Source organism: Tropicimonas sp. IMCC34011, from assembly GCF_003390865.1.
Classification (GTDB): Bacteria; Pseudomonadota; Alphaproteobacteria; order Rhodobacterales; family Rhodobacteraceae; genus Tropicimonas_B.
Genome location: NZ_QMEJ01000003.1, coordinates 55,548 through 168,167 on the forward strand (window position 1 = coordinate 55,548; position 112,620 = coordinate 168,167).

Sequence of the window (112,620 nt, forward strand, 5' to 3'; positions counted from 1 at the left end):
GGCCGAGCCCGCCGAGCAGGTTCGTCAGGCGGTTGAGCCAGCGGGAAGGGACCGTCTCTGCCTCCGCATCCCGGAGCGGCCGGCTGAGCACGACCTCCGCGCCGCAGACCGCCATCTGGTAGTCATGCGCGGCAAGGCCGATCCGGCGTTCCGGCAGCAGGAGGCCGACCTGGTCCCGCATCACCCGGTTGAGCCAAGGATCGGGGGCAGGGGAGGCGGGCCAGACGCCTTCAGCCAGACCGCCGAGGATGGTGACGTCGGCACCGCCGACCCGTGCCTCGAGCGTGCCCCAGATCGCGACGCGGGGATCGGCGAGGCGCGGGTCCCGGACGGGAAGGGCCGCGAGCTCGCCAGCGAGGAGATCCGAGAAGTCCCGCGCGGGCATGGCGCCGCCGGTCTCTCCCGCGTCCAGCAGCATCTCGGCGACCGACCTTGCGGAATATCCGGCGGCCTGCTCCCAGAGGCCCCCCGATCCCGTCTCTCCGGGGCCGGCCGCCAGCGCCTCGGCGACGGCGAGCTGCGCGGCCATGTGCGTCCCGATGGTTGCTTCGGATGGCAGCGCGGACAGATCGGCGAGGCGCTCCGAGACCCACGCCGCCCACGCCGACTGTTCCTCGTCCCGGGCCCATTCGAAGAGGGCGTCCTTACCGGGATAGGGCAGGCCCTTCCGTCGCAGCCACGGCTCCAGCCGGCGGACGAGAAGGGTGTGCCTGCGCCGGTTCTCGCCGCCCGTCGCGACGAGCGGATGCTTCAGAAGCATCAGCAGACCCGCGAGCGGCAGACGCCCCTCGCCCGCGGCCTCGGCGATCTGCCGCAGGAGGCGACCGGGGGCGGACTGGTTCAGCGGGATGCCGGCGCTGTCATCGGGGCGGATGCCCCAGCGATCGAGCGCAGCGGTGACGCGCCGGCCCAGTAGCCGATCGGGCGTTACCAGTGCCGCGCTCTTGCCCTCGTCGATGGCGCGGCGGAGGCAGAGCGCGATGGCGGCCGCCTCCGATGCCGGATCCGGCGCCTCGATCAGGGTCAGGCCGGCGGCGGCGCGGTCCAGACCCTCCAGCTTCGGCCCTTCCTCCATCCAGCGGTCCGAGACGGGAGCCGGACGCAGCGAGAGCGATACGAGCCGCGCCCGCTCCGGCGAGGGGGACTGGATCGCTGTCCACGGCGAGATCTCTTCCGGCGCGAGGCCGAGCGCGCCGAGGAACGCCGCAAAGCGGTACTGCGGATGATCCTCCGCTTCGGCGGAGGAGGAGAGGGAAGACCAGACGTCGCGCGGCATGTCGAAGTCGAACCCGGGCAGGATGACGGCGCCGCGGGGCAGGGCGGCGACCGCTTCCATCAGCGCCCGCGTGGTCCCGCGCGAGCCGGTGGAGCCGGCGACGATGACGGGGTCTTCGGGCGGCCGCTCCGCCCAGCGTCGCTGCAGGGCCTCAACCACCAGACGCCGCCGCGCCTCGGCGGAGGGCACACGCTCCGCGCCGGTCCCGAAATGATCGAACGCGGCGGAGAGAATGACGAGGCTGCGCTGCCAGTGCGCGGCATGCGCGCCGACATCGAGGCCTTCGAGCGCTTCACGTGGAACACCTTCACCCGCCATCTCGTCGATCAGCGCGGCGAGACTTTCCGCAAGTCCGTTGGCGGCGGAGGCCGGGGCGAGGCCGGGATTTGCGTCGATCAGCCGCCGCATGAGTTCGGCAAGTTCGAGCCGAAGGTGCAGCGGGCGCTCGGCGTCCGGCAGATCGGGGAAGCCCGCGTCGGCCGCGAGATCGGTGATGAGCCGGATGCGCGGGAGCAGCCGCGGCGGCCCCTCCTCGAAGAGAGCCTTCAGCCGGCGCTGCATCCGGCCGGTATTGACGAAGATCGTGACGCGCGCCCAGTCCTCAGGCGGTGCGCCTGCGAGGCGATCCTCCAGCCCGGCAACCAACGCCGCCGGAAAGTCCACGCCGGGGGGCAGACCGAAGACACCGCGCTCAGGCATCTGTGCGCTCAAGCATTGCCTCGGCGAGTGCGATCCCTTCGGGCCGGCCCACATCGCACCAGCCTCCGGGGAAGACGATGCCGTGAAGCCGTCCCTCTGCCGCGATCTTGTCCCAGAGCACGTTGAGGGAGAACACGTCCTCCCCGATCGCGGACAGCCCGTCCGGCCGGAGGATCTGCGCGCCCGTGTAGATGTATCCCGGCCCGCGGGAGAGGCGGCCGTCCGGCGCCAGGGCGAAGTCTCCGGCGCTCGACGTGCCTTCCGCTTGGGCGGGCGGCACGAGGAGGAGGAGCGCGTCCATCCGGTCCGGGTCCCACGCGGCCGCGAGGGCCTGAAGGGGGTTCGGTCCGGTCCATATCGCGTCCGAGTTTAGCGTCCAGACCGGCCCCTCCCCGAGGAGCGGGCGCGCCGCGCGCAGGCCGCCGCCGGTGTCCAGCAGGACCTCCTCGCGGGAGATGGCGACGTCCTCGCCGGCCAGCGCGTCCTCGATCTGCTGGCCGAGATAGTGCGCGTTCGCAACGATGGGCGCAGCGCCGGCCGCCTGTCCGAGCCCGAGCGCATGGGACAGAAGGGAGCGCCCGGCGACCTCGACCAGCGGCTTTGGCCGGCTTTTCGTCAGGGCCTTCATCCGCGTGCCGCGCCCGGCGGCGAACAACATCAGAGGGAAGGTATCGTGCCGCATTGTGCCTCCATGCGGGACAGGCGCTCGGCCGTCGGCTCCGGCAGATCCCGCAAGACCAGCTCGCGGATGCGGGCGAGGGCCGGGTGGCCGAGGTCACGTTGCAGGTGATCCCAGACGCGGGGAATGAGCGGGATGTACTGCGTCTTGCCGTAATGCAGCGAGAGGCGGGCGAAGACGCCGAGGATCCTCAGGGCGCGCTGGGCGCCGAGGATGGCGGCGGCGGCCTCGAATTCGTCGGGCTCGAGACCTGTCTTCTCCATGTACCGCTCAGCCATCGCGGTCCTGATCCTCTCCGGCACATCGCGTCGAGCGTCCTCGAGGAGGGAGACGAGATCATAGACCGGATGAGCGGACATCGCGTCCTGGAAGTCGAGAAGGCCGACCCGCGCCGGCCCCTCCCGATCCGGAAGCCAGATCAGGTTCGCGGCATGGAAATCCCGCAGGGCGAGGGCCGACGTGTCGTCGGCAAGCGTCCGGACGATCTCTTCCAGCTCCTGCCGGAGTTCCGAGGCATCGGCCTCTTCCTCTCCGCAGCCGATGCGGTACCAGCGCCAGGGCAGGGCGGCGAGTTCGGCAAGACGGGGGGCATCGTAGGCCGGCAGACTGTCCGGCGCGGGGTGGCGATGAAGCCCGGCGAGGAGATCGACAGCGGCGGCGTAGAGCTCCTCCTCCTTGTCCGGGTGCGCCTCGACGACGTGGGTATAGAGTTCGTCCCCGAGGTCTTCGAGAAGAAGGAAGCCGGCGTCCTGGTCCGCCTTCAGGATCGCGGGGGCGGAGAGGCCGAGCGCGGTCAGGTGACGTGCGATGGCGAGGAAGGGACGGACATCCTCCCCCTTTTCCGGAGGCGCATCCATCAGGACGGCGGTGGAGCCATCCGCTGCCGTCAGCCGGCGGTAGGAGCGGTTGGAGGCGTCCCCGGCGAGGGGAGCGTTCTCGGCCGCGCCCCATCCTGCGGCGGCGATGAAGTCTCGTGCGGCGTCGCGTCGGCTCATTGGGCGCTCTCCGGAGCAAGGGTATCTGCGATGCGCTGGGCGCGCGGGCCGTGGGGGGTCAGCCGGACCATCCGCCCCTCACCGTCATGGGACAGCGAGACGCCGAGCGTGCCGCCGTCGAAGGGACCGCCGCCCAGCCTGTCCGGCCATTCGATCAGGCAGATGTCCCGCCCCATTGCGGCTTCGAGGCCCAGCTCCTCCACCTCGGACGGATCGCCAAGGCGGTAGAGATCGGCGTGCCAGACCTCTCCGCGCGGAACGGCATAGGTCTGGACGAGAGTGTAGGTCGGGGAGGGGACGTCCTCGATCGCGCCGCCTTCCACCGCCATCATCGCGTGAAGGATCGCACGGGCGAGGTGGGACTTGCCCGCCCCGATGGGACCCTCGAGCAGCAGCGTGTCCCCCAGCTGGAGCAGGGCGGCCAGATGCCGGCCCAGGGCCTCCGTCGCATCTGCGTCCGGAAGGGCGATCTGGGGAGAGCGGGAGGGGGCGTGCGCGATCATCCGGCGCATGATGACGATGGCGGAGTCCGGCTGCAAGCGGCCGAGGCCCGCCCTTGCCTCACTCGGCCGCTTCGGCTTCCGACTGAACGGCGTTCGCACTCGCGAGCTGGCGCATCCCTCGCGGCTGCGACTTCTCTGCAAAGCCCACGAGGAGTGTCCCGCCGGGAAGCGGCGTGAACCGGCATGACAGGCGCCGGCCGTCCGTATGAAGCGCAAGCGCGTGACGGGACTGGCGCTCCTTTCCCTCCTCCGCCCCGGCAAATGCCTCCCAATCGGGAGCCTCGGCGCAGAGGCTCTGCCAATGGCGCGCGGCGTCCTCCAGCCGGATCTCGCCGAGGTTGTGCTGCGTATCGCACTGCCAGAGCCTGTCATAGGCGACGTTCGACATCAGCAGGCTCCCGGTCGAGGAGAAGACCGCGATCGCTTCGGACAGCGAATCCACGATGGACTGCCCGAGCTCCAGTTCGGAGCGGAAGCGTCGGGTGATCGCCATTTCGGAGGTCACGTCGTCGAAGACGAACGCGATGCAGTCACCGGCATGGGGGCGGATGGTGACGCGCAGGGTCCGTCCGTCCGGCAGCGTCCATGTTTCGCTGTGCGACCCTGACCGCGCGGCCTCGAGCAGACTGGCGCGCCAGCTTCGGTAATCCTTCTGTTCAGGGATGCGGCGCCGGTCCCGCAGAGCATCGAGGAAGAGCCCGAGGGAGGGCTTGCCGTCCAGGATGCTCTCGTCCAGCCCGGTGATGAGGGAGAGCGCGGGATTGACCAGGGCGAGGCGCCATTCCCCGTCGAAGATCGCGAGGCCGGAGGGGATATGCGCGAAGATGGATGCGAGGGTCCGCACGATCCCGTCCCGTCCCCTCTCGGCCGCCACGTGATCGTCCGCCGGCGTGGCGAAGCATGTCAGGGTGCCGCCCCATCCGGGAACGGGCGAGGCGCCTTTCGCCTTCGGGGCCCGCCGCACGGTGAGGTCGAAGGCCTGCGCGAGGCCGTCGGGGCCGGGCAGGCAGACGCGGTGGGGCTGCGAGCCTGAAACCTCGGCGACGCGCTCGAAAAGGCGGGGCAATGGCCATCCGAGCTCCTCGTCCGGGCCGAGCCGGGTGCGCGCGAGATCGAGATAGGCCGTGTTCGCCCAGCGCACCGCTCCGTCGGGGTCCTCAGTCCAGATCGCCACATGGGAGGTGTTGACGACGGCGCGCAGGGTCGCGAGTTCAGCCGTCTGCGCGAGGTTCCCGGCCTCTGCCTCGGCGCCGGTGAACGCGTCGAGAGTGATCCGCATCACCCCGTCGAGCCACTCTGCCTCCAGCGTCGGTCCGCCGACGGAGGGATCCGGGCGAAGGAGGAAGTGGCCGGTTCGGGGAAGTCGCTCGACCCGCTCGGCGAGGCCGGGAAACCGGGGGGCGAGGCGGGCGGCGAGGCGCGGCCACTCTCCGCCCGCCTCCCGCACGTCGCCGTCATCGATACCGTCCGCCGCCACCCCGTCCAGAAGGCGCCGCGCCGCGGGCGTCGTATCAATGAGGTCATGCCCGTCGAACAGGAAAACGGCCCGCAGATTGCCGTCCGGCAGGGGCGGCAGCGTCGACCGGCGCCGGGACGGCATGAGGACCGTGATGAAGACCGCCAGCAGCGCCGAGATCAGGGACGTGCCGACCAGACCAGCCGCCATTGCGATATGCGAGGGAAACATGGTTTGCGACTCCCGGTATTCATCGGAGTCTTGTCTATAAGGCAGTTAACAAGACGTTAACTCGTCGCAAATTGCAAAAGTCAGGGCCACGCATTGGGTTCGTTCCGGCCGAGGCCACCGTCTTCCCGGCGCGGGGCGGCGATGGCCGAAACGGGCCAGGTCACCTGCACGCTCGCGCCGTGACGCACCGGCTCGTCGCCCGCATCGAACGTGTCGCCCGCATTGGAGAATTCCAGCTTCGCTCCGGTTCGCTCCAGAAGCGTCTTCGCGATGAAGAGGCCGAGGCCCATTCCCTCGTATCCCGGACGCCGCGCACCGCCAGTTGTCGTGCCGTCGCGCCGCCTTGCGACGAAGGGATCGCCGATCCGCCCGATCAGGTTGGGCGGAAAGCCCGGCCCGTCATCGGTGATGCGCAGCGTCACGCGCGTCTCCGTCCAGCGCACTTCGATCCAGACGCGAGTGGCGGCGAAATCCACCGCGTTCTGGATCAGGTTGCGCAGACCGTGGATGATTTCCGGCCGTCTCAGGATCACGGGTTGCCGCGGATCGGCACCCGGCGCCGGCGCGCAGTCGATTGCGATGTCCTTGCCGCGCTTCTCGTGCGGCTCCGCGGCTTCCCGCAGCACCCCGTCGAGCGGCGCCTGCCGGACATGGAGGTCGTCCTTCCCGGCCCGGCCCATCGACCGCAGGATATCCCGGCACCGGTCGGCCTGCTCGCCGATGAGGCGCGCGTCCTCGCCGTGTGCGGTGCTCCCCAGCTCGTCCACCAGCTCGGAGCTGACGAGCTTGATGGTGGCAAGCGGCGTGCCCAGCTCGTGCGCCGCCGCCGCGACGACGCCGCCGAGATCGGTCAGCTTCTGCTCACGGGCGAGGGCCATCTGCGTGGCGAGGAGGGCATCGGACATCGACTGGATCTCCCCCGAGACCTGGCGCACGAAGCCCGCGACGAAGCCGACGCCGATGACCGTCGCCGCCCAGAACCCGAAGAGGAAGAGGATCGGCAGGTGCAGCACCTCCCCGCCCTCGCTGCGAATCGGCAGGTAGACGAAGGCCAGGACCGTCAGCAGCGCCGTCGCCGCCGCTCCGATCATCAAGGCGGAGTCGAGCCGGAGCGCCGTGGCCGCGATCGTCACGGGCGCCAGCATCAGGAGCGCGAAGGGATTGTTGAGCCCGCCCGACAGCATCAGCAGAAAGCCAAGCTGCACCACGTCGAACATCAGCGTGAGGACCGTTTCCCCCTCGGTCAGGCGCGTCGTTTCCGGGTAGAGGAAGATCGCGAGGAGATTGGCGAGGACGGCCGTGCCGATTGCGGCGTAGCAAAGGAGCACCGGAAGCTCGAGGCCGAAGGCGCGCCGGCCGACCTCGATCGCCGCGATCTGGCCGAGGATCGCGATCCAGCGCAGAACGATCAGCGTCCTGAGACGAATGCGGTTCGTCTCCTCGCCGAAGCTGTCGAAGAGATCGGCTGACGGATCTGCCATGTCGCGTCTCCGGTCGGGGTGCGGGGGCGGGGGTCCGGCAAGGGTAAGGCCGGGCGCGGGCGGCGTCCATGGCCGGGCACATCGGGCGCTCCCGCGACCGTAGGCCCGTTTGACCCCGGCCCTCGAGGTGCTAGGACATGATGCAGCACCTTAAACAAAGGACCGCGAGCCATGAGCGAGCGTGAAGTGCCGGAGATCGGGCCCGATCCTTCCCTCCTGATCGTCGATGACGACGAGGCGTTCCTCCGGCGTCTTGCGCGCGCGATGGAAAAGCGCGGCTTCCAGGTGGAGCTGGCGCTGAGCGTGGCTGAAGGCAAGGCGCAGGCGAGCGCGAAGCCCCCGGCCTATGCCGTGGTGGATCTGCGCCTCGAGGACGGCAACGGCCTCGACGTGGTGGAGGCGATCCGGGAAAAGCGCCCCGATGCAAAGGTGGTGGTCCTGACAGGCTACGGCGCCATCGCGACGGCGGTGGCTGCGGTGAAGATCGGCGCGACGGATTACCTCTCGAAGCCTGCCGACGCGAACGACGTGACGGCCGCCCTTCTTTCGGGGTCCGGCGATCTTCCGCCCCCTCCCGACAACCCTATGTCCGCGGACCGGGTGCGCTGGGAGCATATTCAGCGGGTCTATCAGCTCTGCGACCGCAACGTGAGCGAGACGGCCCGGCGGCTCAACATGCATCGCCGCACCCTTCAGCGCATCCTCGCAAAGCGCAGCCCCAAGTGAGGCGCGTAGCCTTGGTCCTCGCGCTGGGCGCGGCGCTCGGTGGCTGTACCGCCAGCGCTCCCGACACATCCGTGGCCCGTGCGCCGTCAGGGCCGCCCCTGGTGTTGGCGCCGGACGGTCTGCGCGCCGGCGCGACCGGCATGGAGATCGGCTTCGGCCGGACCGAGGCAAGCACCGTGACGGCGGCAAGCCGCCTCGTCGGTGCGCGTCCGGTCAGCGTCCGGGATGTGTCCTGCGGCGGGCCGGCGCGCGCGTACGACTGGGCCGGCGGGCTGACCGCGATCATGCGCGGCGGCGCCTTTCTCGGCTGGTCCTATGACCGATCCGGCACGCCTGTCCAAACGTCCGCCGGGGATCGCAGCGACGCTCCGGCCCTCATCGGCAGCGACGCCATCCGCGTCGCTCCGGAGCGGCTGTCCGCCGGGCTCGCCTGCGCCTGAAGCGCAACCCGTAGGCGAGGGAGTGCCGCCCGCGGCATTGACAGCCTCTGCCCCATGCCGCATCCGACCGGACGCAAGGACAGGTTGGAAGAGCGAGGACGTCTGGCATGAAAATCGCGATGATCGGCACGGGCTATGTCGGCCTCGTTTCAGGCGTCTGCTTCTCGGACTTCGGCCACGAGGTCGTCTGCGTGGACAAGAACCCCGCCAAGATCGACATGCTCGAGCGCGGCGAGGTTCCGATCTACGAGCCGGGTCTGGATGATCTGATGGCGAGAAACGTCGCCGGCGGCCGGCTTTCCTTCACCGGCGATCTCGCCGAGGCTGTGGCGGGCGCGGATGCGGTCTTCATCGCCGTCGGCACGCCGACCCGCCGGGGCGACGGCCATGCGGATCTGAGCTATGTCTATGCCGCAGCGGAAGAAATTGCGGGGGCGCTGACCGGGCCGACCGTCATTGTCACGAAATCCACCGTTCCCGTCGGCACCAACCGCAAGGTGGGCGAGATCGTCCGCGCGGCGCGCCCGGATGCCGAGTTCGACATTGCCTCCAATCCCGAATTCCTGCGTGAAGGCGCGGCCATCGACGATTTCATGCGGCCCGACCGCGTCGTCGTCGGCGTCGAGACGGAGCGGGCGAAGACGGTGATGGGGGATATCTACAAGCCCCTGTTCCTGCGGGACTTTCCCATCGTCTACACCGACCTGGAATCGGCGGAGATGATCAAGTACGCGGCGAATGCTTTCCTCGCGACGAAGATCACTTTCATCAACGAGATCGCGACGCTGTGCGAGAAGGTTGGAGCGGACATCAAGTCGGTCTCGAAGGGGATGGGCCTCGACGGGCGGATCGGGAACAAGTTCCTGCATGCGGGCCCCGGCTACGGCGGCTCCTGTTTCCCCAAGGATACCAAGGCACTTGCCCGGATGGGACAGGACCACGCTGCGCCCCTGCACATCACCGAGACCGTCATCGACGTGAACGAGCAGATGAAGCGCCGGATGGTGGACAAGCTCCAGGACCTTCTGGACGGCTCCTTCAACGGCAAGACCGTCGCGGTGCTCGGCGTCACCTTCAAGCCCAACACCGATGACATGCGCGATGCGCCGTCCCTCACTCTGGTCCCGGCCCTCATCGGCGGCGGCGCGAAGGTCCGCGTGGTCGACCCGCAGGGCCGTCGCGAGGGCGAAGGGATGCTGCCCGGTGTCGAATGGACAGAGGATCCCTATGCCGCTGCCGAGGGCGCCCATGCCATCGTGATTCTCACCGAGTGGAACGAGTTCCGCGCCCTTGATCTGGACCGCATTGCCGGCTCGATGAGCTCCCCCCGCTTCGCCGACCTGCGCAATGTCTACTCCCGCGAGGACGTCGTTGCGGCGGGTTTCGAGGCATACGTGGCGGTCGGGCGTTAAGAACGGGCATTTGCCCATTTGGTTGGCAAACCTCCGCTGCGTCGCCCTGCTGCGGGACTGGACGAGGCGAGCAGCTCCTGAGTAACCTCTGCGTCATGAACGCCGGGCGGAAACCGATCCGGCGAGCTGCCGCGCCCGCAGGGCCGGTGGCATGATCGACAGGGAGTTACGGATGAAATTCGTACACCATCTCGCGGTGAGCGGCCTTGCGCTGACCCTCGCTGCCGGCGCCGCCGGCGCACAGACGCTGGTCTACTGTTCCGAGGGTTCGCCCGAAGGCTTCGACCCCGCCCTCTACACCTCCGGCACGACCTTCGACGCGTCGTCCCACACCGTCTACAACCAGCTTGCCGAGTTCGAGACCGGCACGACCAACGTCGTCCCCGGCCTCGCCGAGAGCTGGGAGGTGTCCGAGGACGGCACGTCCTTCACCTTCACCCTGCGTCCGGACGTGCAGTTCCACTCGAACGACATGTTCACTCCCACCCGCCCGATGAACGCCGATGACGTCATCTTCAGCTTCGAGCGGCAGATGGACGAAGAGAACCCGTATTTCTCCTATGCGGGCTCCTGGGAGTACTTCAACAGCATGTCCATGCCGGACCTGATCGAGAGCATCGAGAAGGTCGACGACATGACGGTCCGGTTCAACCTGACCCGCCCTGAGGCGCCCTTCATCGCGAACCTCGCGATGGATTTCGCGTCCATCATGTCCAAGGAATACGCGGACGCGATGGAAGAAGCCGGTACGCCGGAGATGCTGAACCAGCAGCCCATCGGCACCGGCCCGTTCGCGTTCCAGGATTACCAGACGGACGCCGTGATCCGGTACACCGCGAACGAGGAGTACTGGGAAGAGGACACGCCGAAGGTCGACAACCTCGTCTTCGCGATCACGCCTGACGCCTCCGTGCGCTACCAGCGCCTGCAAGCCGGCGAATGTCACGTGATGCCCTATCCGAACCCGGCCGACATCCAGGCGATGATGGATTCCGACGATGTCGAGATGCTCCAGCAGGAGGGTCTGAACGTCGGCTACCTCGCCTACAACACCCAGATGGAACCGTTCGACAACCCGCAGGTCCGCAAGGCCCTGAACATGGCGATCGACAAGGACGCCATCATCGAGGTGATCTTCCAGGGCTACGGCGAGGCGGCGAAGAACCCGATCCCGCCGACCATGTGGTCCTATAACGACGCGGTCGAGGACGATGCGTACGATCCCGAAGCCGCGCGTCAGATGCTCGAAGAGGCCGGCGTCGAGGATCTGTCCATGAAGGTGTGGGCGATGCCGGTGCAGCGTCCCTACAACCCCAATGCACGCCGCATGGCCGAGCTGATCCAGGAGGATTTCTCCGAGATCGGCGTCGACGTGGAGATCGTGTCCTACGAGTGGGGCGAATACCTCGAGCGGTCCTCCGCGGAAGATCGTGACGGCGCCGTGCTCCTCGGCTGGACCGGTGACAACGGCGATCCGGACAACTTCCTCGCGGTCCTTCTCGGCTGTGACGGTGTCGGCGGCGCCAACCGCGCCCAGTGGTGCCACGAGCCGTTCGAGGAGATCATCCAGGAGGCCAAGACCCTGCCGACGCAGGAAGAGCGCGCCGAGCTCTACGAAGAGGCTCAGGTGATCTTCAAGGAGCAGGCGCCCTGGGCGACGATCGCTCACTCCGTCGTCTTCATGCCGGTTCGCCCGGAAGTCGAAGGCTACGTCGTGCACCCGCTCGGCGGCCACCTCTTCGACGACGTGAGCCTCGCCAGCGAGTAATCCTCGCGTCTTGACGACCGATAAGGGGGGCGGGCTTCCCGGCCCGCCCCTGTCCGCGGTTTCCCCGAGCGGGAGACAGGTCGGACGGCACGCCAGATCGCCTCAAGCGCCGACCAGCAGCCAACGGAAAGCCGGCCCATTGATCAAGTATCTCCTGTCGCGGCTCGCGACCTTCGTGCCGACGTTCCTCGGCGTCTGCATCATTTCCTTCGGCTTCATCCGCGTCCTGCCCGGCGATCCGATCATCGTCATGGCCGGCGAGAGGGGCATGACCCAGGAGCGGTACGAAACGCTGTCCCGGCAGTTCGGATTCGACCGTCCGCTTCCCGTCCAGTTCTGGGAGTATTTCACCGGCGTCCTGCAGGGTGATCTCGGCCGCTCCTTCGTGACCAATCGCCCGGTCTGGGACGAGTTCTTCTCCCTGTTCCCGGCAACGCTCGAACTGGCGCTCTGCGCGATCATCTTCGCCATCGCGCTCGGACTGCCGGCGGGGATCATCGCCGCGGTCTATCGCGGCAAGTTCTTCGACCGGGCGCTGATGTCCACCGCGCTCGTCGGCTACTCGATGCCGATCTTCTGGTGGGCCCTGCTCCTCATCATCGTCTTCTCCGGAAACCTCGGCTGGACGCCCGTTTCGGGCCGGATGGGGCTGATGTACTTCTTCGACGACGTGACGGGCTTCATGCTGATCGACTCGCTGCTGTCCGGCCAGAGCGGCGCCTTCAAGTCGGCGGTGCAGCACCTGATCCTGCCCTCCATCGTCCTGGGAACCATCCCGCTCGCCGTCATCGCGCGACAGACGCGCTCGGCGATGCTGGAGGTCCTGAGCGAGGATTACATCCGCACCGCGCGCGCCAAGGGCCTGTCCCCCGGCCGGGTGAACGGGCTCCATGCGCTGCGCAACGCCATGATCCCCGTCATCACCGTCATCGGCCTGTCTGTCGGCACGCTCCTCGCCGGGGCGATCCTGACAGAGACGATCTTCTCATGGCCCGGCATCGGCAAGTGGATGGTCGACAGCATTTTCCGCCGGGACTACCCGGTGGTTCAGGGCGGCCTTCTGATGATCGCGGTCATCGTGATGATCGTGAACCTCATCGTCGATGTGCTCTACGGCCTCATCAACCCCAAGATCCGGAAGCGCTGACATGGCCGACGCCTCGTCTCAAATCGCCAGTACTGTCCCGACGCGCCGCCCCGGCCGCCTTCGCGAGTTCTGGACGTACTTCAAGGAGAACCGCGGCGCCGTGATGGGGCTCTACGTCTTCGTCGCTTTCGTGTGCCTCGCGCTCTTCGCCGATCTCATCGCGCCTTACGATCCCTCGACGCAGTTCCGCACCGCGATCCTGCAACCGCCCGTCTGGCAGGACGGCGGGACGTGGGGCTTCCCCCTCGGTACGGACGCGCTGGGGCGGGACATGCTCTCCCGATTGATCCACGGGGCGCGGTTCTCCTTCTTCGTCGGCATCGTCGTCGTCGTCGTCGCGGCGACGGGGGGCATCTTCCTCGGCCTCGTCGCGGGCTTCGCGCCGAAATGGCTCGACACGCTGATCATGCGCCTGATGGATATCGTCCTCGCCTTTCCGTCGCTCCTCTTGGCGCTGGTGCTCGTGGCGGTTCTCGGGCCGACGCTTCTGAACGCCATGATTGCCATCGCGCTGGTCCTTCAGCCGCATTACGTCCGCCTCACCCGCGCCTCGGTGCTGAATGAGCGGACCAAGGACTACGTCATTGCCAGCCGTGTCGCCGGCGCCGGGCCGCTGCGGCAGATGTTCCTGACGGTTCTGCCCAATTGCCTCGCGCCGATCATCGTGCAGGCCGCGCTGTCCTTCTCCACCGCGATCCTCGACGCCGCCGCGCTCGGCTTCCTCGGCATGGGCGCGCAGCCGCCGACACCCGAATGGGGCACGATGCTTGCCGATGCGCGGGAATTCGTCCTCCGGGCGTGGTGGGTCGTGACCTTCCCCGGCCTTGCCATCCTCGTCACCGTGCTCGCGATCAACCTGATGGGCGATGGCCTACGCGACGCGCTCGATCCCAAGCTGAAGCGGAGCTGATTCCAGATGTCCCTTCTGACCATCCGCAATCTCTCGGTGGAGTTCACCACCGGCTCGGGCCGCTTCCGCGCGGTGGACAGCGTCGACGTGGACGTGCGCGCGGGCGAGATTCTCGCCATCGTCGGCGAGTCCGGGTCCGGCAAGTCCGTCTCCATGCTGGCGACGATGGGCCTTCTGCCCTGGACCGCGACGGTCACCGCGGACGAGATGAGTTTCGACGGGCGGGACCTCCGCGCCATGTCGGGTCCGGAGCGGCGCCGGCTCGTCGGCGCGGACCTGTCGATGATCTTCCAGGAACCGATGTCCTCGCTGAACCCGTGCTTCACCGTCGGCTTCCAGATCAAGGAGGCGCTTCGCAAGCATACCGATCTCGACCGCAAGCAGCGCCATGCCCGCTGCATCGAGCTTTTCGAGATGGTCGGAATCCCGTCGCCCGAAAAGCGCCTGTCCGCCTTCCCCCACCAGCTTTCGGGGGGCATGAACCAGCGGGTCATGATCGCCATGGCGATCTCCTGCCGCCCCCGCCTTCTGATCGCGGACGAGCCGACCACGGCGCTCGACGTGACGATCCAGGCCCAGATCCTCGATCTCCTGACGGGCCTTCAGAAGGAGACCGGGATGGGCCTCATCCTCATCACGCACGACATGGGCGTCGTAGCGGAGACGGCGGAACGGGTGGCGGTCCAGTATGCCGGGCAGAAGGTGGAGGATCAGCCGGTCGCCGATCTCTTCGCGACGCCGCATCACCCCTATACTGCCGCCCTTCTCGCCGCCCTGCCGGAGCGGGCCACGGAAAAGCGGCTGCCGACCATTCCGGGCGTCGTTCCGGGGCAGCACGACCGCCCGGAAGGCTGTCTCTTCTCGCCGCGCTGCAAGTTCGCTGACGAGACCTGCCGCATCGTGCCGCCGCCGGTGCAGCCGCGTCCGCTCGGCCTTGCGCGCTGTCACTATCCGCTGGAGGTGCCGGAGGGCGTCGTGCCGGCGAAGGTCGAAGGAGCGAGCGCATGAGCGCCACCGTCGTCACCGCGAAGGATCTGGGCCGCGACTACGAGGTCGGCGGCGGGCTGTTTTCGGAAGCCGGCATCGTTCGCGCCGTGGCCGGGACGTCCTTCGCCATCGAGGCGGGCAAGACGCTGGCCGTGGTCGGCGAGTCCGGCTGCGGCAAGTCCACCCTCGCGCGGCTCGTCACGCTCATCGAGGAGCCCACGAGCGGCACCCTGGAGATCGACGGGCGAAGCGCGACCAAGGCGGACTGGCCCTCCCTCAGGACCGACGTGCAGATCGTCTTCCAGGATCCCTACGGCTCGCTGAACCTGCGCAAGCGCGTCGGCGCGATCCTCGAGGAGCCGCTCAAGATCAACCGTCCGAAGATGAACGCCAAGGAGCGGCGCGCGGCGGCCAAGGAGATGATGCGCCTCGTCGGCCTGCGGGAGGAGCATTACGACCGCTACCCCCACATGTTCTCCGGCGGTCAGCGCCAGCGCATCGCGGTTGCCCGCGCGCTGATGCTGGAGCCGAAGCTCCTGGTGCTCGACGAGCCGGTTTCCGCGCTCGACCTGTCGATCCAGAGCCAGATCCTGAACCTGCTGAATGACCTTCAGGAGCGGCTCGACCTGGCCTACCTCTTCATCAGCCACGATTTGTCCGTCGTCCGGCACGTCGCGGACGACATCATGGTGATGTATCTCGGCCGGCCGGTGGAAGTCGGGCCGAAGGACGAGGTCTTCGCAGCGCCGCGGCATCCCTACACCAAGGCGCTCCTCTCGGCGACGCCCTCCGCTGAGCCCTCCAGCCGACGCGAGCGGATCAAGCTGGTGGGAGAGCTGCCGTCGCCGATGAACGTCCCCCCCGGCTGCCCCTTCGCGCCCCGCTGCTGGAAAGCGCAGGACAAGTGCCGCGCCGAGCGCCCGGTTCTCGAGGGCGCGCCTCACCCGGCGGCGTGCTTCTTCCCGGAAGCCTGAGCCTCAGGACAGACCGGGACGCGCCACCACCTCCTCGAAGATCTCGAGGAAGCGCGCCTGCGGGACGCTCGGAAGCCAGTCCGAGCGGTGCGCGTAGCCGATTGCGCGCGGGGTGTCCGGGATCTCGGTTTCGATGAGGGAGAGGCGCCCGGCCGCGAGGTCGTCCTCCACCTGTGTTCGCGACACGAGAGCCAGCCGATCGGACCGCGCGAGCAGCCCGGCGATCACGGCGGAAGAGCCGGTTTCGAGGGGGCGGGGGCAGCCGTCCGGCGCGAGGCGGGCCTGAAGCGCGTCGAAATGCGCGCGGGAGGGGGCGCCGCTGCGGGGTGCGATCCAGGGGAACCGGGCGAGGTGGGCGTCGGTCACAGCGCCGTAGGCGAGCGGGTGACCGGGCCGCGCGGCGATGCAGAGATTGTCCGAGAAGAGGATGCGCTCCGTTACGCCATCGGGCAGGTTCTCCTCGCGGAGCGCACCGATCAGAAGATCGATCCGGCCGTGGCGGAGATCCTGCGCGAGGGCGGGATAGAGCCCGTCCGCCACGCTGATCGCAACGGTCGGAAACTCCCCGGCAAACCGGCAGAGGGCTTCGGGGAGAAGCGCCGGTTGCGCCAGCGGCAGGCACCCCACGACGATGCGCCCGCCGAAGCTGCCCTGCCAGTCGGCCACGTCGAGGCGGGCCTGCTCCAGTTCGGCGAGGGCGAGACCCCCGAGACGGGCGAGGTCCCGCGCGGGCCGGCTCGGGGTCATCCCGTGGGAGGTTGCCTCGAAGAGCGGTAATCCGGCGAGGTCCGACAGACCGCGGCACCCGCGGCTGATGGTGGACGCCTCGCGCCCGAGCGCGGCGGCGGCGGGTCTGATCCCGCCATGCTCGACGGCCGCGATCAGCGCCGTGAGTTGACCGAGGCTCACCATCCGCCAGAGATTCGGCCGGCCTGCCGCCTGTCCCGCCCGGCGCAGGAGGGCGAGGCCCCGGTTGATGCGCCTGAGGTAGATTTCCCCGGCCTCGGTCGGCGTCATGCCCGAGCGGGCGCGCAGGAAAAGGGGCGTTCCGAGGCTTCGCTCGATGGCGGCAAGCCCTTGCGTCATGGCCGGTTGGGAGAGGGACACGGCGGCGGCGGCAGCGGAGAGGGTGCCCTCCCGCCCGATGGCCTCGATCCCCGCGACATGCCTGAGGTTCGGGATGACTTCGGATCCGTCCTGCACCACCGCGCCCTTCAGCCGAATACCGTTCCGTCCATCAGCTTCCGGGCGGTGCGCAGGATCGCCGTGCGGCTCACCTCACCGTCTTCCAGCGTCACGATGACGGTCATCTCGCCGGTCGGATGCTCGATGGAGAGGGCCTTCTCCGTCCCGTCCGGCAGCGTCGCGACGGCATGGGCAGGACTGCCCGGCAACAGCGCGGCGGTGCCGACGGTGGCCGCGCCGAGGACGCCGATCGCCTTGTGGCAGCGGTGGGGTATGAAGGTTCTGGTGGACAGGGCGCCGCCGTCTTGCGGGCGCGACACCATCGTCATCTTGGGGACGGATTTGTCAGTGACGTCGCCGAGGTTCATCATCTCCCCCGCCTTCAGCCGTATCGCCTCCAGCTGTTCCCGCAGGCCGAGATCGGCCTCCAGGTCAGCGGGGTCCTCGTTTCCCCTGATCCCCATCGCCTCGGCGCTCATCACGACGCAAGGCATGCCGTTGTCGATCAGGGTGCAGGCGATGCCGTCGATCTCGTCCACGGCGTTGCCGGTCGGCAGGAGCGCGCCACAGGTCGATCCGGCGGTGCCCTCGAACGTCAGCGGAACGGGTGCCGACGTGCCGGGCACGCCGTCGATCCGGGCGGTGCCCTCGTAGGTCAGGGCGCCGCCCGGTGTCTGCACCCGCGCCGTCGCGATCTGGCCGGTATTTTCCATGAAGATGCGAACGTCCGTTTCCTCGCCCGACGCCTGAACCAGCCCCCGCTCGATGGCGAAGGGACCGATCCCGGCAAGGATGTTGCCGCAATTCTGCGCATCCGAAACGGTGGCGCGGTCAACGAAGACCTGCAGGAAGAGATAATCCACATCCACCCCGGCCCGCTGCGATCGGCGGACCACGGCGACCTTGGAGGTCAGGGGGTCGCCCCCGCCCATCCCGTCGATCTGCCGCGGGTCGGGCGAGCCCATGGCGCGAAGGAGGAAGTCATCGCGGTCGTCCGGCAGCTCGTCCGCGAGGAAATAGCCGCCCTTCGAGGTGCCGCCCCGCATCCACATCGCACGCACTGCCCGCATCGCCGATCCTCCCTCAGATGTACTCAAGGCCCTTTTCGGCGAGCCGCGCGCGCATGTCGTAGATGTCGAGGCCGAGTTCGCCGGAGGCCAGTCGCGCGCGCTTCTCCTCTTCCCGGTCCAGACGTTCGCGCGCCTTTCGCAGAACGTCATCCGCTTCCTCGCGCGCCACGACGCAGACGCCGTCATCATCCGCGACGATGATGTCACCGGGGCGGACGAGCGCGCCGGCGCAGACCACGGGAACATTCACCGAGCCGACCGTTTCCTTCACCGTGCCCTGCGCGTGGACGCATTTCGACCAGACGGGAAAGCCCATCTCGGTCAGGTCCTTCACGTCCCGGACGCCGGCGTCGATCACGAGGCCACGGCAGCCCCGCGCCATGGCGGATGTCGCGAGAAGGTCGCCGAAATACCCGTCGTCGCATGGGGAGGTGGGGGCAAGGACGAGGATGTCGCCCTCCTGTACCTGCTCGATCGCGACGTGGAGCATCCAGTTGTCGCCCGGCGGGGCGGAGATGGTGACGGCGGACGCGCCGACCATCGCCCCCGCATAGATCGGCGACATGTAGGGGGCGAGAAGTCCCTTGCGCCCCTGCGCCTCATGCACCGTCGCGACGCCGCATGTGCCAAGCGCGCGGACGGTCTCCGGATCGGCGCGCTCGACGTTCTGAACCACGACGCCGCCCATCAGAGCTCGTCCACGGTGCGGGGGAAGACGGACTGGAAGCCCTCGGCATACCTGCAGTCACGACCGCCAGACTGGCCGCCCGAGTTGCGGCGGAAGTGGTTGCCGCGGTTCTCGCCGACGTTCTCGTAGTAATGCCAGAGATGCTCCTGCCCCTGCATGCACTGGATCGCGGCCCATTTGCGGTCCCAGACAGGGGTGATGTCGAGAAAGACGTCCGGCTTCCAGGCCATCTGCTCGGTCTGGTGCGGCTCGAAGAGGTAGACCTGCGGCGCGCCGAGGACCTTCTCTCCGGGATTGTGGCCCCATGCCTGGGCGATCATGCGCGCCTCCAGCGTAAGCTCGGACGCATACATGTGGTCGGTATTGTAGGGGTCGTACTTCGAATGCGTGAGGATGAAGCCCGGCTGCACCTTGCGGATCAGATCGACGAGCCGGAACTTCTCGTCCCGGTCCAGCTGGAGCGGGTAGTCCCCGCAATCGAGGAACTGGATGTCCGCCACGCCGAGGGCCGCAGCGGCGCTTTCGGCTTCCTTGCGGCGCTCGGTCTTCACCCGATCGAGGGTCATGCCCTCCTGCTTCCAGAGCTTGGCGCTTTCGCCGCGCTCCCCGTAGGAGAGGCAGACGACGGTCACGTCGATCCCCTTTTGCTGATGCAGCGCGATGGCGCCGCCGCAGCGCCAGACGAAATCGGCCGAATGAGCGCTGATGACGAGCGCGGTGCCGGTGTTCATGCGGTATCCCCCCGAAGGCACGCGTCCCGGAGCCGGGCGTGACCTCTCGTGTTTCAGTTCTGCCCCGAGCCTATGGCAAAGCGGGCCAAACCCACCAATCCAAAAGCACGCCCAAGTATTCAGTCCGTGCAACGGGCGCCCTGCTCACCGGCCCTGGTACAGCTCCCATGCTCCGCCGAGGACGAGGCGCACGGACAGCACGATCAGGATGAAGTCGAGAGCGAAGCGAAAGCGCTTGTCGTCGAGCCTGTTGAGCAGGAGCTTTCCCGCAAGCGTGCCAAGAAAGCCCAGCACCATCATCGCGACGATGAAGGGCAGCCATTCACCAAAGGCAAATCCCAGCAGCCCGAAGGCAATGGTCTTCACCCCGTGCTGAACCGTCATCAGGGCGGCGTGGGTGGCAACGTGGGAATGCCGCGGCAGCTCGTGGGACTTGGTGAACGTGGCGACGAAAAGGCCCGTCGCGCCGAAGAACATCGTCAGGAAACTGGAGAAGAGGCCGACGGCCAGCGGCCAGTCCCGAACACCGCGTGGCGGGCGGCCGAAGATCGACCAGATGATGAAGGAGCCGACGGCGATCTGGATCCAGGCCGGCGGAATGTTCACCACCAGAGCCCCACCCACGGCCGCGCCGATCAGGGAGCCGATGGTGAAGGCGGGCAGGGCGGGCCAGAAGATGTGCTTCAGTACGACAAGCGCGCGCCCCAGGTTGGAGCCGATCTGGATCATGCCGTGCGTCGGGATGAGGGCGGCCGGTGGCACGAGCGTCGCCATGATGGCCAGCAGCATCGCGCCGCCGCCTATTCCGAAAGCAACCGTGATGAAGGATGAAACGAAGCTTGCCGCTAGGAGAAGCAGAAGAACGAGGTGCGACATTCCGTCCGGCATGATCGCGTCATAAAAAAAATTCATTCCCGTGTTGCTCCAAGTGATTATTCGCTCGATATTAATTCGATGCGTAAGCGTTCCGAGTCCGGAAGGGGGCATGGTGAGGATTGACTACCTGGGGATCGAGGCGTTCCTCGCCATCGCGGATCACGGATCCTTCCAGCGTGCTGCGAAGTTTCTGGGGCTTTCGCAAGCCGCCCTCAGTCACCGTCTGCGAAAGATCGAGACCGATCTCGGGGTGCAGCTGCTGGTTCGAAGCAGCCACGCGATTTCCCTCACGGCCGCCGGTGAGGCGCTCCTTCCCAAGGCTGGAGCCCTTCTGAGCCAGCTTCAGGCGGTCTATGACAGTGTTCGCGTCCGTCAGGCGGAGCCGACGGGCAAGGTGGCATTCGCCTGTCTTCCGTCCATTGCGAGCGCATTGCTGCCGCAGGTTCTTTCTGAAGTCGCGGAAGAAAACCCATCTCTTGAAATTGACGTCATTGAAATTCCATTTCGCGAAATAGGAGAAAAGGTCAGGACCGGTCGTTGTGATTTCGCCATTTCCCTCGTCAGCGCGGCAAGCTCCGACCTGACTACGCGTTTCCTGCGCGAGGAGCCGTATTACGCTTTCATGCGAAACGACAATCGGCTTGCGGAGCGAAAGAGCGTTACCCTCGAGGATCTGGTGGAGTGGCCGATGGTTCGCCTCGCGCCGCACAAGCGCTCCCGTCAGATCATCGACAAGGCGCTCGAGGGAAAGTCGTCCCTGATCCATTGGCCCTATGAGGTGCAGTCCTCGGCGCTTGCGACACGCATCGTGTCGCAGAGCACGGCGATCTCGGTCCTGCCGATGTGCGCGATCGCATTGGCGCCGCGGAATGTCGTCTCGGTCCGGATCGACGACACCCGGATCGCACGGGATCTCGCCGTGATCACGCGCCGGGACAGTACGTTGTCGCCCGCCGGGGAATACGTTCTCGGCAAGGTCGAGAAGTATGTCGTCTCCATGACGACGCCCTGAGCGCGGCGACACCGCCCTCCGGTCAGGACAGGACCTCGGGGTTGATTGCGCTGTCCGGCTTTCCCGCACCATAGGCCAGCACGGTGCGGAAGATCGTGGAGAACTGGCCATCCAGCTCCTCCTCGGTGATGAAGCCGACATGCGGCGTCGGGATGACCCTGGGATGCGAAACGAGAGGATCGGCCGCATTCGTCACGGGTTCTGCATCGAACACGTCGAGCGCGGCTCGGCCCGGCCGGCCGGCGTTCAGCGCCTCCAGAAGCGCGCCCGGTTCGATCAGCGCCGCGCGGGAGGTATTCACCAGGATCGCGTCCTCGCGCATCGCCATCAGGTCGGCGCGCGTGATCGTCCCGCGGGTCTCCTTCGTCAGGCGCACGTGCAGGCTGACCACGTCGCAGCCGCCGAAGAAGGCCTCTCGGTTTTCCGCCGTCTCGATCCCGTCCGCGCGTGCGCGCTCCCGCCCCGCATCGCTGCCCCAGACGAGGACCTGCATCCCGAAGGCGCGGGCATACCCGGCGACGACCTTGGCAATCTTTCCGTAGCCGTAGAGGCCGAAGATGCGGCCGCTGGCGCGGCGCCCGAGCGGGGCGTCTCCCTGCCAGTTGCCGGCGCGGGCGGACCCTATCGCCTCGGGCAGGTAGCGCAGGGTGGAGAGGCCGAGGAGGAATGCAAGTTCCGCCGTGGAGACGTTGGCGCCGCCCGACGACATGTCCGAGCAGAAGAGGATGCCGTGCTTCGTCAGCCCCTCCACATCCACGTTCGGGTAGTTCCCGCGCATCGCGATCAGCTTCGTGTTCGGAAGTTTCGCGGCAAGGCTCTCCGTCACCTGCGTGCGGTCCCGGAAGAGCACGACCACCTCCGCGTCCCGAATCCGCTCGGCCAGGGCGTCCTCGCTCTCGGGCTTGTCGGACCAGATCGTGACGTCGTGGTCCTTCAGCATGTCCATCGCCGGGAGGCCGGCAAGGTCCCCGTACCAGTCGTCGAGGATATGGATCTTCACAGCAGTCCCTCCAGGGAGACGGGATGTTCGGTGCCGGAATGTCCCCCGGGATGCGCACGGCGCACGACGGGGGAGGCGATGCGGTCCGAGATGTGGAAGTCGAGCAGCATGGAGCCGCCTGACGCGCGGAAGGTCTCGATCAGGTCCGGCAGCTCCGACAGGTCGTCCACACGGTGCCCGCCCAGACCGAAGCCGCGGGCGATGGCCGCGAGGTCCGTCTCTCCGAAGACCGCACCGTCATCCGGCAGCCCCTCGTCCCGCAGCTTGTGGATCTCCGAGCCGTAGGCGCGATCGTTGTAGCAGCAGATGAGGATCTTGAGGCCCTCGCGCCGGATGGTCTCCAGCTCCTGCACGTTCATCATGATCGAGCCGTCGCCGTCGAAGAGGACGACGGGGTGCTCCGGATCCGACGCCGCCGCACCCATGGCATAGGGCAGGCCGTTCCCGATGGCGCCGTATTCGCGGATCGTCAGAAAGGTCTCGAACGGCCTCTGCATGTGGGCGGTATAGAAGGAGCAGTGCCCGGACGAGTTCACCATCTGCCAGTCCTGCGGCAGGGCGGCATCGAGGGCGGAGGTCACGTCCCTGGGATCGAGATACGCATCCTGCGGGAAGGTCGCGGTATCGCAAACGGCGCTATCGATCGCAGCCGCGAGGCGGTCGCTTCGCCATCCCCCGGCCTCCTCCACCGCATCCACGAGCGCTTCGGCGGTCAGCCTGGCATCCCCGCGCAGATGCGCCCCCGGCAGGACGAGACCCTGCGTGACCGATTGCGGGCGCGTGTCGACGCGCAGAAACTCGGCGTTCGGGTAAAGCTTGCCCTTGTCGAGATTGTGCGAGGTCAGCTGCGCCCCGAAGGAGATCACGAGATCCGCCTCGGCGAAGAGAGCGCGCGCAAGGGTGCTGGAGAAGCCGCCGGATATGCCGACGCAGAAGGGATCGTCGAGGAACAGACCCCGTGCCGGAAGCGTCGTCGTCAAAAGCGCGCCGAGCTTGGAGGCCAGCGCCCGGCAGGCATCGGACGCACCGGACGAGGCGGCGCCGAGACCGCCCATGACGACGATGCGTTTTGCGCTCGCGATGCGCCGCGCGGCAGCGGTGATGTCGTCCGGATTGGGCGGCATCGGGGACGGCCGGGCGATGATGTCGGCAGAGGGCGTGGGCAGATCGCCGCCGGGCCAGTCCTGCGACTGAAGGTCGAGGGGCACGCCGAGCACCACGGGCCGCCGTTCCTCGTGCGCCTGCACGAAGGCATTCCGGATCGCCTCGGGCATTCGCTTGATGCTGTGGAGCGGGACATAGGCCGCGCCGGTCGAGGTCACGACCGGGCCCTGGTCCAGCTCCTGATTGTACCATGCCGCGCCGATCGGGGATTCGCCCGCGAAGATCACCAGCGGGATGGACGCGCGGACGGCGGCGGGCAGGGCGGTCACGATCTGCGACAGGCCCGGCCCGCAGGTCACCGTGGCGACGCCGGTGCGGCCGGTCCGCCGCGCATAGGCCGTGGCGGCGGCGACGGCGGCATGTTCGTGCCGGGTATAGATCATGCGGGTCCCGCGCGCGGCGAGCGCCCCGGCCCAGTTCATGTTGGCATCGCCCAGAAGGGAGAAGCAGACCGGGGTGTCCTCTCGGCGGAAGACTTCCGCCAGGATCTCGTAGACCTTGCTCACCTGCCGGGCCAGATCGAGGCGGGGACCATGACCTCGCCCCGTGCCAGCAGCCGTGCGGTCCGGACGAGACCGGCCGATTTGAGTTCGAAGCCGTCCGCGCCGGTGTCGAAGGAGACGTTGACGTCGATCGTGCCCATCGGATGCTCGATCTTGACGAGTTCGGGGGATGTACCGCCGAGTCCCTCTCCGAGCCCGTCCGCAACGGTTCCGGGTGTCATCACGCAGGAGGCGATGCACTGCGCGCCGGTCACGGCCATCGTGGGGTGACAGGACCATGGCATGAAGTAGCGCGCGCTGACCGTTCCACCCCACCGCGGCGGCGCGAGAAGCGTGATCTTTGGCGTGACCGAGCTCGTCACGTCCCCCATGCCCATCCGCTTGCCGGCCTCGAGGCGGATCGCCTCTGCGCGTTCGTAGAAGGCCGTGTTGGCGTCGAGCTCTTCCTGCGTTTCGTGGCCGGTCAGGCCGAACGCGTCGGCACGGGCCATCATCACCGGCATGGCGACGTCCATGCAGGTCACCTCGATGCCGTCGATCTCGTCCCGGAGGTTGCCGGTCGGCAGGAGCGCACCTGTGACGGAGCCCACCGTGTCGAGGAAGTCGAGCGCGATGGGCGCGTGCGTGCCCGGAACGCCGGCGATCTCGGTATCACCCTCGTACTGGACCTGGCCGCCCGGCGTCTGGATCTTGGCCTCGATGCGTGCGCCGGTGTTGACCGCATGGATGCGGACCGTCGTCTCGCCGTCCCGCGCTTCGACCAGCCCCATCTCGATCGCGGCCGGGCCGACGCCCGAGAGGATGTTGCCGCAGGTCGGGCGGTAATCCACTTCCCGCTTCTGCACCGCGACCTGGGCGAAGAAATAGTCCACGTCGCAATCGTTCCGCTCGGAGCGGGAGAGCATCGCGACCTTGGTGGTCACGGCATTGCCGCCGCCGATGCCGTCGATGTTCAGCGGATGCCCGGCGCCGACCGCGGCCATCAGGACCTCGCTCAGCGTCTCGCGGTCCTCGGGCAGGTCCGAGCGCTTGAAGTAGGGCCCGCGCGACGAGCCGCCGCGCAGGAAGTGATAGGGAATCGCTGTCTGGGGCATGGGGATCGGGACCTCAGGTGAAGGGCCAGGGGAGATCGAAGTAGCTCTGCAGCAGTCCCGGCGGGAAGTCCCGTCCGAGGATGGCGCCGAGTCCGATGATGAAAACGAGACCGAGGGCGGTACACAGCGCGCTGCGGATCCAGCTGAACCCGCCGCGGGTCCGGAAGAAGGCCAGCAGGAATCCGGTCAGCGCGATGATCAGTCCGAAGAGGAACGTTCCGACCAGGAGGTAGCCGAACCACGCCAGCGTTCTCCACAGGCCGTGCGGCGCCTCCCCGTCCTCGCCCTGTTCGAGATCGATGAAGGCATCGTCCGTCGCGGGCTTCTGCACCATTCGCAGCAGCAGGACGGCACAGCCCGCCAGGGTGATGAGGCCGATGGTCAGCGGGAAGACCCGGTCCTGGAGGCGCGGCACGAGGGCCGCATCGATGGACGCCCAGGCGATGTAGAGCGTGACCACGCCGAGGAAGATCAGCGGCGCGCGCTTGCCGCCCGTCGGGCTGTCGATGTTCTCGCGGATGTTTTTGGACGCCTTGATGCCGACGACGATGGACACCAGCGTGATGACGATCAGACCGATGGTGATCGGGGAGAGCAGGTAGTCCCACCCGAATTCGGCGCCCCGGCGGAACCGCGCCCCGGCGATCTGGAACACCTGGTTGACGAAGATCTCCGACTGGTTCGCGAGCACGAAGCCGATGAGGAAGGCCGGGCGGGAGTAATCGAACCGGCGGAGCAGGATGCCGACGATGCCGATGCCGATCAGCGCGACGAGGTCCGCCGTGGACTGGCGGGACTGGAACGCGGCGAAGGCGATCAGCATGAAGAGGTAGGGCGCGACCACGGTGAAGCGCACCGTCGTCAGCCGGGCGATGTACTTCGACAGCAGGATGCAGAGGCCGGCGCCGAGGACGTTGGCGAGGGCCAGGGACCAGACGATGGTATAGGTCACGTCGAGGTTGGAGCGGACCATCTGGGGTCCCGGCGTCATTCCGAGGAGAGCGAGGCCGCCGAGGAAGATCGCCATGGAGCCGGAGCCCGGAATGCCGAAGATCAGGGTGGGGACGAGGCCGCCGCCCTCCTTGGCGTTGTTGGAACTCTCGGGCGCGATGACGCCGCGGATATCGCCCGATCCGAACATCGAGCGGTCCTTGGCGGTCTGCACCGCCGAGCCGTAGGCCAGCCAGTCCACGACGGAGCCGCCGAGGCCCGGAATGGTTCCGACGAGGACGCCGATCGTGGCGCAGCGGACGGAGAGCCACTTGTGCTGCCACCAGTCCTGGACGCCCTGGATCCAGCCGTCGCCGAGCTCACCGCTGTCGGAGATGGGCCGGTCCTGCCGCAGGAGCGAGACGATCTCCGGAATCGCGTAGATGCCGAGGCCGATGATGACGAGCTGGAAGCCGTCGACGAGGTAGGGGATGTCGTAGGTGGACATCCGCAGGCTGCCGCCCGCCGGGGCCGCGCCGATGGTGCCGACCATGAGTCCGAGGCCCGCGGCGACGATCCCCTTCAGCGGCACCCGGCCGGCGAGGATCGCGACCATCGACAGGCCGAGGACGGTGATCATCAGCATCTCGGGCAGGCCGAAGGCGAGGATCAGCGGTCGCGCGATGAAGATGAAGAACGTGAGGATGATGGCGCCGAAGAGCCCGCCGAACAGCGAGGAGGAGAAGGCCGCCGAAAGCGCCCTCGCCGCATGCCCTTGCTTGGAGAGCGGAAACCCGTCGAGCACCGTGGCTTGCGAGGCCGAGGAGCCGGGAATGCCCAGGAGGACCGACGAGAAGGTGTCGGAGGTCGGGATGACCGCGACGAGGCCGACCATGACCGCGAGGCCGGACACCGGATCCATCCCGTACATGAACGGAAGGACGAGGGAGAGGCCGGCGATGCCGCCAAGACCCGGAAGGACCCCGATGGACAGGCCGAGAAGAACGCCGGCCATCAACATCAGGATCTGGTTGGGTTGCAGGATAAGGCTGAACGCGTCCTGAAGGGCCGGGATCGTCGTTGTAATGAAATCCACCTGGGGGGCTCCTTGGTGAAGCAGGTGTGCAGGCGGACCTGCGTGGCAAGCGCCTGCGTAACAAGCGCCGCCCGGTCAGGAACCGGACGGCGCTGCAGTGTCAGATCGCGCGGATCATTCCACGCTGACGTTGTAGCTCTCTTGCAGCCAGTCGATGACGTACTGCTTCGCCTCGGGCGTGATCGAGGTTGCCTGCTCGGCGGCATTGCGGGCCGCATCGCCGGTCTGCTGCGGGTAGGATCCGAGGATATCCCCGGCCGCGTCGGCAAACCCGTCAGCGCTCACCACGGTGCGAAGGGATTCGGTATAGGCGTCGACAAGCTCCTGCGAGGCATCGCCGGGCAGGAAGATCATCTTCTGCGCCGCGAAGCCGGAGATGAAGAACGCTTTCCACGCGTCCCATGCGACGCCCTCGGTTTCGCAGCCCTCGGTCGCTTCGCAGACTTCCTTGAAGGTCGGCATGTCCGGGAAGGTCGGATCGCGGACGATGTTGCCGTCGTCGTCGAGCGAGCCCCAGGTGAAGATCGGGACCGCGGAGCCTTCCTCGACCAGAGGCGTCACGTTCGAGAGGTAGGCCGCCGTCGTCTGGTAGTCGATATTGGCTTCACCGCGCTCGAACATCAGACGACCGTCGCCCCGTCCTTCCACGCCGAAGACCGGATCGACCATCAGGCCGAGCATGTCGAAGGCGAGGAGCGGCACGAGATCGAGCGTGGTGGCGCCCTGCGAGCCGTAGAGGAAGAACTCGTCCTTCAGATCGTCGACGTCGCCGTCGAAGCGCTCGGCGAGTTCGGGCGGCAGGTAGACGACGCCGCCGGTGCCGGACGCGAGGACGACCTGCCAGTCGTTGTATTCATAGCGCACCCGCGGATCCCCGAGCAGGTACGGAAACTGGGTCGAGCCGGAGGTGCCGAAGATCAGCGTGCCATCGGACGTGCCCTGGTTCTGCTGGAACCAGTTCGCGCCCTCGGTGGACCCGGCGCCCGGACGATACCGCACGACGACGGTCGGCTCACCCGGCAGCGCACCCGACAGGCGCGGTGCGTAGAAGTTGGCCCAGGCAGCGGACCCGCCGGATTCGGAGAACGGAATGACGTACTCGACCGTCGCACCGCTCAGCGATACGTCCTGGGCCGAGGCCATGGAGGCGACGGAGCCGGCTCCGAGAAGGGCGGCGGTGCCGCCGGTCAGGATACTACGGAAATTCATGTCTCTCTCCCTGTGGTGACGGCGCGCGCGATCGGGCACGACGTCGTGCGAAAGTCATTCAAAAACATTCATGGTGAGATTTGCAAGCGTTAGTCGGGCCGCGGCGATCACCTTAATCCATTGCCGCGCTGCAGAAATACGGGTGTCGTTCGTGCTCATCGATCGTGCTCTGAGCCCTCCGCCGACCGCCGCTCCTTCACGCGGAGCGCCGCCGCGACGATGGGCGCTCCGGTAATGATGAGCGTGATCCGGGCCAGATGGTGGACGACGATGAATCCAAGATCCGCGCCCGCGATGATCGCAAGGACCGCCATCTCCGCCTGCCCGCCGGGCGCGAAGGACAGAAACGCGGAGAGAGGCGTGGCGAATCCGAGCCGGACGACGATCTCGGTGATGCCGAAGGTCAGTACCGCGAGGATGAGGACGAAGACGACGCCGGCCAGGACATCCTTGCGCAACTCCCGCATCGTCACCCCGACATAACCGACGCCGATGCCCGTCCCGATGAAGAACTGTGCCGCCAGGATGGCTTCGCTCGGCGGCCGGTGCTGGATCAGGCCGCCGAGGGAGAGCGCCGCCGTCAGGACCAGGGGTCCGAGGATGGGCGCGCCGAAGAGGCCGAGGCGCTGTCCGCCGAGCCAGCCGATCAGACAGGCCGCTGCCATGAGAAAGAGTTCCAGCGGCGGGATCGCCGAGGCGCTGTCCCCGAGCGAGCCTCGAAGCGACAGGTCGAACGCCTGCGTCATCACGATGGGAACGATTGTCACGACGATGAGTACGCGGGTCGCATGGATGAGCGATAGCGCCCGCACGTCCGCGCCCGCTTCCTCGCCGAAGAGCACCATGTCCTGAAGCCCGCCGGGCATTGCGGCGTAATACGATGTCGCGAGGTCGAAGCCGCACACCTTGCGGAAATAAGGCACGCCGACAGCCCCGATGATCGCGATGAAGAGGGGAACGAACATCACCGAGCCGAGCATCGAGGGGATCTGATGCATCACCGCGGGCGTGATGGAGGCGCCGACGGCCGCGCCGAGGATCGTCCGCGCCCCGCGGGACACGAGTGAGAAGTGCGAGAGCGGCACACCGAGAAGAGCGGTGACGAGACAGGCCGTCATCGGCCCGAAGAGGAACGGCAGGGGGAGGTGGAGCCACGAAAAAAGCGCCGCGCCGGCAAGGGCCATGGCGAGCGTCGCACAGCGCCGGATGAGGACGATGCGCCGGGCGGGCGGGGATTTAGCTTGGTCTTGACGCATTTGTATCCCGCTGTATACGACGGTACCCATGAAGGAAAGTAGCAACCTCGCGGGCGAACCGCGCAGCAGGGTCGGCCGGCTGCAGGGACAGGACGCCTACGAGCGGCTTCTTGAAGAGATTCGCCGGGGCGACCTCAAGCCCGGCGCCCGCCTGACCGAGACGGAGATCGCGAGTCGCCTCAACATCTCGCGCACACCCGTCCGCGAGGCGATCCGCCGGCTCGAGGCGGACGGGCTCGTCGCGCACGAGCCGCGGAGCGGGGCCACCGTCCGCACGCTCGACTATGCCGAGGTGATGGAGCTCTACGAGATGCGCACGGTGCTCGAAGGCACCGCGGCCCGTCTCGCCGCCCGCGCCGCGACCGATGTGGAGATGGCCGAGCTCGAGGCGATCAACGAGGAAATGCGCGAGGCCAACGGGGATGCCCAGAGGCTCTTCGCGCTCAATCAGGACTTTCACCGCGCCCTCATTCTCGCCGCGCGGAACCGCTTTCTCGTGCGCTCGGCCAATTCGGTCTACAGCGCGCTGATGATCCTCGGCCGCTCGACGCTCGAGGCGCCGGAGCGCGCCAGCGCCGCCGTGACCGAGCATGCCGCCGTCATCCGCGCGATCCGGGCGGGGCAGGGCGGCGAAGCGGAGCAGAGCATGCGGGCCCACATGGAGCGCGCGCAACAAGCCCGGCTTCGACTCCTGCGTACCAGCGGATCGCCGGTGCCCGCGCCGGAAGGAGACAACATATGACGACAACGACGGACCTGACGAAGACGACGTGGGACGTCGTGGTCGTCGGCGGGGGCAATGCTGCGCTCTGCGCTGCCATCGAGGCCGCCGAGACGGGCGCGCGCGTGCTGATGCTCGAGGGCGCGCCGAAGGAGTACCGGGGCGGCAATTCGCGCCATACCCGCAACTTTCGCTGCATGCATCACGGCGACCTGGGCCCCCTGATCGAGACCTACGACGAGGACGAGTTCTTCGACGATCTGCTCAAGGTGACCAAGGGCAAGACCGATGAGGGCCTGGCCCGCATGGCCATCCGCACCTCCGAGGAGTGCCTGCCGTGGATGCAGGCCCACGGCGTGCGCTTCCAGCCCTCCCTGTCCGGCACCCTGTCGCTCGGGCGGACGAACGCGTTCTTCCTCGGCGGCGGCAAGGCCCTCGTGAACGCCTATTACAACACCGCCGAGGATCTCGGCGTCACCGTCGTCTATGAGGCGCAGGTTCGCCACATCGGCATCGAGGGGACGCGCTTCACACATGTCGAGGTGGAGATCGGCGGCGAAAGGCTGCGGATCGAGGGGAAGGCCGCGGTCCTCGCCTCGGGCGGCTTTCAGTCGGATATCGACTGGCTCGCCCGGGCCTGGGGCGAGAGCGCTCGGAACTTCCTCATCCGGGGCACACCCTACAACAAGGGCGTGGTGCTGAAGGACATGGTCGATCAGGGCGCCGAGACCGTCGGCGATCCGACCCAGTGCCACGCCGTCGCCATCGACGGGCGCGCGCCGAAGTTCGACGGCGGGATCGTCACCCGCCTCGACTGCGTGCCCTTCTCCGTGGTGGTGAACCGCGACGGGGAGCGCTTCTACGACGAGGGCGAGGACGTCTGGCCCAAGCGCTACGCGATCTGGGGCCGGCTCGTCGCCGCGCAGCCCGATCAGGTCGCCTACTCGATCATCGACAGCCGGTCGATCGACCTCTTCATGCCCTCCGTCTATCCGCCCGAAACGGCGGACACGGTCGAGGGGCTGGCCCAGAAGATGGGCCTGCCCGCGCACAAGGTGAAGGAGACCATCGACCGCTTCAACGCGGGCTGCTCCGAAGGGGAGTTCAGCCCCCAGGAGCTCGACGGTCTCGCCACGGATGGCATCGAGCCGCCGAAGACGAACTGGGCGCGTCCGATTTCGGAGCCGCCGTTCTACGGCTATTCGCTCCGGCCGGGCGTCACCTTCACCTATCTGGGTCTGAAGGTGGACCACCGCGCCCGCGCCAAGGGCCCCGAGGGCTATTACCAGAACCTCTGGAGCGCCGGCGAAATGGTCGCCGGCAGCATCCTCGGGCAGGGCTATCTCGCCGGATTCGGCATGACCATCGGCACCGTCTTCGGGCGGATTGCCGGACAGGAGGCCGCAAAGCATGTCGCTTGACGTTACGCTCCAGACCGACCCCGAAGCCATCGCCGCGGACCCCATCTCCGAGGCGCGACGGCAGGTGGAGATCTGCAATGCCTGTCGCTACTGCGAGGGCTTCTGCGATGTCTTTCCCGCCATCACCCGGGACAAGGTGTTCGCCAAGGGGGACATCACGCAGCTCGCGAATCTCTGTCACAATTGCCGGGGCTGCTACTATTCGTGCCAGTACACCCCGCCCCATGCGTTCGAGCTGAACCTGCCGAAGGCGCTCGCCGCGGCGCGGACCGAAAGCTGGGAGCGCCTGGCCTGGCCGGGCGGCCTCGCGCGGACGTTCCAGAAGAGCGGCGTCGCTCTCGCGGCGGCGTTCGTCCTCGGCTTCGCGCTTCTGTTCCTCGCGATAACCGCGCTACCGGGCGAGGGTGAGGGCTTCTACGCCTATCTCGGCCACTCGGCGATGGTGGCGATCTTCGCGCCGGCCTTCCTGCTGCCGCTCTTCGCCATCGCGATCAGCCTCCGGCGCTACTGGCGCGAGGTCGGCGGGCGACGGGTCACGTGGGGCGACCTGAAGCACGCAGCGGGCCGCGCCGGGCGGATGAAGAACCTGTCCGGCGGACAGGGGCAGGGCTGCAACTTCGAGAAGGAAGACCGCTACACCGATGCGCGCCGTCATGCGCATCAGGCGGTGCTCTACGGGTTCCTCCTCTGCTTCGCCTCCACCAGCTCCGGCACGATCCTACACTACCTGTTCGACATCAAAGCGCCTTACGGGCTCGTCTCGATCCCGAAGCTCTTCGGCGTTCCCGGCGGCATCCTGCTGACCGTCGGCTGCGCCCTCCTGCTCTGGCTCAAGCACAGGTCGGACCCGGAACTCGGCACGCCCGGTCGCCGCTCGGGCGAATACGGCTTCATCTGGCTTCTGGGCTTCGTCGGCCTGTCCGGTCTCGTGCTCTACGCGGTGCGGGGGACGGGGCTGACGGGCGGGGTTCTGGCTCTGCACCTCGGCGGTGTGCTCGCGTTCTTCCTGCTGATGCCCTACTCCAAGATGGCGCACGGTTTCTACCGCTTCGCCGCGCTGGTGAAGGACGCGCAGGACCGGGCGCCGGCCCCCCTGCCGAAGGCACCGCCGCAATCACCCGAGCCGCCCGCGATGCCGGACGCGGCCAAGGGCGCCTGAGGGCAGCCTGCACGATCGAGGAGGAGACGACGTACCCATGAAAATCGCATTCATCGGCTTCGGAGAAGCCGCCCGCGCCTTTACCGACACCCTGCAGGAAACAGGCGATCACAGCTTCTCGGCCTTCGACCGGAAGACCGGTGATGACATGGAGGCCGCAATGGCCGCGCGGTCCGTACGGCTGGGCGCAAGCCCCGAGGAGGCGATGTCGGGGGCGGACTGGGTCTTCTCCGCAGTGACGGCGGACGAGAGCCTGAATGCCGCGATGTCCGCCGTGCCGCACCTGGTGCAGGGTCAGATCTTCGTCGACCTCAACTCGGTCTCCCCCGGGCGCAAGCGCGAAACGGCCGAGAAGGTCATAGAGGCCGGCGGGCGCTATCTCGACATGGCGGTGATGGCACCGGTTCATCCCCGTGGCCATGCCACGCCGGTGTTTCTTGCCGGTGCTGAAGCGGAGACGCTCTATGCCGACCTCGACGCCGCGGGCTTCGCGGCGGAGGTCGTCGGCACGGAGCCGGGCGAGGCGACGGCGATCAAGATGGTCCGGTCGCTTTTCGTGAAGGGGCTGGAGGCGATCACCGTGGAGGCGCTGCTGGCGGCCTCCGTGTCCGGCTGTTTCGATCGTGTCCTCTCCTCGCTGTCCAAGAGCTACCCTGCTCTCGGCTGGCCGGATCACGCGACCTATGCCTTCGAGCGCACCCTCCACCACGGCGCCCGCCGCGCCGCCGAAATGCGCGAAAGCGCGGCCACGCTCGACGAGCTCGGCCTGACGGGAGGCCTCGCGGCCCAGATCGCTGAGGTGCAGGACAAGCAGGGTGCGGCCCCGATGACCGATCTGCCCGACCTTCCTTTCGAGGAGGCCGTCGCCGCTCTGGCGCAGATCCGAAAGGGGGCGTGAGGCCCGCGACCGTCCTCAACACCACATGAAAGCACCGTGAGGATGCACTTGGCGGCTTGAGGCGCTGCGGCCGACGTGGCAGCGATGCGCCGACCTTTCCACAAGCGGCCCGATCGATGCTTCGTTTCCTCTTCTCCGGCCTTCTGATCCTTTTCGCGGCCCTTGCCGTGCCGCATGACGGGGTGGCTCAGCCGTTCCCGTTGCCCGGGCTTGGCCTCGGGAGCGGTGACGAGGCGGCCGCTCCCGAAGAGGAGGCGCCCGCGACCGAAGCGGAGACCGGGGAGGCCGGTGGCACCGATGCCGCTGATCCGGCCGAGGAGGCGATCGCCGCCAATCCCACGCAGGCCCTGATCGACATCCTCCGCGACGATGCCGCCCGCGATGCGCTGATCGCCGAGCTCGAGCAGGCGCAGGACGCGGCGAGCCTCGACGTCGCTCCGGCGGCGCCCGAGGGCGAAGCGCCGGGCGATACCGGCGGAACGGCGGACACCAGCGAGCCGTCCGACCTCGTCGAACCCGCCGCCGAGGGCGATGTCGCGGATAGCACGCCCAGCGTCGCCGGGCGGTTCGTCGGCTTTACCGAGGGGATCCTGGGAAGCTGGGCGGCGAGCATCTCGGATTTCGCGGACCGCGCGCAGCGCATTCCGCGTACGATCGCCCTTGCCTGGCGCGCGTTCGACCGGTCCCTGATGGAGAAGCTGGTTCTCGATCTCGGCCTCCTCTTCACCCTGACCTACGGCACGCTCCTCGTCGTGCGGCTGCTCGTGCGGCCGATCAGACGGCGCCTCGCCGCGAAGGCGCACAAGGCGAGCTGGGCCCGCACCTTCGGGATGCGTCTCATCGCCTCGCTGCTCGACATCGTCACGATCCCGGTGGCGTCGGCCATCGCCGTGACCGCGATCGTGCTGAAGCAGGGCGGACCGGAGACGATCACGACACTTCAGCAGATCTTCATCAGCGCCTTCACCGTGGTCGAGATGTCCCGCATGGTCGGGCGCTTCGCCTTCTCGCCGCGCACCCCTGACCTGCGTCTCGTCACCCTGTCCGACGCCGCGGTGGTGAGCATCTGGCGCGTGGTGCAGATGCTGATCTACCTCCTGGGCTACGGGCAATTGCTGCTCGTGCCGGTGGTGAGCGAATCCATCTCTCCCTTCGTGGGGCGGGCGCTCTCGACCGTGCTCGGCGCCATCGTCGTGATCTTCCTGATCTTCTACGTCGTGATGCGCCGCGCAAAGGTGGCGCGCTGGATCTTCAGTCCGCCCGAAGACGGCGGCTACTTCGACACGCAGCGCGAACGGCTGGCCCGCATCTGGTACTGGCCCGTCGTCATCTACCTCGTGTTCCTTCTCGCCATCGTGCTGACGCGGCCGGGCAACGTCCTCCTGCCGCTGCTGTGGTCCACGGCGCTCGTCGTCGCGGCGGTCATCATCGGGCTCATGATTTCCACTGCGCTCACGCGGACCATCGGGCGGCGGGTGACCGTGCCGACCGGCCTGACCCGGCGCATTCCGACGCTCCAGGCGAGGCTGAACGGTCTGATCCCGATGATCCTCAGGGTCCTGCGCCTCGTCGTGGTCCTCCTCGTCATAGCCGTTGTCGTGGACCTCATCGGACTGGTGGACATCAGCGGCGGCCTCGCATCCGAGCGGGGCGTCATGATCATCGGCCGGATCATCAGCTTCGGCATCGTGATCGCGATCACGGGCGCCATCTGGCTCGCGCTCGCGTCCTGGGTGGATTACCGGCTCAATCCCTTCGTCGGCTCCGTTCCGACGCCGCGGGAAACGACGCTGCTCACCCTGTTCCGCAACGGCGCGACCATTGCCCTCGTGATCGTCGCGCTGATGGTGTCGCTGGCGCAGCTCGGCATGAACATCGGACCGCTTCTCGCCTCCGCCGGTGTCCTCGGCCTCGCGATCTCCTTCGGTGCGCAGAAGCTGGTGGAGGACATCATCACCGGTGTCTTCATCCAGTTCGAGAACGCGATGAATGTCGGGGACGTGGTGACCGTAGGCGGCGTGTCCGGCGTGGTGGAGAAACTGACCGTGCGGTCCGTGACGCTCCGCGACCTGTCCGGCGTGGTGCACATGATCCCGTTCAGCTCGGCGTCCATGGTGTCCAACTTCATGCGCGATTTCAGCTATTACCTGTGCGACATGGGCGTCGCCTATCGCGAGGACGTCGAGGAGGTGAAGCGCGCGATGCACGAGGCCTTCGACGAGCTTCGCGCGGATTCCTACTTCGCGGACCTGATCCTCGACGATCTCGAGATGATGGGCCTCGACAGCTTCGGGGACAGCGCCATCGTCGTTCGCGCGCGGATCAAGACGCTGCCGGGATCCCAGTGGGAAACGGGCCGGGCCTACAACGCCATTCTCAAGCGCGTCTTCGATCGGTACGGCATCGAGATCCCCTTCCCGCACCAGACCGTCTATTTCGGCGAGGACCAGCGCGGCGCGGCCCCGCCCGTTCACGTGGTCATGGAGCACGGATCGGGCCGCGGGCCGGGGACGGAGCCCCCGACGCCCGAGACGAGCGGCCCGATGCCGCGGGATGCCGACGTCGCGACCCCCGAAGCGCCCGACGGCAACGTGGCGCGGGACTAAAGGGGCAGGGAAGCGGGCGAACGCCGGAGATGCCGGGCGTCCGCTTCCACTCCGCCCGCCCCGTCTTCATCTTCGCGCATCGCCCCGCATCGACGGCCCCCCGGCGGCGTGCTACCTCATGCCCATGTCTGATCTTCCCACAAAGGCGCAGGTTCTGGACTGGATCTCGGAGCATCCGACCCAGACGTCCAAGCGCGACATCGCCAAGGCCTTCGGCGTGAAGGGCGCGGCCCGGATCGACCTCAAGCGCCTGCTCAAGTCGCTGGAGGACGAGGGCAAGCTCGAGAAACGTCGCAAGACCTACCGCGATCCCGATGGCCTGCCGCCCGTCACCGTGCTGACGATGATGGCGCCGGATGCGAATGGCGATCTCTTCGCCCGGCCGATGGAATGGCATGGCGAGGGGCCGGAGCCGCGGATCCTCTACCTGCCGCGCACCGCGGATGCCGCTCTCGGTGCCGGGGACAGGATTCTCGGGCGCCTGACCGAGGTCAAGGACGAGGACTACCGCTACGAGGCGCGTCTCATCCGCAAGATCGCCGCCTCCCCGCGCCACACGCTCGGCATCTACCGCAAAGGGGCCGAGGGCGGGCGGATCGTCCCGATCGACAAGGGCTCTGACAAGGAGTGGCACGTCTCTCCCGGCCACGCGCTCGATGCGAAGGACGGCGAGCTGGTCGAGGCGGAGCAGGCCGGTCCCCGCGGCCGCATGGGCCTGCCCGCCGCGCGCATCGTGCAGCGCCTCGGCGATCCCTCCGCCCCGCGCTCCGTCTCCCTCATCGCGATCCATCAGCACGGGATCCCGAACGTCTTCCCCGAGGAGGTTCTGGAAGCCGCGGATGCCGCCAAGCCACAGGGCCTCAAGGGGCGCGAGGATCTTCGGCATCTGCCCCTCGTCACCATCGACCCCGCCGATGCGCGGGACCATGACGACGCGGTCTATGCCCATGCGGACGACGATCCCAAGAACGAGGGCGGTCATGTCGTCTGGGTCGCGATCGCCGATGTCGCCGCCTACGTCCGTCCGGACTCCCCGCTCGACCGGGAGGCCCGAAGCCGCGGCAACTCCACCTATTTCCCCGACCGCGTCGTGCCGATGCTGCCCGACCGGCTTTCGGGCGATCTCTGCTCGCTTCACGAAGGCGTCCCCCGTGCCGTGATCGCCGTCCGCATGCGCTTCGATGCGAGTGGGGCGAAGGTGGATCACACGTTCCACCGGGGCCTCATGCGCTCCGCCGCGTCCCTGACCTACGAGGACGTGCAGCAGGCGATGGACGGCACTCCCGGCGACAAGGCCGGCCCGCTGATGGACGACGTGATCGCCCCGCTCTACGCCGCCTACGATGCCCTCAGGACCGCGCGCGCTCGGCGGCAGCCGCTGGAACTGGACCTGCCCGAACGGCGGATCATCCTCGATGACGACGGACAGGTGCAGTCCGTCGCCTTCCGGGACCGGCTCGACGCGCACAAGCTCATCGAGGAGTTCATGGTCGCGGCCAACGTCGCTGCCGGCGAGACACTGACGGAGAAGAAGACACCGCTTCTGTTCCGGGTTCACGAAGAGCCGTCGCCCGAGAAGCTCGAGGCGCTGCGTGAGGTGGCAAAGGCGTCCGGCTACGGTCTTGCGAAGGGGCAGGTCCTGCGCACCGCGGATCTGAACCGTCTCCTCGAGCAGGCGGCCGGGAGCGACACCGCCGAGCTGATCAACCTCTCCACCCTGCGCTCCATGACGCAGGCCTACTACTCGCCGCAGAACTTCGGCCATTTCGGCTTGGCCCTGAAAACCTACGCCCACTTCACCTCGCCCATCCGCCGCTATGCGGATCTTATCGTCCACCGCGCGCTCATCACGGCGCATGGCTGGGGCAATGACGGTCTGTCCGAGCGGGAGATCGAGGAGATCGAGGCGACCGCGAAACACATCTCGGATACTGAGCGCCGCTCGATGGCGGCCGAGCGGGACACGATCGACCGCTATCTGGCGGCTTATCTCTCGGACCGTGTCGGCACCGAGGAAACCGGGCGGATCAGCGGCATCGCGCGCTTCGGCGTCTTCGTGAAGCTGGACGAGAGCGGGGCGGACGGGCTGGTGCCGATCCGGTCCCTCGGAAACGAGTTCTTCCACCACGATCCCGAAACGCAGACGCTGATGGGCGCCGATACCGGCCGGGAGATCGCCCTGGGGCAGCGTGTCCTCGCGCGGCTGGTGGAGGCGGTGCCGATCACCGGCGGCCTGATGCTGGAACTCCTCGAGATCGAGGGCGAAGGCATGGGCGGCGGAGCGCGCCCCGGCCGCGGATCCAAGCGACGCGGCAAGCCCGGCGGAGGCCCGGTGCGGCGCAAGCCCGGTCAGGCCAAGGCCCGCAGCGACGCGACGAAGAAGAAGAGCGCCCGGAAGGTCGTCCGCAAGCGCAAGTAGGGCCGCCCGTTCACCGCGCTTGACGCAACGTCCACCGTCTGCCTCTAATCGGGGCATTCAGAGGACGATTTGTCGATGCTCAATTTTCCCGCTGCCCGGATGACGGACACGCATGTCTGCGCGCTGTGCCCCGCTCCTGCCGGCCCGATCCTGCCGCCCTGCTGCCCCACCGTCCTGACGGCGAAGCTTCCGCAGGCGCGGATGACCGACCGGCTCCTGTGCATCCCGCCCCTGCCCACCGGCTCGGATGTCATCATCTTCGGCTCGCCCACCGTCCTCGTCGGCAAGCTTCCCGCCGCGCGGATGTTCGATCCCGTCGTCAAGCTCGGCGTGATCGCGAAGGGGGAGCCGACTGTCCTCATCGGCGTCATGGGCATTTCCTTCCCCGGAACGCTCGGCCTCCTGTCGACCTGGATGCTGCGGCAGCTGAGGGACATCGTCCTGAAGAAGCTCGAGACCTTCGAGGACGACGACGACGATTTCGAGATCGAGATCTTCAAGAACGACTGGCTGAAGATCGGGTCGGTGAAGTGGACGTCGGAGGCGAAGGCCGAGGGCTGGCTCGGCAAGTTCTCGGGCAAGTTCGAATTCGTCTGGGTCGAGCTCGACGGCGTCGGCCACGTCGATGTGCCGTTCATCGGCGGCGTCGGTGTGGCCGGGAAGTATCAGGCGGTTCCGGTCGAGGTCAGTCTCAAGGGCGGCATCGTCCACGGCGCAGACATCGAGGGCAAGGCCGGGATCGCAGGTGCGAAGGGCACCGCGGGCGGCTTCATCGGCAGCGATCCGAACAACCCGGCCTACGAGGTGGGTGTCGCGGGGAATTTCCTTCAAGCCGAGGCGCACGGGCAGGGGGTCCTCGGCGAGGGGGGGTACTATACCGGCATCGGTGCGCGCGGAAAGGCGGCGGCGGAGGTCGCCTCGGGCGATGTCTACGAAGAGCGCAATGTCTTCGTCACCGAGGACACGACGGTCAGCGAGCGCGCGAAGGCCAGCGGCGCGCTCGGAACGGCCGGCGGCGAGGTCGGCGGCTGGGCGGTGCAGAACAAGGAGACGGGGCGCGTCCATACGGGCGGCACGGGAGAGCTGAAGGTCGGCGCCGGGATTGGCGTCTCGGGGGATGTCTCCGCAGGCAAGCCCTACACGGATCGGGGCAACAGGCCCATCTGACGCCAATGGATATCCCGGTTCCCTTTCTGAAATCCCTCACGATCCCGGCGGACCAGCTCCGGGGGACGCTCGTTCAGGTGCCTTACGTCAATCCCGGTGCCCCGGAATTCGGCTTCACGGTGAACGTGCCGGCCAACTGGGACATCAGCACCTATCCCGAGGAAGCGCCCTCGCCCGATCTCTCCCCCCGCCTCCTGCTCCATGCCAGTCCCGATGCCGGGCGCCAGATCGAACTCTGCATCTTCGCCACCGTCCTGACGCGGGAAGTGAACCCGGTGGACTGGGCCGACGGGTGGCTGGAGCTGGGCGGCCAGGGCATCGTCCATGCGCGCACCTGGAAAACCGAGTACGGTATCCTGATCGATGCGCTGACCCATGCCGCCGACAGGGACGTCAAAGGCGTGCGCCGGTTCATGACGATCAAGGACGGGCCTCGCCTTTTCGTCATCGAGGCACGGATCCGGGCGGAGGATGCGGGCGCGGCAAATTTCGTCCAGAACGTCCTTCTCGCAGCGATCCAGAGCTTTGCGCTCAGCCGGGCCACGAAGGAGCGGTTTGCCGAGCCGTTCGACATGAAGGCGCTGCCCGGGCGGGTTCCCCTCGTCTTCCCGTTTCCGTCCTCATGGGAGGAGAGCGAGATCCCCGACGCGCCGGAGGGGGGATCCGGGCTTCTTCTCGACAACGCCGGGGCCGGCTCGATCCTCGTCGTCTCGGCGCCCGGATGCGATGCGTCGGAAGAGATCGAGGACGCGGCGCTCGACCGGATCGGTGCCCGGATCGACGTGAAGAGAATGGACGACGCCTACATCGCGGTGCCGAGATCGGTGATGAACGTCATCTCCCGGCAGGGTATCGGCCAGCAGGGGGATGCCATGGTGACGCTCGTGACGGGACGGATCGAGACCCCGGACGTCTCTGCCGCCGCCATCCTCGTCGCCCCCTCGCAGGATACGAGTCCCCAGGGCTTCGCCATCGCCCGCCGCGCCTTCGAAGTGCTGGTCGAGGAGATGCAGCCGGCACGATGAGCGCCGCCTTTGCCCATCTGGGCGCCCTCCGCCCTTTCATCTTTCTTCAAATACCCCCGCCGGAGGCGGTCCGCCGCTGGCAGCCGGCGCGTCTGCCGGCCCGGGGCGTGCGCGTCGCCACAGGCTTTCAGGTCCTTAACCATTCTCACAGCTTCGCGAGTTTTGCCCCGCCGCAGCACGGCTCTCCTTCCGCGATGGCCCGTGGGTGCGTATCCTCGCCGAAAAACACGCTGCACGAGCAGTGACAATAACGAGGGCAGAGACATGAAACGAATGATGGCGACGGGATTGATACTGGCTGGCGTGGCGTTCGGGCCGATGGGCTGCGCCGGACCGGTGGAAACGTCGATACGGCCGGGGGCTCGGCCAGCCGGAGGGCCTGTGAGCATTCAACCGACCCGCAACGCGGGATTCGACCAGTGGATCGCCGGCTTCACCGCGCGGGCGCAGAATCAGGGCATCCGGGGCGAGACCCTGTCCCGCGCCTTTGCCGGCGTGACCTACGATGAGGATGCGATCCGGCGGGACCGCAGCCAGGCCGAGTTCCACAAGGCGATCTGGGAGTATCTAGACGGTGCGGTCAGCACCGCCCGCATCGCGAACGGCCGCGATGCGCTGGCCCGGCATCAGGGGACCCTCTCGGCCATCGAGGCGCGGTACGGCGTTCCGGCCGAGGTCGTCACGGCGGTCTGGGGCATGGAAAGCGCGTACGGCGCGATGCGCGGCTCGTCGGACATCGTCAGCTCCCTGTCCACCCTCGCCTATGACGGGCGGCGGGGCGAGTTCTTCGAGGCACAGCTCATCGCCGCTCTGAAGATTCTGCAGTCGGGAGACGTGGCGCCACGCTCCATGACCGGCAGCTGGGCCGGGGCGATGGGCCATACGCAGTTCATGCCGACCTCCTATCTCGATTACGCCGTGGACTTCAGGGGAGACGGCCGGCGGGACATCTGGTCCGACGATCCGACCGACGCGCTCGCCTCGACCGCGAACTATCTCGCGAAGCACGGCTGGAACCGGGGCCAGCCCTGGGCCGTCGAAGTGGTCCTTCCGCAGGGCTTCGACGCCGCGCTGACGGGGAAGGAGACGAAGCGGCGACCGTCCGACTGGGCGCGGCTCGGCGTGCGGTCCGTTTCGGGCGGCTCGGTCCCGGATCACGGGCAGGCGTCCATCCTCATCCCGGCGGGCATCAACGGTCCCGCCCTGATGATCTTCGACAACTTCCGCGTCATCGAGCGCTACAACTCCGCCGACGCCTACGTGATCGGCGTGGGCCACCTCTCCGACCGCATCGCGGGCTCGGGGCCGATCCGTGGTGCCTGGCCACGGGGGGAGCGTCCCCTCGCCCTCACCGAGCGCAAGGAGCTCCAGGAGCGGTTGACTCTGGCCGGCTTCTCCACCGGCGGTGTCGACGGGAAGATCGGGCCGGACACGACCGCCGCGATCCGCCAATGGCAACGCTCCGTCGGCCTCGCACCGGACGGGTTCGCCTCCGCCGCGGTCCTGGCAAAGCTGCGCTGAGGCCTGCCGGAGATGACTTCGCCGGGTGTTCCCAAAGGGTTGAAATTAGGCGTTTTATCAGGTCAGGCGGTGTTCGGTTTGTCCAAGCTGTGTGCAGGCAGAGTACAATCTTGTATCCGGCCCTGGTGGCGCTTTGGTCTCCCTTCCGAATGTGAGATCGACCATGATCTCGGCTGATCGATGAGGATGACTGGGCTACGGCCTTCGTCTACTCTTCGAGCGTGGAACTGGGCGGTCGGATCGCATGGGGCATCGTCCATGCACGAGCTCTTCCGCACGCACCGCTCGTCTCGAAGCATGCGTTCCAAGTCGTCGCCGAGCAGCGTTTCGGTGAGCATGCGGGCAGTGAAGAGCGAGAGTGCGAGGAGGTGCTCGTTATCGAGAACTCAGGCGTGTCGAAGATTGGATGCCGGCTCCATGACCTGCCGCACATGATCGCCGGCACCGCTGAAGATCGACCCGATCAGAACCCGTTCCGCGGCGCGGCCGGCCGAAAGCGCGGCGATGCGGGCGGGATGTCCTGCTGCGGTCTATGTCGAACTGCCGGTTACCGAGCTGCAAGGGCTGGCCGTGGCCGACCCGCCGCCTATCCACTGTAACCAGTTCGATCGCATTCGGGTCGCCCAGTCCCGCACCGAGGCGATACCGCTCCTGACCGCCGACGCGCAGGTTGCGGCCCATGGCGGCCGGGCTGAACGGGTTGCCTGACCGTTCAAGCGGCGCGCCAGGTTTTCCAAGCATCCTCGGTGAACTCGACCCCATGGCCCAAACAGTCCGGAACGACGATGTGGCCATCCTCAATCTGCAGCGCGTGGACCAGCAGGTCGTCCATGAACGGGTAAAATTCCAGCCAGGAGGGGCGCGGCGTGGCGGCGGCGAGGTGGATGTGCAGCACCGTCATGAAATGGGGTGCCACGGCGAGACCCATGCCGTCGGCCAATTCGGCCACTTTCATTGCCTCGGTGAAGCCGCCAATGAAGCAGAGGTCGGGTTGCAGGATGTCGAGACAGTCGCGACCTGCGAAGTGGAAGAACGTCCGCCGCGAATGGAAGTGCTCGCCCCCGGCCACCGCCATCGGCAGCTCGGCTCGAAGGCGGCGATAGCCGTCCAAGTCATGTGCGTAGATCGGTTCCTCGAACCAGTAGATATCATGGTCTGCCAGGGTCCGCCCGAGGCGCAGCGCCGCTTCGAGCCCAAGTCGTTCGTTTGCGTCGATCATGATCTTGGGCGACGGGCCGATCGCCTCGCGCACGGCGGCGAGGCGGTGCGGATCGGCCGAGGTGTCGCGCCCGACGCGCACCTTAACCGCGTCGAGTCCGTCACGGATATAGTCCGCCGAGGTCTCGACCAGGTCCTCGAGCGGCAGGGACGGGCTGGCCTTGCCGCTGCCGTAGCAGGGCACCCGGTTTCGCACCTGACCAAGCGCCTTGGCGACCGAGATGCCCTGAAGGCGTGCGTGCAGGTCCCAGAGTGCGACGTCGATGGCCGAGATCGCCATGGAGGTGATTCCGTGGCCGAGCCGGTGGGTGAAATGGAACAGCTCGCCGTTCAGAGCGCGCACCTCCAGCGCTTCGCGCTGGACGACGCGGGGCAGCAGCACGGTATCGAGCAGCGCCTTGATCGCCGCGCCTCCGCCGTAGTCCGAGGTGAAGGTCCAGCCGGTGCCCTGCATGCCCGAACTGTCGGTCATGGTGACGCCGATCAGCTCGAACTCCTCGTCGGCGCGTTCGGCGGCGAGGCGGTTCGAGGGAAAACGCAAGATCCAGCTCTCGGCGTTGATGATGGTCATGGGCGGTCCTCAGTCTCGTTCCAGGATGACGGTCTTGGCCTCGTCGAAGCTCAGGATGACGGATTGGCCGCGCTCGGCGCGCAAGGGCGGGACGGCCTGCACCCGCAGCTCCAGCCCGGCGGCGGTCGTGACAAAATAGTCGATGACGCCGCCGGTGAAGACGACATCGCGGACGGACCCGGCGATCGTGTTGCGCCCCTCGGGGGGGTGGGTCCCCTCAGGGTCGATCGCGATCTCGGACGGACGGACAGAGACGCTGGCGGTATCCCCCGCGACGGCAGGGGCGCCCTGTGACGTGGCGGTGACGGAGGTGCCGTCCTCGAGCCAGCCGGTGACGGCACGGTCCGTGTTTCGCACCCCGGTCAACGACAGGATGTTGGTCAGCCCGATGAACCCCGCGACGAAAGCGTTTCGGGGGCGGTCGTAGATCTCGCGCGGGGCACCGGTCTGGACGATGACGCCGTCTTTCATGACGACGATGGTGTCCGACAGGGCCAGCGACTCTTCCTGGCTGTGGGTGACGTAGACGCTGGTGATCCCGAGCTCTTGCTGGAGATTTCGAATCTCGAAACGCATCTGTTCGCGCAACACCGCGTCGAGGTTGCTGAGCGGTTCGTCGAACAGGAGGATGTCGGGCCGCGAGGCAATGGCGCGGGCGAGGGCGACGCGCTGCTGCTGGCCGCCGCTCAGCTCGCTCGGGTAGCGGCCGCCATGTACGGCCATGCCGACCATCTTCAGCACTTCGTCCACACGGGAGGCGATGGCGGCCTTTTCGTGGCCCTTCTGCTTTAACCCATAGCCGATATTGCGGGCGACGGTCATGTGCGGCCAGAGCGCATAGGTCTGGAACACCATGCCCATCTCGCGCAGCTCGGGGCGCACGACGCTGGCACCGTCCGACAACACGCGGCCATGGCCGATCACCTTGCCCGAGGTCGGGGTTTCCAGACCCGCGATCATGCGCAGGGTCGTGGTCTTGCCGCAGCCGGACGGGCCGATCAACGACACCATGTGGCCGCGCGGCACGGCGAGATCGACGCCGCGAATGGCCTCGAAGGCGCCGAACCGCTTGCGCAGGTCGACCAGCTCGAGGCCCGGCGACGTGTCGTCGCCGATGCCGGGTTCTTGGTGCGAGGTGGACATGTCGCTCAGTTGCCCGTGGCCTCTTCGAAGGCCTCGATCTGGGCCTCGCGGTTCTCGGCGATCCAGGTCGAGTCCACTGCCACGATGTCCACGTCGCCCACAGCGGTACCGTCGGGGAAGCTGTAGCCGATCTCGGTCAGGACCGGCGCGCAGCCAAGAGCGTCTGGCATGATCGCCTGCGCCTCGGGGCTGACAATGAAGTCGAGCCAGGCTTGCGCCGCCTCGCGGTTGGCAGCGCCGTCCAGCATGGCGAAAGACGACACCTCGCCCGGCGAGCCTTCGGTCGGCCACACAAGGCTGGTCGGATCGCCCCGGTTGGCCGAGGTTTGACCGTTGGCCAGCAGCTGCACGGCCAGCGGACGCTCGCCCGCCGCGGTCAGGTCGCGGATCGTGCCGTGCGAGCCTTCGAGCCTTACCCCGTTTTCCGTCAGTTTGCCGAAGTAGTCCCAGCCGAAGTCGCCGTTTCCGTTCTGGGGCAGATATTCCGAGATGAACCACAGGAACGACTGGATCGACTGCGAACTGGCCGGATCGGCCATGGCTACTTGGTCGGCCCACTGGGGATCGGTCAGGTCCATCCACGATTCAGGCGCCTCGTCTTCCGAGATGGCGTTGGTGTTGTATTGGATCAGGTAGACATTGACGCAGGCCGGCACCGACAGCCCCGAGGCGTCGCGCAGGTTCTCGCGCACGTTCGTCAGGCCTTCGGGCCGGTATTCGGCGAAGGCGTCGTGATCGGCCGCCAGCGCCGCGATGGACGCCTGGTTCAGGCCGACGAGATCGGCCTGGGGGGCGTTGGCCCTCAGCTCGAGCTCGAGCGTGGACAGAAGCTGTTCGCCCGGCTGCACCGAGACCTGCACGTCAACATCGGGATATTGTGCGCCGAAGCCCTCGATCAGGGCGGCCATGTGCTCGTCCGGGTAGGCCGAGTAGATTCGCAGGTTGCCGTCCTGGGCGAGGGCGGGCAGGGCGCCCAGAAGCGGGATCGCCGCGACCGCGCAGCCTCTCGCGATGGAATGTCTCATGGTCTTTCCTCCTCCTTGTGATGGGTCGTCAGTGAGTCGCGGCGGGGGCCGCGTCGGCCTGTCCGCCCCATGCCGCGGCAAGGCGCCGGGCCAAGAGGGCGAGCAGGAACAACAGCGAGACGGTGACGAAGATCGAGATACCGTAGGCGCAGGCGACGGCGAGGCCGCCATTGCCGTTCCACACGCTCAGAACCGACGTGGCGATGGTCTGTGTGTCGAACCCGCGCAGCACGATGGACGCGCTGAGCTCGGGGATCGCCAGTACGAAGACCAAAAGGAACGTGTAGACGAAGGCCGGCAGGATCAGCGGCAGGGTGATCCTGAGCAGCGTGGACAACTCGCCCGCGCCGAAGACGCGCGACGCCTCCTCGAGCTCGGGTGAGACTTGCAAAAGCGCGGACTGGCTGTTGCGCACGCCAAGCGGGATGAACCGCGCTAGATAGGCCAAAAGCAGGATCGCGGGCGTGCCGTAGAAGCCAAGCAGGCGGAACGGCTCACTGAGATAGATCACGATCAGCGCGAAGGCGAGCGCGGTGCCCGGCACTGCCAGCGGCAGGACCGAGATGTAGTCGAGTATGGCGCGGCCGGGCTGACGGGTGCGCACCACCACATAGGCGACGATCACGCCGAATACCGCGACGACAGCGGCGCTGGCCGCGGCAAGCCGCAGGCTGAGGAACACCGCCTTGCGGATCGAGTCGTCGCCGAGGATTGTGGAGAAGTTGGCGAGCGTCCAGTTGTCCGCCGTGAAACCGTTGCCGATGCTCTTCATCAGGCTGACGGCCAGCATGGTGCCGTACGGCAGGATCAGCGCGACGCCGACATAGAGCAGCCCGAACGCAGTCAACAGGTGCTCGGGCCAGCCAAGATCCAGCGTTCGCGCGGCGAAGGCCTTGCCTGAAATGGTGCGGTAGCGTTCGGGATGGCGGATCCCATAGCGCTGGAGTAACAGCGCAAGGATCGAAATGCCGACCAGTACCACGGCCGCGACCGACGCTTCGTCGAAGTCGAGGCCCAGCAGTGACTCGCGGATTGACACGGTCAAGACCGGAATCCCCAGCATCTCGGGCGGGCCGTACATCGCGAGGCTGGTGGCAAAGGCGAGAAGCGTGCCCGCCAAGATCGCGGGCCGCGCAAGCGGCAGGGTGACGGTCGCGATCGTGCGCAGGGGCGAGGCGCCCTTGAGCCGGGCTGCATCCTCCAGCGCGGGGTCCATCGAGCCGAAGGCAGGCACGAGCGCGAGAAAGACGAAAGACACCCCGCTCGGCAGGGCGGTGAACACCAGTCCCCAGAGCGTGTAGATGTCGAAAGGTCCGGTGCGCACGTCCATACTGAACAGTTCGCGCAACACAATGTTCGCGTAGCCGACGTTCGGCCCCGCCAGCAGGATGTAGCCCATCGCCAGCAGGAATTCGGGGCTGATGAGGGCGAGGATCATGGTGACCCGCACCAGCCCCTTGAAACGCATCCGCGTACGCGCCACCCCGAAGGCCAGCGCGGTGCCGATCACCGCGCTGAGGCCGGCCAACCCCATCGCAACGAGGATGCTGTTCCAGGTCGCCGTCCGCAGGGACCGGCTTGCGAGAAACTCGGCATAGGCCGACAGTCCGCCATCGCCCTCAAGGAAGCTCGTCAGGAAGATCGCGCCGAACGGCAACAGGATCAGCCAGACGAGCACCAGGGCCGAGACGGCATAGGCCGCGCGGCTCCATATGGCGACGGTGCCGCCCTGGGTAGTCTCCGGCGCAGCGGCGGTCATGGGGCGCAGAGCGCGACCAGCGCCCCGATGTCTTTCGCGCGCGGCAGGTCCGCGACCGCCGCGATCACGTCGTCGGCCTTGGCGCCGGTCATGACCGAGGACAGAAGGTCATGCGCCTTGGCACGCACTTCTTCGAGGGTCATGGGATTTCCCATTCGGCCTTTGACCATCAGTCCCTGCCGTTCCGAAAGGGCGCCCTGCGGCGTGTCGACCTCGATCCGCGCCTCGAACCGGTCCTGGCCGTCCTCAGGCGGCAGAAAGGCGATACGCTCCGCCACGTCGAGGATTGCCGGGTCCTCCATGCGCGCCCCGTCATGAGTGGTGGCGAAGTCGAGCTTGCCGTTCAGCAGCGTGGCGGCAAGGCAGTAGCGCAGGTTGAGGTCCGCCATGCGGTTCTCGTCGCCGATGACGTTGTACCAGTCGAGGTGGTAGCGCACCCGCAGGGCCGAGACGGCCCCCGGTGCCAGCCCGTGCGTGTCGATCAGTGCCTCGAGTGCGGCGACGGGGGCGGCTATTGGGAAGCCGACCGAATATTTCTTGATGTCGGTTTCGAGGATTCGGAACGAATCGTAGGGCGGGTCGAGCCGCGAGATATCGCAATCGGGCGAGATGGCGTCGAAGATATTCCGGTCCGACGTATCTAACACGTCGCCGTCGCCGGTGAAGCCCGCATCCACCAGCGCAGCGGCGCGGGTGCCGTTGGCGGCGGGCATCCCCGAAAACGTATAGCTTTTAAGGGTGTGCGCAGTGTCGAGGCGCCAGGTGGTCAAGCCCGACGCCTCCTGTGCGAGGTAGTTCGCAAGCACGCGGAACTGGTCGGCGCGAAATCCCATCAAGCTGCCCGCCGCGAGGCCTGCGCCGAACAGGCCTGTATGCGCGTGGCAGGACCGGGACGAGCGCGCGAAGCTCATGGCGGGCGCGACCGCCTCGCCGAAGCGGATGATCAGTTCATAGGCCATCCAGGTGGCGCGCAGCACTTGGTCGCCGGTGCTGCCGCGCGCTTCGGCCACGGCCAACACCGCCGGCAGGATCGCGCATCCGGGGTGGGTCTGGCTGGTCTCGTGGGAATCGTCGGATTCGTCGGCATGGGCCGACATGCCGTTGGCGAAGGCCACATCGACCATGGACGCCTTGATGCGGGTGCCGAGTATAGTCGCGTCGCCCCGTCCACCAAGCCCCGTGACGTAAGCCTGCGCAGCGCGTCCCGCTTCGAGCGCCGCGCCCGAGACGATGGCGGCCACGGTGTCGAGAACCTGCATTTCAGTCTTGGCGCGGACGTGGTCCGGCAACTCGGCGGTCCGGGCCGCTTCCGCGAAGGCGTAGAACACGGCTCCGCGCGAGGGTTCCGCACCGGTGCTCTGGTCTGCGCTCGCCAATGGCCGTTCCTTCGCCTTGCCGTCCCGCCAAGGTGTGACCGGACTGTATATGTAAGCGGTTACATATTTGGTTTCCAACGATTGGGCAAGACTGGACGATGATACAGGCCCAGATTATCCATAAATCGGGTAGAAGAGTGAAATATTGGGGGGTCGACCGATCGGTGGGGGCTAAGCTCAATTCACTTTGAGCGCGCTTACATCGGTGTTATCCAGCCGTGAGCTCAACGAAGAAGGACAGATCGAATGCCTGCCACCATTGCCGATATCGACGCGCGGCTCGTGTCGCTGCCAGTCGCAGCCGGCTTCGCCGACGCGACGCGGACTGTGGAAACCGTCGGGATGCTCGTCGTGCGCGTCCGCACGTCGGACGGGCTGACGGGGATCGGCGTGACGTACCACGAGGTCGGCGGCGAAGCGACGCGCGACCTGATCGAGCGGACGTTCCGCCCCAGGCTGGTCGGGCGTGACCCGCTCGAGACCGAGGCGATCTGGCAGGAGTTGTTCCACTACCTGCGGGGGATCGGGCGCAAGGGCCTGACCTTCGCCGCCTTGAGCGCGGTGGACACGGCGCTTTGGGACCTCAAGGGCAAGCGGTTCGACGTGCCGATCTACCGCCTGATCGGCGGCGACCGCACCGAGGTGCCCGTCTACGCCAGCGGCGGCTGGACCTCCTACGACGACGACGCGCTGATCGAAGAGATGACCGGCATGGTCGCCGAAGGCTATGGCATCGTGAAGTTCAAGGTGGGCGTCGAGGGCGGACGCAATATCCGCCGCGATGTCGAGCGGGTACGCAAGGTTCGCGAGGCGGTTGGCCCCGACATCGGGATCCTCGTGGACGCCAACAACGCCTTCGACGCGGCGACGGCGGTGCAATTGGCCAACCGCATCCGCGAGTACGACATCCTCGCCTTTGAAGAGCCTGTCTTTGCCGACGACATTCCGGGCCTGCGCCGCTTCCAGCAGGGGACCGACGTTCCGGTGGCGACGGGCGAGCACGAATATACCCGTTTCGGCGTGCGCGACTTGATCCTGGCCGAAGCGGCCGACATCGTTCAGGCTGATGGCGCGCGAGCGGGCGGCTATACCGAGATGCTGAAGATCGCGGCTCTGACCCAGGCCTGGAACCTGCGCTTTGCCCCGCACGCGATGGAGAATATTCACCTGCAACTTGCGGCGGCGACGTTCAACGTGCCCTTCCTCGAGAGGCTGAAGCTGTTCGAGCCGATCACCGCCCATGTTTTCAAGGACGCGCCGGTGCCCGTGGGCGGCATGATGCACGTGCCGGACCTGCCGGGTCTCGGGCTCGAGCTGAACGAGGATTTCATCCGCGAGCACGAAGAGCGGGACTGAGGCAAGGGCGGCTCCGGCCACGGGGCCGTCAGGCGTCGGCCACCGGCACCTCGGCCCCGTCGCGGCGCAGGCTGGTTTCGGCCGCTTCCAGAACCGCGATCAGATGCAGCGCGAAGGACAGCGAGCGTTCCAGCGGGCCAGAGCGCACCTGCTCGAGCAGTGCGTCGATCCCCCGCCCGAACGCGGTCGGACGGTCATACTGAAAGTTCCCGATCTCGATCGGTCCGGCGGGCGTCTCGAAGCTATAGGCCTCGAGCAGATCGACGGTGGCGTCGTTCAGGTTGAGCTCGAACCGCGATGCCGAACCGCCCTCGTGGGTGGCCTCGATCACTACGCCTCCCTCGCCGTCAGGATTTGCGGTCAGGTGCGCGATCGGTCCCAGAACTTGTTCCAACACGCTGAGCCCGTGCGGCGCCGCGTCCCAGAGCGCGCCGTATTCCTCCTGCCGCCAAGCGGACTGGCTGTAGGGGCTACCCGACAAAAGCGCGCCCGACCGGAACCGGGCGAGGCCCGAGGCGGCCTTGCCTCGAGCGTGCGCGACGAACTCCTGCACCCGGTCGATATAGAGACGGGTCAGGAAACAGATCGCGCCCACACCTGAGGCGCGCACCGCATCGGCCAGCCGCGTCGCGGCGGCAAGGTCCCCCGCCAGCGGCTTTTCCAGGATCAGGTGCTTGCCCGCCTCGGCCGCGCGGATCGCAAGATCGCCCTGCGCTGCGGGCGGGATGACGAAGGACACGGCATCGACGCTGGCGAGAAGCGCGTCGAAATCGTCCATGGCCCGGATGCCGAACGTATCGGCTACCTCGGCAGTGCGATCCGGGTCGCGGCCCATGACGGCAACCAGTTCGGTGCCGGGATGGGCCTTGAGGGCGGGAAGGTGAACGGCGCGCGCCCAATGGGCTGTGCCGACAACGCCGAACCTGAGGGGTTTGGTCATGCTGTCTCCTGTGGTCAGCGTCAGGGGCATCCTAGCTGTTCGGCGAGGTCCGCGAAGTCGCGGCACACGAAATCGGCGCGGTCGTCGGCTTCGGGGAATTGCGGGGGCTCGTCGCCCCATTGCTTGGGCCTATGGATGAAGGCCGTGCGGAATCCATAGGAATGCGCCGCGATCAGGTCGTTGTTGTGGCCGGTCACCATGAGGATGTTCGCCGGAGCGACCCCGAGCCAATGCGCCGCCGTGTCATAGGCGGGGCGCTTGGTCTTGTAGGTGCCGATCATCTCGCACGAGATGATGCAATCCCAGTCCAGCCCGCCGCGTCGCGAGGTCTCGATCAGCATGGTCGTCTTGAGGATGGTGAAGGGCGCCACGCGGAATTTCGCGCGCAGTCGCGGCAGGGCGCGCCGCACGTCCGGCCACGGATCGAGCCTGCGCCACATAGCCAGAAGCTCGGCCCGAGTATCGGCATCGGCAACGGGCAGTCCGAATTCCCGCCAGGTCTGTTCCTGCGTGATCCGGAGCACGTCGTCGAAGTCGAGTGTGGCGATGCCGTTCTCCTGCGGCATGCCGTCATCGACCATCACCGTGGACAGGCGCCGCCAGCGTTTGGCCACCGCCGACCAGTCGGCGGTCAGGCCGCGCGTCCGACCGAACTCCTGAAGCTCGCGCAGGATACCCGAGTACCAGTCAAGAACTGTGCCGCCGGTATCGACGGTCAGGGCGCGGATCGTGGGGGGCAGGGCGCTCATCTCGATCCCGCGTCAGAACAACAGGTTCGGAAGGAAAAGCACGAGGGCCGGGATCAGCGCGATCACGACGTTGATCAGCATCAGCATCAGCACGAAGGGCAGCACGCCCTTTGACGCCTCGGTGATCGATATTCGCGCGATGCCCGCCGCGATGAAAAGCAGCGTGCCCACGGGCGGGGTGACGCCGCCAATCAGGCAGGCGATGACGATCGCGACGCCCGAATGGACCGGATCGTAGCCTATCCCGGCACAGACCGCGGCAAGCGGTGCCGCGAACATGATGAGCACGGCGGTCGCGTCGATGAAGAGCCCGAGGCAGATCAGCGACAGCAGGATCAGCATCATCTGGATTTCGGGGACGCCGCTGACACTTTCCAGAAGGCTGATGAGCGTCGACTGGAAGCGTGCGCGGGTCAGCATGTTGGCGAAGACCGTCGAGGCACCCAAGATCAGGAAGACCATCGCCGTCGTATAGCCCGCCTCGAGGAAGGCGCGGCGCAGGGACCGCAGGCCGAAGCCGCCGTAGACGAGCTGGCCCAGGAGCAGGACTACGACCACGGCGACAACGCCCGCTTCGGTCGGGGTGAAGACGCCGCCGACGATACCGCCCAGGATGATGAGCGGGATCAGGAGCGCAGGGCCGCATTCCCGGAACACGCGGGTGAACCCGGCGAGGCTGCGCTTCTCAAGGTCGGGATCGACCCCGATGCCCAGCCGCACCGCCTGGATGTGCGCGGTCAGCATGAGCCCGAGGCCCACGAGCAGGCCGGGAATGGCGCCGCCGAGGAACAGCCGGCCCGTCGAGACGCCGGTGAGGTAGCCGTAAATGATCATCAGCGTGCTCGGCGGGATGATCGAGCCGATCACCGACGCGGTCGAAGTGATGGCTGCGGCATAGGACGGCGGGTATTTCTTGGACGTCATGCCGGGGATCAGGATCGAGCCGAGAGCGGCGCTTTCGGCGACGGCGGATCCGGTGATGCCCCCGAACAGCATCGCTGCGACGATGTTGCAATGGGCAAGGCCCGCGCGCATCTGCCCCACGAGGTAGGCGGCGAGGCCCACCACCTTGTCCGTCAGCGAGCAGGACGTGGCCAGCGTGCCGGTCAGTACGAAGAACGGGATCGCCATCAGCGGAAAGGAGTCGATGCCGCCGAACATGCGGCTGATGACCAGCGTCAGAGGGACGTTGCCCTGCATCAGCATGGGAACCATCGCTCCGAGACCGATGGCGACTGCGATGGGCACGCCAAAAACGAGAAGGATCAGAAAGGAGCCAAAAAGAGTGCCAACCATCGTGTCGCTGTCCCGGAAATAATTATCAGTGAATGAAGCGGAGATCAGTCCGCCGATGCCTCGCCGCCGAATTCGCGCGGCTTACCCTGGATGTCCCTGATGGCGAGCCGCAGCGTCTCGAAGATCATCAGCGCCCCGCCGACGGGAATGGCGATATGCACGTAGGTCATCGGCATGCGCAGCGACGCCGATTGCTGTGCGTAGTTCGAGATCGCCAGCTCCCAGCCGAACCAGACCAATACGCCTGCGAAGATCAGGAACGCCGCATGGCTGAACATCAGCAGCGGCAACCGCAGGGCGTGGGGAACCAGTTCGAGCACGATGTCGACGCTGAGATGGACGCCGTAGCGAACGCCGAGCCCGGAGCCGAGGAAGACGACCCAGACGCTTATGTAGCGCGTCACCTCTTCGGCCCAGTAGAGCCCCCCGTAGCCTACGACCCGCATGGCCGTGGAGGTAAACGTCATAGCGACCATCAAGACGAGGCCGAGAATGATCATTGTTTCAATCGTATTGCGATAGATCCTGTCCATCTCGCCCTCGCCTCAGGTTCAGCCTTGGGGATCAGTCTTCGTCCGATCCGGCGACTTCCAGCATCTTCTGGTAGACCGCGTATACGTCGTCACCCTTGTCCTTGATGTACCCGTCCATCGCAGCCAGCACCGGTTCCCGGAATTCTTCGATGTTGTCGGGCTCGATGATTGTGACGCCCTCTTCCTCCATCCGCGCGATGGCGGCATTGGCGGCTTCGGTATGCAGGCCAAGCTGGTATTCGGAGGCGCGCGCGGCGGCGTCCTCAAGGATGGCGCGCTGCTCGTCCGTAAGGCCGTTCCACCAATCGAGGTTCACGACCATTGGTTGGGGATAGAAGTTGTGCCGCGTCAGGGTCAGGTTCTTGACCTGCTCGCTGAAGCCAGACGTAACCATGGATTCCGCGGTACCGTCGATGGCGTCCACGACGCCGTTCTCAAGCGCGGTGTAGGCCTCGGAAAAGGCGATCGCCGTCGGCGTCGCGCCCCAAGACTGGGCAAGCGTGACGAAGAGCGGCGTCTGCGGGATCCGCATCTTCATGCCTTCGATGTCGGCAAGCGTTCGCACCGGCTCGTTGGCGAGCAGGTTGCGCGGCCCCTGGTACATGGCGCCCAGCATGTGGAAGCCCTGCGGCTCCATAAAGCCGTTGAGATCGGGCGAGATCGCTTCGACCACGCGGGCAAGGTCTTCGACATCGCCATAGGTGTAGAAGGCTTCCATCACCTCGAGCTGGGGCACGAATGCGCCAGTCCCGGGCAGGCCCGACAGCACCATCTCCATGCCGCCGGCGCGGGTCATCTCAGCCATCTCGCGCTCGGTCCCGAGCTCTTCCGAATAGAACGGCTGCACCTCGATGGAACCGCCTGATTCCTCTTCGACTATGCGGGCGAACTCAGCGGTGCCTTTCGAGATGGTGTGGTCCGGCTGGTACACGGTCCCGACGCGGATAGTCAGGTCCTGTGCAGCCGCAGGCAGAGCAATACAGACGCTGACACCAGCCCAGAGGGCTGCGGTGATTGGTTTCATTATGCTTCCTCCCTTGCGCGTCTCACTTATTGTGAAAGCGCTTCTCCTATTTGTGCCTAACACATAATGTATCACTATGTCATATGGGTACATTATTTATGTAAGCGGTTTCACGATGAATGTTCGCATCGTGGATGTCAATCGGGCTTCCGGGTTTATGCGCTGATCGGCGGTCTCCTTCATGATCGCGAGGCAGGCGGCGAAATCATCGGTCATCCGTTGGTGAACGCGTTACTTTCGGTTGTGATAGGCGGCGACCACACCGCCCCTTGGTTCGATGACGCGGGCCGGGCCGTTCATGCTCGCCATATTCACCATAAGGTCGGGGGCAATCCCCGCCGCTACCGCCCCGAGGATCGTCGAGCCGAGCAGCACCGGTTTGAGCTGGTCGGGCGCGATCACGGGAAGGCCGGTCGCATCGGCACTTTTCGCGCCGGTACCAGGGGTTCTGCGCCAGTCTGCCTCTTGCCACGAGTGCCCCGATCTTGCCGCCCTCGGCGGCGCGCATCGCTTGGGATATGGCGCGGGTGAGGTGGGGCCAGCGCCTGGATCGTGGCGAACCTGCGCCGCACCAGCGTCTTATCTGACAGGGCCATGTGTGCCGGGCAGGCTGCGCTTGAGCCAGTGCGTCTTGAACACCTCCATCTCTAGCAAGATGCGCCCGCCCACCCGGTCGAGGACGGCGGCGTTGATGTCCTAAGCCTCGCCCCCCGGCGCGGTGGTCCAGCCCTATCATAATGTCCCAGCCTTCGCGCCGATTCGGGTCGGCCGACAAGGGGCCCTCATCCGCGCAGGGGACGACCAGCGAGCAGCTGGCGTCGAAGCCGATGCCGCGCGGCGTGACCGGACCGGCAGAGGCCGTCGCGGCCGAAACCGATTGCGCCACGGTCGACCAGATGTCAGCGCTGTGCCAAGCCCTCACCGGGTTTGTCGATCGGGACCACGGCGTTTTCAGTGGCACTCAAAGCGCCGGTCAGGTCATGTGACGAAAGCCTCCATCAGATCCAGAAGTGTGGCATTGCCCGACACGTCCACCGTCGGCAGCGGCGCTCGCGTCACGGCAAGAGACGGATCGCCCAGCCGGTGGGCCGTCAGTGCCTTGACCGTCGGCACAACCGGCAGCTTGCCGATGGCGTCGTAGAGGCGGGTCAGGTGCCCATAGGCCGGATCGCCGCCCGCATCGGGACGGCAGAGCGCCTTCATCTGGCGGGGCGCGATATTGCCGAGGCCCGAGATCGCGCCGCGCGCGCCAAGCTCCATGGCGCGGGGCAGGAAGATCTCGTTGCCGACGAAGACGGACAGGCCGGGCAGGCCCGACAGCGACGCTTCGACATGGGCAAGGTCAGGCACGCTGTCCTTAAGCGCCCAGATCACGTCGCCGTGGCGCTCGCGCAGGTCGGCGATCACGCCCTGCGGAACCTCGACTGAGACGACGCCCGGGATGTCGTAGATCACAAGACGCAGGTCGGCCCGCCCGATGCCGGCGATCACCGCGTCGAAGAACGCGGTCAGACCGACGGCACCAATGCCTTTGAAGAAGAACGGTGGCAGCAGCAGTTGGCGCAGGCACCCCTTGTGGGCGGCGTGACGCCCGAGGCTCACCGCGTCGGGCAGAGCCGCGGCGCCAATTCCCACGATCAGCCGGTCGGGCGCGATTCCCCCCTCCAGCAGGGCGTCGAATACGGCCATCCGCTCGGGCACCGAGAACGATTGCGCCTCGCCCAGCGTGCCGAACAGGACGAGGCCATCGGCGCCCTCCTCCATCACGCGCTGGGCGAGCATTACCAGTTTGTCGGCGTCTGGCGCCCCGTCGGGACCAAGCGGCGTGATGAGCGGAACGTGTAGCTCACCCGTCTCGGTCCTGGTGTCGGAGGTCATCAGGCTGTCCCTTTCGACTCGGCGGCCGAAACGAGAAGCCCTGGATTGACGGTTTTCAGATCATCGCGCACCGCAACGGGGAACGGGATGCGGTCAAGGATATCGCGCTGCACGTCGATGCCCGGCACCACTTCCTCTAGCGTCAGCCCGTCCGGCGTCAGTCCGAAGATGCCGCGGTCGGTGACGATGGTTGCGGTCTTGCCGCGCGCCGTCCACGCCCCGGCATTGAAGGTGATCTGCTGGACCTGCTCGACGAACTTGGTGATCCGCCCCTCGGTGGCGATTGACACGCCGTCTGCCGCCACCGTCTCGTCCAGCCCGCCAGTCGTCAGAGTGCCGCAGAACACCAGATTGCGGATGCCATGGCAGATGTTGATAAACCCGCCGCAGCCCGGAAGCATGCCCCCGAGGCGACTGACGTTGATATTGCCGTGGCGGTCCACCTCGCCGAAGGACAGGATGGTGTAGTCCGGCCCACCGCCTTCGTAGAACTGGAACACCTCGTTCTGGTCCAGGATCAACTCGGGGTGGCGCGAGACGCCGCCGACCTGCGGCCAGCCGCCCATCGGGCCCTGTTCGACCGTAAAATAGATATCGTCCCGCTTCATTGCGCGGGCGGCCTCGGGCACATCGTACATCGGCAGTCCTGCACCGAGGTTGACCATCGCGCCCTCGGGCATGCGCGCGACGGCGAGGCGGGCGATCAGGTCGCGCGGCAGGTTGCGCGGCGCCGGCGGGTCAAGTTCGGGGCGCGCAGCGCCGGTCAGGTGGGGCGCCTCGGCATCCTCCCAGACCTCGGGGTTGACGACGATGCCGTCCACCAGCGGGCCGGGGATGCGGCCCATCCGGGGATGCACTTCGCCCACGGGGACGATTCGGCCCACCTCGGCGAAAACCTTGCCACCTGAATTGTGCGCGGCCATGGCCAGTTCGATCGTACCGTGATCGAAGGCGGACGTGTCGAAATAGAGATTGCCTCGCTCGTCCGCGGCGCTGGCACGGATCAGCGCCACGTCCACGGGCAGGCGCGGATACCACAGCTGCTCTTGGCCGCCGAGCGTAACCACTTCGCAGATATCTTCGCGCGCGGACGTATTCACGCGGCCCCCGCCGAGCCGCGGGTCGACGAAGGTGTCGATGCCGACCGGCGTAGCGAGGCCCCTCCGCCCGGCGGCCGTTGCGCGTAGAAGCTGGACCAGCGTGCCCATGGGGATGTTGTAGGCGGCAGTCTGGTCCGACTCGATCAGCTGGTTCAGTTCGTTCGACGAGGCGCGGCTGAAGCTTGAGGTTATGACCCGCCCCATGAGGCCCTTTCGGGCGAGCGCGTTCAGTCCGCTCGCAGCGCCGCCTCTGCCGGCACGCGCCCGCTCGACCATGGCGATGGCGATCACCGTCAGATTCGTCGGCGCGCCGGAGTCCGCGAAGCGCGCCGCCACGGCCTCGATCAGTGTTTCCGGCACGACCCGGTAGCCGCCACCGGACACGGCCAAGGTCGCCCCGTCCGGGATTTCCTTGGAAACGCTTTCAGGAGTCATTTGGACGACTGGCATGGTCTGCGCGGTTCTTTCGTGATTTTTTCAGTGATTGGTACGGTATGACGAACTTATAGGCTTATACAAGCATAGTTTCCTTTCAGTCCGGTGGTTCGCGGGGCGAGGGTCAGCAAGACGGTTCAGAATGTAAGGGCTTACATTTATCAATTCTGGGGGCTAAAATTCGCGAAACCGGGCGCCTCGCCCGGCCCGGGCCCGAGGGGCGGGCCGACCAGAAAGAGACGTCCCGCCAAGGAGATGCAAATGAACGCGACTTTTCAATCGGGCTTGATTCCGGCCATTGTCATGCCGTTCCAGACGGACGGGTCGATCGACTGGCAGACCTACGACACCTATATCGCCGGGATCGCCGACACCGGGCCGGAGGGCATCGCCGTCAACATGGCGGCGGCCGAGGTCACGTCGATGACTTGGGATGAGATGGCCGAGGCGGTCGAGCGTGCGCGGCGCGTCGCGGACGGCACGAAGATCATCGCCGGAATATCCCAGCCGAACACCGCCGCCGCCGTCGATCTGGCCCGCCGGATGGAAGACAAGGGCGCCGAGGGGCTGGTTGTCTTTCCGCCGCTGCCGATCTTCATGTCAAAGCCGTTGCCCGCCTCGATGGTCACCGACTTCCACGGGGCCATCAACGACGTGGTGGACCTTCCACTGATCGCCTTCCAGACCGCCAACGCCGCTTATCCGCCCGGCGCGATCAAGGCCCTGGCCGACATCGACGGAATCGTCGCCATCAAGGACGCAGCCTTCGACATCGAGCGGACGGCCGAGATCCTTGAGGAGGTGGAAGATGTCCGCGACGATTTCGCGGTTCTGACCGGCAACGACACCTTCATCCTCGAGGCGCTTCTGCTCGGCTGCCGGGGCGCGCTGATTGGCTTCGGTGCCACCGCTACCGCCGAGCTGTCGAGGATGGTCACGTTGGCCAATGACGGCAAGGCGACCGAGGCCTACGAGATCTGGAACGCACTCGGCCCGCTCGCCCGGTTCGTCTGGAGCAATCCGCTCCGCGATTACCGCGCGCGGATGAAATACGTGCTGCATCGGCAAGGCGTCTTTCCCGAACTGACCTGCCGCGCACCGCAGGTGTCGGTCAGCGACGCCGACCGCGCGGCGATCGACCGGATAATGGACCGGCACGGCCTGTCGGACACGCGCTATCTGCCTTCGGGGAAGGGACAATGACCGTGGACCAGACCGACAAGACCGGTGACCAGACCGACAAGATCAGGCTCGAACGGCCGGCTCCCCATGTCGCGCTGATCCGCATCGACCGGGTGGAGAAGAAGAACGCGCTGCACAGCTCGATGGTGATCGAGATCGGGCGCCTTCTGGACATGCTCGAGGCCGATGACGAGGTGCGCGCCGTCGTCATCACCGGCGGCGAGACCATTTTTGCGGCGGGCGCCGACATTAAGGAGATGCTTGAAAAGGGCCCCGATGGCACCGCCAACAATCTGGCCCGTGTCGCCGCTTGGCGCGGTATCGACGCCTTCAAGAAGCCGCTGATCGCCGCCGTTAACGGCATCGCCTTCGGCGCGGGCTGCGAGCTGGCGATGGTCTGCGACTTCATCGTGGCGGGCAGCAACGCCCAGTTCGGCCAGCCCGAGGTCAAGATCGGTGGCATGGCGGGCGACGGGGGCACGCAGCGTCTGCCGCGGCGCTTGGGGCAGGGGGTCGCGTCGTGGATGCTGTTCTCGGGGGAGCCCATCGACGTCGAACGGGCGCATCAGCTCGGGATGGTGGTCGAAATCTGCGACCCTTCGGACACCGCCGACCGGGCCGTCGAGATGGCCTCCATCATCGCCGAGCGTGCCCCGGTCGCGGTCCGCAACACCAAGGCCTGCATCCGCGCGGCGGTTGGGGCGACGCTGGAAAACGGCATTGCCGTGGAGCGCGACGCGATCTGGCGCAACAACATGACCGCCGACAAACGCGAGGGCACACTGGCCTTCGTCGAGAAGCGGGCGCCAAAATTCACCGGCAAATGACGCTCAGCCCGTGAGAAAGGCCGATCCGCGGCGATAGGGGCGCCACCCGGCAATTGGGCGCCCCGCATCCGCCGCCATGGCGGCGGCCAGCGCCTCGAGTGCGGCGCGCTCATCTTCGGCCAGGGGGCTCGTCTCGATGACGACCCCTTCATGCAGGACCCGGCAGCGCAGCGTCCCGATTTCCGGAAGCAACTCGCGCCCGGCGCGCTCGACAGCGTGGATGAAGCGCAGGTCCTCGGCCCGGATCGGCAACCCGGTCTCAACCCTGCTAGACAGGCAGGGCTGGGCCGGAAGCTCGGCCACGTCGCCGAGCCCGAGACGGCGCGCAAGTCGCCGAACCCCCGCCTTGTCGATGCCCGCCTCGATCAGCGGATGGACCACGCCGCGCCGCCGCGCCGCGTCGAGGCCGGGGCGGTAGTCGCCCAGATCGTCGGTATTGGCGCCCGACGCGATAGGGCCGTCCGTCAACGTCCCAATCCGGTCATAGAGGTTCGACTTGCAGAAGAAACACCGATTAACCGGGTTGCGCAGGTAGTCTGGGTCGGAGAATTCGCCGGCCTCGACCACCCGGAGATCCCAGCCCAGCCCGTGAGCCATGTCGCGCAGCCGCGCGGTCGCCTCGATCGGGACGGCTGGGGATTCGGCGTGGACCATGCGCGTGGGGATGGTGCGGTGGGCGAAGGCCGCCAGCGTCATGCTGTCGACGCCGCCGCTGACCGCGATCGTGAGGTCCGGATGGCGGCGCAGCGCGGCGGCCAGTCTTTCGGCCTCAGGAGTCATCGCCGCCCCCCGCCACGTCCCGTTCGATGGCGGCGGCCTCGGCCCGGCGGCCCGAAAGGGTTTCGGCCCGCAGCCCGTCGGCATCGGCCTTGGCGGTCAGGTCTCCGGACCGCTCCACGATCTTGGCGCGGCCCCGCTCCTGCCGGGCGAGCACACGGCGCCGTTCAGTCCGGTGGCGCAGCCCGATGGTGGAAGTCTGGGTGAAACAGCCCTCGGCCACGGCGTCGAGCGCTTGCGGCTCGACCAGAAGCGAGAAACGGCAGGCGGGGCGGGATTTCTTGCCAATGATCTGGCCCAGCGACAGGTCGCGCACGCCGGCCATCTGTCGCAACCGTTCGGCGGCGGTCGCGATCTCCTCGCCGGTCATGTCGTCCACGTCGAATTCGAGGACTGCGATCACGTCATCGTCTACCGCCGTGTCCGTGGCGAAGGCGCTGACCCGCAGGACGTTGGCGATGCCCGGCAAGTCGCGCGTGCCCGCACCGAAGCCGGTGGCCACCAGCCGCCCCAGCGGTGTAGGGGCGCGGTCCGCCGGGGCGACAAGCACGTTCAGGATCGCGGCGCCGGTGGGCGTGACGCGCTCGCCCGCGATGCCGTCGTCGACGAAGTCGAAACCCTCGAGCAGCTCGAGCGTGGCAGGCGCCGGGGCCGGCAGAAGACCGTGCTGTGTCGCGACCCGACCGGACCCACGCGGCAGCGCCGAGACCTGCCAGCGCGCCCCGCCAAGCGCGGCGGCAATGCTCCCCGCCGCGACCACGTCCATCAACGAATCCCAATCCGCGACTTCGTGGAAATGCACCCGCTCGAGGGTGGTGCCGTGTACGCGCGCCTCGGCTCCGGCCAGCGCACGCAGGATCGCCGCCGCGCGTTCGGCGGTGCCCGGCGACAGGTCCGCCTGCCGGATGCGCGCGTCGAGATCGGTGTAATGCTGGATCACGTCCGGTGCGGCCTCAGCCCCGTGCATCGTGAAATGGCGCGCCCTGAGACTGCCGCGCATCACCTCGGACAACGTCGCTCCGAGCCCCTCGGGCAGGATCGCGGCCACGTCCGACTGCACCTGCGACCACAGGCCCGGAAACGCATCCAGAAGGGCGGCCGCGAACATGTCGCCCGCTATCCCTCCGACGGTATCAAGGTGCAGCGTGCCCGCGAATCCCGCTGGTTGGTCTTGCGCCATCGTCGCCTACCGCATCTTTCCGAGCTGGACCTGGATTGTCTTGAGATGGGTGAACTCCTCGACTGCGAAGCGGCCGCGTTCGTGACCGGTGCCGCTGGCGCCGTGGCCTGACAGGGGGAGCTCGGGCGCGCCCGCAAGGAAGGTGTTCATCTCGACCGTTCCCACCTTCAGCTTTCGAGCCATCTGCAGCCCCCGGTCGATATCGCGCGTCCAGAGCCCGGCCGCCAGCCCGTATGGCGTGTCGTTGGCGACGTGGATCGCCTCCTCGGGGCCGTCGACCTCGATCACCGACAAGACGGGTCCGAATATCTCGTCCTGCGCGATGGTCATTCGCGAGGCGACATCGGTGAAGACCGTGGGCCGCACGAAATGGCCGGGGAGATCAGGCGTGTCCATTGTCCAGCGCCGCGTTGCGCCTTCGCTGTCGCCCGAGGCGATATAGCCTTCAACCCGCGATTTCTGCGTGTCGCTGACAAGCGGGCCGAAGGTCGTTTCGGGGTCGAGCGGATCGCCCACCTTGAGCGTCTCGATCTCGGCAATGACGGCATCGACGAAGTTCTTCGCGATCGAGCGGTCGACCACCAGCCGGGAGCCCGACACGCAAGCCTGGCCCGCGTTCCGCGTCGCACCGAGCGCGACCTTGGCAGCGGCGGCTTCGAGATCGGCGTCGTCCATGACGATATGCGCACCCTTGCCCCCGAGTTCGAGCGAGACCTTCTTGAGCCCTTCGCCCGCCTGGCGGCCGATGATGCGGCCGACCCGGGTCGAACCGGTGAAGGACACCATGTCCACGTCGTCCGAGGTGCACAGCGTCTCGCCCAGCTCCTGACCGTAGCCTGGCAGAATGGTCACGACGCCCTCGGGCATTCCCGCCTCGACCAGCAGCTCGGCGAGGCGAAGCGATGTGCCCGAAGTCAGCTCGGACGGCTTCAGGATCGCGGTGCAGCCGACGGCCAGCGCGAACGGCAGCTTTTGGCTCGCGATCATCAAGGGATAGTTCCAGGGGGTGATGAGGCTGACAACGCCCACCGGTTCGCGAAAGATGAGCCCCATCGAGTCACCGCCGAGCGTGTCGTAGGTGTCGCCGTAGGTGTGGCGGGCCAGCGTCGCGGCGTAGGTCCAGTGGGCGATGGTGCCACCCATCTCGCGATCGACGAGGCCGATGGGCTTGCCGGTCTCGAGCGCCTCGATCTCGCGCAGCTCGGCCCGGTTTTCCTCAATAAGGCGGATGACCTCGCGCATGGTCGCCTCGCGCTCGGCGCCCGATAGGCGCGACCAGCGGCCGTCGTCGAAGGCCTCGCGGGCGGCGGCGATGGCGGCCTTCGCATCATCCGGCGTGGCGCGGGGGTAGCGCGACACGACGGTGCCGTGGGCGGGGTTTGCCCTCTCGATCACGTCGCGCTCGCGGGGGGCGATCACCTTGCCCCCGATCCGCATGGAAAACTCTCGCGGGCTTTGGGGCAGGGACAGGCGCCGAATCGTCATGGGGTCACTCCTCCGGTCGCCGCAACTGGCGCGCCGGGGCGCCGCCATCGCGGTCTTCTAGGATCATGTCGGCCATTTTCTCGGCCAGCATGATGGTGGGTAAGTTCGTGTTGGCACAGGGAATCGTAGGGAAGGCCGACGCGTCGACCACGCGCAGGTTGGTCGCGCCGCGCAGCCGCCCGCGGGGGTCGAGCACGGCGAGCGGGTCATCCTCGGGGCCCATCCGGCACGAACACGAGGCGTGCCAGACTCCGACCGCCGAGCGGCGCACGAAGGCCTCGAGCGCGGCCTCGTCCCGCAGCAGCACGTCGATCGGATCGCCTTCGAGGATGAAGCTATCGATCAGCCTGGCGCGGAGTGCGGCGGGGCCGTCGAGCATTTGCGCCAGCGTGGCGGTCAGGACCTTGTTGCGGGTCGTGACGGCGGCGACCTGGCGGACCTTGTCGCTGTAGCTGGCCGGAAAGACATCGGACACGACGCCGTCCATCTCGGCCGACAGGACGATGCCCGCCAGCATCCGGAAGGCGGCCATCAGTCGGTCCACGTCGCGCGCATCGGTCAGCAGGTTGAAGTCGACAAGCGGCGGGCGGTCGGGATCGGTTGAGGACAGGCGCACGGTGCCGGTTTCGGAATAGGTCTTGTTGACCCAGATGTTCACAGTCGAAAGCTGGCTGCCCACGTCGTGCCACGCAGACTTGCTGGCGATCGAGGCGGCCATGTCGCCACGCGGCATGCCCGGCAGCCCGGACGAGAAGCGCAGCCCCAGCATCAGGTGGCGTCGGGTCAGGCCCTTGATCCGCGCCTCGGGATGGATGAAGCCCGCGACGGCCACCGCCGGGTGGTCCATCAGCCGCCGGCCGACACCCTGGCTGTCCAGCACCACCTCGACGCCCGCGTCGCGCAGATCGTCGGCGGGTCCGATCCCCGCGCGCAGCAGAAGGGTCGGGGTATGGATAGCGCCCGCACAAAGCAGCACCTCGCCCGCCGCGACCTCGCGCGTCTCCCCCTTGTGGCGCAGGCGCACGCCGGTGCAGCGCGTGCCGTCGAAGGTCAGCCCGATCACGTCGGTGCGCGTCATCACCGTCAGGTTGTCGCGCATCCGCACCGTCGGGCCCAGATACGCGGTCGAGGTCGAGACCCGGCGGTCATAGACGTTCGAGATCGGGACCGGATAGTAGCCGTCGCCGAACTCGCCATTCTGGTCGGCGATGTAGTTAAAGCCTGCCTTGTCCAGCGCACGCGCCATCGCCTTGGCATGGCCCGGCCAAATGTCCGGAAAGAGGCGCGAGATCGCCATGGGCCCGTCCTTGCCGTGCAGGGGACCGCAGAAATCGTGATCGCGCTCAAGCTTTCGGAAATAGGGCAGGACGCTGTCCCAGTTCCAACCGGTGGCGCCCGCGCGTTCCCATTCGTCGTAATCGCCGGGCAGGCCACGGTTGGCGAGCTGGCCGTTGATGGACGAGCCGCCGCCGAGGACGCGCGCTTGTTCATACTTGCGGCGGCGCGGCTCGAAATCGGGGTCGTTGTGGCGGATCGGCTCGGTCGAGGCCTTGAGATCGTTCCACAGGAATCGCGAATTTAGATAGGCAAGGCCCGCGAAGCTGTCCAGAAGCTCGGCTGGGACGCGGCCATAGGGGGTATCCTCGCCGGACTCGCACAGAAGAACGCGCACGCCCGACCGCGCCGACAGGCGGTTGGCCAACACGCAGCCCGCGCTGCCGCCGCCGACGATGACGTAGTCGTAATGCTCGCTCATGCTACAACGCCTGTTGGCACCCAGCCCTCATAGAGGGGGTGCTCGGGTCCGATCGGCAGCGCGACCTGCGTTCCGGTGCTGCTGGCATGGAACAGGGCGGTGACCAGCTCCATCGACCGGCGCGCCTCTGACAGGGACACGGCGAAAGGACGGCCCCCTTCGATCGCGGCGTGGAAGTCGCGGAACTGGCCCTCGAAATCGGTGCCGGTGTCGGGGGCTGCGGCCATGATCGCCTTGGCCTTCGCCTCGATCTCGGGCGTACGGCCGATCACGGTCCAAGGGTCGAGCCCGGGTTTCGGCGCCTCGGCGTCGAAGCATTGCCGCTCCACCGTCAGGTTTTCAAAGCAGAAGCGCAGGCGCGTGACGGGCCGCATGGACCCCAGCGTCGCGGTAAGCGTCGCTAGCGATCCGTCCGCCATCTTAAGGCTCGCGACCGCGCAATCCTCGACCTCGATAGGGTTCACACGGGTGTCGCGAAAGGCGTTCACGGCCGCCACGTCGCCGCGCAGGTCGAGAAAGATGTCGTGAATGTGGATTGCCTGGGTCAGAAGGACACCGCCGAGCTCGGTCGCGAACTTGCCGCGCCACGGTACCTCGTAATAGTCTGCGCCGCGCTTCCACGCGGTCTCGACCGACGAGACGAAGGCGCGCCCGGGCAAGTCGGACCGCAACAGCGCGCGAATCTTCGACAGGCCCGGACCAAAGCGATACTGGAAGATCGGCATGACGCGGCTCGTCGCGTTGCCCTCGCGGCGGATCAGGTCGTCCGTCAGCGCCAGCGAGCTGGTCAGCGGTTTCTCGGAGATGGCATGTTTGCCCGCCTCGAGCGCGGCGACGATCATCTCATGGTGCAGCGATGGGGGCGTGCAGATGCTGACCACGTCCACGTCGTCCCGCGCCAGAAGCGCGTCGTAATCGGGGGTGGTGGCGGGAATGCCGTAGGCGGCCGCAAAGGCGGCTGCCTTGTCGGGGGTGCGGTCGCAGCAGGCCGTCACCTCAAAGAGGTCCATCAACTGCGAAAAGCCCCGCTCGACCTGGCTTCCGGCGACCCAGCCGCAGCCAACGATGCCGATCCTGAGCCGGCTCATGCGCCCGCCTCGTCCGCATAGGCACGGGTCAGAAGTCGCCCGGCATCGTCAAAGCGGATGTCCTGCCATCCGCCAAGATCGGCCCCGCTCGGAAGATCGGCCGCCAGTGCGGGCGAGACGAGGATCTCATCCAGATGAAGCGTCGAACGGATGATGCAGAGCCGCGTTTCGGGGTCGCTGGCCGACCATGACGTGGCAACAGTGGCGCGGATCGCGGCGCGGTCATCAGGAAGGACGATCGGGATGCGCGACTTCTCGGCCATCGTCGAGGTGATCGAGTTCATGTAGATCTGCTGAAGGTCGATCCGGTCAACCGTGTCAGCGGTGGTGAAATCGGCCAGCCCGATGCCAAGTCCGTTGCCGCCCGTCGACTTGGTCAGGCCGAGCACCGCAATCCGGCTGACGAATGGCTTTTCGGGGTTCGGGATCGACCGCAGATCGGCGCGCCCGGTGATGGCGAAATCCATGCCTGCCCCGCTGATATCCTTGCCGATCCGTTCGACCACCAGAGCGTCGATCTGATCGAAGGGCAGGCGGGCCAGCAGCGACTTCGCATGTTTCAGCAGCCGCTCGTCGGCCGAGAAAAAGTCCTCCGGCGCCACCCCCTCGAGTGCGACGATCTCCTTCGCCGCGTTCTCGACGATGGCGATCCCGAGCGAGATCGGCGCGTGATCCAGCGCGACCTTCGCCAGCGCGGGAAGCGTGTCGCTGAGCGCGGTGGGCCCGGTGCGGTGCACCGACCGCGCGCCCTCGGCCTTGCCGAGTCCGACCGCCACCATCTTGACGAGCCCGCTTTCGATGGGCCGGTCGAAGGTTGTGTGCGACTTCACTCGATTAACCACGACGATACCATCGGCCCCGGCGGCGTTGCGGTCGAACTTGCAGCGCGCGCCGCCGGGCGTGGTGCCGTAATCGACCACGTCCATCGTCGCGCGGATCGGGGCGCCGAGGCTGTCCTCGGTCATCCCTAGATTGGCTAGAACCTCGCGTTGCCCCTCGGCTGTGCCGCCGCCATGGCTGCCCATCGCAGGTACCACGAACGGTTCGAGACCCATTCCGCGGATCGTCTCGATCACGGTACGCGCAATGACCGGAATTGCCGCAATGCCGCGGCTGCCGATCGCCACCGCGACCGAGGACCCCGCGGGCAGGGCGACAAGGCGCGGGGCGGCGCGCACGGACTTGCGCACGGCGCCGGGAATGTCGGCGATCGCCTCGCCCTCGGGATGGGACAGGCGGGCCCGCGCGACGCGGGGCAACGCGACGTCGTCGAGATTGGCAAAGTGGATCGCCGGAAAGCTGGCCGATGGCATTGTGTCCGCCTCCTATACGTCCAGCGCGGGGGTGCCCTTTGGCACCATGCGCAGGAAGTCGAAATCGCACCCGTCCTCGGCCTGGTTCACCTCCTCGAAATAGAGCTTGGCGTAGCCGCGCCGCTCTTCGGTATGGGCGGGGGGCGCCCACTGAGCGCGGCGGCGGGCCAGCTCTTCTTCATCCACCAAAATCTCGATCGTCTGCGAGGGCACGTCGAGCCGGATCGTGTCGCCGTTGCGCACCAGCGCCAGCGGGCCACCCACCGCCGCCTCGGGCGAGATGTGAAGCACAATGGACCCGAAGGCCGTGCCGCTCATCCGGGCGTCGGAAATGCGCACCATGTCCTTGACACCCTGTGCGGCCAGTTTCTTCGGGATCGGAATATAGCCCGCCTCGGGCATACCGGGGGCGCCCTTTGGCCCCGCGTTCTGGAGCACCAGCACGTCATCGGCCACTACATCGAGGTCTGGATCGTCGAGCCGGGCCGCCATGTCGGCAAGCGAGGTGAAGACCACCGCGCGCCCGGTATGGGTCATCAGTTCGAGGCTGGCGGCGGCCTGCTTGATCAGCGCGCCCCCGGGGGCGAGATTGCCGCCCAAGACGCGGATGCCGCCGCCTGTATAGATCGGGTCCGAGATCGGGCGCACGACGTCCTGCGGGAACAATTCGGGCCCGCTGTCGATGATCTCGCCGAGCGTCTGGCCCGTGATCGTGGTGCAGTCGCGGTCCACCAGATCGCCCAGTTCGCGCAGGATGGCTGCGAGTCCCCCCGCCTTGAAGAGGTCTTCCATGTAGTGCTGGCCCGAGGGCTTGAGATCGACCAGCACCGGCGTTTCCTGCCCCATCCGGTCGAAGAGGTCGTAGTCGAAATCGAAGCCGAGCCGCCCGGCCAGCGCCGCGAGGTGCACAACCGCATTGGTCGACCCGCCGATGGCCTGGAGGACGCGGAACGCATTGGCCATGGATCGTTCGTTCAGGATGTCGCGGGGGCGGATCGGGTTGCGAGCCAGCTCGACCGCGCGCCTCCCCGTCGCCTCGGCATGGCGCAGCCGGTCGCTATGCACTGCAGGGATGGCGCCGCCGCCGGGCAGCATCATTCCCATAGCCTCGGAGACGAGTGCCATGGTGCTGGCGGTGCCCATGACCATGCAGGTGCCTGCGCTTGGCGCAAGCTTGTCGCCGATCTCGCCGATCTCGGTTTCGTCCACCTCGCCGGCGCGATGCATCGCCCAGAACCGGCGGCAATCGGTGCAGGCGCCGAGCCGTTCGCCCTTGTGGCTGCCTGTGATCATGGGGCCGGTAACCGTCATGATAGCGGGCTTGTTCACGCTCGAGGCGGCCATCAGCAGGGCGGGTACGGTCTTGTCGCAGCCACCGATCAGCACGACCGAATCCATCGGCTGCGCGCGGATCATTTCTTCGGCATCCATGGCCATGAGATTGCGCAGGAACATGCTGGTCGGATTCGAGAACGCCTCGTGCATCGAGATCACGGGGAAATCGATGGGCAGACCGCCGGCCAGCATGACGCCGCGCTTGATCGCATCGATCAGCTCGGGAACACCACGATGACAGGCGTTATAGCCGGAATAGGTGTTGGTGATCCCGACGATGGGCCGATCCAGCGCGTCGTCCGAATACCCCATCGCCTTGATGAATGCCTTGCGAAGGAACCGCGAAAACCCGGCATCGCCGTAGTTCGCCAGTCCTTGGGATATCCCGCTCTTGCCGCTCTCGGTCAAATTTGCGACCTTTCCTACAGTTTCGAATACAGTCGTATGATAAGCAGACAACCATGTCCAGACAGCCACCCGCGCGCGGCGCGAGCCTTGTCACTCATGTCGCAACCGAGATGCGGGATCGCATCCAGGCGGGCGAATTCGCGCCCGGACAGATGCTACCACCACTGCAATCCATGGCCGATAGCTGGAATGTCAGCCGCACCGTCGTTCGCGAGGCGCTGTCGCAGCTATCCTCCGAAGGGCTGATCCATTCGCGGCAGGGCCTGGGCGTGTTCATCCCCGACGTGCTGCCCCCGCAGAAGCTCGAGTTGCCTATGGGCGGTGATCCCGAAGATATCATCCGCATTCTCGAGATCCGGCTGGGCTCCGAGACAGAGGCGGCATTCTTGGCCGCGCGCCGCTGCACCACCGAGGATTTGGAAACGATGCGCGACGCCCTGGTCCGGATGGACAACGCCCTCGCTGCAGGTGACGTGAAATCGGGGATCGACGCCGATCTCGATTTTCACCGGGCCATCTGCGCCGGGACCCGGAATCCGCATTTCGTCGCCCTGTTCAACTTTCTCAGCCAGTTCCTGTCCGAGAACATCACCGCCGCGCGGCACAACTCCGCGACGCTGGCAGGCCGAGGGGCCGACGCGCAGGCAGAGCACCGCACCCTGTTCAAAGCGATCGAAGCGGGCGATTTCAACGGCGCGCGGCGCAGTGCACGGACCCATGTACTGATGACGGGGAGACGGCTCGGGTTGACGCTCGACGACGGCGAGCTTGCGGGCGATGACTGACCGCGTTGACCCCGATCACCGGCTCGACTGGGCGCGCGAGGCGCGTACCGGCCTGCCCGAGGCGATCCTGGCGGACGGCAAGACGTCCGGGCAGCTTGATGCGATCGTACAGACCGTCATCGCCGAAGGCCGCCGCATGCTGATGACGCGCCTCGGGGCGGATGAGGCGGCGCGTCTGACGTCGAACTTCAGGCACGGTGTGGTGTTCCATCCCGCGTCCATGACGGCAGTGATTGGTCTGCAGGACATCCCCCCGGCCCAGCCCGGCCCGCCGGTCGCCATCGTGACCGCGGGTACGTCCGACCTGACTGTCGCGGAAGAAGCCCGCGCCACGCTGCATTTTGCCGGGGTCCCCGGGGGCATCGTGGCCGACGTGGGGGTAGCCGGTCTATGGCGGCTGCTCGACGTCGTCGACGAACTTCGCAAGGCGCCGGTCGTCATTGCCGTCGCGGGGATGGAGGGCGCGCTGTTCAGCGTTCTGGCTGGGCTGGTGCCCGCGCCGCTCATCGCCGTGCCCACGTCGAAGGGCTATGGTGTCGCCGCGGGCGGACAGGCCGCGCTGTCCTCGGCCCTGGCGACCTGCGCGCCCGGGGTCACCTGCGTGAACATCGACAACGGGTTCGGCGCGGCCTGCGCCGCGATCAAGATGCTCGCTCTCAGGGGGCCGCGCCGGGATGAACTGGCGCGGGACCGGCAGGTGTAGTAGGACTGTTCGATAGAGTTGAACAGCAAGACATAGACAGATTTGCCGGAACGATCGAACGACCGCGGTGGAACAGACCGCAAGACGCGGCCGCGACGGTCCGGGAGTTCGCATGTGCGGCTCGAGGATGTCGCGCGGCTGGCGCAGGTCTCGACCGCAACTGCCTCACGGGTCATCAACTCGCCGTCCTCGGTCCGCGGGGAAACGCGCCAGCGCGTCGAGGCCGCGATCGAGCGGCTCGGATGGATCCCCCACGGCGCCGCCAAGGCGCTGGCGAGCTTTCGCACCCGGACCGTGGGCGCGCTGATCCCGACGCTGGGGCACCAGACCATCGCCACGATGCTAGAATCCCTGCAACGGGGCCTGCGTGCTGAAGGCTTCACCTTGCTGCTCGGCAATCCCGACGAGTCCGATCCCGACCTGACAATAGCCCAGGCCGAACGGATGGTGCAGGCCGGCGTCGAGGGCATGGTCGTCATGGGTGAGGATCATCCGCGCCAGTTGTTCGACCTGCTCGAGCGTCGAAAGCTGCCCTTCTTGGTGGTCTATACCACGGGCGAGACCTTCCCCGAACGCTGTGTCGGCTTCGACAACTTCGCCGAGATGGCCGAGCTGACGCGTCACCTGCTCGATCTAGGGCATACGCGCTTCGGCTTGATCTCGCGCGATTACCAGCGCAACGATCGCCTGCGGCTGCGGGTCAACGGCGTTCGCGCGACCTTGGCCGAAGCGGGGATCGCACTGCGTCCCCAACACGTCAAGACAGTCAGCGGCTGGAACATCTCGCGCGGTCGCGAGGCGATGCGCGCCATGCTGTCCGAGGACATGCGCCCAACGGCGATCATCTGCACCAACGACTACCTCGCCTTCGGTGCGGTTTGCGAGGCACAAGCGGCCGGGCTGTCCGTCCCCCGCGACATCTCGGTTACGGGCTTCGACGACGTGGAGCTTGCGGCCAACATGCAGCCGCCGCTGACCACCGTGCATGTCCCCGCAACCGGGATGGGCGCCGCCGTGTCGCGCGCCATCATCCACGAGATCGAATCTGGCAGCGTCTGCCGCGAGGTTGTGAAGGGCACGCTGACTGTGCGCGGCTCGACCGGGCCGGTGCCGCCCTCCTGATCAGCGCCCGGCGGCTGCGCGCGCCAGCCGCGCGAAGGCCATCATGCCGGGATCGGGCATCCCGACCGACCGCTCGCCGTACATCCGCGCGCGCCCGACGTTGTTAGGCTTGTCACGGAACGCCTCGACCTCGGCGTCGGCCGCATCCGCCAGGGCGGGGCCGACTGAGCCACTTGCCTCCCGCGCCGCCCGGGCCGCGGCATCGAGCGAATCCGCCACCGTCTTGTCACCGAGCGAGGCCTTCCCCCGGGCCAGGATTGCGTCCCTCGCAGTGTCCATAAGCGCGGCGATCTCGCCGTCCTCGAAGGTCTCGCGACCCTTCAGCGACTTGCCGCAGGCGACCAGCGCCGTGGCCAGAAGCGTTCCGAAGCTCGAGCTGGAATGCTTCGACACCGTGCGCGCCATGTCGAGACAGGCCGCCCCCATGTCGTCGGGCAGATCGCCTGCACCTTCCGCCAGCGCGCGGAAGGCGTTCAAAAGCGTGATGCCGATATCACCGTCGCCGAGCGCGGCATCCGCCGCGTTCAGATCGTCCGCCGAATTCTCGAGATCGACGGCGACCCGGCGGACCGCGCCGCGAAGCTCATGGATGCCGATCGCCATCAGCCCACCTGCCAGAACGCGCAGCGGGCCGGGCGGGTCAGGTAGGCCTCGAGCTCCTCGTCGAGAGGCAGCACCGTGACCGACGCGCCCGCCATCTCCATCGAGGTGGCATAGCGCCCGACCAGGGGATGCACGATCTCGATTCCCGCGCCCCCGAGCGCGTCGGCAAAGTGATCGAAAAGGATCAACAGTTCCTCCACCGGCGTCGCGCCGAGGCTGTTGACCAGGATCGTCGCGCGCTGGCTCGACCCCGTAGCGATTTCCTCGAGGATGGGGCCGATCATCCGTGTCGCGATCTCGCCCGCCGTCGCCAGCGCGCCGCGCTCGATGCCGGGTTCGCCATGGATGCCCATGCCGATCTCCATTTCGGATTCGCCGATGGAGAAAGTCGGCTTTCCGGCCTGCGGCACCGTGCACGAGGTCAGCGCGACGCCCATGGTCCGGCAGCCGTCCGCCGCGCGCTGTGCCACTGCCGCGACGCCTTCAAGGTCGAGCCCAGCATCCGCTGCCGCGCCCGCGATCTTAAACGTGGGCACCATCCCCGCGACGCCCCGGCGCTTGGCGCGCTCGGCCAGCGGGGCGCTGGCCACGTCATCGGCCAGAAGGACGGTCCCGGTGTCCATGCCCGCAAGTTCGGCGGCCATGTCGAAGTTCATCACGTCGCCGCCGTAATTGCCGTAGAGCGCGAGCACCCCCGCGCCGCCATCCGCCGCATTCATGGCCGCTTCGATTTCGTCCGAGGAGGGCGAGGCGAAGACCTCGCCACAGGCGCAGGCATCGAGAAAGCCCGGACCGACATAGCCGGTGAAGATCGGCAGGTGCCCCGACCCGCCGCCGGTGACGATGCCCACCTTGCCCTTCACCGGACCGTCGGCGCGCGCGATGACGCGGTCATGGCCGTCGACCCGGTGATAATATTGCGGAAACGCGCGGCAGAGGCCCCTGAGCGCGTCCGTCGCATATGTCTGCGGATCGTTGAGAATCTTTTTCATGTCCCGCTCCCGCTCAGTCGCCGCTGACGTCGGCAAGGGCCGCATCGGCGCGCTTCAGGGCGGCGCGGATACGTTCAACCTGTTCGTCGGGCACGCGGTGAAACGGCGCCCGGCAGGGGCCGACCTGGCGGCCTTGGAGGTTGAAGCAGGCCTTGATGCCGGCAGGCCAGTTGTAGCGGCTGATCTGGCTGCAAACGTCCGTGACCGCGAAATGCATCTTCTGCGCCGTAGCGATGTCGCTGCGCTGGATCGCGTCCCACATCACTAGGCAATGCTGAGGCAGGATCGCTGCTGCCCCCGAGATCGAGCCACGCGCCCCAAGGGCTAGACCCGGATAGAGCAGCCAGTCGTGCGCCCACGTTACCGAGATCCTGTCGCCGATGGTCTCCAGCAGCTCGGTCAGCGTCTCGAGTGAGCCGCCGATACTTTCCTTCGTGCCGATCAGGCCGGTCTGTTCGAGATTATCCGACATGCGCTGCATCAGCGCCGGGGTCACGCCCGCGTTCACCAGCACGTTGTAGACCACGATGGGCATCCCCGACTCGCCGTGGATACGCGAATAGTAGTCGAACACCCCGTCATCGGAGCAGATCTGGTAGATCGGCGGCGTCACCATGACAGCCTGCGCACCCGCGTCGCGCGCGGCCTTCGCGCGCTTCACCGCCTCGCGCGACGAGGTGGTTATGATACCCGCCATGACAGGGATCTTGCCTGCAAGTTCCTCCTGGGCGGCGGCGACCATGTCGGCAATCTCCTCGGCGACGAGCGCGTGGCCCTCGCCGGTCGAGCCGCCGATGCAAACGCCGGTGACGCCCAGTTCGAGATTGTAGCGGATTTCCTTCCTGAACGCGTCGAGATCGAGTTCCTCGTTTTCGTTGAAGGGCGAGATTACCGGCGGAAAGATTCCGACGACGTCATCCTTGGTCAGCAGCCTTGTCATGCGATGTCCTCCTCATTTGACCGCAATGCTGACATTAAGTCCACAATGTGGTCAATTGGAAAACGCCTTCACGATCGCTTGCCGGTCCGGGCACGGGTCGCTAGCCTGCGCCCGCGTGCACAGCCAACGGTGCGCCGGCTGGCCAATCCGCGAAGACATGTCCGACAAGATAAAGATCCTGACCAAGATGACGGCGGTGCTCGACTGCTTCACGCCCGCGCGTCGACGTCTGACCGTCGCCGAGCTGGCTGAACGGACGGGGTTGCCCCGGCCGACCGTCCACCGCATCGTCGCGGCCCTGCGTGACGACGGCTTCATCGAACAGGACCGCAAGCGAGACCAGTACCGGCTGGGGATTAAACTGTTCCAGCTCGGCACCACGGTCCTGTCTAGCCTCGACCTCAGGCGTGACGCCGCCCCCGTGGTCGAGGAGTTGACCCGTGCCACGGGCCAGACCGTGCACCTGTCGATCTTCGACGGGCTTAACTCAACCGTAATCACCCGCTCGAGCCAGGGCAGGGCCGATACCAACACGCTCTACGTCCTCGACGCCTCGCCGGCTCATGCCACCGCATCGGGAAAGGTCGCGCTCGCCTACCAGGCCGCGCCCGCGATCGCGCGCTTTCTCGAAAACCCCCGCGCCCAGCTTACGCCAAACACAATCGTGGATGAATCCGCTCTGCTGGACGAGCTCTCCCGTATCCGCGACCGCGGCTATGGGCGCGACGACGAGGAACTGCGCTTCGGCACGAAATGCTTTGCCGGACCGATCCGTGGACCATCGGGCAAGGTCTTCGCGGCGATCAGCGTCAGCGGCGCCTCGGCCGATCTCGGCCCCGAGACCGAACCCGGCTATGCCAAGCTTGTGATCAGCGCGGGCGACCGTGTCTCGCGGCTCCTCGGACACGAGGAGTGACGCAAGACCTTTGAAGCTATCCAAAAATGCCACCCGCCTGCAAAGCCCCAGTCGCTCTGCGGATTCCCGTTACCGCATGATCCTGTCTAAAGGCTCTGTTATGCGAAGAGCGCGAAGCTGGGACCGCCCCTTTCCCCGGACGCACTTACCCCACGGGTCCTGAGAAGATCATGCCTGGCGAGGTGTAGCCATTCAGGGCGGCGGCACGAACCTCGAGTTCCGCGCCTGACGATCGAAGTCGCATGCCGTGGGCCTCTGCCCCGGGACCGTCACGCATACGCTCAGGAAAGTCGTGGCTCCGGCGAGACCTACCTGAGCGACAGGGTCTCGAGGGCGCGGCCGGTGATCGTGCTCTCCAGATCGCTCGTCGAAGCGAGTTGAACGCGCTGGGCGTCGATGTTGACGATGGCGACCAGCGCATTCTCCGCTTCCGCGTCCGGCAGGGCGACGAGCCGCAGGTACATGAGCCCGAGGGAGGGGATCCGGTAGGTTCCGATGAGCTGACGCCCGGCGGTGCCCCCGATCTCGATGTCTTCGAGGGTGATCTGCTTCGCTTCCGGGAAATCCTGGACCGCGAGGGGAAAGGCGTCCTGCGTGAGGAGACGGTCGAGAAGCGCGGTCCCGGCGCCGTCCTCCGCCTCCGGCAACGTCGCGGTGAGGATGTTGAGATTCTCGAGAAGGCGCATCCGGCCTTCCTCTCCGCCGAGGGCGAAGCTGATCTTCACGACGCCGCCGGAGGGGGCGCTGTCGATCAGCGTGAGGAACCTGTCCGAGACGGGAATATCGAGCGTGAACGGAACCGGGATGTCACGGCCCGTCGCCTCCGCCAGTGCGGCATCGGCGGTGAACGTCTCTTGCCGGAGCGTGTCGTCGCCCGCGAGGCTGGCGGGATCGAAGGTCGCCTCCTGCGCGATGGCCGCGGTGGTGACGAGGCAGGCCGCGAGGCCTGCGGCGAGGACGGTGGCGCGGAGTTGCATCGCGGGGAATGACCTTCGTTCAAATCGCTCGACCCTACGTTAATCCGGGGGGCGATTCGGCGCCAGTCTGCCGTCAGTCCGTGTCCGTGCCGTCTTCGGGGGCGTCTTCCGTCTGAGCATCGGGACCCGGGTCGAGGAATTCCAGCGTGCCCAGGGTCCACCCGCTATAGGTATCCGCGAACTGGTCATCGTTCGCCACCGGCATCATCGCCGGCCGGATGTTGGAGATCGCGACCAGCGCATCGGTGCCGTCCGGCTTCATGAGACCGACATGGCGGAACAGGATCTCCCCGGCCTGCGGCTCGGTGAAACGCCCCACCATCTGCACTGCATCGAACCCTTCGAATTCGGCGGGGCCGAACGCCAGGATCTCGGCATCCGGGAACACGTCCCTAAGGGCCGGAAAGCTGCGCAGGACGAGAAGGTTGGCGAGGGCGAACTGGCGCCCGTCCTCATCCTCCGCCTCGATCTGTGCTCCGGTGATCGACAGGCTTTCGATGAAGGCGCCATCCTCGGTCAGGAAATTGACCGCGAAGAGCCGGGCCGGTCCGGGGTCCTCCTGCACCACGACGCCCTCGGCCCTCGGCACCTCGAGCGCGAACGGCTGGTCCACGTCGAGATCGCTTATCGCGTCCGTGATCTCGGCCCGGTCGGTCTCGAGGAGCCCCATGGCGGACAGGAACTCCGGACGCGGCGGACGTTCCGTCTGCTGGGCGACGGCCGGGAGGGCGGCCGCGGAGACGGCGAGCACGGCGAAGAGCTGGCGAAGCGTGGTGTGTCTCATGCCGCGGAGCCTACCCGCGCGCAGGCCGGGGGCAAGAGCGCGCGGACGCGGCTCCCGGCCCTTCGCTGGCGGCATCAGCCGCACGTGACGCGCACCACCGTTCCCGCGCCGTCGGTGAAGAAGTTCACGCGGCGGGGCAGGTAATCCTGCGTCACTATGGCATCCGGCGGGATCACGCGGACCGGGCGCCCGGACACGCTGGACTCCGCCACGGTTGCCGGCTGACCTGTGAAGCTCCTGAACTCATCGATCTGGCAGGTATCCGGCTCCCGCGTTTCGAGGCCGCTGCGGGACTGGTCGATGCCGCTTCCCGTCGCCGGCGGCGTCGTGGGGTCGAAGGTCGATCCGGAAGGGGGCATGTCCGATCCCTCATCGATGATCGAAGATGTGCAGGCCCCGAGGATCGCGGTGGAAGCGATCACGATGGGTAGTGCGCAGCGTCTCATTCGTGCCTCGTCGTTGGTTGCTTTCAAGCGTCGTCTCAGCCATGCCTTAGCTAGAACGGCGGCAGAGGGAAACGAACATGAAAACACGCGCGGCAGTAGCATTGAAGGCCGGAGCACCGCTTGAAGTGATGACGGTCAACCTCGAAGGACCGCGGGACGGAGAAGTCCTCGTCGAGATCATGGCCACCGGGCTGTGTCACACGGACGAGTTCACCCGCTCAGGAGACGATCCTGAAGGGAATTTCCCCGCGATCCTCGGCCACGAGGGCGCCGGTATCGTGCGCGAGGTCGGACGCGGCGTCACCTCGGTGAAACCGGGCGACCACGTCATCCCGCTCTACACGCCCGAGTGCCGCGAATGTGAATACTGTCTGAACCCCAAGACGAACCTCTGCCAATCCGTCAGGACGACCCAGGGGCAGGGCCTGATGCCGGACGGAACGAGCCGCTTCACCACCGAAGACGGCGATCCGATCCTGCATTACATGGGCTGCTCCACCTTCTCGAACTTCACGGTGTTGCCGGAAATCGCGGTGGCGAAGGTCCGTGAGGACGCTCCGTTCGACAAGATCTGCTACATCGGGTGCGGCGTCACCACCGGCATCGGCGCAGTGGTCAACACCGCCAAGGTCGAGCCCGGCTCCAACTGCGTCGTGTTCGGCCTCGGCGGCATCGGTCTGAACGTGATCCAGGGTCTGCGGATGGTCGGCGCGAACAAGATCGTCGGCGTGGACCTGAACAACGACAAGAAGGAGATGGCCGAGCGCTTCGGCATGACGCACTTCGTCAATCCCAGCGAAGTCGAGGGCGATCTCGTTCCCTATCTCGTGGACCTCACCGGCGGCGGCGCCGACTACAGCTTCGAGTGCATCGGCAACACCAAGGTCATGCGCCAAGCGCTCGAATGTGCGCACAAGGGCTGGGGCGAGAGCATCATCATCGGCGTCGCCGGAGCGGGTCAGGAAATTTCCACCCGTCCGTTCCAGCTCGTCACCGGCCGGTCCTGGCGCGGTTCCGCCTTCGGCGGCGCGCGCGGCCGGACCGATGTGCCGAAGATCGTCGACTGGTACATGGACGGCAAGATCGAGATCGATCCGATGATCACGCACCACCTCAAGCTCGAGGAGATCAACAAGGGCTTCGAGCTGATGCACGCGGGCGAGTCGATCCGCTCGGTCGTGGTCTACTGATCGCAGGCATGACGCCTGCAACCGGCACCATCATCCTCGGGACGGGAGCGCGGAGGGCGGGTACGACCTGGCTCTACCGCGACCTGCCCGGGGGCGATTGCCGAGCGTCCCGGGCCTATCGCGTCCGGGACTCCTCTTCGCGTCCGAGGCCATCCTCATCGGCATCCAATAGCGGCGTACACGCATGCTGCGGCGACCGGTGCCCCGAGACGCTCGACCTCCCCACAGGATACAACGCCCCATGACAATGACCATCCGCCGCGCCGGGGACGCCGACAGGGCCGTCGTCTGGTCGCTCCTGAAGCCGGTGTTTCGCGCCGGGGATACCTACGCCATTGATCCCGAGATTACCGAGGCCGATGCGATGGCCTACTGGTTCGGCGGGCAAGTGGCGCTGGTGGCTGAACTGGACGGGGAGATCGTCGGAACGGCGTACCTTCGGCCGAATGCGGCGGGTGGCGGATCCCATGTCGCCAACGCGGGCTTCGTCACCTCCTCCGCCCACCGCGGGCAGGGTATCGCCCGGCGGCTGCTCGACCGCGTTCTCGCCGAGGCGACCGAGGCGGGCTATGCCGCGATGCAGTTCAACTTCGTCGTCGAGGCCAATGCCAGGGCCGTCACGCTGTGGACCATGAGCGGCTTCAGCGTGATCGGGCGCATTCCGCAAGGCTTCCGGCTGCCCGACGGGACCGTCTGCGACGCGCTCATTCTGCACAAGACGCTCTGACGCCCGCGCATCGGGTGCGAAAGAGCTTTCGCGGATGCGACGGGCGCGTTACGGGGGGCCATGGCCGAAGATAGACCCCTCCTCGCCGTCCTCATCGATGCGGACAACACCTCCCCCAAGCACGCGGGCGCGATCTTCGACGAGATCGCCACGCTCGGGGAGGCCAGCGTGCGCCGCTGCTACGGCGACTTCTCGAGCCAGCAGATGTCCGGCTGGAACCGGGTTCAGGCGGATCACGGCCTCGTCCCGCACCACTCTCCGGCCAACACGGTGGGCAAGAACAGCTCCGACATCAGCCTCGTGATCGACGCGATGGACCTGATGCATACCGGGCGCTTCGACGGCTTCGTCGTCGTGTCCTCGGACAGTGACTTCACCCGCCTCGCCAGCCGCATTCGCGAGCAGGGTCTCGACGTCTACGGCATCGGCCAGAAGAAGACGCCGGACGCGTTCCGAAAGGCTTGCCGCCGGTTCATCTTCCTCGAGAACATCGGCGCGCTGCCCGACACGCCGGACAAGCAGGAGCAGGCAAAGGCATCGGAGACGCGCCCGGCGACGGATGCGCGGGATCTGTTTCTGAGGGCGATGGATGGGATCGAGCAGGACGACGACTGGTATCAGCTCGGCCAGCTCGGCCAGTTCATCATGGCCGCAAATCCCGATTTCGACGTCCGGACCTACGGCAAGAAGAAGCTGTCCGACCTCGTTCAGGCGATCAAGCTCTTCGAAACGCGTCGCGGCACGAACAACCAGCTTCTCGTTCGCCGGATCGACTGAGAGCGGCGGTTCGGCCGGACGGGTCCTGCATCACGATAGGGGAGGCGGCTCGCTTGGCGCGCGTCAGCTCCCCTTTGCGGCGGTGCCGTAGCGAGCGAGGAACATCTCGACGGCGCCGTTGACCACCCGCTCCCGCTCCGCTTCGTCGAAGCCGGTGCAGAGCCCAGCCATCAGTCGCGAGAAGAGATCCGCCTTGCACAGCTCGATGAACTGGTCCGCGGCGAGGGAATGATCCTCCACCAGCAGTTCTCCCCGCTCCTCGGCCGCGGCGATGTATTCCATCAGGATTCCGCGGACGCGCTGCGGGCCCGAAGCGTAGAACTGGTTGCCGAGCTCCGGGAAGCGCTGGCACTCGGCGACGCAGGTCCGGAAGAGGTTGGCCCCGAAGGGGGACGTGAAGAAGGCGACGAGGCGGGTGGCCGCCAGCGTCAGCACTTCTCCCGGCGCGGCGGACAGGTCCACCTCGCACATCGCGTCCGCGGTCTGCATCTGGCATTCGCCGATGCCGATCTCGATGAACAGGAGGCGTTTGTCGGGGAAGTAGCTGTAGAGCGTCGCCTTGCTGACCCCGGCCTCCCGCGCGATGTCATCGACGCTCGCGCCCTCAAACCCGTCCCGCAGGAAGACCCGGCGCGCGCCGTCGATCACCTGATCGTACTTCCGGCCTCGTCTGATCTTTCCGGTGGGCGCGTTCATGAGGTCCTCCTTCTACCGGAAGATAGTGATCCGGAGCCCTGTTCGGCAAGGGTCAGCCTGCGGGTCGGACCTCGACCGTGACATCACGGCTCACGGCGGGGGCAGGGGACACGCTCTGGCTTTCGCCGTGCGGCCAAGTGAGGTGCGGCAGGCTGATCGTGAGCGGGCCGGCGCTGGCGGCGGAGGCGGCTCCGCCGAGGACGAGGGCGAGAACGAGGGGCTTGAGGGCTTTCATGGCAGGATCTCCTTTGACCGAAAACTAAACTCGACAGTTCAGATATACGTCGCGGCGATCCGTGCAAGGGGAGAAGTGAACCAATCGGTTTACCTTTTTGACGCACCCTCGGAGGGGCCGCGCTGGCGAGCCCTCCCCGCCCGTGCTACCGCCGGGTGCAGCCATGATCGCGATCTTCCTCCAGACGCTCCCGTTCTTCGGCCTCGTCGGTATCGGCTTTTTCGCCGGTCGGTCGGGGTTCTATTCCCGCGCCGCCAACGACGCGCTGACGCGGTTCGTCTTCTTCTTCGCGCTCCCGGCCATGCTCATCGGCTTCGCCGCGGACCTTCAGATCGGTGAGGTCTTCTCCTGGTCCTTCGTGGCTGCCTACCTGTTCGGCACGGCGCTGGTCTATGCTGCCGCCACGGGCGCCGCTGTGATGCGGCGGCGGGGCATGGCGGAGGCCGCCGTGGAATCGCAGATCGCGGTGATCGGAAATACCGGCTTTCTCGGCATCCCGATGCTGACGCTCCTCCTCGGCGAAGCCGCGATCGGGCCGCTCTTGATGATGCTGGCGGTGGACCTGCTGGTATTCGCGACGCTCTTCGTGATCCTGCTCAGTGCGAGCCGGGGCGGTGGGCTGACGCCGGCCGTCATCGGACGCGCGCTTCTCGAACCCTTCCGCAACCCGATGGTGGTCGCCATCGGCGTGGGCTTCATCCTCGCGGGGCTCCGCGTGCCCCTGCCGGATCCCGTGGCGGAGATCGTCCGCATCCTCGGGGCGGCGGCAACGCCCTGCGCGCTCTTCGTCATAGGCGGATCCCTGGCGCACAAAAGCGCGGAGCGGCTCAGCGTCGCCACCTGGCTCTCGGTCTGCAAGCTTCTGCTCCATCCCGCGGCGGTCGCTGTCATGGCGCTGGTCGTCTTCGAGGTCGATCGCTACGCGGCGGGCGTGATGATCTCCGCCGCCGCGCTGCCGGTCGCCGGCAACGTCTACATGCTCGCGCAGCACTACAAGGTCGCGCCAGCTCGTGCGTCCACGGCGATCCTCGTCTCCACCATCGCCTCGATTCTCACCATTCCTGCGATTGTCGCCCTCGCCGCGGCGGGCTGAGGCTTGCCCGGCAGGCGGACGGTCGTTACGCCGCGAAGGGTGATATCGGGATGGAGCGACGCGTAATGGAAACCTTGTCCGAGAACCGCAGCTTCGGCGGCTGCCAGGGGGTGTACCGGCACACGTCGGAGGCGACCGGAACCGAGATGACCTTCGGCCTCTACCAACCGCCGCAGGCGGAGTTCGGCAAGGTGCCGGTCCTGTGGTTTCTCTCCGGCCTGACCTGCACCCATGAAAACGCGATGACCAAGGCCGGCGCGCAGGCCTTCGCCGCCCGGCACGGCATTGCCGTCGTCTTTCCGGACACCTCGCCGCGCGGCGAGGGCGTGGCCGATGACGAGAGCTTCGACATGGGGCAGGGCGCGGGCTTCTACGTCGATGCGACCGAGGGGCCGTGGGCCGAGCATTTCCAGATGCGAACCTATGTCGCCGAGGAGCTGCCCCGTCTCGTGGTGGATCGCTTCCCGATCGAGAAGAACCGGCAGTCCATCACCGGGCACAGCATGGGCGGGCACGGCGCGCTGACCCTCGCGATGACGCTGGAGGACCGCTTCGCCTCCGTCTCCGCGTTCGCGCCGATGGCGCACACGACGCAGTCCGAATGGGGGCAGCGGCAGCTCGCCGCCTATCTCGGTGACGATCCGGCGGCCCACGCGAAGGCCGATGCGACGCTCCTGATGCGCGATGTCGGCTTCAACGGACCGGTGCTCGTCGACCAGGGGACGCAGGATCAGTTCCTCGACAAGCTGAAGCCGGAGGCGCTGGCCGAAGCGATCGCATCGAAGCGCCAGCACGGGACGTTCCGGATGCAGCCGGGCTACGACCATTCCTACTTCTTCGTCTCGTCCTTCATCGAGGATCACCTGGCCTTCCACGCCGCGGCCCTGCTGCCGTGACCATCTACGTGGACGGGGATGCCTGCCCCGTGAAAGCCGAATGCGAGCGGGCGGCCACGCGGCACGGGGCCGAGATGAAGATCGTCTGCAACGGCGGGCTCAGGCCGTCGGCCAATCCTCTGATCGAGGTGGTGTATGTGGATGAGGGGCTCGACGTCGCGGATCGCTGGATCTCTGAGCGCGCGGGGAAGGGCGATATCGTGGTGACCGCGGATATTCCGCTCGCATCCGATTGCGTGGCCCGCGGCGCGGCGGTCCTCAAGCCGGACGGCGAGGCGCTGACGGAGCGCAACATCGGCAACGTCCTCGCGACGCGGGACCTCATGACCGACCTGCGCTCGGCCGATCCCTTGCGGCAGGGGGGCGGGCGCCCGTTCTCCAAGGCGGACCGCGCGCGGTTCTCGGCGGCGCTCGATCAGGCGTTGCGGAAGGCGGCCGGGTAGGGCGATCGAAGACGGCCGAGGCCCGGCTGAACGGCCGGTCTGACTAGGGCCTGCCCCGCCTACCTCAGGAACACTTCCGCCCGCGCGGCTCGCCCCTCCGCGTCGATCACCGAGAGGGACAGGAACCCTGGGCCGGGCGCGTCGATCACGGTTTCCCGGCGGTGCTCCCCGGTCGCGACGGGCGCGCCGCCTGCCAGCCACGTGAAGGGCGGCGTCCCGTCACGCACCTTCAGAACCAGCAGTCCCTCTGCCTCGATTTCCGTTCCATCGCGCGGGAAAGACAGCTGCGGCGCGTCCGCCTCCGGCCCCCCTTCGGCTCCGAAGCGGCGAAGGGGCGCGGGAAGATCCGGTCCGAGAAGCACGGAGGACGGCGGCTGGGGCAGGGGGTCCGTCCGGGGTTTCAGGCGCCCGAACGCCTCGAACAGGATCGGCGCGGCGAGATCGCCGCCGAATGCGCCCGGCACCGGCGTTCCGTCCGGCCGCCCGAGCCAGACCCCGATCACGTGACGCCCGTCATATCCGATGGCCCAGGCGTCCCGGTGGCCGTAGCTCGTGCCGGTCTTGTAGGCGAGGCGGATGCGCGGGGCGGCCGGGGGCGGTGCGATGCCGGAGAGGATATGCCCCACCTGCCAGGCTGCGCCCTCGGGCAGCACCTCACGCCCCTGCGACGGCACGGCTGTACCGTAGCTCAGCGGCATCTCCCGTCCGCCGCGCCCCAGCGCCCCGTAGAGGCGCACTAGGTCCTCGAGCGAGAGCCCCACGCCGCCCAGGGCCACCGCAAGACCGGGCTCGCCGCCGGGCAGGCGAGGGGAGGCCCCGGCGCGGCGCAGATGCGCGAGGAGGCGAGCGGGGCCGACGGCTTCGGTCAGCGCAACGGCCGGAATGTTGAGCGAGAGCTGAAGGGCCTGCCGCACGCGGATCGTGCCGCGCCAGGCGCCGTCGAAATTGGTCGGGGCATAGCCGCCGGCGAAGGTGGTGGGGCGGTCCTCGATCAGCGTCTCGGGATGAGCGAGGCCGCGGGCGAAGGCGAGGCCGTAGATCAGCGGCTTCAGCGTCGACCCGGGGGAGCGGACGGCGCGCGTCATGTCCACCGCGCCGCCGCGGCGCACCGAGAGGTATCCGGCGGAACCGACGCTGGCGAGGACCTCGCCGGTACGATGATCGGCCACGAGGATTGCCGCGGACAGCCGGTCGCCCCCGTCCCGTGCGGCGCGCGTGGCGAGGGTCTCGAGGCGGGTCTGCAGGTCGAGGTCGAGGGAGGTGCGTATCGTCTGCGCCGATGGATCTTCGCCCCTGAGCCGATCCGCCAAATGCGGCGCATGGGCGGGGAAGGCGCGACGCCTTGTGGGCACGGGGCTTCGCATCGCCGCCTCCGCGGCCTCTGCGTTCAGCACACCCGCCCGGACCGCGTGCAGCAGGACCCGGTCTCGGGCGGCGCGCGCGGCAGCGGGATCGCGGTCCGGGCGGCGGGCCTCAGGGGATTGCGGCAGAGCGACGAGGAGCGCGGCCTCCGCCGGGGTCAGGCGGCGCGGCTCCTTGCCGAACCATGCCAGCGTCGCCGCGCGCACGCCTTCGAGGTTCCCGCCGAACGGCGCCCGGTCGAGATAGAGGCGCAGAACCTCGTCCTTGGACATTCGCCGCTCCAGGGCAAGCGCCACCCGGGCCTGCCTGATCTTGCCGGCCCACCGCCCCGTCCCGCTCTCCTCCAGAAGGCGCGCCGCCTGCATCGTCAGGGTCGAGCCGCCTGAGACCACGTGGCCCGCTTTAACGGCGGAGAGGGCCGCGCGGAGCATGGCGCGGGCATCGATGCCGGGGTGATCGCGGAACCGCCTGTCCTCGTAGGCGGTCAGCATCGCGATGTAGAGCGGATCGACGTCGGGCGCGCCGGCCCCCAGGCGCCAGCGCCCGTCCGCCACCGTATAGGCGCGCATCAGGCGGCCTTCGCGGTCCAGCACTTCCCGGGACAGCTCGGCCGTCAGGGGCGGCAGGACCGTACGATCCACCCAGCGATCGAGCCCGTCCCGCAGACCCGCCCCGAGGCCCAGCACGAGGGCGAGACCCGCAAGGCCAAGGGCGGCTTTCCTCACTCGGTCACCGTGACGGTTCCAACGCCGGTGCGCCCGCGGAACTCGGGCCGATACATGTCCTCGACCAGCGCGGCGGGGTGACGGTAGGTGCCGGGGGAGACGGCGCGGACGATGTAGGCGATGCGGAACGGATCGCCGGACCGCCAGTCCACCTGCGCGAGGAACCGATCCTCCCGGAACTCCGCATGCTGCGTCTCGGCAGGCTCCAGCCAGGGAAGTTCCCGGATGTCCCCACCGCGGAGGAGGTTCGGATTGTCGATCTCGAAGCCGGCGGGCAGCGGATCGTCGACCATCAGCCGCGCTTCCTGATCCCCGAAGGGCGTCACGGTCAGGACGGCGACGAGCCGCTCCCCCTGCGCCACGGTGGACGGATCGGCGGGCGCACCCTCGGTCGTGTAGTACTCCCGCTCGATCCGGTAGCCGGAGCCGCCCTCCGGCTCGTCCGCCTCCGGAACGCCGAAGGCCGTGAGCGTGATGTCCGTCTCGGTGCTGCCGCCATTCGTGACGGTCAGGGGGGAGCGGGCCGCGTCGTCCTCCAGCACCCGGACAAGGGCATCGCCCGCGGGGGAGCCGTTCACCTCGAGGCCGGAGGCGGCGACGGCATCGCCGACCGCCCGGGCGGCCAGGAGCGTCCACACGGCTTCCTGCGTCGATCGGGTCCGGCCCGGCGCCGTGACACGGGCAGCGAGGGCGTCCGTGTCGACCGCCTCGCTCCCGGCGCCGGCGGCAAGGGCGAGAACGCCGGCCGCGTCGCGCAGGCTTGTGCCGTAATCGCTCCGCCAGACCGCGCGCTCCGGCTCCTCTACCGGGTCCAGCATCGAGGCGGCGCGGGCGAACATTGCATCCGCGCGCTCCGGGTCGCCATACATCGCCAGCGCCGCGCCGATCTGGGCCGCGGCGAGGGGTGTCCCGAAGTCCCGCCCCTTTGCATCGGCATAGTAGCGCAGATCGCCGATGGCGGCCTTGCCCTCCCGCGCCAGGACCATGAGCGCATAGGCCAGATCGGCTCCGCCCTCGTTCGTGTCGGCGTCGAAATCGGGGGCGATGTTGACCTGGTTCTGAAGATTGTCGAGGGCGCGGGTGAAGGCTTCCTCCGGAACGTCGATCCCGCCAGCGCGGGCGCGGGAGAGAAAGTCCGTCGCATAGGCACCCAGCCAGAGATTGCCGTCCACCGGCTGCCACAGCCCGAAACCGCCGCTGGCGGATTGGCGGGCGAGGGTGCGCGTCACGGCCCTCTCGATCCGCTCCTGCACCGGCTCCTGCCCCGGCAGATCCAGCATCGACGCCATCTCGGAGAAGTAGAGCAGCGGCATGGCGGCGCTCACCACCTGCTCAGTGCAGCCGTAGGGGTATCGGCCGAGCGCCGTCAGAAGACCCGGCGCATCGAACCGGGCAACGGGACCCAGCGCGACGGTCGCGGTGCCGGTGCCGGGGACGAACCCGGCGAAGGCGTCGGCCCCGAGCGTCAGCGTCTGGCCGGGCGCGAGGGAGAGGCGGGTGCGGCGTGCGATCTCGGGATCGTTCACCTCGACCGGCAGGGTCAGCGGCTTGTCCAGCCAGGTCTCGGCGCCGGGTGGCAGGAGCGAGACCTCGATCGTCGCCAGACCCGGATCGCCGGCCGTCACCGGGATCTCGATCACGCGCGACTGCCCCTCGGCCAGCTCGACCTCACCGAAATCATCGGGCAGATCGAGCGACGCTCCCTCCGCCGTAACCCTGACCCGGGCGGTGCCTGTGGGCCCCTCCGCATGAGTGACCTCAAGCCGCAGGCGCGACGTGTCCCCCGGCGCCATGAAGCGGGGCAGGCCCGCATTCACCACCACCGGATCGCGCACCAGAACCTCGGCCTCGGCCGACCCCACACCCGACGCCGACCATACGACGGCCATCAGTTTCACCTGTCCGTTGAAGCTCGGCATGTCGAACGTCGCGCGGGCCGTGCCGTCCTCGCCGACTTCGACGGGGCCGGAGAAATAGGCGACCAGTTCCTCCTGCGGCGGTGGCGCCTGCATTCGCAGCTGCGCCATCGCATCGCCGCCGGATCGGAGCGCGCCCATCTCTCCCGTCCGCCCGTCGATCAGGCGGCCGTAGATGTCACGCAGGGCCACGCCGAGGCGCTGCTGCCCGAAATAGTACTCGCGCGGGTCCGGCGCCTCGAAGGAGGTGAGGTTCAGGATACCCTGGTCGACCGCGGCGATCGTGGCATAGGCGGTCTCGCCGGGGGCGACCCCCGTCACGCTCAGGGCAACGTCGAGTGGCGTCCGCGGGCGCGCCGTCTCCGGCGCCTCGATGGTTGCCGCGAGCGCACGGGATCCGGGATCGACGGAGGCGTGGGCAAGGCCGAGCGCGCGCACCGGATCGCGGCCTTCCGTTTCCGACACGCCCCGCACGAGGGACGCCGCGACATAGGCGCCGGCGCCCCATTCCTCCGTCACCGGAAGCTCGATGACGGTCTCTTCCCCGGCCTTCGCCGCGACGGTTTCCATCCCGACCAAACGGTTCGTCAGCACCGTCACGAGGGCGGTGCCGTCGAAGCGCGGCACGATGCGCAGGCGCGCGGTGTCGCCTTCGGCATAGCGCTCCCGGTCGAGCGAGACTTCGAGCATGTCCGGCGTCTCGGAGGCGTCGGCCGCGGCATACCACCCTGCGCTGAACTCCGCGGAGGCGGCGGCATAGGCCCCGTCCGTTCGCTCCACCACCAGCTCGTACTGCCCCCATTCGACGGGGGCATCTATGCCGGCAGGCTCCTCTCCGAGCGCGACCTGTCCGGTTGCGACCCGCACCCGGCGCGTCACCGGCTCCCAGGACCAGTCGCCGTATTCGGAATACCACTGGTACTGCGTTTCGAGGCGGTTCAGCGCCCACTCCGCCTGCATCGGAACCGGTGCGCCTTCGGGGCCGACCGCGATCACGTCGAACCCGGCGGGGCCACCCTCCGGGGCCGTCTCGTCGAAGCGCGTTCGGATGCCGATCACCGGCGCCTCGCGCTCGATGGGGGCCGTGATCCGTCGCTCGACCGGGCGCCCGGACCCTTCGGTCACGCGCACCGTCACCCGCGCTTCGAGCGGAAGCGGCGGCGGCACGAAATCGGGGAACTCGAGGGGGATCGCCACCGCCCCGTCCGCGCCCGTCCGGGCCGGCGCGAGGGAGGCCGCACGACCGGAGAAGCTGTCATCGGGCTGCCCGAAGACGTAGCCCGGCCAATCGTCCAGCGTCCGTCTCGCGGCGATGAGCACCTCGCCCTCGACGGACAGGTCCGCCCCCGGCGCACCGAACAGGTAGTCCGCCTGGACCCGGAGCGGCGGCCGCCCGTCCAGCGCGAGGGGCCCGTCCGGCAGGCTGGGCGTCACGTCGATCCGCTCGGGCAGGAAGTCCTCCACCAGCAGGGGTTGGCTCGCAAGGGACGGCCGATCCGGATCGACATGAATATCGAGCCGCCAGGTGCCGCGCGGCGCTGCCGCTGCGACGGGAAGATCGAAGACATGCCCGCCGGCGACACCGTCCGTGGAGGCGATGCGGGAGTACTCGACGCCGTCGGGCCGGATCAGGATCGCGGTGAGCGGCAGATCACGGACCGCGTCCGCCTGTCCGTCCCGGACGAGGGCCGTTGCATGCACCGTTTCGCCGGCGCGGTAGGCGCCCCGGTCCGTGGTCAGGAACACATCGAGGGGCCCCGGCGCGTCGCGCCCGGCGACGCCACGATCGGCGAGGTCGAATTCGGGATCGGTGAGGGAGAGGAACGCCATGTCCTCGGCCCCTCCGTCCGTCCTCGCCTCGGCCACGACGAGAGCCGGCGCCGCCCCGTCCCGGCCCTGCGACAGGCCCGGCGCAAAGACCGCGTGACCCGCGCCATCCGTCTCCGCCTCGCCGAGAACCCGGTTCGACCTGGAGACGAGCTGAACGGACAGCCCCTCCGCCGGTGTTCCCTCGGCCAGCGAGCGGGCGAAGACATGGGTGCCGTCCGTCCCCTCATATGTCGCCAATCCGATATCGGAGATGACGAACCATTGCGTCGCGGGCGGCGTATCGTAGGGATCGGCGCCCGGAACCTTTGCCTGCAGCGCATAGAGGCCGGCGGGCAGGGCGCCGATGGCCTCGCCCATGGGCAGCCGCGTGGTCACGTCCGCGTTCAGCTCCTCGCCCACCTCGCCCGTACCGGACCAGACCAAGTCGGAGAGGGTGCCTTGCAGCTCCTCCTCGTTCCACGGCTGGAGGTTGCGGCCGAACAGGTCGTCCACCATCAGTTCGCGCAGGTTGCGATCCGGAATGCTGTAGAGCGTCAGGTCAATTTCGGAGAGGTTGACCGTGACCACCGGCAGGCCCGGATCGCCTGTCTTCGGCAGCACGTAGGCCCGCCCCGGAAAGCGCACGCCGGGTGTCCTGTCCCGCACGTAGAGGGTGACCGTCGCGTCTTTGGCCATGGTCTGTCCGTCTTCGGCGGGAAGACCGGCGCGGAAGGTGATGCTGTAGCGTTCTCCGTGGGAGACGCCCTCGAGACACAGGTCCCGATCCTCGGCCTCGACCGTGACCGACGTGCCCGGAACCTGGACGTAGGGTTCGAAATCGACGCCCCGCGCGAGGGAGTCGGAGAAGGTGGCGCAGATCCGCGGCATGGCCGGATCGCTCTCGGCCCGCGTTTCGGTGATGCGGAAGCCGAACTGGCCTATGGCCTCGTTCAGGGCGGACTCGCGCGCCTCGTCGGGGGCGAGGTCTCCCGCCAGTCGACGGACCGGGATCGTGTCGCGCCCCCGGCCGGATTGCTCAAGCGCGTCTGCGAGGGTGTCGAGCGCCGCGGCGCCGAGGGAAGGCTCGTCCGAACGCAGGTAGGCGTTCAGCGCGGCGTTGATGGCTGTCCGGGCGTATTGCCGCGGATTGTCGTCTTCCTGCGCCGCAGCCAGGGCTGCCTTCGCATGGTCGAGCCAGAGATCGGCGCGATCGGTCCGCGCCGCCCCCTCGCCGGTCAGGGCAAGGGCGGCTGCGGTGTCGTTCCGGCTCCGCGCGTCGGCCGCCAGAGCGATCAGCTCGGGCACGTCTCGCTCTGTCGCGGGATAGCGGCGGGGCAGGGCGAGGGCCTCCTCCCGTGCCGCCTCCAGGTCGCTTCGGGGCAGATCGCCGAGATCCGACGCCCTGCGCTCCGCCAGCGCGATGGTGCCCGCGCCGGCCTCGACGAGCCGCGCGGAGAGCGCGCCCTCATAGGGCGCCCGCCCCTCCACCGATCGTTTCGGGAAGCACGAGTTCGAGCGCGTGTTGAAGGTGAAGGCGCCGCATTCGGCATCCGCCGCGCAGGCGCTCTGGCACGCCTCGAACGTGGTGTCGAAGATCGAACGCAGATCGCCGCCCGGAAAGTCCGTGCCCTCCTCGACCACAATGCGCCGCTCCGGGATCGGCGGCGCATCGGACGGTCCCTGCGCAAGGGCGCCCGTGGTCAGCGCGGCAAGTGCGAAGGTTGCAAGGATGGGGCGAAGCATGGCGGATCCTCCCATGATCCGGGCCGCGCCAGAAAGGCCGGGCGCCGCTCTCGGCGCGGAGGATCGCAAGTGCCGCGCCCGCTGGCAACGGTTTCCTCTGGGAACAGGGCCGCCGCACGTTCATCTTTCCGGCAAGTCCCCCCTGTCTGCCGGGCAGGGCTCCGGTCTCTCCGTGGACAGCTCCGGCCCGCGTTTCGGTCCTCGAGGACCCGGCCCCGAGACCTCCCGCGACGTCCCGGCGCCGCCCCGACCTTGCTTGTCCACCGGGCATCCCCTAAATCGTGCGGCATGGCGATCAGACCGATCCTCATCCACCCGGATCCCCGGCTCAAGAAGGTGACCGCGCCCGTCGCGGACATCACCGATGATCTGCGGACACTCGCGGACGACATGCTTGCGACGATGTACGATGCTCCCGGCATCGGCCTCGCCGCGCCGCAAATCGGCGTCATGACGCGGCTCATCGTGATGGACTGCGTCAAGGACGAGGGGGCCGCACCGCAGCCCACCGTGATGTTCAACCCCGAGATCGTGGCCAGGTCCGACGAGCGGCGCGTGCACGAGGAGGGGTGCCTGTCGATCCCGGAACAGTTCGCCGATGTCGAGCGTCCGGCCGCGGTGCAGGTGCGCTGGATGGACAGGGACGGCAAGGCTCAGGAGGCCGAGTTCGACGAACTCTGGTCCGTCTGTGTCCAGCACGAGATCGACCACCTCGACGGCAGGCTCTTCATCGACTACCTCAAGCCGCTGAAGCGCCAGATGATTACCCGCCGGATGCAAAAGCTGAAGCGGGAAATGGCCCGCGCCTGATGCCGCCGGAGCCTCGAATCCGGCCTTTGCGCCTCGGTTCTGCGGTGGTTGCCGTGGCCGGGGATCGCGGGCCGAACAACGCCGGACCGAAGGCCGGCGAGGTCGCCGGCTGGCGGGCGCATGTCGGCATTTTGTGCTCGCGCCGGGCTCGACCCGTGTACGGCAGGGCCTGTTTCGAAGCGATGATGTCGGGCGCGCCCGACCCCGTCACAATACTGGCAGGCACGATGCCCGCCGCCTCAATATGAAGGACAACGCATGATACTTCCCATTCTGAACCACCCCGATCCCCGTCTCGCCAAGGCCGCCCCCGAGAGCGGCGGCGTGACGAGCGATCTTCAGATCCTCGCCGCCGACCTTCTCGAGACCATGTATGCCGCGCCGGGCCGTGGCCTTGCCGCGACGCAGGTGGGCCGCGAGGCGCGCATGTTCGTGATGGACACGTCCGACTGGCAGGACGGCGGCCGCCGGCAGCCCTATGTCTGCATCGATCCCGAGATCACCGAGCAGGGGTCCGAGACGGCTTCCGAGGACGAGGGCTGCCTTTCCATTCCTGGCATCACCGCCTCCGTCGAGCGCCCCGAAACGGTCACGCTGGCCTGGACCGACCTCTCCGGCAATCGCCAGACCGAGGAGCTGTCCGGCGCGAAGGCCCGCGTTGCCCAGCACGAGATCGACCATCTCGACGGCAAGCTCATCCTCGACCGGATCGACCCGGCCGAGCGTGAACGCCTCGAAGCGGCCTCGGCCGAGTGAGCGTCCGGCCGATCCTGCGCTGGCCCGACCGGCGGCTCAGGACGGCCGCGGACCCTGTCGCCGGGGTGACGGACGAGATCCGGACTATCCTCGGCGACATGGTGGACACGATGGAGGCGATGCCGGGCGTCGGCCTCGCCGCGCCCCAGATCGGCGTCATGCTGCGCCTTGCGGTGGTGGACGCCTCCGAGGCGCGGGGCGAAGCGATCCGGATGATCAACCCCGAGATCCTCCATTCCTCCATCCAGCCCCGGACCCATGACGAGGCGAGCCCCTGCCTGCCCGGCGTTTCCGCCAAGGTGGAGCGGCCGCGGGCGGTCACGGTCCGCTTCCTGAACACGGCGGGGGAGATTGAGGAGCGCGACCTCGTCGGGCTCTGGTCGACCTCCATGCAGCACCAGATCGACCATCTGGACGGGAAGATGTATTTTGACCGTCTGAGCCGCACGAAGCGGCAGATGCTCCTCAAGCGCGCGGAGAAGCGGACGGCATGAGACTGATCTTCATGGGAACGCCCGACTTCTCGGTCCCTGCGCTCGATGCGCTGATCGAGGCGGGGCACGATATCGCCGCTGTCTACACCCAGCCGCCCCGCCCCGCGGGCCGCGGCAAGAAGGACCGTCCGACGCCGGTCCACCGCCGTGCCGAAGAGGCCGGCATCGAGGTGCGCCATCCGGTGTCCCTCAAGCCCGAAGAGGAGAAGGCGCGCTTCGCCGAGCTCGGCGCGGAGGTCGCGGTCGTGGTGGCCTATGGCCTGATCCTGCCGCGGGCGATCCTGGACGCGCCGGAGCGCGGCTGCCTCAACATTCATGCCTCGCTCCTGCCGCGCTGGCGCGGGGCGGCGCCCATCCAGCGCAGCGTGATGGCCGGGGACGATGCGACGGGTGTCTGCATCATGTGCATGGAAGCGGGGCTCGATACCGGCCCGGTCCTTCTGCGTCAGGAAACCCCCATTGGCCCGACCGATACGGCCGGCGACCTGCATGACCGGCTGGCCGGGATCGGCGCCACGGCGATCGTCGCGGCGCTCGACGGGCTGGCGGGCCTCACCCCGCTGCCGCAGCCCGAGGACGGCGTCACCTACGCGGCAAAGATCGACAAGTCCGAGGCGAAGATCGACTGGTCCCGCCCGGCCGAAGAGGTGGACCGGCAGATCCGCGGCCTGTCTCCCTTCCCCGGCGCCTGGACCGAGATCGAGGGAGAGCGCGTGAAGCTCCTGCGCTCCCGCGCGCATCAGGGTGACGGCGAACCGGGTCAGGTCATGGCGGGCTTCACGATTGCCTGCGGGACCGGGGCCGTGGAGGTTCTGGAGGTTCAGCGCGAAGGCCGGAAGCCGCTTGCCGCGGAGGAGGTCCTGCGCGGCCTCGTCCTGCCGGGACGGATCGGCTGAGATGACGGCGCCCGCGGACCTGCCGGCCGCGTGGGTTGCCGCTGGGCGAACGGAGTGCAGGGGCGCGGCGGACGCGCTCTTCCCGTGGTTCAGCGTCACCAAGACCGCGATTGCCGCTGCCGCGCTGAAGCTTCACGAAGCGGGCAGGCTCGACATCGAGGCGCGGCTTCCTGGCAAGCCGTTCTCCATGGCCCAGCTTCTTCAGCATCGTGCCGGCCTGCCCGATTACGGCGGCCTGCCGGAGTATCGCGAGGCCGTTGCCCGCAGGGAGCCGCCGTGGCCGCGGGAGGAGCTGCTGCGCCGCGCCGGGGCCGGGGCGCTCGTTTATCCGCCGGGGCAAGGCTGGCGCTATTCCAACATCGGCTACATGCTCGCCGGCCGCATCGTGGCGGACGTGACGGGAGGGACGCTCGCAGAGGCGCTCCGAACCCTCGTCGCGGGTCCGCTTGGCCTCGAGACCATGCGCCTCGCGGACGCCGACGACTTCGCACAATTGCATTGGAGCGCGGACGGTTACGATCCGGGGTGGGTCTATCACGGCTGCCTCGTCGGCACGGCCGCGGATGCCGCGCGGATGATGGACGGCATTCTCGGAGGCGGGCTCCTGCGACCGGAGACGCTGGAGCGGATGCTACGGCGCCATCCGCTCGGGGATGGCATTCCGGGCCGCCCCTGGACGCGGCATGGCTACGCGCTCGGCCTGATGTCGGGTGAGGTCGCGAGGCTCGGGCGGGCCGTCGGTCATTCGGGCGGCGGGCCCATCGGGAGCTGTGCCGTCTACCGCTTTGCCGATCTTGCGGCGCCGGTGACGGTCGCCGTCTTCTCGCCGGGCACCGATGAGGGCGTGCCCGAAACGGAGGCGGTGCGCCTCGCGTCCATCAGGGCTTGAACGGCTTCATCCCGGCGCGGGCCAGCTCGTCCGCCCGCTCGTTCTCCGGGTGGCCGGCATGGCCCTTCACCCATTCCCACGTCACGTCATGGGTATGCTGCGCGGCGTCGAGGCGCTTCCAGAGCTCCTCGTTCTTCACCGGCTTCTTGGAGGCGGTGCGCCAGCCGTTGCGCTTCCAGCCATGGATCCAGCCGGTCACGCCGTTCTTCACGTAGGCGCTGTCCGTCACGACGGTGATGCGGGTCGGACGCTTGAGGCTTTCGAGCGCGTGGATCGCGGCCAGAAGCTCCATGCGATTGTTGGTCGTGTTGGCCTCGCCGCCCTTAAGCTCCTTTTCCCGCACGACCTCTTCCCCCTCCTTTGCCTGGAGTAGGGCGCCCCAGCCGCCGGGGCCGGGATTTCCGGAGCATGCTCCGTCGGTAAAGGCGAAAAGATGAGGCATGGCGCGGGGGATAGAGCGGGAGCGACGCGGCGTCCAGCCCGTCAGGCCAGCGCGGCGACGAGGCCGAGGCTGATCGTGACGATTGCCGTCAAGGGAATGCGCAGGGTCATCCACCATCCGGGCGCCAGACCGGCGCGCTGGTAGAGCCAGTCTAGGAGCAGAAGGGCGAGGAAACCTGCGATCACGGCCCGCGCGGCATCCGCCCCTCCGCCGCCTGTGAAGAAGAAGGCCCAGAGGGCCGGGAGGACCGAAAGGGCGTACCAGTGCCACTGGGCACCGGCGTCTCGCGCTGCGAAGCCCCAGAGCACGCCGGACATGAAGCAGAGGATCACGACGCCGTAGAAGACGGCAACGTAGGGCGCGGTGAAGCGTCCGCCGAGGGACAGATAGGCCCAGTCGTTCAGCGCGGGGACAAGGGCGCAGGCCAGGCCCCACAGGAATGGAAGGAGCCCCGCGGCACCGAAGAGGGCCGCAGGGAGCGGGACGGCTCTCACGCGGGCTCTCTCAGGGCGCGGGGGACTTTGAACTCCACCCGCTCCACGGCCGTCTCGACCAGTTCGATCCGGAGGTCGTACCGCGCGCGGAACGCGTCCACGACCTCGTTCACCAGAACCTCGGGGGCGGAGGCGCCGGCGGTGATGCCGAGCGATTCGATCCCCTCGATGGCACGCCAGTCGATATCGGAGGCGCGCTGGACGAGCTGGGAATAGCGGCAGCCGGCGCGAGCGCCGACCTCGACCAGGCGTTTCGAGTTCGACGAGTTCGGCGCCCCGATCACGAGAAGCGCGTCGATCGCCGGCGCCATCGCCTTCACCGCCTCCTGGCGGTTGGTGGTGGCGTAGCAGATGTCTTCCTTGTGCGGCCCGACGATGGCGGGGAAGCGCGACGTCAGGGCCTCCACGATCTCGCGGGTATCGTCGATCGAGAGGGTGGTCTGGGTTACGAAGGCGAGGCGCTGGGGATCGCGCACCTCCAGCGTCGCCACGTCGGCCGGCGTCTCGACCAGGAGGACCTCACCGTCCGGGAGCTGCCCCATCGTGCCCACCGTCTCGGGATGGCCGGCATGGCCGATCATCACGATCTGGAGACCTTCCTCCGAATGACGCGCCGCCTCGATATGCACCTTCGAGACGAGAGGGCAGGTCGCGTCGACGAAGATCATCTCCCGCCGCGCGGCTTCGGCCGGGACCGCCTTCGGGACGCCATGGGCGGAGAAGATCACGGGGCGATCCTCCGGGCATTCCTCGAGTTCCTCGACGAAGATCGCGCCCTTCTCCCGCAGGCCGTCAACGACGTAGCGGTTGTGGACGATCTCGTGCCGCACGTAGACGGGAGCGCCCCATTTCTCGAGCGCCATCTCGACGATCTTGATCGCGCGGTCCACGCCGGCGCAGAAGCCGCGCGGGGCGGCGAGATGGATGGTGAGCGGGGGGCGGGGCATCTCGGTCATGGCCCAAGAGGTAAGGCCGCCGGGCCCTGCCGTAAAGGCGTCAGCCGAACGTCCTGATCGCGCCGTCCACGAGTCCGGCGAAGACGATGTATCGTCCGGTCTTGGCGATGGCCACGAGAATGAGGAAGACCGCGAACCGGGTCCGGAAGATGCCGGCGGCGACGGTTATGGCATCCCCGAGCGGCGCCCAGCTCAGCAGGAGGGACCAGATGCCCCAGCGCGAATACCAGTCCTGCGCGCGGGCCAGCTGCGCCTCCGAGGCGGGAAACCAGCGCCGCCCCTTCAGCCGCTCGATGCCGAGGCCCATGACGTAGTTGACCACCGAGCCGAGCGTGTTGCCGACGGACGCGACCGCGATGATGACCCATAGCGGGGCGGTCCCGGCCGATTGCAGCGCGGCGAAAACGATTTCGGACTGAAACGGAAGGATGGTCGCCGCGCCGAATGCGGCGAGGAACAGGATCGCGAGATCGGCGAGGGGATGGCCCGTGGTCACGGGAGGCAATCTCCCCCTGCCGTCAGCTCCGGGACAGGGCCTCTGCGCCCTGCGGTTCGGGGCGGGGCTCCCGCGGGGGGCGGCCGATCACATCCTTCAGTTCGTCGAGTTCGATGAAGTTGTCTGCCTGACGGCGCAGTTCGTCCGCGATCATCGGCGGCTGCGAGCGGATGGTGGACACCACCGACACACGTACTCCGGAGCGCTGGAGGCTCTCGACCAGCGGCCGGAAATCGCCGTCTCCGGAAAAGAGAACGATGTGATCAACGCGCGGAGCCAGCTCCATGGCATCGACTGTCAGCTCGATATCCATGTTGCCCTTGACCTTCCGGCGGCCCTGGCTGTCGATGTACTCCTTCGCGGGCTTCGTCACCATGGAGAAGCCGTTGTAGTGCAGCCAGTCGACGAGGGGACGGATGGGCGAGTAGTCGTCGTTCTCCAGAAGGGCGGTGTAATAGAAGGCCCTGAGGAGCTTGCCGCGGCGCATGAACTCCTGGCGGAGCAGCTTGTAGTCGATGTCGAACCCGAGCGACTTTGCCGCGGCATAGAGGTTCGAGCCATCGATGAAGAGCGCGAGGCGCTCGTCGCGGTAAAACATTCAAATGCCCTTTCAAAATGCGTGGCAGACCGAAAAGGGGCTTTGTCTGCCCATACGATCAAGAGCTAGGGAAAGCGCATGGTGCTGCAAGTCAATGAACGTCACGTTATCGACACAATTGGGGGTGTCGCACTGGGATCGAATGCCGCATCGCGCGCCGGTTCGCCCGCGCGGACGGTGACGGCGGCCATGCGCGCGATGGAGCGCTGCGGCTTCGTGATCCTGCGTCGAAGCCGGCTCTATCGCACCGCGGCCTTCCCCGCCGGCTCCGGCCCGGACTTCGTGAACGCGGTGGTCACGGTCAGCACGACGATGGGACCTCGGGACGCCCTCGCCGCGCTCCATGAGATCGAGGCGGCCTTCGGGCGGCGGCGGCACAGGCGCTGGGCGCCGAGGGCGCTCGATCTCGACCTGCTCTGGCTGGGAGACAGCGTGCTGCCCGGACGCTCAGAGTGGCAAAGGTGGCGCAAGCTGGCGCCAGAGCGTCAGCGGGCCGAGGCACCGGACGAGCTCATCCTGCCGCACCCGCGCATCGCGGATCGGCCTTTCGTGCTCGTGCCTCTGGCGGAGGCGGCGCCAGACTGGCACCATCCGGTCACGGGCCAGACCCCGGCGGACATGATCCGAAGCCTTCCCGCCGGCGCGCGGGGCGGACCTCGAGCCATGAGCCTCTCCCTTGCAAACCGGCCGGCAAGGCGTTAGAGACGCGTTTTCCGCACTCTGATCGCTGGAGAGTCGTTCCATGGCACGCGTTACCGTCGAAGACTGCGTCGACAAGGTCCCGAACCGCTTCGAGCTCGTCCTGCTCGCCGCGCACCGTTCGCGTGAGATCTCCTCGGGCGGCAAGCCCAGCGTGGACCGCGACAACGACAAGAACCCCGTCGTCGCGCTGCGCGAGATCGCCGACGAGACCCAGCAGGCGGATGATCTGCGGGAGCGGATGATCGAGTCCAACCAGACCCAGATCGAAGTCGACGAGCCCGAAGAGGACAGCATGTCTCTCCTCATGGGCTCCGAGAGCAGTGCCGACCGTCCGGCCGATGACGACATGTCCGAAGAGAAGCTGCTGCGCGCCCTGATGGAAGCGCAGGAGCAGAAGTAAGACGAGCGACAGCGCCCATACGCTGGCCGCGCCGCATCACGGCGCGTCCCTCGACGTCGAGGATCTCGTCGAGCTCATAAAGGCGTACAACCCGCGCAGCGACACCGATCTGATCCGCGCCGCATATGCTTACGGCGCGGACATGCACGAGGGTCAGTTCCGCGATTCGGGCGAACCCTACTTCATCCATCCCGTCGCCGTCGCCGCGCTGCTGACCGAGCAGCGGCTTGACGATTCGACGATCGTGACCGCCCTTCTGCACGATACGATCGAGGATACGCGGGCGAACTGGACCGATATCTCCGACCGGTTCGGCGCCGACATCGCCGATCTCGTGAACGGCGTCACCAAGCTGACCAATCTCCAGCTCTCCTCCTCCGAAACGCGGCAGGCGGAGAACTTCCGCAAGCTCTTCATCGCCATGTCCCGCGATCTGCGGGTGATCCTGGTGAAGCTGGCGGACCGGCTTCACAACATGCGCACCATCCGCTTCCAGCGCCACGAGAAGCAGGTGAAGAAGGCGCGCGAGACGATGGACATCTATGCCCCCCTGGCCGGGCGGATGGGCATGCAGTCGATGCGGGAGGAACTCGAAGACCTCGCCTTCCAGGTGCTGAACCCCGAAGGCCGCCTATCCATCATGCGTCGCTTCGTGCGGCTTCAGAACGAAACCGGCGACGTGATCCAGAAGATCACGAGCGACATACGGCTCGAACTCTCGAAGGCGCAGATCGATGCGGACGTGTTCGGCCGTGCGAAGCGCCCTTACTCGATCTGGCGCAAGATGCAGGAGAAGAGCCAGGGCTTCTCCCGCCTGTCGGACATCTACGGCTTTCGCGTCATCGTGGATACCGAGAGGGATTGCTATGCCGTCCTCGGCGCGATCCACCGCCGCTGGTCTGCCGTGCCGGGCCGCTTCAAGGATTACATCAGCCAGCCCAAGTCCAACGGCTACCGATCGATTCACACCACGGTCTCGGGCCGGGACGGCAAGCGCGTCGAGGTGCAGATCCGCACCCGGCAGATGCACGAGGTCGCCGAGGCGGGCGTTGCCGCGCACTGGTCCTACCGCGACGGTGTCCGCGCGCAGAACCCCTTCGCCGTCGACCCCGCCAAGTGGCTGTCCACGCTGAACGACCGCTTCGGAGATACCGATCACGAGGAATTCCTCGAGCATGTGAAGCTCGAGATGTATTCCGACCAGGTGTTCTGCTTCACCCCGAAAGGCGAAGTGGTGAAGCTGCCGAAGGGCGCGACGCCGCTCGACTTCGCCTACTCGATCCACACGCGGATCGGCGATTCCTGCGTCGGTGCGAAGATCGACGGCATCCGGGTTCCGATGTGGACGCGGCTGAAGAACGGCCAGTCCTGCGAGATCATCACCGCCGAGGGGCAACGACCGCAGGCGACCTGGCTCGATATCGTCGCGACGGGCCGCGCGAAGTCCGCAATCCGCCGCTCCCTCCGCGAGGAGAACCGCGAGCGATACATAAAGCTTGGGCGGGAGCTCGTCAGGCAGGCCTTCGAGCAGGTCGGGCGGACGGCGACGGACAAGGCCCTGCGCATGGCGGCGAAGAAGCTGACCCTGCCCGATGCGGACACGCTTCTCGCGCGTCTCGGCAGCGCGGAGCTCTCCGCGCGGGACGTCGTGACCACGCTCTATCCGAAGCTTGCCGACAGCGGCGGCGAGCGGGAGCCGGTGGACCAGACCCGCGCCGTCCTCGGCCTTGCGCCCGACCAGACGCCCCAGCGGGCCTCATGCTGTCAGCCGGTGCCGGGCGAGCGGATCGTCGGCATCACGTATCGTGGGCGCGGCGTCGTGGTGCATGCCATCGACTGCCCACTCCTGGTGGAATTCGAGGAGGAGGCCGAGCGCTGGGTCGACCTGCACTGGCATTCGGGCCCCCACCCGCCGGTCTATACCGTTCGTCTCGAGCTGGTGCTGGCCAACGCGACCGGCGCGCTCGGCCGGATCTGCACCCTTGTGGCCGAGCAGAAGGCGAATATCTCGGACCTGCAGTTTCTTGATCGCAAACCGGACTTTTACAGGTTGCTGATTGATGTGGACCTGCGAGACGTGGAGCATCTGCACATGGTCGTGACGGCACTTGAGGCCGATAGCGATGTTGCAGAGATATCGCGGATGCGAAACCTGGAACGCGGACCTGCATGATGCGCCGGTCCCAATCGAACGAGGCCCTCTGGACGTGTTCAAGCGGAGAGAAAAGCGGAGCTGGGCCCGAATCGCATGGTCAGCGATCTGGCCGCGCGGCGGTTACGGCCGCGCGTTCCAGTACGTCCAGCACCGCGTAAGCCGCATTCCGGACCGGCCCGAGCGCATCGCACGAGGTATCTTCGCGGGCGTGTTCGTCTGCTTCACTCCGCTCTTCGGGCTTCACTTCGTGCTCGCGCTGCTCATCGGCCGGATCCTGCGGGCGAACATCTTCGCCGCGCTCATCGCAACCTTCTTCGGCAACCCGATCACCTTTCCCGTCATCGCGTGGGTGAGCCTGACGCTCGGGCACTTCATCCTCGGCACGCAGTTCAAGGACGAGGTGCGCAACTCGCTGTTCGAGAAATTCGCTTGGGCGATGTCGGACCTCTGGGCCAATCTCGGCGCGCTCTTCACGCCGGACAAGGCGAACTGGCTCGGGCTCCACAGGTTCTATTCCGAGGTTTTCCTGCCCTATCTCGTGGGAGGGCTGCTCCCTGGCCTCATCGCCGGGATCATCGCGTTCTACCTCTCCCTGCCTGTCGTTACCGCCTATCAGAAGCGCCGCAAGGGCCTCGTGAAGCGGCGAGCCGCGCGGCTGCGGGGCGCCCACCAGCCGGATAACGGATAAGAAGACCGGGCGGGCTGCCTTATTCGTCTTCCTGCGGGGCCGTGCCCGCATCTTCGTCCATGTCGTCCTCCGGCAGGTCGCAGATCGCGCGGAGGGACTGCCACTCCTCCTCCGACAGGACCGGGGCGAAGGCATCGCCTTGCGTTTCGGCAGATCGGGCCGCCTCGGCGCGGCCGGCGAGACTGGGATGGCTGGCGACGTATTCCAGAACACCGCCCATGTCCCCGTGCTCCTCCCGCAGGCGGTCGAAGAACTGGGCGATGGCTTCGGAGGGAAGTTCCGCCGCTGCCAGCATGTCGAACGCGAAGCGGTCCGCCGCGGCCTCGGCCTCCCTGGTATAGGCTGCGGAGGCCACCTGCTCGGCAATCACCGCGGCGGCGGCACCGCCTGCGAAATCGCCGATGACGAGTGACAGGATCCCGGCCGAGCCCGCGGCCCGCAGCGTCAGCCGGAGAGGGTCCCTCGACGCGACGTGACCGAGCTCATGCGCCAGGATCCCGGCCACTTCCTCGGGGCTCTCGGCGGCATAGATCAGTGCCGAGAAGATGACGACATGCCCGCCGGGCGCCGCAAAGGCGTTCACCATGCCGCTGTCGAGGACGCGGATCTTCACATCGTAGGGCACGTCGAGATCGGCGATCAGCCGATCCCGCATCTTTTGCAGCGCCGCATCGCCCTCGGCGGTGGAGCACATCGCGTCCTCCCCGCGCGCGCCGAAGGCCCGCTCCACCTGTGCGACGACGGTGGTGCCGATCTGCTCCTCCCGGTCGGGCGGGATCATGCGGGCGATGGTGTCCGACAGGCGGGGCAGGATGACGAAGAGGATCAGGAGGATGGCGCCGATGGCGGCAACGCCGCGAACCAGGATCCTGCGCGCGGTTCCGGGCGGCGTCGCGCTGGCCTTGCGGTTTGGACATAGCGCGGCGAGCGCGGCGACGTCGCGCGCCGCCTCCACGACCAGACGCGCCTCGTCCGTCCCGGACAGGTGAAAGACGCCGTGGCCCTTCGATCCGGGGTCGCGCACCTGCCGGACGTCCTTCAAGGGCCAGATCGCGAGGGGCGCACCGCTTTCGGCGAGGATCGTCATCCGGCCGGACCCGGCATCGGCAACCGCGCGCACGGCGCGCTCTCCGGCGGTCCGGCCGTCGTGGAAGAGGGCCGGAACCGAAGTCTGACCGTGAAGAGAGGACCCCGTCATCCCGCTCAGAAGCCCGCGCCGATATCAAGGGCGTCGGCGAAGCCTTCGGCATCCACGACCTCGTCCCGCTCCCGCTGGGTGATGAGATCGAGCCGGCCGGCGTTCAGGATCGTCAGCGTCTCGATATAGTGCCGCAAAATCGGCTGGGTGATGAAGACGACGGCCAGCGCTCCGGCCATGAGAATGGCGCCGACATAGGCGACGCTCGTCAGGATCACGAGGCCGAGGCCGACCACCTCCTGGTCCACGTAGGCAAGTTGCTCGAAGCCTCCGGAGGCGAAGACCAGCATGACCGCCACGATGATCAACGGGATCAGGATCGCCGTCACGCAAAGGCCGAGCAGCATCGTTCCGCCGATATAGATGCCGATGACACTGCCGGTCCTTGGCTGCGCGTCGAAGCGGATTCCGTTGCCCAGTTCCTTCTCGGCCGCCATGAGGCGGAAGGACTGGACGGAGTAGGAGACCGCGCCGACGGAGATCCAGACGTAGCCGGCCGCCAGCAGCATCATGCCGAAGCCCGTCAGGAAGGAATAGCCGGCCGGGCCGGGGGGAAGCATGGTGCCGAAGCCGACGCAGGCCGCGCCCGCAATCAGGATGGCGAGCGCGATGAAGATCTGGCGCATGGCACGGTAGAGCATTGTCCACTTGCCGTGCTGCTCGAAGCGCGCCGTGCCGTAATAGGTCCTGTCGATCATGTACTTCTCGAGCCGGAAGGTCATGAGCGGCAGCAGCAGACCGAAGCTCAAGATTGTGGCGACGGCATAGAGAACGGCGCGCCAGGTATAGCCGAGGGCGCCCTTCTCGATCCCGAACCGGATGCCGCGCCAGCGCGTACGGGCGAGCTGGTAGCGCCGTGCCCGGTAGCGCGCGAAGAACAGCAGCGGCGCCACGGCGGCGAAGCTGAGCAGGGACGTCGCCATCTGCGCCATGATCGCCGCGTCCGTGGTGCCGCCGGAGAACATGGAGAGACCGACGGCGAAGAGGATCAGCTGGAAGACGCCGAGATAGACCGCCAGCACCACCACCGCGAGGAGAAAGCCGAGCAGCATCTCGAGGCCCGTGCCGGTATATTCGAACGGCGAACCACCGGGCCGGATCGAGGACCAGAGATAGCGGCGGATCCGCGTCTTGGCCCAGAAGCGATAGATACCGAGCGTGATGAGGGTGAGAAAGCCGGTCTTGAGCGCAAGCCAGAAGAGCGGGCCGCCCTCGCCATCGTATTGCGCCTTGAGGGCGTCCCCGAATGCGGAGGAGGGCTCCGTACCTGTATCGCTCATCGGAAATGCCTTTCGCGGAAAATCGCTTCTGACGCAGGGGCAATCCTAATGCCGCGATCCCTCCCGCGTCACTTATCCGTGTATGCCCCGCAGCCTGATGCGGCAATGGGGTCACCCGGCGGTCAGGCGGGGAGGCGCCGGCTCAGTTGAAGCGGTTGTCGCGCGGGAAGCCGCGGGGGGCCATGCGTCCCGAACCGGCGCGCTTGCCGACCCATTCGGAGAGATCCCGCTCGGTGCGCGTCCGGCCCGCAGGATCGGTCCAGGACAGGCCGTTCTCCAGCGTCAGCGTCGTCGCGTCGGACATCCCGCCGTCCTTGTACTTCTGGAGGCGCACGCCCTTGCCCCGCGCCATCTCCGGCAACTCGGTCAACGGGAAGACCAGCATCTTGCGGTTCTCTCCGACGACGGCGACGTGGTCCCCGTCGATGGCCTTGCAGAGCGCGGCAGCCGCCGGGGCCTTCACGTTCAGCACCTGCTTGCCGGCCTTGGTCTGTGCGAGGAGCTCGTCGGCATTGGCGACGAACCCGTCGCCGGCGGTCGAGGCGAGCAGGAGCTTCTGACCCTTGCGGTGGATCCGCAGCGCGGTGATGTCCGCCTCGTTGGGCAGATCGACCATGAGGCGCACCGGCTCCCCCATCCCGCGCCCGCCAGGCAGGGAGGTCACGGGAAGGGTATAGACGCGCCCGTTGGAGCCGAGGAGCAGCAGCTTGTCCGTCGTCTCGGCATGGATCGCGAAGCGGCCCTCGTCCCCGTCCTTGAACTTCAGCGGCTGATCGGCGGCGACGTGGCCCTTCATCGCCCGGATCCAGCCCATCTTCGAGCAGACCACGGTGACGGGCTCGCGCTCGATCATCGCCTCCACCGGCACCTCTGCCACGGCCTTGGCCTCGGCGATTGCGGAGCGGCGGGCGCCGCCGGGGCTATTCTTGCCGAAGGTCTTGCGGACCTCCTTCAGCTCGGCGGCGATGCGCTGCCACTGGAGCTCCTCGCTGCCGAGAAGGTCCATCAGGCCGGCGCGCTCCTCGGTCAGCTCGTCGCGCTCGCGGCGCAGCTCCATTTCCTCGAGGCGGCGCAGCGACCGCAGGCGCATGTTGAGGATCGCCTCGGCCTGCGTCTCCGTCAGGTCGAACTCGGCCATCATGACCGGCTTCGGCTCGTCCTCGGTGCGGATGATCTCGATCACCCGGTCGAGGTTGAGGAAGGCGACGATGTAGCCTTCGAGAATGTGCAGCCGCGCATCGATCTTGCCGAGGCGGTGGCGCGAGCGGCGCAGAAGGACGTCCCGACGGTGATCGAGGAACGCCCGCAGCACGTCCTTCAGCGAACAGACCTTCGGCGTGCGCCCGTCGATCAGCACGTTCATGTTCATCGAGAACCGCACTTCGAGGTCCGAGTTGCGGAACAGCATCCCCATCAGCACGTCGGCATCGACGGTGCGGGAGCGAGGTTCAAGAACGACGCGCACGTCCTCGGCGCTCTCGTCCCGCACATCGGCGAGGATCGGGATCTTCTTGAGCTGGATCAGCTCGGCGAGCCGTTCGATGAGTTTCGACTTCTGGACCTGGTAGGGGATCTCGGTGACGACGACCTGCCACTGGCCGCGCCCGAGTTCCTCGATCTCCCACCGGGCCCGCAGGCGGAACGCGCCGCGGCCGGTCCGGTAGGCTTCGGCCATGCTGGCGGGCGGCTCCACGATGACGCCGCCCGTCGGGAAGTCCGGGCCCTGGACGTAGCTCATCAGCGTATCGTTCCGCGCATCCGGGGTCTTCAGCAGATGGAGGCAGGCGCCGAGAAGCTCGTCGATGTTGTGGGGCGGAATGTTCGTCGCCATGCCGACGGCGATGCCGCTGGATCCGTTGGCCAGAAGGTTCGGAAAGGCGGCCGGCAGGACGACGGGTTCCTGGAGCGTGCCGTCGTAGTTGTCCCGGAAATCGACGGCATCCTCGGTCAGGCCGTCCATCAGGGCTTCCGCGGCGGCGGTCAGGCGGGCTTCGGTGTAGCGCGCGGCCGCCGGGTTGTCTCCGTCGATGCTGCCGAAGTTGCCTTGGCCATCGACCAGCGGGTAGCGGATGGAGAAGTCCTGCGCGAGGCGCGCCATCGCGTCGTAAATCGCGCTGTCACCGTGCGGATGATAGTTGCCCATCACGTCGCCGCTGATTTTCGCTGATTTTCGATACCCTCCAGCGGAACTCAGCCGAAGTTCGCGCATTGCATACAGGATACGGCGATGGACTGGTTTCAGCCCGTCGCGCGCATCGGGAAGTGCGCGGTTCATGATCGTGGAAAGGGCATACGTCAAGTAGCGCTCGCCGATGGCTCGGCGAAGCGGCTCGGCAAGTGCCGGCGAAGGGTGGTCCGGCTCGTCGGCGCTCTCGCTCATACGGTCTGAGTAGCGAAGCCTCTCGGTGGCTACAAGGGTAACGAAAAAGGAGCGTCCGTCTCGCGGGGCAGGACATTACGGCAACAATGCAGAAACACGCGTTCGATAATTTTTCCATCCAGGCACGTTCGACCCAGGCGGAGGCAAAGTAATGCTCGGTAAGTATGTTGCAGGAACGCTCCTCGTCCTCGGTGGTGCGATGCTCATCGTCCCGGAAACCGGTGATGTCGACGTGACCCGTGCCGCCACGGCACCGTCCGCCCTCGCCGCGCCCGTCGTTCAGGCCAGCGCCGAACCGGCCGATCTCGATCAGGCCCGGAATATCGTTCAGGCGGCGGTTCAAGGCTCCGTCGGGGCGAAGCCCGCTGTCGCATCCGATGCGCCTGATTCCGCCGCTCAGGCCGAAGCCAACCCCAGCGGCACGCTTGAGCTTTCCGACGAAACGCGGCGCGTCCTTGCTGCTGCGGGCGGCGTTGTCGACGCTGATCGCGATTGGGAGGCGCTCGCCGCCGACCCGGCCGCGGATGCCCAGATGCTGGAAGTTTCCGGCTCCCGCGTGAATGTCAGATCCGGTCCGTCGACCGGCCACGGTGTCATCGACTCCCTCGTTCGTGGCACCGATGTCGAGCTCGTTTCCGAGGACGCATCCGGATGGGCGAAGATCCGGATGTCCGGCGGTCGCGAAGGCTACATGGCCCGCCGCTTCCTCGACGAGATCGGCTGAACCGTCTTGCCGTCAGGCAACCGGGCGTAGAGGGTGGCGGCTGATCCCGCCACCCTTTCGCGTTTCAGGCTCCAAGTGACCAAGAGATCCATCCTCATCACGGGTTGTTCCTCCGGCATCGGAGAGGCCACGGCCCGGGGCCTTAACGCCGATGGTTGGCGCGTCTTTGCGGCCTGCCGACAGGAAGCGGACGCAGAGCGGCTGAGGGAGGAGGGGCTGGAGGGGATCCGCCTCGATTACGACGATGCCGATAGCATCGCCTCCGCGGTGGCCCATGTGACGGACGTAACGGGCGGGCGGCTCGATGCGCTCTTCAACAACGGGGCCTTCGCACTGCCGGGCGCCCTTGAGGACCTGCCGACGGACGGTCTTCGGGCAATCTTCGAGACCAACGTCTTCGGTTGGCACGAGCTGACGCGGCAGGTGCTTCCGATCATGCGGGCGCAAGGGTCGGGCCGCATTCTCAACTGTTCTTCCGTCTTGGGTCTCGTTCCGATGAAGTGGCGAGGGGCCTACGTTTCCACCAAGTTCGCGCTGGAGGGAATGACGGACGTGCTGCGGCTCGAGATGCGCGACACACCGATCCGGGTCGTCCTGATCGAGCCCGGTCCGATCACGTCGAAGATCCGGGTCAATTCCATCCCCCATTTCGAACGCTGGATCGACTGGGAAGCCTCGCCGCGCGCCGATCAGTACCGCGAAACGCTGCTGAATCGTCTCTACGAAAGCCGCGGGAAGGACACGTTCGAGCTGCCGCCCGAAGCGGTGGTGAAGGCAGTTCGCCGGGCGCTGAGCGCGAGAAACCCGGCGCCGCGCTATGCCGTCACGGTCCCGACGAAGGCGATGGGGGTCTTGCGACGCATCCTGCCCGGCCGGGCGCTCGACAGGATCATTTCCCTCGGCTGATCGGTCGCACTGGCGGTCCGCCGCATGGGTGCTACGTGCGGGTCAACATTCGACATGAGGCCGACATGAGAGACGATCCGCTGTTCATCGCCATCGCCCTGGCCGGGCTCGTGGTCGTCGCGATCCTCGCGGTGGGGATCGGCACCTTCGCCAAGGGCGGCGAGTTCAACCGCAGGAACGCCAACAAGATCATGCGCCTGCGCATCCTCGCGCAGTTCGCCGCGGTCGTTCTCATCCTGCTGTTCGTCCTGATCCGGAGATAGACCATGGTCGTTCTGAGCAAGATCTACACCCGCAGCGGCGATGGCGGCGAGACGGCGCTTGGCGATGGCACCCGCGTTGCGAAGACGTCCCTGCGCGTCGAGGCCTACGGCACCGTGGACGAACTGAATGCCGCGATCGGCGTCGCGCGCCTTCATGCGGAGGGGGAGATGGGCGAGCGCCTGACGGTGATCCAGAACGATCTGTTCGATCTCGGCGCCGACCTTTGCCGTCCGACCGCGCCGGGAGAAGAGGAGGCGGAGTATCCGCCCCTGCGCGTCACCGATAGGCAGACCGCGCGGCTCGAGACGGAAATCGACGCGATGAACGCGGACCTCGCGCCCCTGCGAAGTTTCGTCCTTCCGGGCGGCTCCACCCTCGCGGCACACCTGCATGTCGCGCGAACCGTCGCGAGGCGGGCCGAACGCATCGCCGTCGCCCTCGCGGACGAGCAGAGCGTGAGCGGCCCGGTCGTGCGGTATCTCAACCGCCTGAGCGACTGGTTCTTCGTCGCGGCACGGCATGCCAACGATGGCGGGGTGGGTGACGTCCTCTGGGTGCCGGGCGCAAGTCGTTAGCGGTAGCATCCGGAAACGTCGCGTTTCCAGCGCCATTCGCCGATATTCGCGGTTTTTCATGAGGCCGGTGCAGGCTAAGTCTTGCCCCAAGATCAAGGCGAGCGGCCTGCGCTCGACAGAAGGAGGGAGAGCCGGATGAAGATCCTGGTGCCCGTGAAACGGGTAATTGATTATAACGTGAAGGTTCGGGTCAAGTCGGATGGATCCGGCGTTGACCTTGCGAACGTCAAGATGAGCATGAACCCGTTCGACGAGATCGCCGTCGAGGAGGCGATCCGACTGAAGGAGGCCGGCAAGGCCGACGAGGTCATCGCAGTGTCCATCGGCGTGGCCAAGGCGCAGGAAACGCTTCGCACCGCCCTCGCGATGGGAGCGGATCGCGCGATTCTCGTCACCGCATCGGACGACGTGCACGAGGATATCGAGCCGCTCGCGGTGGCGAAGATCCTCAAGGCCATCGTCGACGAGGAGAAGCCCGAGCTGGTGATCTGCGGCAAGCAGGCGATCGACAACGACCTGAACGCGACTGGCCAGATGCTGGCGGCGCTTCTCGGCTGGAGCCAGGCGACGTTTGCGAACAACGTCGAGCTGGGCGATGGCGATGCGACCGTGACCCGCGAGGTCGATGGGGGTCTGCAGACCGTGAAGGTCAAACTTCCGGCCATCGTCACGACCGACCTGCGGCTCAACGAGCCGCGCTACGCGTCCCTTCCGAACATCATGAAGGCGAAGAAGAAGCCGCTCGATCAGAAGACGCCCGAGGATTACGGCGTCGACGTCGCGCCGCGCCTGAAGGTGGTGAAGACGGTCGAGCCCGCTGAGCGCAAGGCCGGCATCACCGTCGCGTCGGTCGACGAACTTCTCGACAAGCTGAAGAACGAAGCGGGGGTTCTCTGATGGCTGTTCTGCTCATTGCCGAAGTCTCCGGCGCCGACCTCGTCCTCGATGCCACCGCCAAGGCGCTGACCGCGGCGAAGGAGCTCGGCGACGTGACCGTCCTCGTCGCCGGCGAAGGGTGCGAGGGCGCTGCCGAGGCCGTCTCGAAGCTCGACGGCGTCTCCAAGGTTCTCTGCTGCTCCGATGCGGCCTACGGGCATAACCTGCCCGAGGCGACCGCACCTCTCGTCGTCGGCCTCGCGGGCGATTACGAGCATATCTGCGCGCCGGCGACGACGAGCGCCAAGAACCTGCTGCCCCGTGTCGCGGCACTGCTCGACGTGATGGTCATCACCGACGTCTCCGGCATCGTGAACGGCTCCACGTTCGAGCGCCCGGTCTACGCCGGCAACGCCATCCAGACCGTGGAGAGCCGGGACGCCAAGAAGATCCTCTCGATCCGCACCTCGACCTTCGATGCAGCGGGCGAGGGCGGCTCGGCATCCGTCGAGAAGATCGACGCCGCCGAGAATCCGGGCCTCTCCGAATGGGTCGAGGACAAGGTTGCCGAGAGCGATCGTCCCGAGCTCACCTCCGCCTCCATCGTCGTGTCGGGCGGCCGGGGCCTCGGCTCCGAGGAGCAGTTCGAGCTGGTGGAAAAGCTGGCCGACAAGCTGGGCGGCGCCGTCGGCGCGTCCCGTGCCGCGGTCGACTCGGGCTACGCGCCGAATGACTGGCAGGTCGGTCAGACCGGCAAGGTCGTGGCGCCCGATCTCTACATCGCCATCGGCATTTCGGGTGCGATTCAGCACCTTGCCGGGATGAAGGATTCCAAGGTGATCGTCGCGATCAACAAGGACGAGGAAGCGCCGATCTTTCAGGTCGCCGATTACGGCCTCGTCGGCGATCTCTTCGAGCTCGTCCCGGAACTGACCGAGAAGGCGTAAGTCAAAAGGCGGCGCGGGGGCCATGATCTCCCGCGCCGCCTTGCCGCACTGCCCCTGCCGCCATAGATGATCGGCATGGCTCTTCCTCCCCCCTTCGGCCCCAAAAAGCCGACCGTCTCCGTCGTCCGCCTCACGGGCATGATCGCCGCCAACGCGCGCGGCCTGAACGACGCCACAGTGGCGCCGCTTCTCGAGCGGGCCTTCCGGCGAAAGCCCAAGGCTGTCGCGATCTCCATCAACTCGCCCGGCGGCTCGCCCGTGCAATCCTCCCTCATCGGTGCGCGGATCCGCCGTCTGTCCGAGGAGAAGGAGATCCCGGTCATCGCCTTCATCGAGGATGCGGCGGCCTCGGGAGGCTACTGGCTTGCGGCAGCGGCGGACGAGATCTTCGTCGATCCGAGTTCCATCGTCGGCTCCATAGGCGTGATCTCCTCCTCCTTCGGGTTTCAGGAGTTCATCGACCGTCACGGCGTCGAGCGGCGGATCCACACCTCCGTCGGCTCCAAGTCCTTCCTCGACCCGTTCCGGCCCGAGAAGGAGGAGGATGTTGAGCGCCTCCGCCGCCTGCAGGACGAGATCCACGAGGCATTCACCGCGCATGTCGTGGCAAGGCGGGGCGCGCGTC

The 112,620-nt window shown here is 67.4% G+C and carries 104 protein-coding genes (2 of these 104 running past the window's edge); 49 read left to right on the plus strand and 55 right to left on the minus strand.

Annotation, left to right across the window (positions count from 1 at the left end; genetic code table 11):
* From addB to regB, 6 genes are all read right to left on the minus strand, one after another.
* On the minus strand, window positions 1–1,975 hold the 5' portion of the coding sequence (gene addB, locus DQG15_RS09695; protein ID WP_116084844.1) for a double-strand break repair protein AddB. It extends 968 nt beyond the left edge of the window; only the first 1,975 of its 2,943 coding nucleotides appear in the window; the start codon lies at window positions 1,973–1,975; its stop codon lies beyond the left edge, outside the window.
* Window positions 1,968–2,657: a nucleotidyltransferase family protein gene (locus tag DQG15_RS09700; protein ID WP_232830791.1), complete on the minus strand. Its 690-nt coding sequence runs from the start codon at window positions 2,655–2,657 to the stop codon at window positions 1,968–1,970. The genes addB and DQG15_RS09700 overlap by 8 nt, the downstream gene beginning before the upstream one ends.
* On the minus strand, window positions 2,633–3,649 hold the full coding sequence (locus tag DQG15_RS09705) for an aminoglycoside phosphotransferase family protein (RefSeq protein WP_116084846.1): 1,017 nt from the start codon (window positions 3,647–3,649) through the stop codon (window positions 2,633–2,635). The genes DQG15_RS09700 and DQG15_RS09705 overlap by 25 nt, the downstream gene beginning before the upstream one ends.
* Window positions 3,646–4,152 (minus strand): tRNA (adenosine(37)-N6)-threonylcarbamoyltransferase complex ATPase subunit type 1 TsaE, encoded by a 507-nt coding sequence (gene tsaE / locus DQG15_RS09710; protein WP_116085560.1) that lies wholly within the window; start codon window positions 4,150–4,152, stop codon window positions 3,646–3,648. Before tsaE ends, DQG15_RS09705 begins: the two co-directional genes overlap by 4 nt.
* Before the next feature lie 58 nt (window positions 4,153–4,210).
* A complete protein-coding gene (locus tag DQG15_RS09715) occupies window positions 4,211–5,839 on the minus strand; it encodes a PAS-domain containing protein (RefSeq protein WP_116084847.1) in 1,629 nt (542 codons plus the stop codon).
* Between the two features lie 80 nt (window positions 5,840–5,919).
* The gene (gene regB, locus DQG15_RS09720; protein WP_116084849.1) at window positions 5,920–7,320 is read right to left on the minus strand and encodes a sensor histidine kinase RegB; all 1,401 of its coding nucleotides are present in this window, start codon (window positions 7,318–7,320) and stop codon (window positions 5,920–5,922) included.
* A gap of 171 nt (window positions 7,321–7,491) precedes the next feature.
* Here regB and DQG15_RS09725 point away from each other — a divergent pair, with 171 nt between their 5' ends.
* The 8 genes from DQG15_RS09725 (at window position 7,492) to DQG15_RS09760 (ending at window position 15,684) form a co-directional block, all read left to right on the plus strand.
* Window positions 7,492–8,046: an ActR/PrrA/RegA family redox response regulator transcription factor gene (locus tag DQG15_RS09725; RefSeq protein ID WP_116084850.1), complete on the plus strand. Its 555-nt coding sequence runs from the start codon at window positions 7,492–7,494 to the stop codon at window positions 8,044–8,046.
* A gap of 11 nt (window positions 8,047–8,057) precedes the next feature.
* Entirely contained in the window at window positions 8,058–8,486 is a 429-nt protein-coding gene (locus DQG15_RS09730; protein ID WP_116084852.1) for a hypothetical protein, read from the plus strand.
* 107 nt (window positions 8,487–8,593) lie between these two features.
* The gene (locus DQG15_RS09735) at window positions 8,594–9,898 is read left to right on the plus strand and encodes a UDP-glucose/GDP-mannose dehydrogenase family protein (protein ID WP_116084853.1); all 1,305 of its coding nucleotides are present in this window, start codon (window positions 8,594–8,596) and stop codon (window positions 9,896–9,898) included.
* A gap of 172 nt (window positions 9,899–10,070) precedes the next feature.
* Window positions 10,071–11,666 carry an ABC transporter substrate-binding protein gene (locus DQG15_RS09740; protein WP_116084855.1) on the plus strand — a complete coding sequence of 532 codons (1,596 nt, stop codon included), beginning with the start codon at window positions 10,071–10,073 and terminating at the stop codon, window positions 11,664–11,666.
* 139 nt (window positions 11,667–11,805) lie between these two features.
* A complete protein-coding gene (locus DQG15_RS09745; protein ID WP_116084856.1) occupies window positions 11,806–12,813 on the plus strand; it encodes an ABC transporter permease subunit in 1,008 nt (335 codons plus the stop codon).
* Window position 12,814: 1 nt separating this feature from the next.
* Window positions 12,815–13,723 carry an ABC transporter permease subunit gene (locus tag DQG15_RS09750; protein WP_116084858.1) on the plus strand — a complete coding sequence of 303 codons (909 nt, stop codon included), beginning with the start codon at window positions 12,815–12,817 and terminating at the stop codon, window positions 13,721–13,723.
* A 6-nt stretch (window positions 13,724–13,729) separates the two neighbouring features.
* The gene (locus tag DQG15_RS09755; protein WP_116084860.1) at window positions 13,730–14,731 is read left to right on the plus strand and encodes an ABC transporter ATP-binding protein; all 1,002 of its coding nucleotides are present in this window, start codon (window positions 13,730–13,732) and stop codon (window positions 14,729–14,731) included.
* Complete coding sequence (locus tag DQG15_RS09760) at window positions 14,728–15,684, plus strand: ABC transporter ATP-binding protein (RefSeq protein WP_116084862.1); 957 nt, start codon at window positions 14,728–14,730, stop codon at window positions 15,682–15,684. Before DQG15_RS09755 ends, DQG15_RS09760 begins: the two co-directional genes overlap by 4 nt.
* A gap of 3 nt (window positions 15,685–15,687) precedes the next feature.
* Here DQG15_RS09760 and DQG15_RS09765 read toward each other — a convergent pair whose 3' ends face one another.
* From DQG15_RS09765 to DQG15_RS09785, 5 genes are all read right to left on the minus strand, one after another.
* Window positions 15,688–16,890, minus strand: a complete 1,203-nt coding sequence (locus DQG15_RS09765; protein ID WP_116084864.1) for a LysR family transcriptional regulator — start codon at window positions 16,888–16,890, stop codon at window positions 15,688–15,690.
* Between the two features lie 8 nt (window positions 16,891–16,898).
* The gene (locus DQG15_RS09770; protein WP_198665122.1) at window positions 16,899–17,939 is read right to left on the minus strand and encodes a 4-oxalomesaconate tautomerase; all 1,041 of its coding nucleotides are present in this window, start codon (window positions 17,937–17,939) and stop codon (window positions 16,899–16,901) included.
* Window positions 17,940–17,952: 13 nt separating this feature from the next.
* Window positions 17,953–18,627, minus strand: a complete 675-nt coding sequence (locus DQG15_RS09775; RefSeq protein ID WP_116084867.1) for a 4-carboxy-4-hydroxy-2-oxoadipate aldolase/oxaloacetate decarboxylase — start codon at window positions 18,625–18,627, stop codon at window positions 17,953–17,955.
* Window positions 18,627–19,358: a PIG-L deacetylase family protein gene (locus DQG15_RS09780; RefSeq protein ID WP_116084868.1), complete on the minus strand. Its 732-nt coding sequence runs from the start codon at window positions 19,356–19,358 to the stop codon at window positions 18,627–18,629. The genes DQG15_RS09775 and DQG15_RS09780 overlap by 1 nt, the downstream gene beginning before the upstream one ends.
* Window positions 19,359–19,502: 144 nt before the next feature.
* Window positions 19,503–20,270 (minus strand): sulfite exporter TauE/SafE family protein, encoded by a 768-nt coding sequence (locus DQG15_RS09785; RefSeq protein WP_232830792.1) that lies wholly within the window; start codon window positions 20,268–20,270, stop codon window positions 19,503–19,505.
* A gap of 73 nt (window positions 20,271–20,343) precedes the next feature.
* On the opposite strand from DQG15_RS09785, the gene DQG15_RS09790 reads away from it, so the two are divergent.
* Window positions 20,344–21,246 (plus strand): LysR family transcriptional regulator, encoded by a 903-nt coding sequence (locus tag DQG15_RS09790; RefSeq protein WP_116084870.1) that lies wholly within the window; start codon window positions 20,344–20,346, stop codon window positions 21,244–21,246.
* 22 nt (window positions 21,247–21,268) lie between these two features.
* Here the strand turns inward: DQG15_RS09790 and DQG15_RS09795 are convergent, their stop codons facing one another.
* The 6 genes from DQG15_RS09795 to DQG15_RS09820 form a co-directional block, all read right to left on the minus strand.
* Window positions 21,269–22,246 (minus strand): D-2-hydroxyacid dehydrogenase family protein, encoded by a 978-nt coding sequence (locus DQG15_RS09795; RefSeq protein WP_116084872.1) that lies wholly within the window; start codon window positions 22,244–22,246, stop codon window positions 21,269–21,271.
* Window positions 22,243–23,916 carry a thiamine pyrophosphate-binding protein gene (locus DQG15_RS09800; RefSeq protein ID WP_198665123.1) on the minus strand — a complete coding sequence of 558 codons (1,674 nt, stop codon included), beginning with the start codon at window positions 23,914–23,916 and terminating at the stop codon, window positions 22,243–22,245. The genes DQG15_RS09795 and DQG15_RS09800 overlap by 4 nt, the downstream gene beginning before the upstream one ends.
* Window positions 23,913–25,007: a 4-oxalomesaconate tautomerase gene (locus DQG15_RS09805; RefSeq protein ID WP_116084873.1), complete on the minus strand. Its 1,095-nt coding sequence runs from the start codon at window positions 25,005–25,007 to the stop codon at window positions 23,913–23,915. The genes DQG15_RS09800 and DQG15_RS09805 overlap by 4 nt, the downstream gene beginning before the upstream one ends.
* Before the next feature lie 13 nt (window positions 25,008–25,020).
* Window positions 25,021–27,033, minus strand: a complete 2,013-nt coding sequence (locus DQG15_RS09810) for a tripartite tricarboxylate transporter permease (RefSeq protein ID WP_116084875.1) — start codon at window positions 27,031–27,033, stop codon at window positions 25,021–25,023.
* Window positions 27,034–27,147: 114 nt separating this feature from the next.
* Window positions 27,148–28,242: a tricarboxylate transporter gene (locus DQG15_RS09815; protein WP_116084877.1), complete on the minus strand. Its 1,095-nt coding sequence runs from the start codon at window positions 28,240–28,242 to the stop codon at window positions 27,148–27,150.
* Window positions 28,243–28,397: 155 nt separating this feature from the next.
* Complete coding sequence (locus tag DQG15_RS09820; protein ID WP_116084878.1) at window positions 28,398–29,498, minus strand: AbrB family transcriptional regulator; 1,101 nt, start codon at window positions 29,496–29,498, stop codon at window positions 28,398–28,400.
* A 28-nt stretch (window positions 29,499–29,526) separates the two neighbouring features.
* On the opposite strand from DQG15_RS09820, the gene DQG15_RS09825 reads away from it, so the two are divergent.
* The 10 genes from DQG15_RS09825 to DQG15_RS09870 all read left to right on the plus strand — a co-directional run bounded on the left by DQG15_RS09825 (window position 29,527) and on the right by DQG15_RS09870 (window position 43,143).
* Window positions 29,527–30,240: a GntR family transcriptional regulator gene (locus DQG15_RS09825; protein ID WP_116084880.1), complete on the plus strand. Its 714-nt coding sequence runs from the start codon at window positions 29,527–29,529 to the stop codon at window positions 30,238–30,240.
* The gene (gene tcuA / locus DQG15_RS09830; RefSeq protein WP_116084882.1) at window positions 30,237–31,640 is read left to right on the plus strand and encodes an FAD-dependent tricarballylate dehydrogenase TcuA; all 1,404 of its coding nucleotides are present in this window, start codon (window positions 30,237–30,239) and stop codon (window positions 31,638–31,640) included. The genes DQG15_RS09825 and tcuA overlap by 4 nt, the downstream gene beginning before the upstream one ends.
* Window positions 31,630–32,799, plus strand: a complete 1,170-nt coding sequence (gene tcuB, locus DQG15_RS09835) for a tricarballylate utilization 4Fe-4S protein TcuB (RefSeq protein WP_116084883.1) — start codon at window positions 31,630–31,632, stop codon at window positions 32,797–32,799. The genes tcuA and tcuB overlap by 11 nt, the downstream gene beginning before the upstream one ends.
* Window positions 32,800–32,836: 37 nt before the next feature.
* Window positions 32,837–33,697: an NAD(P)-dependent oxidoreductase gene (locus DQG15_RS09840; RefSeq protein WP_116084885.1), complete on the plus strand. Its 861-nt coding sequence runs from the start codon at window positions 32,837–32,839 to the stop codon at window positions 33,695–33,697.
* 116 nt (window positions 33,698–33,813) lie between these two features.
* Complete coding sequence (locus tag DQG15_RS09845) at window positions 33,814–36,303, plus strand: mechanosensitive ion channel domain-containing protein (protein ID WP_157968953.1); 2,490 nt, start codon at window positions 33,814–33,816, stop codon at window positions 36,301–36,303.
* Window positions 36,304–36,427: 124 nt separating this feature from the next.
* The gene (gene rnr, locus DQG15_RS09850) at window positions 36,428–38,722 is read left to right on the plus strand and encodes a ribonuclease R (RefSeq protein ID WP_116085564.1); all 2,295 of its coding nucleotides are present in this window, start codon (window positions 36,428–36,430) and stop codon (window positions 38,720–38,722) included.
* A 75-nt stretch (window positions 38,723–38,797) separates the two neighbouring features.
* Entirely contained in the window at window positions 38,798–39,889 is a 1,092-nt protein-coding gene (locus DQG15_RS18400) for a PAAR domain-containing protein (RefSeq protein WP_198665124.1), read from the plus strand.
* 5 nt (window positions 39,890–39,894) lie between these two features.
* Window positions 39,895–40,914, plus strand: a complete 1,020-nt coding sequence (locus DQG15_RS09860; protein WP_116084889.1) for a hypothetical protein — start codon at window positions 39,895–39,897, stop codon at window positions 40,912–40,914.
* Window positions 40,915–41,190: 276 nt separating this feature from the next.
* Window positions 41,191–42,435, plus strand: coding sequence for a lytic murein transglycosylase (locus tag DQG15_RS09865; protein ID WP_116085565.1), 1,245 nt, complete (start codon window positions 41,191–41,193; stop codon window positions 42,433–42,435).
* Between the two features lie 504 nt (window positions 42,436–42,939).
* A complete protein-coding gene (locus tag DQG15_RS09870) occupies window positions 42,940–43,143 on the plus strand; it encodes a hypothetical protein (protein WP_116084890.1) in 204 nt (67 codons plus the stop codon).
* 4 nt (window positions 43,144–43,147) lie between these two features.
* Here DQG15_RS09870 and DQG15_RS09875 read toward each other — a convergent pair whose 3' ends face one another.
* From DQG15_RS09875 to DQG15_RS09895, 5 genes are read right to left on the minus strand one after another with little or no spacing between them, the layout of a single operon-like run.
* Window positions 43,148–44,224 carry a mandelate racemase/muconate lactonizing enzyme family protein gene (locus tag DQG15_RS09875; protein ID WP_116084892.1) on the minus strand — a complete coding sequence of 359 codons (1,077 nt, stop codon included), beginning with the start codon at window positions 44,222–44,224 and terminating at the stop codon, window positions 43,148–43,150.
* 9 nt (window positions 44,225–44,233) lie between these two features.
* Window positions 44,234–45,367: an ABC transporter ATP-binding protein gene (locus DQG15_RS09880; protein WP_116084894.1), complete on the minus strand. Its 1,134-nt coding sequence runs from the start codon at window positions 45,365–45,367 to the stop codon at window positions 44,234–44,236.
* Between the two features lie 5 nt (window positions 45,368–45,372).
* Window positions 45,373–46,392 carry an ABC transporter substrate-binding protein gene (locus DQG15_RS09885; protein ID WP_157968954.1) on the minus strand — a complete coding sequence of 340 codons (1,020 nt, stop codon included), beginning with the start codon at window positions 46,390–46,392 and terminating at the stop codon, window positions 45,373–45,375.
* Window positions 46,393–46,420: 28 nt separating this feature from the next.
* Window positions 46,421–48,151, minus strand: a complete 1,731-nt coding sequence (locus DQG15_RS09890) for an iron ABC transporter permease (protein WP_116084897.1) — start codon at window positions 48,149–48,151, stop codon at window positions 46,421–46,423.
* On the minus strand, window positions 48,148–49,527 hold the full coding sequence (locus DQG15_RS09895) for an MmgE/PrpD family protein (protein ID WP_157968955.1): 1,380 nt from the start codon (window positions 49,525–49,527) through the stop codon (window positions 48,148–48,150). The genes DQG15_RS09890 and DQG15_RS09895 overlap by 4 nt, the downstream gene beginning before the upstream one ends.
* A 246-nt stretch (window positions 49,528–49,773) precedes the next feature.
* On the opposite strand from DQG15_RS09895, the gene DQG15_RS09900 reads away from it, so the two are divergent.
* Window positions 49,774–50,883: a mandelate racemase/muconate lactonizing enzyme family protein gene (locus DQG15_RS09900; protein ID WP_116084900.1), complete on the plus strand. Its 1,110-nt coding sequence runs from the start codon at window positions 49,774–49,776 to the stop codon at window positions 50,881–50,883.
* A gap of 28 nt (window positions 50,884–50,911) precedes the next feature.
* Here DQG15_RS09900 and DQG15_RS09905 read toward each other — a convergent pair whose 3' ends face one another.
* The 6 genes from DQG15_RS09905 to DQG15_RS18170 all read right to left on the minus strand — a co-directional run bounded on the left by DQG15_RS09905 (window position 50,912) and on the right by DQG15_RS18170 (window position 55,827).
* Window positions 50,912–51,823, minus strand: a complete 912-nt coding sequence (locus DQG15_RS09905) for a Gfo/Idh/MocA family protein (protein WP_157968956.1) — start codon at window positions 51,821–51,823, stop codon at window positions 50,912–50,914.
* A 20-nt stretch (window positions 51,824–51,843) separates the two neighbouring features.
* Complete coding sequence (locus DQG15_RS09910; RefSeq protein WP_116084903.1) at window positions 51,844–52,572, minus strand: HAD hydrolase-like protein; 729 nt, start codon at window positions 52,570–52,572, stop codon at window positions 51,844–51,846.
* Window positions 52,573–52,584: 12 nt separating this feature from the next.
* Window positions 52,585–53,868, minus strand: a complete 1,284-nt coding sequence (locus DQG15_RS09915) for a TRAP transporter large permease (RefSeq protein ID WP_116084905.1) — start codon at window positions 53,866–53,868, stop codon at window positions 52,585–52,587.
* A 44-nt stretch (window positions 53,869–53,912) separates the two neighbouring features.
* Window positions 53,913–54,368, minus strand: coding sequence for a TRAP transporter small permease (locus tag DQG15_RS09920; RefSeq protein ID WP_232830793.1), 456 nt, complete (start codon window positions 54,366–54,368; stop codon window positions 53,913–53,915).
* A 64-nt stretch (window positions 54,369–54,432) separates the two neighbouring features.
* Window positions 54,433–55,425 (minus strand): TRAP transporter substrate-binding protein, encoded by a 993-nt coding sequence (locus DQG15_RS09925; protein WP_157968957.1) that lies wholly within the window; start codon window positions 55,423–55,425, stop codon window positions 54,433–54,435.
* A gap of 231 nt (window positions 55,426–55,656) precedes the next feature.
* Window positions 55,657–55,827, minus strand: coding sequence for a hypothetical protein (locus DQG15_RS18170; RefSeq protein WP_157968958.1), 171 nt, complete (start codon window positions 55,825–55,827; stop codon window positions 55,657–55,659).
* Between the two features lie 335 nt (window positions 55,828–56,162).
* Here DQG15_RS18170 and DQG15_RS18600 point away from each other — a divergent pair, with 335 nt between their 5' ends.
* Window positions 56,163–56,411 (plus strand): hypothetical protein, encoded by a 249-nt coding sequence (locus tag DQG15_RS18600; RefSeq protein ID WP_116084909.1) that lies wholly within the window; start codon window positions 56,163–56,165, stop codon window positions 56,409–56,411.
* Here DQG15_RS18600 and DQG15_RS09935 read toward each other — a convergent pair.
* Window positions 56,404–57,303, minus strand: a complete 900-nt coding sequence (locus DQG15_RS09935; protein ID WP_116084911.1) for a dihydrodipicolinate synthase family protein — start codon at window positions 57,301–57,303, stop codon at window positions 56,404–56,406. The two genes, DQG15_RS18600 and DQG15_RS09935, sit on opposite strands and share 8 nt — an antisense overlap.
* On the minus strand, window positions 57,303–58,838 hold the full coding sequence (locus tag DQG15_RS09940) for a CoA-transferase (RefSeq protein ID WP_232830794.1): 1,536 nt from the start codon (window positions 58,836–58,838) through the stop codon (window positions 57,303–57,305). Before DQG15_RS09940 ends, DQG15_RS09935 begins: the two co-directional genes overlap by 1 nt.
* Window positions 58,839–59,099: 261 nt before the next feature.
* Between DQG15_RS09940 and DQG15_RS09945 the strand changes: the two genes are divergently transcribed.
* Together DQG15_RS09945 and DQG15_RS09950 are read left to right on the plus strand one after the other, a co-directional pair.
* On the plus strand, window positions 59,100–60,041 hold the full coding sequence (locus tag DQG15_RS09945) for a dihydrodipicolinate synthase family protein (protein ID WP_157968959.1): 942 nt from the start codon (window positions 59,100–59,102) through the stop codon (window positions 60,039–60,041).
* Between the two features lie 2 nt (window positions 60,042–60,043).
* Window positions 60,044–60,847 carry an enoyl-CoA hydratase/isomerase family protein gene (locus DQG15_RS09950; RefSeq protein WP_157968960.1) on the plus strand — a complete coding sequence of 268 codons (804 nt, stop codon included), beginning with the start codon at window positions 60,044–60,046 and terminating at the stop codon, window positions 60,845–60,847.
* 3 nt (window positions 60,848–60,850) lie between these two features.
* Here the strand turns inward: DQG15_RS09950 and DQG15_RS09955 are convergent, their stop codons facing one another.
* From DQG15_RS09955 to DQG15_RS09985, 7 genes are read right to left on the minus strand one after another with little or no spacing between them, the layout of a single operon-like run.
* Window positions 60,851–61,627, minus strand: coding sequence for an adenine nucleotide alpha hydrolase (locus tag DQG15_RS09955; protein WP_116084918.1), 777 nt, complete (start codon window positions 61,625–61,627; stop codon window positions 60,851–60,853).
* Entirely contained in the window at window positions 61,617–62,804 is a 1,188-nt protein-coding gene (locus DQG15_RS09960; RefSeq protein ID WP_116084919.1) for a LarC family nickel insertion protein, read from the minus strand. Before DQG15_RS09960 ends, DQG15_RS09955 begins: the two co-directional genes overlap by 11 nt.
* A 6-nt stretch (window positions 62,805–62,810) precedes the next feature.
* Window positions 62,811–64,289, minus strand: coding sequence for an aldehyde dehydrogenase family protein (locus DQG15_RS09965; RefSeq protein WP_157968961.1), 1,479 nt, complete (start codon window positions 64,287–64,289; stop codon window positions 62,811–62,813).
* 4 nt (window positions 64,290–64,293) lie between these two features.
* Window positions 64,294–66,045: a GMC family oxidoreductase gene (locus tag DQG15_RS09970; RefSeq protein WP_116084922.1), complete on the minus strand. Its 1,752-nt coding sequence runs from the start codon at window positions 66,043–66,045 to the stop codon at window positions 64,294–64,296.
* On the minus strand, window positions 66,042–67,133 hold the full coding sequence (locus tag DQG15_RS09975) for a Gfo/Idh/MocA family protein (RefSeq protein ID WP_116084924.1): 1,092 nt from the start codon (window positions 67,131–67,133) through the stop codon (window positions 66,042–66,044). Before DQG15_RS09975 ends, DQG15_RS09970 begins: the two co-directional genes overlap by 4 nt.
* Window positions 67,130–68,446: a hypothetical protein gene (locus DQG15_RS09980; RefSeq protein ID WP_116084926.1), complete on the minus strand. Its 1,317-nt coding sequence runs from the start codon at window positions 68,444–68,446 to the stop codon at window positions 67,130–67,132. The genes DQG15_RS09975 and DQG15_RS09980 overlap by 4 nt, the downstream gene beginning before the upstream one ends.
* 12 nt (window positions 68,447–68,458) lie before the next feature.
* The gene (locus DQG15_RS09985) at window positions 68,459–70,189 is read right to left on the minus strand and encodes an IlvD/Edd family dehydratase (RefSeq protein ID WP_116084927.1); all 1,731 of its coding nucleotides are present in this window, start codon (window positions 70,187–70,189) and stop codon (window positions 68,459–68,461) included.
* 53 nt (window positions 70,190–70,242) lie between these two features.
* On the opposite strand from DQG15_RS09985, the gene DQG15_RS18175 reads away from it, so the two are divergent.
* From DQG15_RS18175 to DQG15_RS10005, 3 genes are all read left to right on the plus strand, one after another.
* Window positions 70,243–70,974 carry a FadR/GntR family transcriptional regulator gene (locus DQG15_RS18175; protein WP_255415133.1) on the plus strand — a complete coding sequence of 244 codons (732 nt, stop codon included), beginning with the start codon at window positions 70,243–70,245 and terminating at the stop codon, window positions 70,972–70,974.
* Window positions 70,967–71,677: a nickel pincer cofactor biosynthesis protein LarB gene (gene larB, locus DQG15_RS10000; protein WP_116084930.1), complete on the plus strand. Its 711-nt coding sequence runs from the start codon at window positions 70,967–70,969 to the stop codon at window positions 71,675–71,677. Before DQG15_RS18175 ends, larB begins: the two co-directional genes overlap by 8 nt.
* Before the next feature lie 114 nt (window positions 71,678–71,791).
* The gene (locus DQG15_RS10005; RefSeq protein ID WP_198665126.1) at window positions 71,792–72,799 is read left to right on the plus strand and encodes a LacI family DNA-binding transcriptional regulator; all 1,008 of its coding nucleotides are present in this window, start codon (window positions 71,792–71,794) and stop codon (window positions 72,797–72,799) included.
* On the opposite strand, the gene DQG15_RS10010 is transcribed toward DQG15_RS10005, so the two are convergent.
* Genes DQG15_RS10010 through DQG15_RS10020 form a run of 3 tightly spaced genes read right to left on the minus strand, consistent with a single transcriptional unit; the run spans window position 72,800 to window position 75,334 of the window.
* Window positions 72,800–73,402 (minus strand): DAK2 domain-containing protein, encoded by a 603-nt coding sequence (locus tag DQG15_RS10010; protein ID WP_116084933.1) that lies wholly within the window; start codon window positions 73,400–73,402, stop codon window positions 72,800–72,802. It abuts the gene before it with no gap.
* Complete coding sequence (locus tag DQG15_RS10015; protein ID WP_116084934.1) at window positions 73,402–74,394, minus strand: dihydroxyacetone kinase subunit DhaK; 993 nt, start codon at window positions 74,392–74,394, stop codon at window positions 73,402–73,404. The genes DQG15_RS10010 and DQG15_RS10015 overlap by 1 nt, the downstream gene beginning before the upstream one ends.
* Window positions 74,395–74,407: 13 nt before the next feature.
* Entirely contained in the window at window positions 74,408–75,334 is a 927-nt protein-coding gene (locus DQG15_RS10020) for a dihydrodipicolinate synthase family protein (RefSeq protein WP_116084935.1), read from the minus strand.
* Between the two features lie 157 nt (window positions 75,335–75,491).
* Here DQG15_RS10020 and DQG15_RS10025 point away from each other — a divergent pair, with 157 nt between their 5' ends.
* Window positions 75,492–76,250, plus strand: a complete 759-nt coding sequence (locus DQG15_RS10025; protein ID WP_198665127.1) for an IclR family transcriptional regulator — start codon at window positions 75,492–75,494, stop codon at window positions 76,248–76,250.
* A 308-nt stretch (window positions 76,251–76,558) separates the two neighbouring features.
* Here DQG15_RS10025 and DQG15_RS10030 read toward each other — a convergent pair whose 3' ends face one another.
* The 3 genes from DQG15_RS10030 to DQG15_RS10040 all read right to left on the minus strand — a co-directional run bounded on the left by DQG15_RS10030 (window position 76,559) and on the right by DQG15_RS10040 (window position 78,457).
* Window positions 76,559–77,227, minus strand: a complete 669-nt coding sequence (locus DQG15_RS10030) for a hypothetical protein (protein ID WP_116084937.1) — start codon at window positions 77,225–77,227, stop codon at window positions 76,559–76,561.
* 73 nt (window positions 77,228–77,300) lie between these two features.
* A complete protein-coding gene (locus tag DQG15_RS10035) occupies window positions 77,301–78,011 on the minus strand; it encodes a hypothetical protein (protein ID WP_116084938.1) in 711 nt (236 codons plus the stop codon).
* A gap of 74 nt (window positions 78,012–78,085) precedes the next feature.
* Window positions 78,086–78,457 carry an I78 family peptidase inhibitor gene (locus DQG15_RS10040; protein WP_157968964.1) on the minus strand — a complete coding sequence of 124 codons (372 nt, stop codon included), beginning with the start codon at window positions 78,455–78,457 and terminating at the stop codon, window positions 78,086–78,088.
* A 77-nt stretch (window positions 78,458–78,534) separates the two neighbouring features.
* On the opposite strand from DQG15_RS10040, the gene DQG15_RS10045 reads away from it, so the two are divergent.
* The 3 genes from DQG15_RS10045 to DQG15_RS10055 all read left to right on the plus strand — a co-directional run bounded on the left by DQG15_RS10045 (window position 78,535) and on the right by DQG15_RS10055 (window position 81,151).
* Window positions 78,535–79,647: an S-(hydroxymethyl)glutathione dehydrogenase/class III alcohol dehydrogenase gene (locus tag DQG15_RS10045; RefSeq protein ID WP_116084939.1), complete on the plus strand. Its 1,113-nt coding sequence runs from the start codon at window positions 78,535–78,537 to the stop codon at window positions 79,645–79,647.
* Between the two features lie 241 nt (window positions 79,648–79,888).
* Window positions 79,889–80,374: a GNAT family N-acetyltransferase gene (locus DQG15_RS10050; RefSeq protein ID WP_116084941.1), complete on the plus strand. Its 486-nt coding sequence runs from the start codon at window positions 79,889–79,891 to the stop codon at window positions 80,372–80,374.
* Window positions 80,375–80,434: 60 nt separating this feature from the next.
* Window positions 80,435–81,151, plus strand: coding sequence for an NYN domain-containing protein (locus DQG15_RS10055; RefSeq protein WP_116084942.1), 717 nt, complete (start codon window positions 80,435–80,437; stop codon window positions 81,149–81,151).
* Between the two features lie 63 nt (window positions 81,152–81,214).
* Here the strand turns inward: DQG15_RS10055 and DQG15_RS10060 are convergent, their stop codons facing one another.
* Window positions 81,215–81,847, minus strand: a complete 633-nt coding sequence (locus DQG15_RS10060; protein WP_116084944.1) for a TetR/AcrR family transcriptional regulator — start codon at window positions 81,845–81,847, stop codon at window positions 81,215–81,217.
* Window positions 81,848–81,899: 52 nt separating this feature from the next.
* Entirely contained in the window at window positions 81,900–82,082 is a 183-nt protein-coding gene (locus DQG15_RS10065; RefSeq protein WP_116084946.1) for a hypothetical protein, read from the minus strand.
* A 163-nt stretch (window positions 82,083–82,245) separates the two neighbouring features.
* Here DQG15_RS10065 and DQG15_RS10070 point away from each other — a divergent pair, with 163 nt between their 5' ends.
* From DQG15_RS10070 to DQG15_RS10080, 3 genes are all read left to right on the plus strand, one after another.
* A complete protein-coding gene (locus DQG15_RS10070; RefSeq protein ID WP_116084947.1) occupies window positions 82,246–83,175 on the plus strand; it encodes an AEC family transporter in 930 nt (309 codons plus the stop codon).
* A gap of 65 nt (window positions 83,176–83,240) precedes the next feature.
* Window positions 83,241–84,071 (plus strand): S-formylglutathione hydrolase, encoded by an 831-nt coding sequence (fghA, locus tag DQG15_RS10075; RefSeq protein WP_116084949.1) that lies wholly within the window; start codon window positions 83,241–83,243, stop codon window positions 84,069–84,071.
* Complete coding sequence (locus DQG15_RS10080) at window positions 84,068–84,514, plus strand: YaiI/YqxD family protein (protein WP_116084951.1); 447 nt, start codon at window positions 84,068–84,070, stop codon at window positions 84,512–84,514. Before fghA ends, DQG15_RS10080 begins: the two co-directional genes overlap by 4 nt.
* Window positions 84,515–84,573: 59 nt before the next feature.
* Here the strand turns inward: DQG15_RS10080 and pbpC are convergent, their stop codons facing one another.
* Window positions 84,574–86,601 (minus strand): penicillin-binding protein 1C, encoded by a 2,028-nt coding sequence (pbpC, locus tag DQG15_RS10085; RefSeq protein WP_116084952.1) that lies wholly within the window; start codon window positions 86,599–86,601, stop codon window positions 84,574–84,576.
* Complete coding sequence (locus DQG15_RS10090; protein ID WP_116084954.1) at window positions 86,598–92,069, minus strand: alpha-2-macroglobulin family protein; 5,472 nt, start codon at window positions 92,067–92,069, stop codon at window positions 86,598–86,600. Before DQG15_RS10090 ends, pbpC begins: the two co-directional genes overlap by 4 nt.
* A 288-nt stretch (window positions 92,070–92,357) precedes the next feature.
* On the opposite strand from DQG15_RS10090, the gene def (DQG15_RS10095) reads away from it, so the two are divergent.
* The 5 genes from def (DQG15_RS10095) (at window position 92,358) to DQG15_RS10115 (ending at window position 95,914) form a co-directional block, all read left to right on the plus strand.
* The gene (def, locus tag DQG15_RS10095) at window positions 92,358–92,879 is read left to right on the plus strand and encodes a peptide deformylase (RefSeq protein WP_116084955.1); all 522 of its coding nucleotides are present in this window, start codon (window positions 92,358–92,360) and stop codon (window positions 92,877–92,879) included.
* A 258-nt stretch (window positions 92,880–93,137) separates the two neighbouring features.
* Window positions 93,138–93,635 carry a peptide deformylase gene (def, locus tag DQG15_RS10100; protein ID WP_116084957.1) on the plus strand — a complete coding sequence of 166 codons (498 nt, stop codon included), beginning with the start codon at window positions 93,138–93,140 and terminating at the stop codon, window positions 93,633–93,635.
* Complete coding sequence (def, locus tag DQG15_RS10105; RefSeq protein WP_116084959.1) at window positions 93,632–94,129, plus strand: peptide deformylase; 498 nt, start codon at window positions 93,632–93,634, stop codon at window positions 94,127–94,129. The genes def (DQG15_RS10100) and def (DQG15_RS10105) overlap by 4 nt, the downstream gene beginning before the upstream one ends.
* Window positions 94,126–95,025, plus strand: coding sequence for a methionyl-tRNA formyltransferase (gene fmt / locus DQG15_RS10110; protein WP_116084961.1), 900 nt, complete (start codon window positions 94,126–94,128; stop codon window positions 95,023–95,025). Before def (DQG15_RS10105) ends, fmt begins: the two co-directional genes overlap by 4 nt.
* Window position 95,026: 1 nt before the next feature.
* A complete protein-coding gene (locus tag DQG15_RS10115) occupies window positions 95,027–95,914 on the plus strand; it encodes a serine hydrolase (RefSeq protein ID WP_116084962.1) in 888 nt (295 codons plus the stop codon).
* On the opposite strand, the gene rnhA is transcribed toward DQG15_RS10115, so the two are convergent.
* Genes rnhA through DQG15_RS10140 form a run of 5 tightly spaced genes read right to left on the minus strand, consistent with a single transcriptional unit; the run spans window position 95,904 to window position 98,900 of the window.
* Complete coding sequence (gene rnhA, locus DQG15_RS10120) at window positions 95,904–96,356, minus strand: ribonuclease HI (RefSeq protein WP_116084964.1); 453 nt, start codon at window positions 96,354–96,356, stop codon at window positions 95,904–95,906. The two genes, DQG15_RS10115 and rnhA, sit on opposite strands and share 11 nt — an antisense overlap.
* Before the next feature lie 41 nt (window positions 96,357–96,397).
* Window positions 96,398–96,850 (minus strand): DUF3429 domain-containing protein, encoded by a 453-nt coding sequence (locus DQG15_RS10125; protein WP_116084965.1) that lies wholly within the window; start codon window positions 96,848–96,850, stop codon window positions 96,398–96,400.
* Window positions 96,847–97,797, minus strand: coding sequence for a 4-hydroxy-3-methylbut-2-enyl diphosphate reductase (gene ispH, locus DQG15_RS10130; RefSeq protein WP_116085569.1), 951 nt, complete (start codon window positions 97,795–97,797; stop codon window positions 96,847–96,849). Before ispH ends, DQG15_RS10125 begins: the two co-directional genes overlap by 4 nt.
* 49 nt (window positions 97,798–97,846) lie before the next feature.
* A complete protein-coding gene (locus tag DQG15_RS10135; RefSeq protein ID WP_116084967.1) occupies window positions 97,847–98,302 on the minus strand; it encodes a YqaA family protein in 456 nt (151 codons plus the stop codon).
* Between the two features lie 22 nt (window positions 98,303–98,324).
* On the minus strand, window positions 98,325–98,900 hold the full coding sequence (locus tag DQG15_RS10140; RefSeq protein ID WP_116084969.1) for an NYN domain-containing protein: 576 nt from the start codon (window positions 98,898–98,900) through the stop codon (window positions 98,325–98,327).
* 78 nt (window positions 98,901–98,978) lie between these two features.
* On the opposite strand from DQG15_RS10140, the gene folK reads away from it, so the two are divergent.
* From folK to DQG15_RS10160, 4 genes are read left to right on the plus strand one after another with little or no spacing between them, the layout of a single operon-like run.
* A complete protein-coding gene (gene folK, locus DQG15_RS10145; RefSeq protein ID WP_116084970.1) occupies window positions 98,979–99,602 on the plus strand; it encodes a 2-amino-4-hydroxy-6-hydroxymethyldihydropteridine diphosphokinase in 624 nt (207 codons plus the stop codon).
* 40 nt (window positions 99,603–99,642) lie between these two features.
* Window positions 99,643–100,002, plus strand: a complete 360-nt coding sequence (gene rpoZ / locus DQG15_RS10150) for a DNA-directed RNA polymerase subunit omega (RefSeq protein WP_116084972.1) — start codon at window positions 99,643–99,645, stop codon at window positions 100,000–100,002.
* A 22-nt stretch (window positions 100,003–100,024) separates the two neighbouring features.
* Entirely contained in the window at window positions 100,025–102,175 is a 2,151-nt protein-coding gene (locus DQG15_RS10155; protein ID WP_116084973.1) for a bifunctional (p)ppGpp synthetase/guanosine-3',5'-bis(diphosphate) 3'-pyrophosphohydrolase, read from the plus strand.
* A 34-nt stretch (window positions 102,176–102,209) separates the two neighbouring features.
* The gene (locus DQG15_RS10160) at window positions 102,210–102,845 is read left to right on the plus strand and encodes a DUF2062 domain-containing protein (protein ID WP_232830797.1); all 636 of its coding nucleotides are present in this window, start codon (window positions 102,210–102,212) and stop codon (window positions 102,843–102,845) included.
* A 19-nt stretch (window positions 102,846–102,864) separates the two neighbouring features.
* Here the strand turns inward: DQG15_RS10160 and DQG15_RS10165 are convergent, their stop codons facing one another.
* The 3 genes from DQG15_RS10165 to parC all read right to left on the minus strand — a co-directional run bounded on the left by DQG15_RS10165 (window position 102,865) and on the right by parC (window position 107,703).
* Window positions 102,865–104,043 carry a M48 family metallopeptidase gene (locus tag DQG15_RS10165; protein WP_116084977.1) on the minus strand — a complete coding sequence of 393 codons (1,179 nt, stop codon included), beginning with the start codon at window positions 104,041–104,043 and terminating at the stop codon, window positions 102,865–102,867.
* A 5-nt stretch (window positions 104,044–104,048) separates the two neighbouring features.
* The gene (locus DQG15_RS10170) at window positions 104,049–105,323 is read right to left on the minus strand and encodes a YjgN family protein (protein ID WP_116084978.1); all 1,275 of its coding nucleotides are present in this window, start codon (window positions 105,321–105,323) and stop codon (window positions 104,049–104,051) included.
* A gap of 142 nt (window positions 105,324–105,465) precedes the next feature.
* Window positions 105,466–107,703 (minus strand): DNA topoisomerase IV subunit A, encoded by a 2,238-nt coding sequence (gene parC, locus DQG15_RS10175; protein WP_116084980.1) that lies wholly within the window; start codon window positions 107,701–107,703, stop codon window positions 105,466–105,468.
* Between the two features lie 151 nt (window positions 107,704–107,854).
* On the opposite strand from parC, the gene DQG15_RS10180 reads away from it, so the two are divergent.
* The 7 genes from DQG15_RS10180 to DQG15_RS10210 all read left to right on the plus strand — a co-directional run.
* Complete coding sequence (locus DQG15_RS10180; RefSeq protein WP_232830798.1) at window positions 107,855–108,427, plus strand: SH3 domain-containing protein; 573 nt, start codon at window positions 107,855–107,857, stop codon at window positions 108,425–108,427.
* A 75-nt stretch (window positions 108,428–108,502) separates the two neighbouring features.
* A complete protein-coding gene (locus DQG15_RS10185) occupies window positions 108,503–109,333 on the plus strand; it encodes an SDR family oxidoreductase (RefSeq protein WP_116084981.1) in 831 nt (276 codons plus the stop codon).
* Window positions 109,334–109,398: 65 nt separating this feature from the next.
* On the plus strand, window positions 109,399–109,596 hold the full coding sequence (locus DQG15_RS10190; RefSeq protein ID WP_116084983.1) for a twin transmembrane helix small protein: 198 nt from the start codon (window positions 109,399–109,401) through the stop codon (window positions 109,594–109,596).
* Window positions 109,597–109,599: 3 nt separating this feature from the next.
* Window positions 109,600–110,172, plus strand: coding sequence for a cob(I)yrinic acid a,c-diamide adenosyltransferase (locus DQG15_RS10195; protein WP_116084985.1), 573 nt, complete (start codon window positions 109,600–109,602; stop codon window positions 110,170–110,172).
* Between the two features lie 135 nt (window positions 110,173–110,307).
* Entirely contained in the window at window positions 110,308–111,069 is a 762-nt protein-coding gene (locus tag DQG15_RS10200; RefSeq protein WP_116084986.1) for an electron transfer flavoprotein subunit beta/FixA family protein, read from the plus strand.
* Window positions 111,069–111,995: an electron transfer flavoprotein subunit alpha/FixB family protein gene (locus DQG15_RS10205; protein ID WP_116084988.1), complete on the plus strand. Its 927-nt coding sequence runs from the start codon at window positions 111,069–111,071 to the stop codon at window positions 111,993–111,995. Before DQG15_RS10200 ends, DQG15_RS10205 begins: the two co-directional genes overlap by 1 nt.
* A 75-nt stretch (window positions 111,996–112,070) precedes the next feature.
* On the plus strand, window positions 112,071–112,620 hold the 5' portion of the coding sequence (locus DQG15_RS10210; RefSeq protein WP_116084990.1) for a S49 family peptidase. It continues 254 nt past the right edge of the window; the window shows 550 of its 804 coding nt (coding positions 1–550); it begins with the start codon at window positions 112,071–112,073; its stop codon lies off the right edge, out of view.

Excerpts from the sequence above, each read along its gene's own strand:
- DQG15_RS09920 (WP_232830793.1), bottom strand. The coding sequence starts at position 54,368 with ATGATCATTCTCGGCCTCGTCTTGATGGTCGCTATGACGTTTACCTCC.
- DQG15_RS09770 (WP_198665122.1), bottom strand. The coding sequence starts at position 17,939 with ATGCGGGCAGTGCGTGCGATGTGGATGCGGGGCGGCACCTCGAAGGGC.
- DQG15_RS09965 (WP_157968961.1), bottom strand. The coding sequence starts at position 64,289 with ATGACGATTCGGCGCCTGTCCCTGCCCCAAAGCCCGCGAGAGTTTTCC.
- tcuB (WP_116084883.1), top strand. The coding sequence starts at position 31,630 with ATGTCGCTTGACGTTACGCTCCAGACCGACCCCGAAGCCATCGCCGCG.
- DQG15_RS09925 (WP_157968957.1), bottom strand. The coding sequence starts at position 55,425 with ATGAAACCAATCACCGCAGCCCTCTGGGCTGGTGTCAGCGTCTGTATT.
- def (WP_116084955.1), top strand. The coding sequence starts at position 92,358 with ATGGCGATCAGACCGATCCTCATCCACCCGGATCCCCGGCTCAAGAAG.
- DQG15_RS10030 (WP_116084937.1), bottom strand. The coding sequence starts at position 77,227 with ATGCAACTCCGCGCCACCGTCCTCGCCGCAGGCCTCGCGGCCTGCCTC.
- DQG15_RS10140 (WP_116084969.1), bottom strand. The coding sequence starts at position 98,900 with ATGTTTTACCGCGACGAGCGCCTCGCGCTCTTCATCGATGGCTCGAAC.
- DQG15_RS09715 (WP_116084847.1), bottom strand. The coding sequence starts at position 5,839 with ATGTTTCCCTCGCATATCGCAATGGCGGCTGGTCTGGTCGGCACGTCC.
- DQG15_RS10195 (WP_116084985.1), top strand. The coding sequence starts at position 109,600 with ATGGTCGTTCTGAGCAAGATCTACACCCGCAGCGGCGATGGCGGCGAG.
- DQG15_RS09860 (WP_116084889.1), top strand. The coding sequence starts at position 39,895 with ATGGATATCCCGGTTCCCTTTCTGAAATCCCTCACGATCCCGGCGGAC.
- rnr (WP_116085564.1), top strand. The coding sequence starts at position 36,428 with ATGTCTGATCTTCCCACAAAGGCGCAGGTTCTGGACTGGATCTCGGAG.
- DQG15_RS09960 (WP_116084919.1), bottom strand. The coding sequence starts at position 62,804 with ATGGCGCAAGACCAACCAGCGGGATTCGCGGGCACGCTGCACCTTGAT.
- DQG15_RS09735 (WP_116084853.1), top strand. The coding sequence starts at position 8,594 with ATGAAAATCGCGATGATCGGCACGGGCTATGTCGGCCTCGTTTCAGGC.
- DQG15_RS10040 (WP_157968964.1), bottom strand. The coding sequence starts at position 78,457 with ATGAGACGCTGCGCACTACCCATCGTGATCGCTTCCACCGCGATCCTC.
- DQG15_RS09725 (WP_116084850.1), top strand. The coding sequence starts at position 7,492 with ATGAGCGAGCGTGAAGTGCCGGAGATCGGGCCCGATCCTTCCCTCCTG.
- DQG15_RS09760 (WP_116084862.1), top strand. The coding sequence starts at position 14,728 with ATGAGCGCCACCGTCGTCACCGCGAAGGATCTGGGCCGCGACTACGAG.
- DQG15_RS09840 (WP_116084885.1), top strand. The coding sequence starts at position 32,837 with ATGAAAATCGCATTCATCGGCTTCGGAGAAGCCGCCCGCGCCTTTACC.
- DQG15_RS09935 (WP_116084911.1), bottom strand. The coding sequence starts at position 57,303 with ATGACCTCCGACACCAGGACCGAGACGGGTGAGCTACACGTTCCGCTC.
- DQG15_RS10050 (WP_116084941.1), top strand. The coding sequence starts at position 79,889 with ATGACAATGACCATCCGCCGCGCCGGGGACGCCGACAGGGCCGTCGTC.
- DQG15_RS09865 (WP_116085565.1), top strand. The coding sequence starts at position 41,191 with ATGGCGACGGGATTGATACTGGCTGGCGTGGCGTTCGGGCCGATGGGC.
- DQG15_RS09940 (WP_232830794.1), bottom strand. The coding sequence starts at position 58,838 with ATGACTCCTGAAAGCGTTTCCAAGGAAATCCCGGACGGGGCGACCTTG.
- DQG15_RS09980 (WP_116084926.1), bottom strand. The coding sequence starts at position 68,446 with ATGCCATCGGCCAGCTTTCCGGCGATCCACTTTGCCAATCTCGACGAC.
- DQG15_RS09775 (WP_116084867.1), bottom strand. The coding sequence starts at position 18,627 with ATGGGCGGCGTCGTGGTTCAGAACGTCGAGCGCGCCGATCCGGAGACC.
- rnhA (WP_116084964.1), bottom strand. The coding sequence starts at position 96,356 with ATGCCTCATCTTTTCGCCTTTACCGACGGAGCATGCTCCGGAAATCCC.
- DQG15_RS10165 (WP_116084977.1), bottom strand. The coding sequence starts at position 104,043 with ATGACGGGGTCCTCTCTTCACGGTCAGACTTCGGTTCCGGCCCTCTTC.
- parC (WP_116084980.1), bottom strand. The coding sequence starts at position 107,703 with ATGAGCGAGAGCGCCGACGAGCCGGACCACCCTTCGCCGGCACTTGCC.
- DQG15_RS10190 (WP_116084983.1), top strand. The coding sequence starts at position 109,399 with ATGAGAGACGATCCGCTGTTCATCGCCATCGCCCTGGCCGGGCTCGTG.
- DQG15_RS10060 (WP_116084944.1), bottom strand. The coding sequence starts at position 81,847 with ATGAACGCGCCCACCGGAAAGATCAGACGAGGCCGGAAGTACGATCAG.
- DQG15_RS09975 (WP_116084924.1), bottom strand. The coding sequence starts at position 67,133 with ATGAGCCGGCTCAGGATCGGCATCGTTGGCTGCGGCTGGGTCGCCGGA.
- DQG15_RS09955 (WP_116084918.1), bottom strand. The coding sequence starts at position 61,627 with ATGACTCCTGAGGCCGAAAGACTGGCCGCCGCGCTGCGCCGCCATCCG.
- DQG15_RS09885 (WP_157968954.1), bottom strand. The coding sequence starts at position 46,392 with ATGAGACATTCCATCGCGAGAGGCTGCGCGGTCGCGGCGATCCCGCTT.
- rpoZ (WP_116084972.1), top strand. The coding sequence starts at position 99,643 with ATGGCACGCGTTACCGTCGAAGACTGCGTCGACAAGGTCCCGAACCGC.
- DQG15_RS18400 (WP_198665124.1), top strand. The coding sequence starts at position 38,798 with ATGCTCAATTTTCCCGCTGCCCGGATGACGGACACGCATGTCTGCGCG.
- DQG15_RS09970 (WP_116084922.1), bottom strand. The coding sequence starts at position 66,045 with ATGAGCGAGCATTACGACTACGTCATCGTCGGCGGCGGCAGCGCGGGC.
- DQG15_RS10015 (WP_116084934.1), bottom strand. The coding sequence starts at position 74,394 with ATGAAAAAGATTCTCAACGATCCGCAGACATATGCGACGGACGCGCTC.
- fghA (WP_116084949.1), top strand. The coding sequence starts at position 83,241 with ATGGAAACCTTGTCCGAGAACCGCAGCTTCGGCGGCTGCCAGGGGGTG.
- DQG15_RS09755 (WP_116084860.1), top strand. The coding sequence starts at position 13,730 with ATGTCCCTTCTGACCATCCGCAATCTCTCGGTGGAGTTCACCACCGGC.
- tsaE (WP_116085560.1), bottom strand. The coding sequence starts at position 4,152 with ATGATCGCGCACGCCCCCTCCCGCTCTCCCCAGATCGCCCTTCCGGAC.
- DQG15_RS09875 (WP_116084892.1), bottom strand. The coding sequence starts at position 44,224 with ATGACCATCATCAACGCCGAGAGCTGGATCTTGCGTTTTCCCTCGAAC.
- regB (WP_116084849.1), bottom strand. The coding sequence starts at position 7,320 with ATGGCAGATCCGTCAGCCGATCTCTTCGACAGCTTCGGCGAGGAGACG.
- DQG15_RS10170 (WP_116084978.1), bottom strand. The coding sequence starts at position 105,323 with ATGAGCGATACAGGTACGGAGCCCTCCTCCGCATTCGGGGACGCCCTC.
- DQG15_RS09915 (WP_116084905.1), bottom strand. The coding sequence starts at position 53,868 with ATGGTTGGCACTCTTTTTGGCTCCTTTCTGATCCTTCTCGTTTTTGGC.
- DQG15_RS09880 (WP_116084894.1), bottom strand. The coding sequence starts at position 45,367 with ATGTCCACCTCGCACCAAGAACCCGGCATCGGCGACGACACGTCGCCG.
- DQG15_RS10090 (WP_116084954.1), bottom strand. The coding sequence starts at position 92,069 with ATGCTTCGCCCCATCCTTGCAACCTTCGCACTTGCCGCGCTGACCACG.
- DQG15_RS09705 (WP_116084846.1), bottom strand. The coding sequence starts at position 3,649 with ATGAGCCGACGCGACGCCGCACGAGACTTCATCGCCGCCGCAGGATGG.
- DQG15_RS09790 (WP_116084870.1), top strand. The coding sequence starts at position 20,344 with ATGGTGAGGATTGACTACCTGGGGATCGAGGCGTTCCTCGCCATCGCG.
- DQG15_RS09910 (WP_116084903.1), bottom strand. The coding sequence starts at position 52,572 with ATGAGCGCCCTGCCCCCCACGATCCGCGCCCTGACCGTCGATACCGGC.
- DQG15_RS10180 (WP_232830798.1), top strand. The coding sequence starts at position 107,855 with ATGCTCGGTAAGTATGTTGCAGGAACGCTCCTCGTCCTCGGTGGTGCG.
- DQG15_RS09805 (WP_116084873.1), bottom strand. The coding sequence starts at position 25,007 with ATGCCCCAGACAGCGATTCCCTATCACTTCCTGCGCGGCGGCTCGTCG.
- ispH (WP_116085569.1), bottom strand. The coding sequence starts at position 97,797 with ATGCCCCGCCCCCCGCTCACCATCCATCTCGCCGCCCCGCGCGGCTTC.
- DQG15_RS10020 (WP_116084935.1), bottom strand. The coding sequence starts at position 75,334 with ATGACAAGGCTGCTGACCAAGGATGACGTCGTCGGAATCTTTCCGCCG.
- DQG15_RS10070 (WP_116084947.1), top strand. The coding sequence starts at position 82,246 with ATGATCGCGATCTTCCTCCAGACGCTCCCGTTCTTCGGCCTCGTCGGT.
- DQG15_RS10010 (WP_116084933.1), bottom strand. The coding sequence starts at position 73,402 with ATGGCGATCGGCATCCATGAGCTTCGCGGCGCGGTCCGCCGGGTCGCC.
- DQG15_RS10200 (WP_116084986.1), top strand. The coding sequence starts at position 110,308 with ATGAAGATCCTGGTGCCCGTGAAACGGGTAATTGATTATAACGTGAAG.
- DQG15_RS09815 (WP_116084877.1), bottom strand. The coding sequence starts at position 28,242 with ATGAATTTCCGTAGTATCCTGACCGGCGGCACCGCCGCCCTTCTCGGA.
- DQG15_RS09945 (WP_157968959.1), top strand. The coding sequence starts at position 59,100 with ATGAACGCGACTTTTCAATCGGGCTTGATTCCGGCCATTGTCATGCCG.
- DQG15_RS09870 (WP_116084890.1), top strand. The coding sequence starts at position 42,940 with ATGCGGGCGGGATGTCCTGCTGCGGTCTATGTCGAACTGCCGGTTACC.
- DQG15_RS18600 (WP_116084909.1), top strand. The coding sequence starts at position 56,163 with ATGTCCCAGCCTTCGCGCCGATTCGGGTCGGCCGACAAGGGGCCCTCA.
- DQG15_RS10035 (WP_116084938.1), bottom strand. The coding sequence starts at position 78,011 with ATGAGACACACCACGCTTCGCCAGCTCTTCGCCGTGCTCGCCGTCTCC.
- DQG15_RS09900 (WP_116084900.1), top strand. The coding sequence starts at position 49,774 with ATGCCTGCCACCATTGCCGATATCGACGCGCGGCTCGTGTCGCTGCCA.
- DQG15_RS09740 (WP_116084855.1), top strand. The coding sequence starts at position 10,071 with ATGAAATTCGTACACCATCTCGCGGTGAGCGGCCTTGCGCTGACCCTC.
- DQG15_RS09780 (WP_116084868.1), bottom strand. The coding sequence starts at position 19,358 with ATGAACACCGGCACCGCGCTCGTCATCAGCGCTCATTCGGCCGATTTC.
- DQG15_RS18175 (WP_255415133.1), top strand. The coding sequence starts at position 70,243 with ATGTCCAGACAGCCACCCGCGCGCGGCGCGAGCCTTGTCACTCATGTC.
- DQG15_RS09785 (WP_232830792.1), bottom strand. The coding sequence starts at position 20,270 with ATGAATTTTTTTTATGACGCGATCATGCCGGACGGAATGTCGCACCTC.
- DQG15_RS10115 (WP_116084962.1), top strand. The coding sequence starts at position 95,027 with ATGACGGCGCCCGCGGACCTGCCGGCCGCGTGGGTTGCCGCTGGGCGA.
- DQG15_RS10055 (WP_116084942.1), top strand. The coding sequence starts at position 80,435 with ATGGCCGAAGATAGACCCCTCCTCGCCGTCCTCATCGATGCGGACAAC.
- folK (WP_116084970.1), top strand. The coding sequence starts at position 98,979 with ATGGTGCTGCAAGTCAATGAACGTCACGTTATCGACACAATTGGGGGT.
- tcuA (WP_116084882.1), top strand. The coding sequence starts at position 30,237 with ATGACGACAACGACGGACCTGACGAAGACGACGTGGGACGTCGTGGTC.
- DQG15_RS09825 (WP_116084880.1), top strand. The coding sequence starts at position 29,527 with ATGAAGGAAAGTAGCAACCTCGCGGGCGAACCGCGCAGCAGGGTCGGC.
- DQG15_RS10065 (WP_116084946.1), bottom strand. The coding sequence starts at position 82,082 with ATGAAAGCCCTCAAGCCCCTCGTTCTCGCCCTCGTCCTCGGCGGAGCC.
- def (WP_116084957.1), top strand. The coding sequence starts at position 93,138 with ATGATACTTCCCATTCTGAACCACCCCGATCCCCGTCTCGCCAAGGCC.
- DQG15_RS09750 (WP_116084858.1), top strand. The coding sequence starts at position 12,815 with ATGGCCGACGCCTCGTCTCAAATCGCCAGTACTGTCCCGACGCGCCGC.
- fmt (WP_116084961.1), top strand. The coding sequence starts at position 94,126 with ATGAGACTGATCTTCATGGGAACGCCCGACTTCTCGGTCCCTGCGCTC.
- DQG15_RS09905 (WP_157968956.1), bottom strand. The coding sequence starts at position 51,823 with ATGACCAAACCCCTCAGGTTCGGCGTTGTCGGCACAGCCCATTGGGCG.
- DQG15_RS09890 (WP_116084897.1), bottom strand. The coding sequence starts at position 48,151 with ATGACCGCCGCTGCGCCGGAGACTACCCAGGGCGGCACCGTCGCCATA.
- larB (WP_116084930.1), top strand. The coding sequence starts at position 70,967 with ATGACTGACCGCGTTGACCCCGATCACCGGCTCGACTGGGCGCGCGAG.
- DQG15_RS10025 (WP_198665127.1), top strand. The coding sequence starts at position 75,492 with ATGTCCGACAAGATAAAGATCCTGACCAAGATGACGGCGGTGCTCGAC.
- DQG15_RS10045 (WP_116084939.1), top strand. The coding sequence starts at position 78,535 with ATGAAAACACGCGCGGCAGTAGCATTGAAGGCCGGAGCACCGCTTGAA.
- DQG15_RS09845 (WP_157968953.1), top strand. The coding sequence starts at position 33,814 with ATGCTTCGTTTCCTCTTCTCCGGCCTTCTGATCCTTTTCGCGGCCCTT.
- DQG15_RS09700 (WP_232830791.1), bottom strand. The coding sequence starts at position 2,657 with ATGCGGCACGATACCTTCCCTCTGATGTTGTTCGCCGCCGGGCGCGGC.
- DQG15_RS09820 (WP_116084878.1), bottom strand. The coding sequence starts at position 29,498 with ATGCGTCAAGACCAAGCTAAATCCCCGCCCGCCCGGCGCATCGTCCTC.
- DQG15_RS10205 (WP_116084988.1), top strand. The coding sequence starts at position 111,069 with ATGGCTGTTCTGCTCATTGCCGAAGTCTCCGGCGCCGACCTCGTCCTC.